The organism is Fontibacillus panacisegetis (assembly GCF_900102215.1).
In the GTDB taxonomy this organism is placed as follows: Bacteria; Bacillota; Bacilli; order Paenibacillales; family Paenibacillaceae; genus Fontibacillus; species Fontibacillus panacisegetis.
Genome location: NZ_FNBG01000018.1, coordinates 1 through 104,899, shown reverse-complemented (window position 1 = coordinate 104,899; position 104,899 = coordinate 1). Strand labels below are relative to the sequence as shown.

100 protein-coding genes, 2 tRNA genes, 1 riboswitch and 1 other annotated feature are annotated in these 104,899 nt (G+C 42.7%); of the genes, 75 read left to right on the top strand and 27 right to left on the bottom strand.

Features of this window, described 5'->3' with window-relative positions; translation table 11 throughout:
- Positions 1 to 352 (top strand): transposase (locus tag BLS49_RS15585; protein ID WP_175471432.1); only part of this gene is annotated, 352 nt, incomplete at its 5' end.
- 182 nt (positions 353 to 534) lie between these two features.
- On the opposite strand, the gene BLS49_RS15580 is transcribed toward BLS49_RS15585, so the two are convergent.
- Positions 535 to 1,416, bottom strand: a complete 882-nt coding sequence (locus tag BLS49_RS15580) for an aminoglycoside 6-adenylyltransferase (RefSeq protein ID WP_091232435.1) — start codon at positions 1,414 to 1,416, stop codon at positions 535 to 537.
- A 570-nt stretch (positions 1,417 to 1,986) separates the two neighbouring features.
- On the opposite strand from BLS49_RS15580, the gene BLS49_RS15575 reads away from it, so the two are divergent.
- The 4 genes from BLS49_RS15575 (at position 1,987) to BLS49_RS15555 (ending at position 5,283) form a co-directional block, all read left to right on the top strand.
- Complete coding sequence (locus BLS49_RS15575) at positions 1,987 to 2,634, top strand: WecB/TagA/CpsF family glycosyltransferase (RefSeq protein ID WP_245742466.1); 648 nt, start codon at positions 1,987 to 1,989, stop codon at positions 2,632 to 2,634.
- 342 nt (positions 2,635 to 2,976) lie between these two features.
- A complete protein-coding gene (locus BLS49_RS15570; RefSeq protein ID WP_175471431.1) occupies positions 2,977 to 3,609 on the top strand; it encodes a radical SAM protein in 633 nt (210 codons plus the stop codon).
- Between the two features lie 274 nt (positions 3,610 to 3,883).
- Positions 3,884 to 5,092: an MFS transporter gene (locus tag BLS49_RS15560; RefSeq protein ID WP_091232424.1), complete on the top strand. Its 1,209-nt coding sequence runs from the start codon at positions 3,884 to 3,886 to the stop codon at positions 5,090 to 5,092.
- 8 nt (positions 5,093 to 5,100) lie between these two features.
- Entirely contained in the window at positions 5,101 to 5,283 is a 183-nt protein-coding gene (locus tag BLS49_RS15555; protein WP_091232422.1) for an NUDIX hydrolase, read from the top strand.
- A 225-nt stretch (positions 5,284 to 5,508) separates the two neighbouring features.
- Here BLS49_RS15555 and BLS49_RS15550 read toward each other — a convergent pair whose 3' ends face one another.
- The 3 genes from BLS49_RS15550 to BLS49_RS24865 are packed head-to-tail and all read right to left on the bottom strand — an operon-like array spanning position 5,509 to position 6,769.
- A complete protein-coding gene (locus BLS49_RS15550; protein WP_175471430.1) occupies positions 5,509 to 6,339 on the bottom strand; it encodes a recombinase family protein in 831 nt (276 codons plus the stop codon).
- A gap of 38 nt (positions 6,340 to 6,377) precedes the next feature.
- Positions 6,378 to 6,611, bottom strand: a complete 234-nt coding sequence (locus tag BLS49_RS15545; RefSeq protein ID WP_091232416.1) for a recombinase family protein — start codon at positions 6,609 to 6,611, stop codon at positions 6,378 to 6,380.
- Positions 6,612 to 6,613: 2 nt separating this feature from the next.
- Positions 6,614 to 6,769, bottom strand: a complete 156-nt coding sequence (locus BLS49_RS24865) for a hypothetical protein (RefSeq protein WP_175471429.1) — start codon at positions 6,767 to 6,769, stop codon at positions 6,614 to 6,616.
- Positions 6,770 to 6,906: 137 nt separating this feature from the next.
- On the opposite strand from BLS49_RS24865, the gene BLS49_RS15540 reads away from it, so the two are divergent.
- Entirely contained in the window at positions 6,907 to 7,251 is a 345-nt protein-coding gene (locus BLS49_RS15540; RefSeq protein WP_091232410.1) for a RidA family protein, read from the top strand.
- 884 nt (positions 7,252 to 8,135) lie between these two features.
- Here the strand turns inward: BLS49_RS15540 and BLS49_RS24580 are convergent.
- From BLS49_RS24580 to rlmD, 5 genes are all read right to left on the bottom strand, one after another.
- On the bottom strand, positions 8,136 to 8,348 hold the full coding sequence (locus tag BLS49_RS24580) for a MerR family transcriptional regulator (RefSeq protein WP_139173147.1): 213 nt from the start codon (positions 8,346 to 8,348) through the stop codon (positions 8,136 to 8,138).
- Complete coding sequence (locus tag BLS49_RS15535) at positions 8,345 to 8,536, bottom strand: helix-turn-helix domain-containing protein (RefSeq protein ID WP_091232407.1); 192 nt, start codon at positions 8,534 to 8,536, stop codon at positions 8,345 to 8,347. The genes BLS49_RS24580 and BLS49_RS15535 overlap by 4 nt, the downstream gene beginning before the upstream one ends.
- 4 nt (positions 8,537 to 8,540) lie before the next feature.
- A complete protein-coding gene (locus BLS49_RS15530) occupies positions 8,541 to 8,915 on the bottom strand; it encodes a hypothetical protein (RefSeq protein WP_091232402.1) in 375 nt (124 codons plus the stop codon).
- Positions 8,912 to 9,094 carry a helix-turn-helix domain-containing protein gene (locus BLS49_RS15525; RefSeq protein ID WP_139173146.1) on the bottom strand — a complete coding sequence of 61 codons (183 nt, stop codon included), beginning with the start codon at positions 9,092 to 9,094 and terminating at the stop codon, positions 8,912 to 8,914. Before BLS49_RS15525 ends, BLS49_RS15530 begins: the two co-directional genes overlap by 4 nt.
- A gap of 546 nt (positions 9,095 to 9,640) precedes the next feature.
- Positions 9,641 to 11,191 (bottom strand): 23S rRNA (uracil(1939)-C(5))-methyltransferase RlmD, encoded by a 1,551-nt coding sequence (gene rlmD, locus BLS49_RS15520; protein WP_091232396.1) that lies wholly within the window; start codon positions 11,189 to 11,191, stop codon positions 9,641 to 9,643.
- 541 nt (positions 11,192 to 11,732) lie between these two features.
- On the opposite strand from rlmD, the gene recQ reads away from it, so the two are divergent.
- Together recQ and BLS49_RS15510 are read left to right on the top strand one after the other, a co-directional pair.
- On the top strand, positions 11,733 to 13,574 hold the full coding sequence (recQ, locus tag BLS49_RS15515; protein WP_091232394.1) for a DNA helicase RecQ: 1,842 nt from the start codon (positions 11,733 to 11,735) through the stop codon (positions 13,572 to 13,574).
- Positions 13,575 to 13,585: 11 nt separating this feature from the next.
- Positions 13,586 to 15,340: a B12-binding domain-containing radical SAM protein gene (locus BLS49_RS15510; protein WP_091232391.1), complete on the top strand. Its 1,755-nt coding sequence runs from the start codon at positions 13,586 to 13,588 to the stop codon at positions 15,338 to 15,340.
- Here the strand turns inward: BLS49_RS15510 and BLS49_RS15505 are convergent.
- The 4 genes from BLS49_RS15505 to mnmL all read right to left on the bottom strand — a co-directional run bounded on the left by BLS49_RS15505 (position 15,312) and on the right by mnmL (position 18,329).
- Positions 15,312 to 16,241, bottom strand: coding sequence for an alpha/beta hydrolase (locus tag BLS49_RS15505; RefSeq protein WP_091232388.1), 930 nt, complete (start codon positions 16,239 to 16,241; stop codon positions 15,312 to 15,314). The two genes, BLS49_RS15510 and BLS49_RS15505, sit on opposite strands and share 29 nt — an antisense overlap.
- A 76-nt stretch (positions 16,242 to 16,317) precedes the next feature.
- A complete protein-coding gene (locus BLS49_RS15500) occupies positions 16,318 to 16,716 on the bottom strand; it encodes a VOC family protein (protein ID WP_091232383.1) in 399 nt (132 codons plus the stop codon).
- Positions 16,717 to 16,759: 43 nt separating this feature from the next.
- On the bottom strand, positions 16,760 to 17,374 hold the full coding sequence (mnmM, locus tag BLS49_RS15495) for a tRNA 5-(aminomethyl)-2-thiouridylate-methyltransferase MnmM (RefSeq protein ID WP_091232377.1): 615 nt from the start codon (positions 17,372 to 17,374) through the stop codon (positions 16,760 to 16,762).
- A 1-nt stretch (position 17,375) separates the two neighbouring features.
- Positions 17,376 to 18,329, bottom strand: a complete 954-nt coding sequence (gene mnmL / locus BLS49_RS15490; protein WP_091232374.1) for a tRNA modification radical SAM protein MnmL/YtqA — start codon at positions 18,327 to 18,329, stop codon at positions 17,376 to 17,378.
- 336 nt (positions 18,330 to 18,665) lie between these two features.
- Here mnmL and trmB point away from each other — a divergent pair, with 336 nt between their 5' ends.
- Positions 18,666 to 19,373 (top strand): tRNA (guanosine(46)-N7)-methyltransferase TrmB, encoded by a 708-nt coding sequence (gene trmB / locus BLS49_RS15485; RefSeq protein ID WP_091232370.1) that lies wholly within the window; start codon positions 18,666 to 18,668, stop codon positions 19,371 to 19,373.
- Between the two features lie 84 nt (positions 19,374 to 19,457).
- On the opposite strand, the gene BLS49_RS15480 is transcribed toward trmB, so the two are convergent.
- Together BLS49_RS15480 and BLS49_RS15475 are read right to left on the bottom strand one after the other, a co-directional pair.
- Positions 19,458 to 20,591, bottom strand: a complete 1,134-nt coding sequence (locus BLS49_RS15480) for an MGDG synthase family glycosyltransferase (protein ID WP_091232367.1) — start codon at positions 20,589 to 20,591, stop codon at positions 19,458 to 19,460.
- Positions 20,592 to 20,641: 50 nt separating this feature from the next.
- A complete protein-coding gene (locus BLS49_RS15475) occupies positions 20,642 to 21,169 on the bottom strand; it encodes a phosphatase PAP2 family protein (protein ID WP_091232363.1) in 528 nt (175 codons plus the stop codon).
- Positions 21,170 to 21,750: 581 nt separating this feature from the next.
- Here BLS49_RS15475 and BLS49_RS15470 point away from each other — a divergent pair.
- The 11 genes from BLS49_RS15470 to BLS49_RS15425 all read left to right on the top strand — a co-directional run bounded on the left by BLS49_RS15470 (position 21,751) and on the right by BLS49_RS15425 (position 30,648).
- Positions 21,751 to 22,989, top strand: a complete 1,239-nt coding sequence (locus tag BLS49_RS15470) for a glycosyltransferase family 2 protein (protein ID WP_091232360.1) — start codon at positions 21,751 to 21,753, stop codon at positions 22,987 to 22,989.
- A gap of 93 nt (positions 22,990 to 23,082) precedes the next feature.
- The gene (locus BLS49_RS24575) at positions 23,083 to 23,286 is read left to right on the top strand and encodes a hypothetical protein (RefSeq protein WP_139173145.1); all 204 of its coding nucleotides are present in this window, start codon (positions 23,083 to 23,085) and stop codon (positions 23,284 to 23,286) included.
- 7 nt (positions 23,287 to 23,293) lie between these two features.
- Positions 23,294 to 23,788, top strand: a complete 495-nt coding sequence (infC, locus tag BLS49_RS15465; RefSeq protein ID WP_139173144.1) for a translation initiation factor IF-3 — start codon at positions 23,294 to 23,296, stop codon at positions 23,786 to 23,788.
- A gap of 34 nt (positions 23,789 to 23,822) precedes the next feature.
- Positions 23,823 to 24,023 carry a 50S ribosomal protein L35 gene (gene rpmI, locus BLS49_RS15460; RefSeq protein ID WP_091232353.1) on the top strand — a complete coding sequence of 67 codons (201 nt, stop codon included), beginning with the start codon at positions 23,823 to 23,825 and terminating at the stop codon, positions 24,021 to 24,023.
- Positions 24,024 to 24,053: 30 nt separating this feature from the next.
- A complete protein-coding gene (gene rplT, locus BLS49_RS15455; protein WP_091232350.1) occupies positions 24,054 to 24,413 on the top strand; it encodes a 50S ribosomal protein L20 in 360 nt (119 codons plus the stop codon).
- 249 nt (positions 24,414 to 24,662) lie between these two features.
- Positions 24,663 to 25,052 (top strand): YvaD family protein, encoded by a 390-nt coding sequence (locus tag BLS49_RS15450; RefSeq protein ID WP_091232346.1) that lies wholly within the window; start codon positions 24,663 to 24,665, stop codon positions 25,050 to 25,052.
- Between the two features lie 318 nt (positions 25,053 to 25,370).
- Entirely contained in the window at positions 25,371 to 26,444 is a 1,074-nt protein-coding gene (locus BLS49_RS15445) for a BMP family lipoprotein (protein ID WP_091232343.1), read from the top strand.
- A 114-nt stretch (positions 26,445 to 26,558) separates the two neighbouring features.
- Positions 26,559 to 28,097 carry an ABC transporter ATP-binding protein gene (locus BLS49_RS15440; protein WP_091232340.1) on the top strand — a complete coding sequence of 513 codons (1,539 nt, stop codon included), beginning with the start codon at positions 26,559 to 26,561 and terminating at the stop codon, positions 28,095 to 28,097.
- Positions 28,090 to 29,163, top strand: coding sequence for an ABC transporter permease (locus tag BLS49_RS15435; protein WP_091232337.1), 1,074 nt, complete (start codon positions 28,090 to 28,092; stop codon positions 29,161 to 29,163). The genes BLS49_RS15440 and BLS49_RS15435 overlap by 8 nt, the downstream gene beginning before the upstream one ends.
- Before the next feature lies 1 nt (position 29,164).
- Positions 29,165 to 30,124 (top strand): ABC transporter permease, encoded by a 960-nt coding sequence (locus BLS49_RS15430; RefSeq protein ID WP_091232333.1) that lies wholly within the window; start codon positions 29,165 to 29,167, stop codon positions 30,122 to 30,124.
- A 218-nt stretch (positions 30,125 to 30,342) separates the two neighbouring features.
- Positions 30,343 to 30,648, top strand: a complete 306-nt coding sequence (locus tag BLS49_RS15425; RefSeq protein ID WP_091232330.1) for a hypothetical protein — start codon at positions 30,343 to 30,345, stop codon at positions 30,646 to 30,648.
- 26 nt (positions 30,649 to 30,674) lie between these two features.
- On the opposite strand, the gene BLS49_RS15420 is transcribed toward BLS49_RS15425, so the two are convergent.
- A complete protein-coding gene (locus BLS49_RS15420; protein ID WP_091232328.1) occupies positions 30,675 to 31,130 on the bottom strand; it encodes a GNAT family N-acetyltransferase in 456 nt (151 codons plus the stop codon).
- Positions 31,131 to 31,810: 680 nt separating this feature from the next.
- Here BLS49_RS15420 and ilvB point away from each other — a divergent pair.
- From ilvB to BLS49_RS15375, 9 genes are all read left to right on the top strand, one after another.
- Positions 31,811 to 33,556, top strand: a complete 1,746-nt coding sequence (gene ilvB / locus BLS49_RS15415) for a biosynthetic-type acetolactate synthase large subunit (RefSeq protein ID WP_091232325.1) — start codon at positions 31,811 to 31,813, stop codon at positions 33,554 to 33,556.
- A complete protein-coding gene (ilvN, locus tag BLS49_RS15410) occupies positions 33,556 to 34,041 on the top strand; it encodes an acetolactate synthase small subunit (protein WP_091232322.1) in 486 nt (161 codons plus the stop codon). Before ilvB ends, ilvN begins: the two co-directional genes overlap by 1 nt.
- A gap of 154 nt (positions 34,042 to 34,195) precedes the next feature.
- Positions 34,196 to 35,188, top strand: a complete 993-nt coding sequence (gene ilvC / locus BLS49_RS15405; RefSeq protein WP_091232320.1) for a ketol-acid reductoisomerase — start codon at positions 34,196 to 34,198, stop codon at positions 35,186 to 35,188.
- 173 nt (positions 35,189 to 35,361) lie between these two features.
- Positions 35,362 to 36,888 carry a 2-isopropylmalate synthase gene (locus BLS49_RS15400; RefSeq protein ID WP_091232318.1) on the top strand — a complete coding sequence of 509 codons (1,527 nt, stop codon included), beginning with the start codon at positions 35,362 to 35,364 and terminating at the stop codon, positions 36,886 to 36,888.
- Positions 36,889 to 37,054: 166 nt separating this feature from the next.
- Positions 37,055 to 38,158, top strand: a complete 1,104-nt coding sequence (locus BLS49_RS15395) for a glycerol dehydrogenase (RefSeq protein WP_091232316.1) — start codon at positions 37,055 to 37,057, stop codon at positions 38,156 to 38,158.
- A gap of 558 nt (positions 38,159 to 38,716) precedes the next feature.
- A complete protein-coding gene (gene leuB, locus BLS49_RS15390) occupies positions 38,717 to 39,793 on the top strand; it encodes a 3-isopropylmalate dehydrogenase (RefSeq protein WP_091232314.1) in 1,077 nt (358 codons plus the stop codon).
- 203 nt (positions 39,794 to 39,996) lie between these two features.
- Positions 39,997 to 40,536, top strand: a complete 540-nt coding sequence (locus BLS49_RS15385; RefSeq protein ID WP_091232311.1) for a peroxiredoxin — start codon at positions 39,997 to 39,999, stop codon at positions 40,534 to 40,536.
- A 156-nt stretch (positions 40,537 to 40,692) separates the two neighbouring features.
- Complete coding sequence (locus BLS49_RS15380) at positions 40,693 to 41,097, top strand: hypothetical protein (RefSeq protein ID WP_091232308.1); 405 nt, start codon at positions 40,693 to 40,695, stop codon at positions 41,095 to 41,097.
- 324 nt (positions 41,098 to 41,421) lie between these two features.
- Positions 41,422 to 42,525, top strand: coding sequence for an ATP-binding protein (locus BLS49_RS15375; protein WP_091232306.1), 1,104 nt, complete (start codon positions 41,422 to 41,424; stop codon positions 42,523 to 42,525).
- A gap of 79 nt (positions 42,526 to 42,604) precedes the next feature.
- Here the strand turns inward: BLS49_RS15375 and BLS49_RS15370 are convergent, their stop codons facing one another.
- The 3 genes from BLS49_RS15370 to BLS49_RS15360 are packed head-to-tail and all read right to left on the bottom strand — an operon-like array spanning position 42,605 to position 45,080.
- Positions 42,605 to 42,775 (bottom strand): FeoB-associated Cys-rich membrane protein, encoded by a 171-nt coding sequence (locus BLS49_RS15370; protein WP_091232304.1) that lies wholly within the window; start codon positions 42,773 to 42,775, stop codon positions 42,605 to 42,607.
- A gap of 32 nt (positions 42,776 to 42,807) precedes the next feature.
- Entirely contained in the window at positions 42,808 to 44,841 is a 2,034-nt protein-coding gene (gene feoB, locus BLS49_RS15365) for a ferrous iron transport protein B (protein WP_175471428.1), read from the bottom strand.
- Entirely contained in the window at positions 44,838 to 45,080 is a 243-nt protein-coding gene (locus tag BLS49_RS15360) for a FeoA family protein (RefSeq protein ID WP_091232444.1), read from the bottom strand. The genes feoB and BLS49_RS15360 overlap by 4 nt, the downstream gene beginning before the upstream one ends.
- A 202-nt stretch (positions 45,081 to 45,282) precedes the next feature.
- Between BLS49_RS15360 and BLS49_RS15355 the strand changes: the two genes are divergently transcribed.
- From BLS49_RS15355 to BLS49_RS15325, 7 genes are all read left to right on the top strand, one after another.
- Entirely contained in the window at positions 45,283 to 46,242 is a 960-nt protein-coding gene (locus BLS49_RS15355) for an aldolase catalytic domain-containing protein (RefSeq protein ID WP_091232297.1), read from the top strand.
- 169 nt (positions 46,243 to 46,411) lie between these two features.
- Positions 46,412 to 48,532: a putative bifunctional diguanylate cyclase/phosphodiesterase gene (locus BLS49_RS15350; protein ID WP_091232294.1), complete on the top strand. Its 2,121-nt coding sequence runs from the start codon at positions 46,412 to 46,414 to the stop codon at positions 48,530 to 48,532.
- A 262-nt stretch (positions 48,533 to 48,794) separates the two neighbouring features.
- A tRNA-Pro gene (locus tag BLS49_RS15345) sits at positions 48,795 to 48,871 on the top strand.
- Positions 48,872 to 48,908: 37 nt separating this feature from the next.
- Positions 48,909 to 48,982, top strand: a tRNA-Gly gene (locus BLS49_RS15340).
- Between the two features lie 101 nt (positions 48,983 to 49,083).
- Entirely contained in the window at positions 49,084 to 50,016 is a 933-nt protein-coding gene (locus BLS49_RS15335) for a helix-turn-helix transcriptional regulator (protein WP_245742465.1), read from the top strand.
- Between the two features lie 60 nt (positions 50,017 to 50,076).
- Entirely contained in the window at positions 50,077 to 50,358 is a 282-nt protein-coding gene (locus BLS49_RS15330) for a zinc ribbon domain-containing protein (RefSeq protein ID WP_091232287.1), read from the top strand.
- 24 nt (positions 50,359 to 50,382) lie between these two features.
- Positions 50,383 to 51,012 (top strand): GyrI-like domain-containing protein, encoded by a 630-nt coding sequence (locus BLS49_RS15325; RefSeq protein ID WP_091232282.1) that lies wholly within the window; start codon positions 50,383 to 50,385, stop codon positions 51,010 to 51,012.
- A gap of 38 nt (positions 51,013 to 51,050) precedes the next feature.
- Here the strand turns inward: BLS49_RS15325 and BLS49_RS15320 are convergent, their stop codons facing one another.
- On the bottom strand, positions 51,051 to 51,257 hold the full coding sequence (locus tag BLS49_RS15320; protein WP_091232279.1) for a YwbE family protein: 207 nt from the start codon (positions 51,255 to 51,257) through the stop codon (positions 51,051 to 51,053).
- A 173-nt stretch (positions 51,258 to 51,430) separates the two neighbouring features.
- Positions 51,431 to 51,687 (top strand) — a binding site (T-box leader).
- A gap of 19 nt (positions 51,688 to 51,706) precedes the next feature.
- Here BLS49_RS15320 and BLS49_RS25535 point away from each other — a divergent pair.
- From BLS49_RS25535 to zapA, 4 genes are all read left to right on the top strand, one after another.
- Entirely contained in the window at positions 51,707 to 51,829 is a 123-nt protein-coding gene (locus BLS49_RS25535) for a hypothetical protein (protein WP_281243745.1), read from the top strand.
- A gap of 167 nt (positions 51,830 to 51,996) precedes the next feature.
- On the top strand, positions 51,997 to 53,031 hold the full coding sequence (pheS, locus tag BLS49_RS15315) for a phenylalanine--tRNA ligase subunit alpha (RefSeq protein ID WP_091232276.1): 1,035 nt from the start codon (positions 51,997 to 51,999) through the stop codon (positions 53,029 to 53,031).
- 26 nt (positions 53,032 to 53,057) lie between these two features.
- Complete coding sequence (gene pheT, locus BLS49_RS15310; protein WP_091232272.1) at positions 53,058 to 55,508, top strand: phenylalanine--tRNA ligase subunit beta; 2,451 nt, start codon at positions 53,058 to 53,060, stop codon at positions 55,506 to 55,508.
- Positions 55,509 to 55,621: 113 nt separating this feature from the next.
- A complete protein-coding gene (gene zapA / locus BLS49_RS15305) occupies positions 55,622 to 57,139 on the top strand; it encodes a cell division protein ZapA (RefSeq protein ID WP_091232270.1) in 1,518 nt (505 codons plus the stop codon).
- Between the two features lie 74 nt (positions 57,140 to 57,213).
- Here the strand turns inward: zapA and BLS49_RS15300 are convergent, their stop codons facing one another.
- Positions 57,214 to 57,585 carry a cupredoxin domain-containing protein gene (locus tag BLS49_RS15300; RefSeq protein ID WP_091232267.1) on the bottom strand — a complete coding sequence of 124 codons (372 nt, stop codon included), beginning with the start codon at positions 57,583 to 57,585 and terminating at the stop codon, positions 57,214 to 57,216.
- Between the two features lie 170 nt (positions 57,586 to 57,755).
- Entirely contained in the window at positions 57,756 to 58,118 is a 363-nt protein-coding gene (locus BLS49_RS15295; RefSeq protein ID WP_091232264.1) for a phage holin family protein, read from the bottom strand.
- Positions 58,119 to 58,267: 149 nt separating this feature from the next.
- Here BLS49_RS15295 and BLS49_RS15290 point away from each other — a divergent pair, with 149 nt between their 5' ends.
- The 3 genes from BLS49_RS15290 to BLS49_RS15280 all read left to right on the top strand — a co-directional run bounded on the left by BLS49_RS15290 (position 58,268) and on the right by BLS49_RS15280 (position 62,047).
- Complete coding sequence (locus BLS49_RS15290) at positions 58,268 to 60,628, top strand: endonuclease MutS2 (protein ID WP_091232259.1); 2,361 nt, start codon at positions 58,268 to 58,270, stop codon at positions 60,626 to 60,628.
- A 48-nt stretch (positions 60,629 to 60,676) separates the two neighbouring features.
- Positions 60,677 to 61,093, top strand: coding sequence for a DUF350 domain-containing protein (locus BLS49_RS15285; protein ID WP_091232255.1), 417 nt, complete (start codon positions 60,677 to 60,679; stop codon positions 61,091 to 61,093).
- A gap of 366 nt (positions 61,094 to 61,459) precedes the next feature.
- Complete coding sequence (locus tag BLS49_RS15280) at positions 61,460 to 62,047, top strand: hypothetical protein (protein ID WP_091232252.1); 588 nt, start codon at positions 61,460 to 61,462, stop codon at positions 62,045 to 62,047.
- Between the two features lie 69 nt (positions 62,048 to 62,116).
- Here BLS49_RS15280 and BLS49_RS15275 read toward each other — a convergent pair whose 3' ends face one another.
- Positions 62,117 to 63,391, bottom strand: coding sequence for an NAD(P)/FAD-dependent oxidoreductase (locus BLS49_RS15275; protein ID WP_091232248.1), 1,275 nt, complete (start codon positions 63,389 to 63,391; stop codon positions 62,117 to 62,119).
- 136 nt (positions 63,392 to 63,527) lie between these two features.
- On the opposite strand from BLS49_RS15275, the gene BLS49_RS15270 reads away from it, so the two are divergent.
- The 9 genes from BLS49_RS15270 to BLS49_RS15230 all read left to right on the top strand — a co-directional run bounded on the left by BLS49_RS15270 (position 63,528) and on the right by BLS49_RS15230 (position 70,397).
- On the top strand, positions 63,528 to 63,716 hold the full coding sequence (locus BLS49_RS15270; protein WP_091232245.1) for a hypothetical protein: 189 nt from the start codon (positions 63,528 to 63,530) through the stop codon (positions 63,714 to 63,716).
- 296 nt (positions 63,717 to 64,012) lie between these two features.
- Positions 64,013 to 64,513 carry an Lrp/AsnC family transcriptional regulator gene (locus tag BLS49_RS15265; protein WP_091232238.1) on the top strand — a complete coding sequence of 167 codons (501 nt, stop codon included), beginning with the start codon at positions 64,013 to 64,015 and terminating at the stop codon, positions 64,511 to 64,513.
- Between the two features lie 13 nt (positions 64,514 to 64,526).
- Complete coding sequence (locus BLS49_RS15260) at positions 64,527 to 65,738, top strand: aminotransferase class I/II-fold pyridoxal phosphate-dependent enzyme (RefSeq protein ID WP_091232235.1); 1,212 nt, start codon at positions 64,527 to 64,529, stop codon at positions 65,736 to 65,738.
- Positions 65,739 to 65,914: 176 nt separating this feature from the next.
- Positions 65,915 to 66,145: an aspartyl-phosphate phosphatase Spo0E family protein gene (locus BLS49_RS15255; protein WP_091232441.1), complete on the top strand. Its 231-nt coding sequence runs from the start codon at positions 65,915 to 65,917 to the stop codon at positions 66,143 to 66,145.
- A gap of 98 nt (positions 66,146 to 66,243) precedes the next feature.
- Positions 66,244 to 66,813 (top strand): cob(I)yrinic acid a,c-diamide adenosyltransferase, encoded by a 570-nt coding sequence (locus tag BLS49_RS15250; RefSeq protein ID WP_091232231.1) that lies wholly within the window; start codon positions 66,244 to 66,246, stop codon positions 66,811 to 66,813.
- A complete protein-coding gene (locus BLS49_RS15245; RefSeq protein WP_091232227.1) occupies positions 66,810 to 67,757 on the top strand; it encodes an RluA family pseudouridine synthase in 948 nt (315 codons plus the stop codon). Before BLS49_RS15250 ends, BLS49_RS15245 begins: the two co-directional genes overlap by 4 nt.
- A complete protein-coding gene (locus BLS49_RS15240; protein ID WP_091232224.1) occupies positions 67,750 to 68,109 on the top strand; it encodes an arsenate reductase family protein in 360 nt (119 codons plus the stop codon). The genes BLS49_RS15245 and BLS49_RS15240 overlap by 8 nt, the downstream gene beginning before the upstream one ends.
- Positions 68,110 to 68,112: 3 nt before the next feature.
- Positions 68,113 to 69,000 carry a 5'-3' exonuclease gene (locus tag BLS49_RS15235; RefSeq protein ID WP_091232220.1) on the top strand — a complete coding sequence of 296 codons (888 nt, stop codon included), beginning with the start codon at positions 68,113 to 68,115 and terminating at the stop codon, positions 68,998 to 69,000.
- A 575-nt stretch (positions 69,001 to 69,575) separates the two neighbouring features.
- Positions 69,576 to 70,397, top strand: a complete 822-nt coding sequence (locus tag BLS49_RS15230; RefSeq protein ID WP_091232217.1) for an alpha/beta fold hydrolase — start codon at positions 69,576 to 69,578, stop codon at positions 70,395 to 70,397.
- Between the two features lie 89 nt (positions 70,398 to 70,486).
- Here BLS49_RS15230 and BLS49_RS15225 read toward each other — a convergent pair whose 3' ends face one another.
- Positions 70,487 to 70,789, bottom strand: coding sequence for a DUF3055 domain-containing protein (locus BLS49_RS15225; protein WP_091232214.1), 303 nt, complete (start codon positions 70,787 to 70,789; stop codon positions 70,487 to 70,489).
- Between the two features lie 220 nt (positions 70,790 to 71,009).
- Between BLS49_RS15225 and BLS49_RS15220 the strand changes: the two genes are divergently transcribed.
- The gene (locus BLS49_RS15220; RefSeq protein ID WP_091232211.1) at positions 71,010 to 72,020 is read left to right on the top strand and encodes an HRDC domain-containing protein; all 1,011 of its coding nucleotides are present in this window, start codon (positions 71,010 to 71,012) and stop codon (positions 72,018 to 72,020) included.
- 89 nt (positions 72,021 to 72,109) lie between these two features.
- Here the strand turns inward: BLS49_RS15220 and corA are convergent, their stop codons facing one another.
- Entirely contained in the window at positions 72,110 to 73,045 is a 936-nt protein-coding gene (gene corA, locus BLS49_RS15215) for a magnesium/cobalt transporter CorA (RefSeq protein WP_091232207.1), read from the bottom strand.
- Positions 73,046 to 73,446: 401 nt separating this feature from the next.
- Positions 73,447 to 73,573, top strand: a riboswitch (SAM riboswitch).
- Positions 73,574 to 73,690: 117 nt separating this feature from the next.
- Between corA and metA the strand changes: the two genes are divergently transcribed.
- The 16 genes from metA to glnA all read left to right on the top strand — a co-directional run bounded on the left by metA (position 73,691) and on the right by glnA (position 94,090).
- Positions 73,691 to 74,626 (top strand): homoserine O-acetyltransferase MetA, encoded by a 936-nt coding sequence (gene metA, locus BLS49_RS15210; RefSeq protein WP_091232202.1) that lies wholly within the window; start codon positions 73,691 to 73,693, stop codon positions 74,624 to 74,626.
- Positions 74,627 to 74,660: 34 nt separating this feature from the next.
- A complete protein-coding gene (locus BLS49_RS15205; protein WP_091232200.1) occupies positions 74,661 to 75,848 on the top strand; it encodes an aminotransferase class I/II-fold pyridoxal phosphate-dependent enzyme in 1,188 nt (395 codons plus the stop codon).
- The gene (locus BLS49_RS15200) at positions 75,841 to 76,986 is read left to right on the top strand and encodes a trans-sulfuration enzyme family protein (RefSeq protein WP_091232197.1); all 1,146 of its coding nucleotides are present in this window, start codon (positions 75,841 to 75,843) and stop codon (positions 76,984 to 76,986) included. The genes BLS49_RS15205 and BLS49_RS15200 overlap by 8 nt, the downstream gene beginning before the upstream one ends.
- Positions 76,987 to 77,139: 153 nt before the next feature.
- Positions 77,140 to 78,276 carry a cyclic dehypoxanthinyl futalosine synthase gene (gene mqnC, locus BLS49_RS15195; RefSeq protein ID WP_091232195.1) on the top strand — a complete coding sequence of 379 codons (1,137 nt, stop codon included), beginning with the start codon at positions 77,140 to 77,142 and terminating at the stop codon, positions 78,274 to 78,276.
- Between the two features lie 100 nt (positions 78,277 to 78,376).
- Positions 78,377 to 79,297 (top strand): putative sporulation protein YtxC, encoded by a 921-nt coding sequence (locus tag BLS49_RS15190; RefSeq protein ID WP_175471427.1) that lies wholly within the window; start codon positions 78,377 to 78,379, stop codon positions 79,295 to 79,297.
- 377 nt (positions 79,298 to 79,674) lie between these two features.
- The gene (gene thrS / locus BLS49_RS15185) at positions 79,675 to 81,612 is read left to right on the top strand and encodes a threonine--tRNA ligase (RefSeq protein ID WP_091232190.1); all 1,938 of its coding nucleotides are present in this window, start codon (positions 79,675 to 79,677) and stop codon (positions 81,610 to 81,612) included.
- Positions 81,613 to 82,064: 452 nt separating this feature from the next.
- The gene (locus BLS49_RS15180; RefSeq protein ID WP_245742463.1) at positions 82,065 to 82,766 is read left to right on the top strand and encodes a 3D domain-containing protein; all 702 of its coding nucleotides are present in this window, start codon (positions 82,065 to 82,067) and stop codon (positions 82,764 to 82,766) included.
- A gap of 243 nt (positions 82,767 to 83,009) precedes the next feature.
- Positions 83,010 to 83,942, top strand: a complete 933-nt coding sequence (liaF, locus tag BLS49_RS15175) for a cell wall-active antibiotics response protein LiaF (protein ID WP_091232186.1) — start codon at positions 83,010 to 83,012, stop codon at positions 83,940 to 83,942.
- A gap of 4 nt (positions 83,943 to 83,946) precedes the next feature.
- Complete coding sequence (locus tag BLS49_RS15170) at positions 83,947 to 84,990, top strand: sensor histidine kinase (RefSeq protein ID WP_091232184.1); 1,044 nt, start codon at positions 83,947 to 83,949, stop codon at positions 84,988 to 84,990.
- Positions 84,987 to 85,640, top strand: a complete 654-nt coding sequence (locus BLS49_RS15165; protein WP_091232181.1) for a response regulator — start codon at positions 84,987 to 84,989, stop codon at positions 85,638 to 85,640. The genes BLS49_RS15170 and BLS49_RS15165 overlap by 4 nt, the downstream gene beginning before the upstream one ends.
- A 150-nt stretch (positions 85,641 to 85,790) precedes the next feature.
- On the top strand, positions 85,791 to 87,425 hold the full coding sequence (locus tag BLS49_RS15160; protein ID WP_091232179.1) for a S1C family serine protease: 1,635 nt from the start codon (positions 85,791 to 85,793) through the stop codon (positions 87,423 to 87,425).
- Positions 87,426 to 87,540: 115 nt separating this feature from the next.
- Positions 87,541 to 88,230: a response regulator transcription factor gene (locus BLS49_RS15155; RefSeq protein WP_091232176.1), complete on the top strand. Its 690-nt coding sequence runs from the start codon at positions 87,541 to 87,543 to the stop codon at positions 88,228 to 88,230.
- A 1-nt stretch (position 88,231) separates the two neighbouring features.
- Positions 88,232 to 89,689 (top strand): sensor histidine kinase, encoded by a 1,458-nt coding sequence (locus BLS49_RS15150; RefSeq protein WP_091232172.1) that lies wholly within the window; start codon positions 88,232 to 88,234, stop codon positions 89,687 to 89,689.
- A 65-nt stretch (positions 89,690 to 89,754) separates the two neighbouring features.
- Positions 89,755 to 90,720, top strand: coding sequence for a 4-hydroxy-3-methylbut-2-enyl diphosphate reductase (locus BLS49_RS15145; RefSeq protein WP_091232169.1), 966 nt, complete (start codon positions 89,755 to 89,757; stop codon positions 90,718 to 90,720).
- Between the two features lie 659 nt (positions 90,721 to 91,379).
- Positions 91,380 to 92,417, top strand: a complete 1,038-nt coding sequence (gene aroF, locus BLS49_RS15135; protein ID WP_091232164.1) for a 3-deoxy-7-phosphoheptulonate synthase — start codon at positions 91,380 to 91,382, stop codon at positions 92,415 to 92,417.
- A 248-nt stretch (positions 92,418 to 92,665) separates the two neighbouring features.
- Positions 92,666 to 94,090, top strand: coding sequence for a type I glutamate--ammonia ligase (gene glnA, locus BLS49_RS15130; RefSeq protein ID WP_091232161.1), 1,425 nt, complete (start codon positions 92,666 to 92,668; stop codon positions 94,088 to 94,090).
- A 95-nt stretch (positions 94,091 to 94,185) separates the two neighbouring features.
- On the opposite strand, the gene BLS49_RS15125 is transcribed toward glnA, so the two are convergent.
- Entirely contained in the window at positions 94,186 to 95,199 is a 1,014-nt protein-coding gene (locus tag BLS49_RS15125; RefSeq protein ID WP_091232159.1) for a LacI family DNA-binding transcriptional regulator, read from the bottom strand.
- Positions 95,200 to 95,623: 424 nt separating this feature from the next.
- On the opposite strand from BLS49_RS15125, the gene BLS49_RS15120 reads away from it, so the two are divergent.
- From BLS49_RS15120 to serC, 6 genes are all read left to right on the top strand, one after another.
- Complete coding sequence (locus tag BLS49_RS15120; protein ID WP_091232157.1) at positions 95,624 to 96,994, top strand: ABC transporter substrate-binding protein; 1,371 nt, start codon at positions 95,624 to 95,626, stop codon at positions 96,992 to 96,994.
- 82 nt (positions 96,995 to 97,076) lie between these two features.
- Entirely contained in the window at positions 97,077 to 97,970 is an 894-nt protein-coding gene (locus tag BLS49_RS15115; protein ID WP_091232154.1) for a carbohydrate ABC transporter permease, read from the top strand.
- A gap of 2 nt (positions 97,971 to 97,972) precedes the next feature.
- A complete protein-coding gene (locus BLS49_RS15110; protein ID WP_091232151.1) occupies positions 97,973 to 98,809 on the top strand; it encodes a carbohydrate ABC transporter permease in 837 nt (278 codons plus the stop codon).
- A gap of 25 nt (positions 98,810 to 98,834) precedes the next feature.
- On the top strand, positions 98,835 to 101,561 hold the full coding sequence (locus BLS49_RS15105; RefSeq protein WP_091232150.1) for a GH36-type glycosyl hydrolase domain-containing protein: 2,727 nt from the start codon (positions 98,835 to 98,837) through the stop codon (positions 101,559 to 101,561).
- A 68-nt stretch (positions 101,562 to 101,629) separates the two neighbouring features.
- Positions 101,630 to 102,538 (top strand): hypothetical protein, encoded by a 909-nt coding sequence (locus BLS49_RS15100; protein WP_091232147.1) that lies wholly within the window; start codon positions 101,630 to 101,632, stop codon positions 102,536 to 102,538.
- Between the two features lie 155 nt (positions 102,539 to 102,693).
- Positions 102,694 to 103,782 (top strand): 3-phosphoserine/phosphohydroxythreonine transaminase, encoded by a 1,089-nt coding sequence (gene serC / locus BLS49_RS15095; protein WP_091232144.1) that lies wholly within the window; start codon positions 102,694 to 102,696, stop codon positions 103,780 to 103,782.
- Positions 103,783 to 104,281: 499 nt separating this feature from the next.
- On the opposite strand, the gene BLS49_RS15085 is transcribed toward serC, so the two are convergent.
- Positions 104,282 to 104,899 (bottom strand): transposase (locus BLS49_RS15085; RefSeq protein ID WP_139173143.1); only part of this gene is annotated, 618 nt, incomplete at its 5' end.

Sequence of the window (104,899 nt, the reverse complement as noted above, 5' to 3'; positions counted from 1 at the left end):
ACAACGAACCGTACAACGCCACATTTGGGAGAGCGACAAGGAAAAAGTAGCAAAATACCGGCAAAGTGATGCAGGAAAAGCCGCTTACGCCATACGATGCCAAACTATAGAGCGAAGCTTCGCGGATGCCAAAGTGCTCCACGGGCTTCGCTATTGCCGGTTTCGGGGCAGAGAAAATGTACAGATTCAAGCGTTGCTAACCGCAACTGCACAGAACATTAAGAAGATAGCCCTCCACCTTTCCAGAAGGACTATCTCGAATATGCACAAGATTTCGTATAGTATTTTACATCTTCATTTTCATTTTTCTTTCGATACTAAGTTTAAAAGTAGGGGTATCTCAACAGCCTGACATTTGCAGGAATTCCGCATCATGACACTTGTCACTGGATGACCAGTCCATTGGACGCGAGCATTGTCTAGGGACAGTGTAAAATCGTAAACCGGTAAAAAGGAACTAGCACTCCACATGTGACGAAGTGAAAGGGAGTACAAATGTACTTAATCGAAGGAGTGGCATTTGCTCAATGACATTCAATAAATACCTTTTGCATCAATGGGCAATTCCCTAACACGCTTAAAATAATTAGTCATATTGGCATCATCTTTGGCATTGTAAGAATATCGAAAATACTCAGCGACATCCTTAGCTAGAACCCTAAACAATTCACAAGAAGTGAATATCGAGTTCCACATATTTTCATAATTGCTGTCGGAATAAGTTTCCATATACATTTCCCAATATGATTCGGGAAGATACTTTTTCATATACTTCCCCATTTTCCCTGTAGAAACTTGAAAATCATTTTTGGTACCCACCCACCATGAAATCATTTCGTCCAAGTGAGGTCTGATAACGTGCTCAAACATTTGTTTCGCATACGGTAATTCGTCACGCCAAATTCCTTTAGCAACATTTTGCAGGCACCACCAAAAATTATTACAACAACCCAAATATAATTGCTCTGTAGGCTCTTTAACATGATAGTCGATATCCGTGGGGGCAGGAATGATTGGCAGGCAGTTATCCTTATCTAGTAGAGGAACTGTCAATTTATCACTAACATATCCTTCAATCATAGATTCTTTAGTTTCTATGTGAAGGTCTATACGATTTCCATCTGTAAATAGCATTAAATATCCGTAAGAACGAGTAAAATCCATTTCTATGCCTATAGACTGGTCATTTTTATCAGGCTCTTGAATCATAAGCAAATCACCAAATACATTTACCCATGTCTCGTCTTTTATAAAAGATGAAGTTTCAGTCACTACGTAAACAATATCATAATCCTGAAAAATATCCTTGGGAGCATTAGGATTGGTACGCGAACCGTTCATGTATACCGCACGGATTCGTTCATCCTTTTGAGCAACTCCTAGTATTAAATCTAACATTTCTTTTTCAGTTCTCATATATGTTCCCTCCAAATCTTCAAACATACTAAACATAGTTACATTTTAATACAGTTTCTGCAAGTCTATTTAAGACATCCTTACCTTGCATATGTTAAAGCAAGGGACCCCCTCCTACCGATAAACTTGCCTTGTTCTTTCTTCATTCGCAACATATTTTCCACGCCGCTATTACTGTTATTCGCTAAGGCTAACAAGCTTGGATTGTAGTATTGCAATGTCTCATTGTTTCTCTGAGTAACCTTTTTATTTTCATATCTCACTTCTGAGCAAAGTTTGTTGTACCCCTCCCAACTGCCTAGCCTTTGAGTAATGCGGTCTATAGAAGAGTTTATGGCTGTTTGACATACCTGAAAATTTTTGAATACTCGTTTGCTGTAAATTGACGCTGACAGTGGAATAAATTTCAAAAAGTCTCAACATGTGTGGTAGAATTGCCCTATATTCTACATGCTGAAAGGTGAGTATATGACAGGCTCAATAAATATATTAGGAGTTCCCTTTTCCAAATTAACGCTTAATGAAACAGTGCATCAACTAGCCGAACATATCCAAAAAGGACAACCGAAGTTGTTTCATTTAATCACAGCGAACCCTGAGATTACAATAGCTCAACAAACGGATAAGTTGCTTCAAACAATCGTAAAAGAGGCAGATTTAATTACACCGGATGGGATAGGTATTGTGATTGCTTCAAAAAGAAAAGGTGACCCTATCTCAGAACGTGTCACTGGTTATGATTTGCTTCTTCGACTATTGGAAAGAGGGAACGAACAAGGTTGGAGCTTCTATTTTCTTGGTACAGATGAAGAGACAAACCTTAAAGCTGTGGAAGAGATACGAAGTCGCTATCCAAATGTAGTCGTCGCAGGTCGGCATAACGGATTCTTCTCCGAAGATAAAGAAAAACTCATACTTAATGAAATTCAGCAGTCCAAACCCGATGTACTAATAATTGCAATGGGAGCACCTTACACTGATAAATGGATTTATAAGAATAAACGTAAACTTGATGGTGTAAAGGTTGTTTTTGGCGTTGGAGGGAGCCTTGACGTAATCGCAGGCAAGGTAAAGCCTACGCCACCTATTTGGAAGACATTGAATTTAGAATGGCTTCATCGGTTACTTACTGTTCCTGTTGCAAAGGGACAAAAATCACGGTGGCGGCGACAGTCCGCGCTACCTATATTTTTTTATCGGGCAATCATTAAGAAGTAGTAAATCAGGATAGCATGAAAAAAGAGGGGTTTATCGCCCCTCTTTACTATTTCCGCCAATACATCTCCGATTTAAATGCCCTTCCGTACAAACAATGAACAGCACTCCACATGTGTGGAATGTCCACTATAGACAAGAATAAGATACGACAGTATTTGCTTACTTTAAATTATCTTATTGTTATATCCTTTCTCCATAATAATACTGTCTAGTAAGCATTTTATGAAATATTTTTAAAAAGGTGGGAAATATTTGATTTTGATTACGTTTATAGAATGATAAATAAATTCTACATGAATCTGCATAAATTAATCCAATAACATTTGAAATGGAGTGATTAATTTGCATGATGAAGAGTTATTGAAAGAATTTGAATTTTTTAAAGTCAAGGAAGGGAGATTTAGGATTTCTCTTACAACTACTTGTAACGCACGTTGTTGGTTTTGCCATAACGAAGGCTCAATTCCCCCAGTTAAGATAGATGGGAAGAATGGTTTGCAACATAAAACGCATACATGTTCAACTCAAGAATATATTACTCTTGTGGAAACACTAATTGACCTAGGAATTAGCAGACTTTATTTTACGGGGGGAGAACCTCTTATTTCTCCAAAGCTTGATCCTATACTTGAGTCTATACCGTTGCATGAAAAAAATGAATTTAAGGTTATTATCGCAACAAATGGAATTTTGCTGAAAAAGAAATTAGATTCTTTAAGTAACAAGCATATCGATAAATTGAAAATCTCTTTGCATGCTTTTAGTGATGAATCTATGTGGAATATTGAGAGAACACGATCTATAGATGTAGTGAAAGCAAGTATAGTTCAGGCGAAGGAAATTTTCCCGGAGATTGAAATTAATACATTGCTTATGCCTGAGAATCAGCATGAGATCATGGATATTATTCAGTTTGCTCGCGATTTGCAAATTGATATAGAAATATTGGAACGTATGACCTGGCAGAGGAATTAATCAAACAAGGAGGCAGAGAACATATTAATAAGCCTGGAATCGGTGTGAATTTAAAAATGATTGAATTTGAGAACTGTTCTGTTAGGTTAATGGATAACTCTTTAGGCAGTTCCTATGTAGGAACCTGTAGTGCGTGTCCGCTTAAATCATCATGTGTTGAGGGATTTTGGTCTATTCGAGTAGATCCTGAAGGCTTTGCTCAACCATGCTTACTTCGTACCGATTTGAGGATTGATATTTCTGAGTTAGATATTCTGGAAAGGGTACGTAACAAATGAAAACAAAATTATACATGAATGGTAACATACTTTGTTTGATTATTATCAGCCTAATAACTAATATGAGTGGGAGCATGATACTTCCCCTTTTTGCCATTTATGTCGAGAAGTTTGGTATTTCTACTTTTGGTATGAGTGTATTGTTTTCTCTCTTTTACGTAGGGAAATTTTGTGGAGGTAGCCTAACAGGGAGAGTATACAACAAGATTGGGGCAAAACGACTAGGGCTAATATTATTAATAGCTGAAATTATATGTATGGTCAGTTTTCCATTTGCAAAGGACTTTATCGTTTTAGCGATACTTAGAATCCTTCAGGGACTCATAGCTATTGGATTGAGTGTTTTTGTAAGGATAACAGTGAACAATATAAGTACAAATGAAAATAGAGGAGTACTGAATGGATATGTAAGCAGTAGTGAAGGAGCAGGCATGATATTGGGTCCAGTCGTTAGTGGGCTTATTGTTACTAATTTTTCATTGTCTATTCCGTTTTATTTTGTAGCCTTTATTGCTTTCATTTCTCTAGCAGCAGTGTCCAGAATGAAACTGCCTCACGCAATCATGATTTCTGAAAATACAGAATCTAGTAAAGGTAATATTCTCGAAAAGAACAAGTTTAATAAACAATTATTTTTGTATTCTACTGTTCATTTTCTAGAGTTAAGTGCCTACGCCATTTTTTTAACTTACTTCTCGGTTTATGCTAAATATAAGCTGGGATGGAGTGAACTGGATATAAGTCTTGCCTTCACTGTCGTTGGGGTATCCACTTTTGTTTCAGCTCCATTTGTAGGGAAGTTGTCAGATGTTCTTAAAGATCGATTGTTACTATGTATCGCTGGTCTGTTTTTTATTATGGTTGAAATTTGCTTCTTCCTATTCTTCGCTGATAAGTGGATTATATATTCAGGTATGCTGATCGGTGGTATTGGAGGAGCCTGTTATCTGGATTCTTTTTATTCTCATATTGGGGATGTGATACCTATAGAAAATCGAAGTGCATTTATGGGGAATTTAGTATCACTTTCAGAACTAGGTTCTATTATATCGCCTATAATTGCAGGTATCTTAATCGAATATTTTAATATTGATGCTCCTTTTTACTATAATTTAATGTTAGTTGGACTGGCAATGTTGATCCAAGCTTTTGTTAGATCTAAGATAAGAGTGCGAAAAATTGATGATTTGAATCAGGGGATGTGAGTTTTTGGATGCAAAACGTTTTTGCAGAATCGTGGTCAGGTTTGCTTGAGAATAAAGAGCCAGTCAAACATGTGCATTATAAGTGGTTTGAATTAAATAGTTTGCCACATAACACAATGCCTTTGGTGAATACAGCGATCAGCAATTATGTAAATGGGATATTTTATGATGAGTTTGGTTGGGATGAATAAGATTATGAATAAACATTAGCAAGGTCATATATGCGAAATATAACATTTGGATACGGGAGTTATTATCTAATGAGTTATCAATAGGTACAGAAATATATAAGCTGGATGACATAGCTAGTTGTGAACAATAAAAAAGCAAGAAAAAACAAGGGGCTTATGTACTAGCCCCTTTCCATTTAAGTAATACTGTGCACTCCACATGACTTGAGTGTTGGTCACTGTAAATTAAGCCGTAAGAAGAGCGGTGGGGGGGAACTTGTAATGAATGTTCACCGAGCCATCCGCTTGAACTTCAATCTTATCGACTAAACGATGTACCATCTCAGAAGTCAGTTCATCCAACTTCATGAACCGCTTGAGTTCCTTCTTCAATCGAATGATACTTTCTCCTGTGCTACTTCTTGCCTGTAAAGACTGAATGTCTTTTAACTGGTCATGTAGGCTACAGAGTTCAGCATTACCACTCTCAGTTGCTTCCTTGTATTCGGTCTCCGTAATAGTCCCGCTTGCCAACAGTCTGATTAGCCCTGTCTTTTGTTCCTTCAGCTTATCAATACGCTTTTGCAATGTTTGCAATTGCTTCTCAGCTTGCCTTCTAGCTTGTGTCGCCTTGGACTCTAGCCGCCCCATAACTTCCTTTTCATTGAGACTTTCAGCCCTACTGCGAATATCAGCTAGGATAACCTCAATTAATTCCTTTTCCTTCACGCTATGCTGACTGCAAACATGCTTACCGTGCTTGTAATAGTTGCCGCACACATAGCCTTTACGGTAATGGACGTACCATAGAGCCTTACCACAATCAGCGCAGAAGAGATAGTTTGTAAATAGATGCTTTTTTGCCTTAGGCTTTGCTTGCTGTCGCTTTCGCCCCATCATGTACTGCTGGACAGCTTCAAAGTCTTCTCTTGAAATAATGGCTTGGTGGGCGTTTTCAGTAATGATTTGCTGTTCTCTTGGGATTTCTTCATGTACTTTTGAAGTAACGCTTACGGTTGTCTGTCGCCCTTGAACTAAGTCGCCAACATAATGGGGATTAGTTAGAATTTTCTTCACGGACGTTCCATGCCAGTACAGCCCCGCGTTTCTCTTGCCTACAACCTGTGCGGGTGTAAGATAACATCAAATTTTCGAGCCTTTGCATCCTCTATCAAGCGTTGCAGATGTTCTCTCTTACCAGTTGTCCCGCTCTCAACATCTACATAGAAGTCAAAAACATCCCACCCCCTATCCTCTAGGTACTGGTAGAAAAGACTTCTCTGATTCTCTAATGACGATTTTTGTTCTACTTTGTCTGTAGAAACACGAATATATACTGCACATCTCATAGTTACGCCACCTCTTCACTATGAGATGTATTGGCGTTTCCATCATTATACATTAAGCTGTCCTGCTGTTCTATAATTCTGTCAATCTCAGCGTCAATTAAAGGCAATAGCAGACTAATAAATGATTCGTTCCCTTTAAAAGTTCTTTCGACATTCATTGTTATCATCTCCCTTGCTATCAGTGGTCGCTCTATATAGCGGGAAAGGTGCGATAACAATTATGGGAATCTTTACATATGGGAATATTTGTTCTATACTGGTGCTGGTGAAAATAATTTGAAAAGGAGATTATATAATGTTAGAGAGAATCCCTACCAAATTTAGCTATTCCCAAGCGGTTGTAGCAGGTGATTACATATTCCTTGGTCTACACCGTGGGTTTGGCGAAACTTTTACTGAACAGATACATAGTACCTTCTCAGGACTAAAAGAAACTCTACAGAAATGTGATGTTTCGTTGGAAAGGGTTGTAAAGGTACACGTATACCTAAAAAACATTAAGGACTTACCCGAAATGGAGAGGGTATTTTCAGATTACTTTGCCACAGATTCTTTTCCAGCTAGAATGACAACAACAACCGAGTTTTTTGACTCCGATTGCCTTATGATGATTGATGGAGTAGCGTATACAGGCGTATAAGAGAAAGTTATTGTACAGGCATAAACATCGCCTATAGTGAGCAGCTACTTTAGAAAGGTGGGTCAAATTTTGATGTACCCCACCGCGCTATTATTGTGTCATGGGGGGAGTTACAATACTCTTACGAAATGCAGACTATTTTGTATAATGGAACTGTGAAGGTCAGGAAGCCCAAGTGCTTCCGTCCCTACCACGATTGGTTAGCGGTCGCTTCCTGTGTCAGCAGGGGCAACGAGCCGTCTTCTGCGTCAACAAAGGGCGGCTTTTTCTTTTTGGCACGGTTTAGGGTGGGTCAAATTTTGATACACCCCCGTCAAACTTATCATGTGTCTAACTTTACAAAAGGCGAGCGTAGCGATGCCTATGGGGAAGACCGAGCACAGCGAGGGATTCCACATCAACTTTGTAGTTTCATTTGTAATTGGTGGGGTAGCCCTCAGCTTCGCTTCGGTCTACTCCCACGGGCTTCGCCTTGCTCGCCCTGTCATTTAAGTTCGATATCTTATCGTAATATATATACGGAAAATTTACTCCCCCCACATGGGGAAAGAGTAAAGGAAGTTAAGGCTTCCTACATGACATCTGACGTGCTCAGGTACGGCTTTACCACGTTTATATTAAATATAAGTCTGTCATGACTCCCTCGCCTTACGGCGACCGTGACGGGGCTACTAAAAAGTAGAATCTGAGAATGAGTTACCAACTCAAATGCATGACTAACCATCTAACGGGGCTACATCGGCTGGTGAAAGCCGAGCCAGTATTTTTGCGTGTTCTCCTGTTACCACGATTGAAGCCGATATGAAGTTTCAGGCTCATTATGAACAAATATTTTGAATGTATACCTGTTATGTACTCCCGCCGTGAAGTCGGCAGGCTTATTATTAGCGGTATTGAACCATTTGGAAGTCTTCAACCGTCTCACAGCTAAAGTAGTCTAGCAAGGCATGTTCATGTATGCGGTAAGTATACATCGACTGAATTCCGTCACTAGAAGACCTGTAGCAAGGTATTTTACCCAAGTCACAGAATCTCTTAATTTGCTGTGGACTACATCCAAGGGAGCGGGCTACTCGTTCGCAAGTCCCAATTTTCATTCTTTCCACCCCCATGCCTGCGAACGTCTGTAGAAGTATTGAAGTTCAGACTCAGGGATACGAATTGTTGTACCTGCCAATTGCACTGCAAATAGTTTCCCCTCGTTAATCCACTTCCGCACGGTCTTGTCTTCAACATTGAACATCTCTGTAATCTCACTTACTGTGTAGTGTCTGTTATCAATCATCGTGTCACGCTCCTAGAATATAGTTTCTTACGCTTCCTGCATCGACCTTGTAAGTACCCTTGTCCATTCGTGCACTCAGCTTACCCGCCTGCATAAGTCGATGTACTGCGACCTCAGTACGTAGGCTTAGCTTTGTCATAGTCTCAGCCACAGTAAAGCTTCCTGCAAGCCCTACAGAGGGCTTAGGGACTTCTTGAAGGGCTGTACCGTTACGATGGGCGTATCTCTCAAGGCTGTGGAGACTAACCCGTGTCTTGCCGTCTTCAGGCTTGCTTTGTTCCAAGTATCCGTATTGAGCCAGCCGTAGAACCTCCACTTCAGTCATGCCTAGCATTGTGGCGGCTTCAGTGAGTGAGACCGCCTTACTGTTGATTATCATTGACTTTTACCCCCCAACGTGTCTTCAAAAATAAACTTCCTAAGCGCCGCTTGAGAGATACGAATAGAACCGCCGATTTTGACAGCATTAATAGTGCCATTACTAACCAGTCGGTACACGGTATTGTAAGAAAGACCCAATATCTCTTTAGCTTCTTTAATCGAAAACATCTTTTCCATCTTCTTCACCTGCCTTAAATTCATCTGCTATCAATATAGGTTACAGGCGGTAAAGATTAACAAAAGGTGTGTACAGATGACAAAGATGAATTATGGGAAGAAAGTACAATCTTCATAGAACACCGACAAAGGCAAGCTAAGGCAAATAAGGTCTGTAATGAAGGTATCTAGGAAAAACAAGTCATTGGGGGAGGGAATCTCATGTAAAGAATAGGGGTACATTCTAAAGCATTTTAATTTGATAGGAAGATAGGTATATCCGCTATCTTCATGTCAATAATAGAAACATTCACGCTCCCTTCTTACAGCCCCGCCGATATGGTTGGGGCTTTCTTTGTGCGTACAGAAGATATTTGAAAAAATTTCAGGCAAGCACGACAAGCCTTAACTTCTGCTCAAGAGCAATTGCCTTTACGCTAGGCAATGGGTAGGGGTACAACAAAGGATGACTATCAATAGCCGCCCCTAATTAGTTGAACTTATGGACAAAAAAAGAAGCGGGACTTCTCCCGCTCCGTTGTTGTATACGCCAATACACCTCAACTACTAGTCTTTCCTGACCAACAGTGAGCAACACTCCACATGACTCGTCTGCGGAAACATATCTACAGGCTGAACCCATTCGATTGAGTAACCGCCGTCTAATAGCGTTTTGCAGTCCTTAGCCAAAGTAGAAGGATTGCAAGAAACGTAGATGAAGCGCTTTGGCTTTGTGCGCAGCACCGCCTCGATGAATGTGGGGTCAAGGCCAGTACGAGGTGGATCAGCGATAATGACGTCCGGTGAGAAGCCGGATTTCACCCAGCGGGGCAGAAGCTCCTCCGCATAACCCTCATAGAACACGGCGTTGGTCCGTCCGTTGCGCTCAGCGTTCGACCGCGCATCTTCAACAGCCTCCGGAATTGACTCAATTCCGCGAACTTCTCCTGCATATGGAGCGAGCCAGAGTCCAATCGTTCCCGTTCCGCAATAGGCATCTACGACAGTTTCTCGACCGGTTAGTCCAGCAGCAGTCCGCACAGATTCATACAGCTTCACAGTTTGCAGAGGATTGAGCTGGAAGAAGGCGCGTGGGGATAGGGTGAATTCCAAATCACCAAGCGATTCTTGTATGTTATCCTCTCCCCATAGGAGTATCGTTTTATTTCCGAAAATAAGGGAAGTATTCTTCGGATTAACGTTCAGGGCAATGCTGGTCAATTCAGGCAGAGCCAGGCGAAGCGACTTGATCAATTCCTCACGTTGAGGCAGCTTGTCGCTTGTTGTGATGAGCGTGATTTGCAGCTGTCCGGATTGGAAGCCCCAACGGGCTACGATAGTGCGAACTAAGCCTTGTCCGCTTTTATCCTTGTAGACAGGGATTTGCAGCCGTTGCAGAACATTTCTTGTTTTATCTACGGCTTCATTGATTTTTGGATGCTGAATCGGACAGCCGGTAATATCAATCAGTTTATGAGAATCAGCCGCATATAGACCTGCAATTAAACCTTCCTGCTGCATTCCTAGCTGGAGCTGGGCTTTATTGCGATAACCCCAAGGATGCTCCATGCCAAGAATGGGCTTCATACGGATATTATCGATCCCAGTATAGCGTGTGAAGGCTTCACGTAGAATGTCTTCCTTAGCCGCAAGCTGTCCTTCATAGCTCAAATGCTGAATCTGACACCCGCCGCAAATGCCAAATACTGGGCAGGGGGCGTCGACGCGGTATGGGGAGGTCTTTTCGAGATGTGTTATTTTAGCTGCAATGAATTTATGCTCTACTCGGGTAACTTCGGCCTTCACAACTTCATCAGGCAGAGCCCCTTCGATAAATACAGCTTTTCGACGATAATAGCCGACACCTTCTCCATTGATACCTAGCCGCTTGATTGTTACGACAATACGGTCTCCACTATGAATCTCTTCAGCAGTCTGACGATTAGTTACTCGGGGAACGCTTTGCAATTTGTTACGTTTTACGTCACTGCGAGCAGAACTGGATCCATTACGGTGGTTGTCCTTTTGGCCGCTGAGTTTAGCTTGATTCGAAGCACGATTGTCACCACGACGTTTATGATCTATTTTTTTATTCGGTTTGCTGTTGTTGTTTGTCATCGTTTCAATTTCTCCATTTACGATCTGATTTATTGCTCAAGTTTAAATATAACACGCGAGGAGGGCAAGCACCATGAAACGATCCGCCTGAGTTTTATGTTTTGAATGGCAGGTATTAGCGCAAATAAATTTCGAAAGGTGAAAAAATGCAAAAGTGCAGCAATTTTTCGGTCGAAGTTACTGTATTTGAAGAATGCCTGCAAAAACGCAGGAATTTCTATCCTACTATGCCAAAAAGCTGAGATTGAGCTGAAATAGATGTACTTTTGCAGTAATTTTACTAAGCATCTCTACAAAGTAGATAAAAGATGCGCTTTTGCAGCAATTTCACATAGAGCCAGTGCAGTATTCAGTAAATCTGCTAAGAGACAGTGCAATCCGCAGCAAATCCACAGCCACTCCCGTTCATATACAGCATTTTAGGAAGGACATCAGCCGTTTACGGCACTTGATGTAGCTTATGTCACTTACTTAAGCAGTTGCCCATCCGCGTCATGACCGCTAAACTAAATATTATATGTTGAGTTAAGGAGCTAGTAGCATGAATGATCAAATAACCCGCCTGGAGCAAGCAAGGGAATATTTGCAAAAATATTACGGTTACCCGGACTTTCGTGAAGGGCAACGAAAAATCGTGGAAAGTATATTAACCGGAGGCGATACGCTGGGTATTATGCCGACGGGGGGCGGGAAATCGATCTGTTATCAGATTCCTGCACTAATTTTTTCTGGACTGACGCTTGTTATTTCACCGCTTATTTCACTGATGAAGGATCAGGTGGACGGGCTTCTTACGATGGGGATCTCAGCGGCTTATATTAATAGCACATTGTCTGGAAAAGAAGTGAATGAACGCATTCGAGCAGCCAAGAGAGGGGAGCTTAAGTTATTGTATGTTGCCCCCGAGCGGCTGGAGCTCGATTGGTTCCGCGAGGAAATGAACAGTCTTGAAATCTCCTGCGTCGCCGTAGACGAAGCGCACTGTGTGTCGCAATGGGGTCATGATTTTCGGACAAGTTATCTTGCAGTATATCCATTCGTAAACGGCCTGCCAAAACGACCGATCGTTGCTGCCTTTACGGCTACGGCAACGCCAGAGGTTATGGATGATATGATCTCATTGCTGCGGTTGAACAAACCTTCTGTCTTCGTTACAGGTCTTGGACGAGATAACCTGGCCATGTCTGTGCTTCGCGGTGAAAACAAACGTGAATATGTGTTGAAATATGCAATGGAGCATTCGCATCAGCCGGGCATTGTGTATGCTGCGACTCGTAAAGAGGTCGATGATCTGTATGAACGACTTCGGGGTTCAGGTATTCCGGCGGGACGTTATCATGCAGGCTTGTCAGACCGTGAGCGTGAGCAGAGCCAGGAAGCGTTCCTTTACGATGATATTCGCGTGATGGTGGCAACGAACGCTTTTGGCATGGGGATCGATAAGTCAAACGTTCGATACGTTATCCATTTTAATATGCCGAAAAATATGGAGGCTTACGTACAGGAGGCAGGCCGTGCAGGACGGGACGGTGAGCCGAGCGAGTGTATCCTGCTCTTTAGTCCTCAGGACATCATGACCCAGAAATTTCTGATCGAGCAGAATCCACAGGATCAGGATCGCAAGCGGAATGAATACCGCAAGCTTCAGCAGATGATAGAGTACTGCTATTCTACGCAGTGTCTCCGTTGGGCCATGCTTGACTATTTTGGCGAGGCTCATGATCATAAGCCCTGTGGCACATGCAGCTCATGCACGGATGAGCGTGAACTGGTAGATATGACTAGAGATGCCCAGATTGTTTTTTCTTGTATCCATCGGATGCGGGAGCGTTTTGGCGTGTCATTAGTATCTTCTGTACTTAAAGGCTCAAAAAACAAAAAGGTACTTCAGTATAACTTCGATCATTTGCCAACCTACGGTATGATGCGAGAGCGTACGGAGAAGGAGATTTCGGAGTTAATCAATACGTTTATTGCGGAGGGATATCTGGCTCTGTCTGAAGGACAGTATCCCATTGTCCGTCTTCAAACGCTTGCGGGAGACGTGTTAAAAGGCCAGCATCAGGTTATGATGCGCGCACCGGAACCTTCTCATTCCAGTGGAGTGGAATCCTCATATAGCAGACGCAGAAGATCAGCATATGACGAGAGTCCGTCGGCCGTTAACGAGACGGTGTTTGAGCAGCTTCGTCTGATTCGCCGCGAATTGGCAGAGAAGGAGCATGTTCCTTCCTACATTATTTTCAATGATGCCACACTGCGTGAAATGAGCGTAGTTTGCCCGACCCGTGAAGCGGATATGCTGAAAATCAAAGGTGTCGGCGAAATGAAGTTCCGTAAATATGGCACAGTTTTTCTCGATTTTTTTCAAAATATGGAGTAGGGTTGTGAACGATGAAAGTTATTGTAGCTACATTAAATGCAAAATATATTCATACTTCTTTGGCGCTGCGGCTGCTTAAGGCATACAGCGGTCAAGAATTTGATATCGATATGGCGGAATATACCATCAAAGACCCTGTCTTGAATATTGTATCTGATTTGTTCAAGCGTAAGCCGGATGTTATCGGTTTTTCCTGTTACATTTGGAACATGGAAGAGACGATTAAAGTTGTGAATATGCTGAAAAAAATAATGCCCGAAACAGCAATCGTGCTCGGCGGGCCGGAAGTGTCCTATGATACCGCATACTGGATGGATCGAATCAAAAATGTTGATTTTATCGTCATGGGAGATGGGGAAGAGACCTTTCATCACTTGCTGCAGGAGTTGTCCGGCGACCGCAAGTTTCATTATGTATTCGGGGCAGCTTATCGAAATGGCGATGAGGTGGTCATTAATCCGCCAAGACCCAAGTCAGACCTTAACAGTCTTCCGTCACCGCATCGTTTCCCCGAGGACTTACCGAATCTCGGCAAAAGAATCATATACTTTGAGACAAGCCGCGGCTGTCCTTTCAATTGCCAATTCTGTCTGTCCAGTATTGAGGTAGGTGTCCGTTACTATGATATTGAACGGGTGAAATCCGATATCACATATCTCATCGATAACGGGGCGAAGACGATAAAATTTTTGGACCGTACATTTAATATTAACCGCAGCTATGCGATGGAAATGTTTGAATTTCTAATACAGAATCATCGCGGCTGTGTATTTCAATTTGAAATCACCGCAGATATTATGCGGCCTGAAGTACTGGATTATTTGGCTGAGAACGCGCCACCAGGCATTTTTCGGTTTGAGATCGGAGTGCAGTCTACAAATGATCCAACTAACGAACTGGTCAAACGTCGTCAGAACTTTACGAAGCTGACCCGTACAGTAATGAAGATTAAGGATAGCGGTAAAATCGATCAGCATTTGGATCTCATTGCCGGTCTTCCTGAAGAGGATTATGCTACTTTTCGGAAAACCTTTAATGACGTGTTTGCCATGAGACCTGAGGAATTGCAGCTAGGATTCCTGAAAATGCTTCGTGGTACAGGGCTTCGGAACGAGGCTGCGAAGTACAATTATATTTACATGGATAATGCCCCGTACGAAATTCTGGGAAATGATGTGATGTCTTTTTCGGATATTGTGCGGTTGAAACGTCTTGAGGATGTGCTTGAAAAGTATTGGAATGACCATCGGATGGACCATACCGTCGAGTACTTGATTACATCGGAATTTGACTCCCCATTTGATTTCTTTCAAGAGTTCGGGGATTTCTGGGAAGAGAGAGGCTGGCAGCGTATTGGGCATCAGCTGGAGGATTTATTCACGCGTCTGAATGACTTTTTGTCTGAACGCGGACTACAGAACCCGGACATTGTGCTTGGACTTATGAAGCTGGATTATTTCCTTGGTCACAAGTACAAGCCACGCAAAGTTTGGTGGGAGGAGAGAATGAGCAAGGATCGGCGTAATTCTTACGTTAAAGGACTGGCAGACGGTGAGCTTGCCTTGCCATCATACTCTAATCTTGATGAGAGAGAGCTCCAAAAATTTGCCGTGGTAGAGGAGATTCCATTTACACTGGGTGAAGGTCGGGAACTCAAGCCGAATCATTCATTGCTAGTTGTGTTATATCAGCAGGAAGAGGATGAACGTCCAAGCTACTACTCTATACCCCTGCCAATTAAGGGAGATGCCGTTCTAACCAATTAATTGCATCGAGGGTAACCTCATCCCGATTAATTTCATTCAGCATTTCATGTCTTCCATCTGGATACAGCTTGATTTCGACATCACAGAGTCCGAGCTGTTCATACCGAAGAATCAAACGGCGCACACCATCACCGTACAATCCGACAGGATCGCTAGCTCCGGAAAAAACGTAGACAGGCTTATCCTTCGGGATTTGCCGCATTTTGTAAGGACGATGGATTTCTTGCAACAGACTAAAAAATTGCTGGAAAAAGCCCGCACTGCACAGGAAGCCGCAGTGTGGGTCTTTTACATACTTATCGACTTCTTCCTGGTCCCTGGAGAGCCAATCAAAGGGAGTATGAACCGGAAGAAACCTTTTGTTGAAATTACCGAATGTAATGGCGTTCAGCAGCAGGCTGCGATGTTCCTCACCCTGAAGTCTGATTTGAAGACGGGCGATCCCTTCACCGATGGATAGCAACGGCCGAGGCCCGTTCGTCCCACTCAGTATAAAGCCTGTGTATAGCTCAGGACGGGAATACATTACTTTTTGAGTTAAAAAGGAGCCCATACTGTGACCCATCAGGAAGAGTGGAAGTTCAGAGTGCTTATCATGAATCATTTCTCCAAGTGTAATAACATCCCTTACCATTCCGTTTAGCCCGTCTTTTCCAGGCCAGCCAAGCTCCTCTTGACTTCCTGCTGTTTTACCGTGGCCTCGATGATCATTGGCATAGACGATGTACCCTGATTGGATCAGAAATTCAGCGAAACGTTCATAGCGCTTTGCCGTTTCCGTCATTCCGTGCGCGATTTGTACGATGCCGCGTAAGGGCAGGGAGTCATCAGAAGGGTACCAGTGATAGACAAATACATGATGCCCTGAATCATTTTGAAATGTAAAAGTAAGCTCCTGCAAGCTTCGGCACTTCCTTTCTCCAGATGGTCTGACTACACGGGTTCCTTTTATTAACACAGCATTGTAAAATCGCTTCTTACACTAAATGGAGAGGTTCAAAAAATTCGATGCGTTCACCGTCAGGACCGTTAAAGAAGAAGAAACGGCCGCCTGTAGCTAAAGAAAGAATTTCAGGACTTAGTCCGGATAATCCAAGATCAGCGATTCGTGCATATTCTTTTTTAATTCCACTTACAGTGAAGGCGATGTGATGAACTCGACCTTCTTTAGCTAAATCAGAGGCTTTTGCTTTCCATATTAGTTCAACTTCCACAGATTCTTGTCCGGGAAAAGTTAAAAAAGCGAGGCGAATATCTTCTCCAACCTCACCAATGGTATGCAAATGCCGGAGTCCAATGACCCGTTCATAAAACTCTATCGAATCCTCCAGTGCAGTTACATATATGCCTACATGCTCAATTTTAGTAATCGCCATTAGTTTTACCTCTCTTTACCTAAATGAAATTTATAATTGATCATTATTTCTTCTCAATCGCTATCAAGTATGGTGCTTCGGGCTTTTGCAGCTGTCTGTATATGAGAGCCTGTCCGAGTGTTGAGGGTAGGGCGGCAGCCCAGGCTTCGACAGCAGATGCTTCAGAGTCCCCTCCTGAATGGCCCGGATAGAGCACCGCAGTTACAATTCCACGGGGGCGAAGCAATGTAATCGCACTATAAAGAGCGACGAGCGTGCTGTCAGTTTGAGTGATGAGCGAATGGTCAGCTCCCTCTGAAGGAAGGTAACCGAGATTGAACATAATTGCGCCAACCTTGCCTTTAATCTCTGATGGTATCGCTTCTTCCATCTCGGAGTGACTTTGCTCTAACAGAGTAACATAGGCCAAATGGCCAGTTTGCTTCTCTGTTTTGCCCTCAATCTGATTTTCCATTTCTCTGTCAAGTCTGGATCTGGTTAATTCCAGCGCTTTCCTTTGGATGTCAAAGGCATATACATGACCGCGACGTCCACAGGTTTTGGCGAGAAACAGCGTATCGGCTCCGGTTCCTGCAGTAGCATCAATCGCAATATCACCGGGCTGTAATCTTTCGCTTATTAATTTATGTGCAAAGCTGAGTACAGAGGGAAATCCCATATTAAAAAGCCCTCCAATACTTTCCTTGCCACGTATCTCGACGTTTCAGCTCATCGTCGATAGCATTCAGCACTTCCCATTTTTTTAAGCTCCACATCGGCCCGACCAGAAGGTCGCGTGGGGCGTCTCCAGTTAAGCGGTGTACAATCATTTCAGGAGGTAGAAACTCAAGAGTATCAACGATGAGCTTCACGTATTCGTCCTTCTCCAGGAATCTCAGGAGACCGGCCTCGTACTGCTTCACCATCGGTGTTTTGCGCATGAGGTGAAGCAGGTGTATTTTGATGCCTTGTACATCCATGTTGGCCACAGCTCGACCTGTATCTAGCATCATCTCATGAGTTTCTTGAGGCAACCCGTAAATGATGTGGGTACACACTCGAATGTTGCGTTTTCGCAGCTTTTCAACTGCATCCAGATAACATTTCGAATCATGGGCTCGGTTAATGAGCTCTGATGTAGATTCATGAATCGTTTGCAGGCCCATTTCTACCCATAAGTAAGTTCGTTCATTTAATTCTGCCAAATAATCAATGACGTCATCCGGCAAGCAATCCGGTCTTGTCGCTATCGAAAGACCAACCACACCTGGTTGCTCGAGAATGGCTTCATAATATTCACGAAGCGTTTCCACCGGAGCATAAGTATTCGTATAAGCTTGAAAATAGCCGATGTATTTAGCATGAGGCCATTTTAGATGCTGTCTGTCACGGATTGTATTGAATTGGGTGATGAGGTCATCGCGGCGGCTGCCTGCAAAGTCACCTGATCCGCGTGCGCTGCAGAAGGTACATCCCCCCTTCGCGATGGAGCCATCCCTATTTGGACAAGTAAAGCCGGCATCAAGCATTACTTTAAACACCTTGTCTCCAAATTCGCGGCGCATTTCCGTGTTCCATGTATGAAATCTTTTATCACCCCAAAGTTTGGGGCTATTTGTTAGTTGTGTATTCATTTGGGCTCCTTCTGTTCATTTAACTAATGTTCAATAAATGTTCATAAAAATTTAAATGATTTGATAAGCAACTGTTTCATGCATATTCTCTTGAATTATTGTATCAAAAATTATTAAAAAAGGGGAATTTAAGCTGGCTTGTTTCTTGCGAATAATGACAAATTATGTTATTTTGAGAGTGATTAAATTTCGTTGGACCCCAATTCCAATATAGATCGAAGAAGGAATCTTTTGACCGTCTCCCCGGCGGCTGGGATTCCTTTTTCATTGTTTCTCTTTACATTTAAGTCGAACTTCGGCACAATATTTCAGTGAATATGATAGTGGAGGAATGACATGCGTTTACGCGGCAGAAAAGGAATCAGGGAGAATCTGGAGCAACAGCAGGATCTTGTTGTGCTGGATCCACGGGAATATAAAGGACGCTGGTCTGAAGTGTTTGGCAACGACCATCCAATCCATGTAGAGCTTGGTATGGGCAAGGGGAAATTTATTAGCGGGATGAGCGTGAAATATCCGGAGTCGAATTTTGTAGGCATGGATATGTACGATGAGTTGATTCGTCGTGGGAGTGAGAAGGTTCGTAATCATTGGCAGGAGCAGTATCAGACGGAGCCTGAAAGTGTTCGTTTGGCGTTAGGGAATATTGAGTCCATTGAGGAATTTTTCGCCCCAGGTGAAATACAGCGGATATATTTAAATTTTAGCGATCCTTGGCCAAAGAAGAAGCACGGGCGTAGAAGGCTGACTCATCCAAGATTTTTAGAAAAATATTGCACATTGCTTAACGATGAAGGTGAGATTCATTTTAAGACAGATTCACGGGATTTATTCCAGTTTTCATTGAATGCTTTTGCTGCTAGTGGACTGCAAATGAGAAATATTTCGCTTAGCTTGCATGGAGAAGGTATTAATGAGGAGCATGTCATGACGGAATACGAGACTAAGTTCGTTGGGCAAGGCATGCCGATTTATCGTTGTGAGGTCGTGATTGGCGAGTCTGCACTAAAACGTTATCATGAACACAAAATGGACGAATTTTAATTGAAAGAGGCCCATCCGCAAAGGGAATGAAGACCTTTGACAGATGGGCCCTTATTAATTTGTGCTGCACGCTATGATCACAGGTTAGCTTGATATTTTGTTATTCTCAAGAATGTCCATAATAGCCTGAGCGCTTTGTAACGGATAGTAGCTTGCGATTTGATCCAGCACTTTCTCTCTTGTACGGGCAACGTCCTCATAATTATCGGTCAACCGCCCAATCCATGTTGAAATATCGTCCAGAGAGCTAATGGGGGTCCCCCAGCCCTGGGAAGTGAAATAATGAGAATTTTCCTCTTCCTGGCCTGGTAAAGGCTTATGAAACAACATCGGGATTGCTTTTGCCAAACCCTCTGTACAGGTCATGCCGCCCGGTTTCGTAATAAGGAGATCGGATACTTCCATCAGTTTATCAATCTCTTTGGTAAAACCGAGAAGATGGATATTGGGATGGATATATTTTGGATCTTTTTTCATTTTCTCAAGCGACTTCTCATTGCTGCCCAGACAGAATATAACCTGTACTTTATCGCTATATGAGGCGAGCAGGGAATTAACAGCCTCGTCCTTCATAAATCCCCAGCCACCGCCCATCACGAGTACGGTAGGCATATTATACAGACCAAATTGATCTCGGATTTCTTCTTTGCTATGTCGTTTCCAAAAGTTGGGATGTACTGGAATTCCGGTAATTCGTATTTTGGACTCTTCTACGCCTCGATCAAGCAAAATATGTTTGACTTGAAGAGTAGACACCAGATAGCAGTTAACTTCCTCACTAATCCATGTTCCATGAGCATCGTAATCAGTAATCACAGTGCATAGAGGCACGTCAAGTCCCAACCGCTTCATGCGCGATATTATAGCGCCCGGTATAGGATGGGTACATACGATAACATCTGGATGAAGTTGAGTGATGATTTCAATTGTACGCGTATAAAATATCCGATGAAGAGCTAGCGTCGTAAATCGGTTTAGAGATTTCTTATAATTGCTTCGATACATCATGCGTACAAGTCGAGGCTGTGAGGATACCGTTTTTTTATAGGCGGTAATAATCAATGGAGCAACTCTTGGATTTAGAAAGCTGCCAAGTTCTATGACCTTTGTTTGGATATGTGGTGCCATTTTGCGTAAACTGCTGGAGAGCGCGTAAGCCGCCTGTGTATGTCCGGCTCCAAACCCCTCAGATAAAAGCAAGACCCTTTGTTTTTGCACGTTAGTTTCACCTTTTCCTGCAAGGTTTTCCTAAGTCTACAATATCCCCTTTACGACCATAATGCAACCGTGGCACATGCCACAGAAGATCCGATTATAGCGCCTGCAAGAGTGTCCGAAGGATAGTGCAAACCTAAGTAGATACGGGATACAGCTACCAGCAGGGCAATAGGGGCCAAAATAATGGCAAGCAATGGCTGTGTCATCATGAATGGCACGGTGACGGAGAAAATAGCTGTAGTATGTCCTGATGGAAAAGAATGATCCGTTAACGGATTACGAAAAGTGTTGGTTCCAGGTAACGTTAAATACGGACGAAGACGTGGATAAGCTTTTTTAGCAGCTGCTACCGGGATATGGCTAAGGGCGAGTGCTACACCGGCCTGAAGACCAGCTCTGCTCCATGGCTGTGGCGTAAAAAACCACATAAAAAGGCAAAAAATTATGGTAAACCATGCTCCACCTAAATGTGTCAAATGATATAACCAAAAATTAAGAGAGCTTCGATGCAAGCGGCCGTTGATTCCCATAAAAATCTGCTGATCTAAAGCTACAAGTTTCCGAAAAAAACGAATCATGAGATCCCTCCGCGCTTGGTTTGGCCGCGAGTTACGGCCTAAATCTGCCTGTATATAGACTTACCGCTAATAAATAGCATGGCATTTTCAGGTTAGACTAATCATATTTTGATTCTATGGTCATTTCAAGAACTGTGGCTTATTTTTTTATTTTCCACAAAGGATGATTCAAATGATAGCAAAAAAGTTTTAAAAAAAATAAGTATTTAAGTAAACTTTTTTGTGCTGATTTTCGTTTATTTATTTATGGAGTGTAAAAATTATTTTGAAATGGGGGATAAAAAAGAGAGGGAATTGAAATAAAAAGTGTAAAAAATGATGAAAATAAGAACTAGCCGCACTGAAAGTAGGATGCGGCGGTGTCGTATGCAGATATAGAGTGTGTTGGGGCGTATTTGCGTCACGCTGGCTTTAAAGCGGTTTTGACAAATCAGTGAAAGTCGTGGAAAATCGTAATGCATGTAAAAAGAAAAGAATGCTTTCGAAAATTTTGAAAAAAAGGGTCAATCAAAAAACTCCAATCTTTAATAAAAACAAAACGTAAAAAGAGAAATGGAGTTAAAAGGGGGTAACACATAGTTATGTTCGATGTAATTTTGATATCATTGCAAGTTGTGCTTGGTATCATTGGATTGTATCAGTTCGGTCTGTCGCTGTTTGGAATGTACAAGAAAAACAACAAGAAGCATTTTGCTCCGGAAAAATCGTTTGCTGTACTGGTAGCTGCGCACAATGAGGAAAAAGTTGTTGGTGCCTTGATGGAAAATCTGGCGCACCTCGAATATCCGAAAGAGCTTTACGATGTATTCGTAATTTGTGATAACTGTACAGATGGTACAGCAGATATTGTTCGTGCCCACGGGATGAATGCTTGTGTGCGTACCAATCCGAATTTAAGAGGTAAGGGCTACGCGATCGAGTGGATGCTGAAGCAATTGTGGAAGATGCCTCGTCAATACGATGCTGTCGTTATGTTCGATGCTGATAACTTGGCTCATCCTGATTTCTTGAAGGAAATGAACAACGATCTATGCTCAGGATCACGTGTTATTCAAGGCTATATCGATACGAAGAACCCTGAGGATTCGTGGATCACTGCTTCGTATGGCATTTCTTACTGGTATTGCAACCGTCTCTGGCAGCTGTCCCGTCACAACCTGAAATTGGCTAACTTTCTTGGTGGAACGGGCATGTGCTTTGAAACAGAGCTTCTCAAAGAAATCGGTTGGGGTGCGACAAGTCTGGTAGAAGATCTGGAGTTCACCATGCGTTGTGTAGAACGGGGAATTTATCCTGCGTTTAACTATGATGCTAAACTGTTCGATGAAAAGCCACTTACGTTCGCGGCCTCAGCACGTCAGCGTCTACGCTGGATGCAAGGGCACTTCACAGTAGCTCGCCGTTATTTTTTTCCGCTGCTGTGGAAGAGTATTAAAGAGCGTAGTCTAGTTAAGCTGGATATGGCTTTGTATGGGGTCAATGTTTACATCGTCCTTATTACGTTTTTGCTGACGGCTCTGATTTGGGTCGATCAAGCACTGCTTGGCGGACCGAATTTTTCAACGCTGTATGCCTATTTCCCATTGTGGGTATCCTTTGTGGCAATCGCAGCGAATGTATTCATTTTCTTGGCAGCTATGGCTTTGGAAAAGGTTAAATTCAAGAAAGTTTATGCTTATCTTATTTTCTTTCCGATCTACCTTATTTCATGGTGGCCAATTACGTTCTATGCGTTCTTCACTCAGAACAACAAGCAGTGGAGTCATACACAGCATACTCGTGTAGTTCGTTTGGAAGAAGTGCAAAGCAAGCAAGGATAGAAACTAAGTGAAAATATTTAAATATATTCACCATGATTTCTTGACACGCTTAGTGTTGATGTGATATATTACCTGAGTATTGCAGTAAGAAGTTTGGATTGCAAGCAGAGGCGCTGGCTTCTCACCTGTCCAACCATAGCGTTGGCTGGTTTTGATCCGATGATTTATGAATGGTATGTTCATGATGAATTGATGATCAATCGGGATGCGGGTGTTAGCCTGCATCCCTTTTTATTTGAACTATGTTGGTCTGGTCGTATGATACAAGATTATTTGGAGGTGGAGGATTATCAGTAAGGAACACATGATCAATGATGAGATACGGGCTAAAGAGGTTCGTTTGGTTGGCGCTGAAGGTGAACAAATCGGAATTACACCGATTCGTGAGGCATTACAAATGGCAATCGATCTGAATTTGGATTTGGTTAACGTGGCTCCGACAGCTAAACCGCCGGTATGCCGTATTATGGATTACGGTAAATTCCGTTACGAACAGCAGAAGAAAGAAAAAGAAGCCCGTAAGAATCAAAAGATAGTGGATATTAAAGAAGTTTGGTTCCGTGCGAATATCGAAGAACATGACTACCAAACGAAATTTCGTAATGTGGTCAAATTTCTTAAAGACGGCGATAAGGTAAAATGTTCTGTCCGCTTCCGCGGTCGTGAAATTACCCATGCCGATATCGGTAAAAAAATCCTGGACCGCGTCAAAGACGAGGTTGCAGATATTTCAACCGTAGAGCGTATTCCTAAATTGGAAGGACGCAGCATGATTATGATTTTGGCACCTAAAAACTAATCACAGCTTATACAAATTTTGAGGGGGAAGTACCATGCCTAAAATGAAAACCCATAGCAGTCTGAAAGACCGCTTCAAAATTACCGGATCTGGTAAAGTAAGACGTTACAAAGCGAATCGCAATCACTTGCTGTCCCATAAGTCCAAACGTGCTAAACGTGTATTGGCTAACAGCCCTGTGGCATATTCCGGTGACGTTAACCGTTTGAAACAGCAACTCGCTAATTTGAAGTAATTATACACAACTTATTGGGAGGTATTTAATATGGCAAGAGTAAAAGGCGGATTCGTTGTTCGTCGTCGTCATAAAAAAGTATTGAAACTGGCTAAAGGTTATTTTGGTTCTAAACACCGTATTTTCAAAACAGCTAACGAGCAAGTAATGAAATCCTTGCTTTACGCATACCGTGATCGTCGTACGAAAAAACGTGATTTCCGCAGATTGTGGATCGTTCGTATCAACGCTGCTGCGCGTTTGAACGGCTTGTCCTATAGCAAATTGATGCATGGCTTGAAATTGGCTGAGGTTAACATCAACCGTAAAATGCTTGCTGATCTTGCAGTTAACGATATCAACGCGTTTAACTCCTTGGCTAACGTAGCTAAAGAGAAAATCAACGCTTAATTTTACAGCAGTATAAGATTAAATAGGAAGCAGTAGCTCGAGGGCACAACTCTCAAGCTACTGTTTTTCTTTATTTTATTTTTTGTAACAATTTGATTATAATTCCTTTAATGGAGGTTTTATTTTTATTAACAAAATGAAAACGGAGTGAATAATGTGCATTTAACAGAGGGTAAGAAACCAGCGGAATCGCAATCAACTGTTGTGCAAGAGCAGAATCAATAAATAAAGATAATTCAGGGGGAAGAAATGAAACTGCTGAAGCCTTTTTTTCTAGTAACCGACATTGGTTTTATTATTTACTGGATAGTTACATTTTTTCATATTATTCCAGATAGTGCAGCATTTAAGGATTACACCAATCCAATAATGATTGCTTGGAACTGGTCGTTTTTTCCTCTTGATATTTTAATCTCGATTACAGGGCTGAGTAGTTTATTTTTATATAGGCAGAAGCGAGAAATATGGAGAGGGTTTGCTCTGATTTCACTTGTACTTACTTTCTGTTCAGGATTACAGGCAATAGCTTTCTGGGCTTATTATAAAGATTTTGATATCTACTGGTGGGGATTTAATGGATATTTACTAATCTATCCGTTATTTTTCATCAAGGGAGTTATGATTCCTAAGAAAGTGTGAAAGACGAGGAATGAAGAGTTTTCAAAAATAGGAGGCATTCCCAAATTGTTGGTGTCTATTCAACATGAACATAGCCATGAGCAATAAACTTTTTCCATAAAAGTTTATTGCTTAAAAACGGGTAAGCGCTTAACATCACATGGAGCGAACATTGCATGATATTTATGACGAAAGTAAGCGTTTTAATATATAAAAATACGAAAATTATTTGACCGGAGGTCATTAATAGTATGGATTTTACTATCATGTATCATGTATAATTTCTTTTGTAAATGTCCATGCAGGGCGTACAAAAAAATAAGGGGGAAATAATCGTCTATGAAGAAAACTTTGAAGCTATCTCTAGTTATGCTGCTCGCTTTTACTATGATTTTGGCGGGTTGTGGAAACAACAAGCCTGCTAACAACTCAGGCTCTTCTACTGAAGGTGGAAGTACGGAAGCAAGTAGTGGAGACAATACTGCATCAACAAAATCTAATGCAAAAATCGGCTTGGTAACTGACATTGGTGGAGTTAATGATAAATCTTTTAACCAATCAGCTTGGGAAGCACTTGAGGCACTAAATAGTGAGTCAGGAATTGAACACAAGTATTTGCAAAGCGGAAGCAGTGCAGATTATATTCCGAATTTGAACCAATTTGTACAAGGTGGATATGATCTGACTTGGGCGATCGGTTTTGATCTGGGTGATGCAACTAAGCAGGTTGCTGATGCTAATCCGAATGCTAAGCTTGCTATTATCGATAGTGTTGTGGATGCACCGAACGTTCAATCTGTAACGTTTGCTGAGAACGAAGGCTCTTTCCTAGTGGGTGTAGTAGCCGGGTTAACAACAAAGACGAATAAAATCGGCTTTATTGGCGGTGCAGAAAGTCCCGTAATCAAACGTTTTGAAGTTGGCTTCATTGCTGGCGTTAAGGCGGCAAATCCTGATGCGACTGTAACACCAACATATGCTGGTGCATACGACAAACCTGATATTGGTAAATCATTGGCTAGCCAATTGTATGACAGCGGCGCAGATATTATTTTCCCTGCTGCAGGACAAACAGGTAACGGGGTATTTAACGAAGCTACTGCCAGAAATAAAGCAGGCGGAGCTACTAAGGTATGGGTTATTGGCGTAGATAAAGACCAATCACTGGAATTTGGTGATGAAGTTACATTGACTTCCATGATGAAACGAGTAGACGTAGCAGTAAAAACAATTACTCAAGAAGTGATTGATGGTAAATTTGAAGGTGGAAAAATTACAACCCTGACTCTGAAGGATGATGGGGTAGGTCTTCCTGAAACATCGAAGGCTAATTTGAGCCAAGAGGTTTTGGATAAAGTTGAAGAATACAAACAAAAAATTATTAGCGGTGAAATTACAGTTCCTGCCGAATAAGATGAATGTAGGTAACAAAACAATGGGCAAGGCCAGTGAAACAGCTGGCCTTGTCTGTTTGACTAATGCAGCTTGTTCCTTAATTTTATCCCAAAACATGATGAGGGTGATTTCATGAGCGCTTCGACACCCGTTGTCGAGTTGAAGCAGATTACAAAACGGTTTCCTGGCATTGTAGCTAACGATTCCATTAGTTTAACGCTGCATAAAGGGGAAATTCATGCTCTGCTCGGTGAAAATGGTGCCGGTAAATCGACTTTGATGAATATTTTGTTCGGTTTATATCAACCGGATGAAGGTTCGATCGAGATCGGTGGAAAACCTGTTAAGATCGATAATCCCAATAAGGCAATCAAGCTTGGGATAGGTATGGTTCATCAGCATTTTAAGCTTGTGCAGCCTTTTACGGTAACTGAAAACATTATTTTAGGCATGGAACCTAAAAAAGGGGTTAATATCGACTATAAATCGGCGTCGGCCCAAGTAGCGAAATTGTCTGAACAGTATGGTCTCCGAGTGAATCCGGATGATAAAATACAGGATATTTCGGTAGGGATGCAGCAACGTGTAGAAATTATGAAAACGTTGTTCCGTGGCGCAGATATTTTAATATTTGACGAGCCTACCGCCGTTCTGACTCCTCAGGAAATAGAAGAGCTGATGGCGATTATGAGACGTCTTGTAGCTGAAGGGAAATCTATTATTTTGATTACCCATAAGTTAAAAGAAATTATGGAAATTTCCGATCGAGTTACGATTATTCGACGCGGCAAAGTAATCGATACTGTAGATACAGATAAGACCAATCCGAACGAACTGGCTGAGAAAATGGTAGGCCGGAGTGTTTCGTTCGAAATTGATAAAACAGAACCTAACATTGGACCTGCTATACTCCAGTTAAACGACGTTAAGATGACGAGTAAAGATGGAGTAGCTTTATTGAATGGGCTTAATCTTGAAGTAAAAGCAGGCGAAATTGTTGGCATAGCCGGAGTTGACGGTAATGGTCAGACAGAGCTGATTGAGGCAATTACAGGCTTGCGTAAAATTGACTCAGGCTCTATTAAAGCTGGTGGCAAGGAAATTGCTAACCTGTCAGCCCGTAAAATTGCTGAAAGTGGAGTTGGTCATATTCCTGAGGACCGCCACAAGCATGGACTTGTGCTCGATTTTTCTGTTAGTGAAAATTTGGTGTTGAAAACATATTATCAAGCACCGTATAGCAAGGGAAGCTTTCTGAATCGTAATGCAATTGATGAACATGCCCAAGAGTTGGTTGGAAAATATGATGTGCGAACACCTGGCATTGAGACGAAGGTTCGCTCCATGTCTGGAGGAAACCAGCAGAAAGCGATTATTGCTCGGGAAATAGAAATGAATCCTGAGCTTCTAATAGCAGCCCAACCTACCCGCGGATTAGACGTGGGTGCTATTGAATCTGTTCATCGGCAGCTAATAGAGCAGAGGGATATGGGAAAAGCCGTACTGCTTGTTTCCTTTGAGCTTCAGGAAATCATGAATGTGTCCGATCGAATCGCCGTTATATTTGAGGGAAGGATCGTTGGTGAAGTGTTACCTCAGAACACCAATGATCAAGAACTCGGTCTAATGATGGCGGGATGCTGGGATCAGGGGGGTCAGCCGGTTGAATAAATGGCGTAAAATCTTTTTGTCAGATAATATTATTGTACCGCTCGTTGCCATCCTGCTCGGGCTGCTGGTCGGTGCTGCAGTTATGTTAATTGGCGGCTATAATCCGATTGATGCGTATCGATTTTTGATTAAACGCGTAGTAGGCACTCCGTATGATTTTGGAGAAACGATTCGTCAGATTACACCGCTAATATTTACTGGGCTTTCGGTTGCATTTGCGTTTCGTTCCGGGTTGTTCAATATCGGCGCCGATGGACAAGTCCTGATAGGGATGACAGCATCTACTGCTGTTGCTCTCTCCTGGTCAGGTCTTCCTTCCTGGCTGCTTGTTCCTTTGTCAGTAATTGCGGGAGGACTGGCAGGTGGATTATGGGCTTCTATTGCTGGTTATCTCAAGGCGAAACGTGGCATAAACGAAGTTATTACGACGATCATGCTAAATTGGACGGCTCTTTATTTTTCTAATTATGTGATTCGACATTTTTATCTATTAAAAGGACAAAATCGTTCAGAGGATATTGGGGCGTCAGCCACTATGACATTCCTGGGGAGTACTTTTAGTAATGCGCGTGTGCATTGGGGTACTGTAATTGCTCTTTTAGCAGCCGTATTTTTCTTTGTGTACTTGTGGAAAACGAAGCAAGGCTACGAGATGCGGGCTGTAGGCTTAAACTCTAAAGCAGCTGAATATGCCGGGATGAACGTAGGCACTAATGTTGTAAAAGCGATGTTTATCAGCGGTGTGTTTGCAGGCCTGGCCGGGACTTTCGAGGTAATCGGTGTTTTCCATTACCAATCGGTATTTGCAGCTTCACCAGGTTATGGATTTGATGGTATCGCGGTTGCACTATTAGGTATGAATCATCCTTTTGGTGTTGTATTATCTGCGATTTTATATGGTGTACTCACTTATGGTTCAGCAGGTATGAGCTTCGGAGCTGGGGTTCCTCCAGAACTGATCAAGATTGTGATTGGATCGATCATATTTTTTATTGCTGCGCAAGGCATCGTTCGCTTTGTGCTCAAGCCGTTCTACCTCAAGCGCAAGAAAGAGAAGGTGATGTAAGATGGACGTTCTTACGCTGCTTGGGCAATTGCTCAATTCAACGCTTGTATTTTCTACTGCACTGATCTTCTCGGCGCTTGGCGGAATTTTCTCGGAAAAATCCGGTGTAATAAATATCGGACTGGAAGGCCTGATGATCTTTGGTGCATTTGCGGCTGGTGTGGGTACATACTACGCACAGGAAGCCGGGATGGGTAACTGGTCACCATGGATCGGTATAATTGCTGCAATTATAGTTGGTGTTCTGGGTTCTCTCATTCATGCCGTCGCAGCCATAACCTTTAAGGCTGATCAGACCATTAGCGGTATCGTAATCAACTTTTTAGCGGCAGGTCTAACAGTATATATTGTTAAGTTGCTGTTTGAAGGATCTGCCGAGACACCGTTAATTCATGCTTTTCAGAAAAAAGCGATACCTTTGCTTCGCGATATTCCGGTAATTGGAGAAGGTTTCTTCAATGCCTATCCAACGACTTATTTGGCTTTAATTCTTGTTGCACTATCCTACTTTGTTTTGTTCAAAACACCGTTTGGTCTTCGCTTGCGATCAGTAGGCGAATACCCTGGAGCAGCTGATACACTTGGTGTTAACGTAACACGAATGCGTTATATAGGAGTGCTGATAAGTGGTGCTCTTGCTGGAATTGGCGGAGCCACAATTACACTTACGACGACAAGCACATTCGCACACAATACGATTTCCGGGCAAGGCTATATTGCGATCGCTGCAATGATTTTTGGAAAATGGAATCCGGTTGGTGCGCTTGGCGCTGCAATGTTTTTTGGATTTTCTCAGGCGATACGAAATTATGTTCAATTGTTCGAATGGTCGAAGAGTATTCCGCAGGAATTTATTTTCATGATCCCATACGTGTTAACAATTATTGTACTTGTTAGCGCGGTTGGTCGTTCAGCGGCTCCTTCAGCCCTTGGTACGTCATATGATCCTGGCAAGAGGTAAGTAAAACCGACTAAAACACCGTTAGAGTGATTCGCTCTAGCGGTGTTTTTACATTCATTTGACCAGTCGTGTTAGCCCTTTTTCCGGGATCAAGGCGATGGTGCAAGCAGAGATCTTTACAAGTGAATATGTTGGGATGTACACACAATAGTCGATTCATACGGTTCGGGAAGAGGGTACTCAAGGCTATACGAATATTCTGATAGGAGGAGGCTACCATGAATAAAACGGTGACGAAGAGAGAGGCCCAGAAATGGCTCGGAAAATCTATTACGGCCTACAAAAAGGACGGTAGCATTGTTACGGGTAAGTTGGTTAAAATTAGCGGTAATCGGTTGATTGTTCGTCAGAGTTCCGGTAAAAAGGTGAAGACTAAAGCGATTATTCCTCTCGTCTTGTTTGATTTACTCGCTATTGGGACAGCACCTTATGGCTATGGATATGGTGGCGGATATGGTGGTGGTTATGGGTATGGTGGATATCCGTACGGCTATGGTTACCCACCTTATGGGGGCTTTTGGTAAGTCATAAGTACTAAGTTCTGGCATTCCTAATGACGAATTAACAGCCCCTTTTCCAATTCATGGCACTGAGATAGCTGGATATAGCGCTTAGTTTGATATCCAAGCTTTCTGTAAAACATGTGGGCCTTTGTATTTTCGCGGTCCACCATAACTTTGGATCGTTTGCAGCCGCGCGAACCGGCAAAATTCTCAGCATGAGCCATAAGAGTCTTGCCGTGACATTTGCGTCGGTGCGCGGGGGCAACGGCCATCATATCGATGTATAACAATTCTCCATGAACCATAAAATGAATGAAAGCCACAGGATCTGCCTCGTAATAAGGTGAAGCCACCAGCGTGACGCCGCGCGATAGCCTCTTGGGCAAATCATGAAGCACCGAATTTAATTCCTTCGGCGGAAGATGCGAAAATGGAACAAGCTCCTTATGAATTAATTCATAAATAATGGGATCATCCTGTTTTGGTCTTCTGTAGCGGATCATTTGCTAGTGCTCCTCCTTACTGCAAGTAAAATTGGGCGTTTCCTTTGTATCATATGAAAGTGGTGTAAGGAAGTGTTCCAAACATAAATGCTGAGAGTATAGAACAGGTTAATAATACATAATCTTAAAGGTAGCCAGGTAATAGAGGAGTAACGGAAGAATACTTGTTAGAACAAGGACTTAAAGTCGCTTTTGATACAAAATTATTTGCTGCTTTAAAGAGATAAAATTAAAAGGGTATTGACTCTGAATGTGAGTAATCATATAATGTTCCTAAACATTTTTTCGTTAATAGTGCATCGGCGATGAAGAGGACGAAGGTTTAAGGGCTCTTTGCTCAGAGAGTGGATGGATTTGCTGAGACCACCCACCGTTACCCCTTAAATGCGAGCTCACCTCGGAGCTGTTTTCCTGAAAAGCTGCAAGTGATCCGCGGAAGAACTTGCGTGTAAGCTTAGTAGGGGGAATCGTTAGATCCGCGTTAGGGATCACGGGTAGAAGGCATAGCTATGCCTATACTCGTCAAGGCTTGATACTGTGAAGTATCGGGTAAAAATGGGTGGTACCACGGAGGATTCAAACCTTTCGTCCCTCGGAATAGGAGACTATTCCGGCGGACGGAAGGTTTTTTTGTTGCATATTCACAAGTATTAACCTAATTTTTGGAAGGAGGATGACTGATGAGCGCGCAAATTCCAGCAGTGCGGTCTACAGAACAATTACGTGAGAAATGGATGAAACCTGAAGTCATTTCAGGTTCGGAAATCTTACTTCGCAGTTTGCTTTTGGAAGGTGTCGAATGTGTCTTCGGTTATCCGGGAGGCGCGGTACTTTATATTTACGACGCGTTATACGGTTTTACTGATTTTAAACATTTACTGACAAGACACGAGCAAGGAGCTATTCACGCAGCGGACGGTTATGCACGTTCCACCGGTAAAGTGGGTGTGTGTATTGCTACTTCCGGACCGGGAGCTACGAATACAGTAACCGGGATCGCTACAGCATATATGGATTCAGTTCCACTGGTTGTCATTACAGGTAACGTTGTATCGAGCTTGATCGGTACAGATGCTTTCCAGGAAGCTGATATCACGGGGATTACGATGCCAGTTACGAAACACAGCTATTTGGTAAGAAATGTTGAGGAACTCCCTCGTGTGATCCATGAAGCATTCCATATCGCCAACACTGGCCGTAAGGGTCCGGTTCTGATCGATATTCCAAAAGACGTATCGGCAAACAAAACTTTGTTCGAGCCTTCCCAGTCGATTAATCTTCGCGGATATCATCCTACGGTAGTACCTAATCGTTTGCAGCTTGATAAGCTCGCAGCGGCGATTAAAGAAGCTAAGCAACCTGTAATTATCGCTGGTGGCGGAGTTATTTATTCCGGCGGGCACGAAGCTCTTCTCGAATTCGTTAACAGGACGGAAATTCCAATTACTACAACGTTGCTTGGACTAGGCGCATTCCCAAGCGGACATGAGCTGTGGATGGGTATGCCGGGTATGCACGGAACTTATACGGCTAACCAATCCATTCAGAACGCAGACTTGCTAATTAATATCGGGGCACGGTTTGATGATCGTGTAACAGGACGACTCGACGGATTTGCTCCGTTAGCGAAGGTTGCTCATATCGATATCGATCCTGCTGAAATCGGCAAGAACGTGGAAGCTGACATTCCGATCGTTGGAGACGTGAAGACGGTTCTTGAGATGTTAAATCCGCTAGTTTCTAGAACGGATAAAGCTGATGAATGGAGAGCCAAAATCATTCAATCGAGCAAAGAAAAGCCGTTTAAATACAAAGATTCAGATACTGTGCTTAAGCCACAATGGGTTATCGAGCTGCTGAATGATACGACAAACGGTGATGCTATCGTATCGACTGACGTTGGCCAACACCAAATGTGGGCTGCTCAATATTACAAATTCAGCCAACCTCGCTCTTGGATCACCTCTGGCGGTCTTGGTACAATGGGCTTTGGTTTCCCGGCAGCGATCGGTGCACAAATGGCACATCCGGATCGACTTGTTATTTCTATCAATGGTGATGGCGGTATGCAAATGTGTGCTCAAGAGCTTGCTATTTGCGCCATTAACAATATTCCGGTAAAAGTAGTTGTTATAAACAACCAAGTGCTTGGTATGGTACGACAATGGCAAGAATTGATCTATGACAATCGTTATAGCCATATTGATCTCGAAGGCAGTCCTGATTTCGTCAAATTGGCGGAAGCATACGGTGTTAAGGGGCTGCGTGCTACGAACAAGGAAGAGGCTAAGCAGGCTTGGAAAGAAGCGCTTGAGACTCCTGGACCGGTTCTGGTGGAATTCGTGGTTGACAAAGGGGAAAACGTATATCCGATGGTTACCCAAGGCTCCACCATTGATCAAATGTTGATGGGGGACGATGAATAATGATGAAAAGCCATACTATAGCGGTATTAGTCAATGACCAACCTGGCGTATTGCAACGCGTGTCCGGCCTGTTTGGCCGGCGCGGCTTCAATATCGAGAGTATTACGGTTGGACAGTCGGAAGAAGATGGATTGTCCCGTATGGTCATTGTGACCCGTGGCGATGACAAAACATTGGAACAAATTGAGAAGCAGTTATATAAGCTAATCGATGTTATTAAGGTCGTAAATCTAAGCTCTAAGCCAATGGTTGGACGCGAGCTGGCGTTGATTAAAGTTAAATCAGAGCCTGCAGAACGTCCGGAAATTATGGGTGTTGTAGATACGTTCCGTGCTGCCGTTGTCGACATCGGCACGAACAGCATGATTGTACAAGTTGTAGGTGACAGCGAAAAGATTGACGCTATGATCGAACTCTTACATCCATATGGAATTAAAGAATTGTCCCGTACCGGTGTTACAGCTATGATTAGAGGGAACGCATAAACAGTAATTTTATTATTTTCCTTCCGCCTAGGATGGCGGGGGTTTGAGAGGATAACAAATCCGTTGTCCTTTGAAACACCCGCTAATCAGGCGGAGGGCATTAATACAATAGGGACCTTAAGCAGTCCCATATATTATTAGGAGGGCTTTAAAAATGGCAGTTACTTTGTACTATGAACAAGATGCAGAACTTAGCGTATTAAAAGGTAAAACAATCGCAATTATCGGTTATGGTAGCCAAGGCCATGCTCATGCTCAAAACTTGCGTGATAGCGGATTGAACGTAATTATCGGTCTTCGTGAAGGTAAATCCTTCAACAAAGCAAAAGAAGATGGCTTCGAAGTGTTGTCCGTAGCAGAAGCTACAAAACGCGCTGATGTAGTTCAAATCTTGATGCCAGACGAAACTCAAGCTGCTGTATACAACAGCGAAATCGCTCCGAACTTGAAAAAAGGTGCAGCACTTCTTTTCGCACACGGCTTTAACGTTCATTTTGGACAAATCGTTCCACCTGCTGAAAATGACGTTTTGCTCGTTGCTCCTAAATCTCCAGGTCACATGGTTCGCCGTACTTATGAAGAAGGTTTCGGGGTTCCAGGCTTGATTGCAATCCATCAAGATGCTACTGGCAAAGCTAAAGAAATCGGTCTTGCATATGCAAAAGGTATCGGCTGTACTCGTGCAGGGGTTATCGAAACTTCATTCCGTGAAGAAACTGAAACTGACCTGTTTGGTGAGCAAGCCGTACTTTGTGGTGGTGTAAGTGCATTGATCAAGGCTGGCTTCGAAACTTTGACAGAAGCTGGATATGCTCCTGAAATGGCATACTTCGAGTGCTTGCATGAACTCAAGCTCATCGTTGACCTGATCTATGAAGGTGGACTGGCTACTATGCGTGATTCCATCTCCAACACTGCAGAATACGGTGACTATGTAACAGGACCACGCGTGGTAACTGAAGAAACTAAAAAAGCTATGAAAGCAGTATTGTCTGATATTCAACAAGGTAAATTTGCACGTGACTTCATCCTGGAAAACCAATCCAACCGTGCATTCCTGACAGCTACTCGCCGTAACGAAGCTAATCACCCAATCGAAGTGGTTGGTAAAGAGCTGCGTGGCCTTATGCACTGGATCAAAAAATAATAGAATTTCACATACAACAAGATACACGTCATGAGTATTGTTATGATGATGCAATGTTGCTGAAGCTGATGCTTTAGGGCAGTGCGGAACTAAAGAGTCTTCCCAATGCGGCCGTGCATATAGCGTGAGCCGCATTGGGAGTTTTTTAGGTAGTTCAGTCAGGGGGTGTAGTTATGCGTAAAATTTATATTTTCGATACGACGTTACGCGATGGGGAACAATCTCCTGGGGTCAATCTGAACACTCGGGAAAAACTCGAAATCGCCTATCAGCTAGAGAAATTAGGAGTAGACCGAATTGAAGCGGGATTTCCAGCTGCTTCCCCAGGTGATCTGGCGGCAGTAAATGCTGTAGCTCGTGCAGTTAAGAATTCTACGGTAATCGGCTTGTCGCGTTCGCGTACACAAGATATCGATGCTGTTCGGGAAGCTCTTCAAGGAGCAGAGGACCCTTGTATTCATCTATTTCTTGCGACAAGTCCGATTCATCGGAAATATAAGCTCAAAATGGAAAAAGAGCAGGTACTGGAAACAGCTCAGGCTGCTCTCCGTTATGCACGGCAATATTTTTCCAAAATTGAGTTCTCTTGTGAAGATGCTGGACGCACAGAAATTGATTTTCTGTGTGAAATGACTGCTATGGCGATTCGTGAAGGAGCTACGGTTGTTAACATTCCTGATACAGTAGGGTATTTATATCCTCAGGAGTATGGAAATATCTTCAAAACTTTGAAGGAAAAAGTTCCTGGAATTGAGAAAATTCAGCTTAGTGCACATTGCCATGATGATTTAGGTATGGCTACTGCGAACTCATTGGCAGCGATTGTTGGAGGAGCTGACCAAATCGAAGGTACGATTAATGGAATTGGTGAACGTGCGGGCAACACAGCACTTGAGGAAGTGGCGTTGGCGCTTGAGACTCGTAACGATCTTTTTGGGGCCAAGACGACGCTTGAACTAACTGAAATCGCACGTACCAGCAGATTGGTAAGCCGTTTGACAGGTATGGTTGTTCCGGGTAACAAGGCGATTGTGGGAGCTAACGCTTTTGCGCATGAATCTGGTATTCACCAGGACGGTATGCTTAAGGAAAAGACAACCTACGAGATCATGTCTCCTGAGACGATCGGTCTTAAAGAGAGCAAATTAGTACTAGGTAAGCATTCAGGGCGTCATGCATTCCGCGAGAAGCTTGTTGAGATGGGTTATACTCTGGAAGATGAAGGTCTCAATGAAGCTTTTGCCAAATTTAAAGTTCTTGCTGATAAGAAAAAGGATGTTACTGACGAGGATCTGCTCTCCATCGTAGAGGAGAAAATCGTTGATCAACAGCAATCATTTGCTTTGGAGACGATTTACGTTTCGTATGGTAATGAATCGACGCCATCTGCGAAAGTTCGTATTCTGACAGCTGAAGGTGAGAAGCTGGAAGAAGAAGCAGAGGGGAACGGCTCGGTAGACGCTATTTACAATGCAATTGATCGGGCAACAGGTGAAGAAGTGAAGCTTGCCGATTATTCGATTAAATCTGTGAGTCATGGTAAAGATGCTCAAGGCGAGGTTCATGTTGTTCTTTCTCAGAACGGTTTGTCCGTACAAGGACGAGGACTGAGCACTGATATTCTCGAAGCAAGCGCACGTGCGTACGTAGATGCGTTGAACCGTCTTATCGAGAAGCGAAACTTGCAAGCAGCTAAATAATGATCCAAATTCATTTAGACAGAATTTTCTTTCCACATCCAATTGTGGGATGAAGATTCTGTCTTTTTTATTTGTCATGACTATTTTTCAGCATATTTGGTCACCTTACCAATGATCAGAATTAGTGAAATGGATTTTCATATAAAAATGAAAGGGGTTAGTCGTAGTGGGGAATTACGTGAAGTCAATAACATCACCAAAAAAATTCATTATAGGCCAGAATTTACTCGCCTCATTGAATGATTACATGAAAAATTTTGGCGACCATGCGTATATTATTTGTGATGAATTTATTCTGGAGCGTGCCAAACAGGAAGCGGGACAATCCATTGAGGCAGGCGGGAATAAGTCAGTATTCGTCAAATTTAATTATGAGATCACGAAGGATGAAATTAACCAGCATCGAGAAGCTTCCAGACAGAACGGCGCGAATATAATCGTCGGTATCGGCGGAGGTAAAACGCTAGATACAGCTAAAGCTACTGCATATTATGAGAAGCTTCCGGTCGTTATTTTTCCTACAATCGCATCGACCGATGCACCATGTACAGCACTTGCAGTTATTTATAAAAAAGACGGCTCATTTGATGAATACCTGTTCTTACCGAGCAATCCAGATGTAGTGTTGGCCGATACCGGGATATTATCCGCAGCGCCGTCACGATTCTTCGCAGCAGGCATTGGTGATGCGCTGGCGACCTACTTTGAAGCCAGAGCTTGCTATCAGGCATTTGGTGATAACCTTGCGCTGATGAAGCCGTCACTGACAGGACTTGGTTTGTCGAGAATGTGCTATGACAGTCTGCTTGAGAACGCTGTAAAGGCCAAAAAAGCAGTAGATCAAGGGATTACGACACGTGCGGTGGAGGCTACAATTGAAGCTACCATATATTTGAGCGGTGTCGGAGCGGAATCGGGTGGACTGGCAGCAGCCCATGCGATCCATAACGGGATGACTGCGGTCGAATCTCTTCACAAGGCACAGCATGGTGAGAAAGTGACCTTCGGATTGCTTGCCCAGCTAGTTCTGGAAAACGCACCGAAGGAAGAACTGGAGACCGTTATACAGCTTGTAAAAGATGTCGGTCTTCCGCTGACTCTTAAAGATCTTGGTGTTAAGGAATTTAAGGAAGAAGAGTGGAGAAAAGTAGCAGCCGATGCGTGCGCTGAAGGAGATACGATGGGGAATATGCCATTCTCGGTCACACCGGATGATGTGTATAATGCCATTGTAGCAGCCAATGCCATCGCTGAATCTTATCACGATTAATACATTCCGTGCAGAGAGGCTGTCCCAAAAGTTATCTAAGATAACTTTGAGGAACGCTCTTTTAGCAGTGGAGAGGCAAGATATCAGGAAAATAATGCAAAAATGCAGCTTTTTAAAAGAAGCCATAAAAGGATGAACAGAAGCCTGCAAAAATGCAGGAATATTGTTCAGAATAGACTAGTTTGAAGAGAATCCTTAGAGAAAGCCTGCACATTTGCAGCAATTTAGGGCATTTAGAGGCTTTACATGATTAAAGCCTGCACATTTGCAGGAATTTCAGGAATCTCGCATCATGCACTATTACACATGAGATACGGTCATAGAATGTGGCGGGATCAAGCGGTGCAGGGATCGTCTTCCTTGCACCGCTATGTCTAGTTTTGACACTAAACCTACTTTTGGAACAGCCCCTTTTTTAATTACAAGTCTTTATAGATAAAACCTATAAGCTTAATAGATTCTATATCATTGTTTATCATAGATGGTTATGATACAACAGAAGAAGAGTATATTCGGGCGTTTATTAGCCTTTATAAGTAGAAAAGGGAGTTGTATAACATGGCAGAAGTGAAAAAAATTGCAGTGATCGCCGGTGACGGTATCGGTCCAGAAGTAGTAGCAGAAGCAGAAAAAGTGTTGAAACGTACAGAGGAATTGTTCGGATATCGTTTTGAGACAGAACATGCTCTCTTTGGCGGGATCGCTATTGATGAGAAAGGAACTCCACTTCCGCAGGAAACGTTGGAAGTTTGTCAAAACGCTGATGCTGTATTGCTCGGAGCTGTTGGTGGGCCTAAATGGGATTCCAATCCGGCAGAACTTCGTCCTGAAACTGGTTTGCTAGGTATTCGTAAAGCGCTCGGCTTATTCTCGAATCTTCGTCCGGCTGTCGTATTTGATTGCTTGAAGGATGCTTCCACTTTGAAACCGGAAGTACTTGAAGGTACTGATCTGATTGTAGTACGTGAGCTTACTGGCGGTATCTATTTCGGTGAGAAATATCGTCGCGAGACCGAGAACGGTCAACAAGCGGTAGATACTTGTGCATACACTGTTAACGAAGTAGAACGTATTGTACGTCAAGCCTTTGAGATCGCTCAAAAGCGCCGCAAGAAGCTGGCTTCTGTTGACAAAGCTAACGTTCTTGAATCTTCCCGTTTGTGGAGAGAAGTTGTCATTCGTGTAGCCGCTGATTATCCTGATGTTGAGCTTGAGCATGTACTCGTTGATAACTGTGCGATGCAATTGCTTCGTCGTCCTTCCAGCTTTGACGTTATTGTAACTGAAAATATGTTTGGTGATATTTTGAGTGATGAAGCGGCTATGCTGACTGGTTCAATCGGTATGTTGTCGTCTGCTTCACTCGGAGCAGGCAGCTTTGGCCTGTATGAGCCTGTCCACGGTTCTGCACCTGATATCGCAGGACAAAATCTTGCGAACCCGATTGCTACAATCCTATCCGTTGCTTTGATGCTTAGAATGACATTTGGTTATGCAGACGCAGCTGACTCTATTGAAAAAGCAGTAGCAGAAGTGTTGGATGCTGGACATCGTACAAGTGACATAGCAGTAGACAAGTCTTCAGCGATTGGAACTATTGCGATGGGTGATTTGATCGTAGCTACTATGAAATAATAAATAGCTTTTTGAGTCCTTACATTCATAATGTTCAATAAAAGTTCTTTATTTATAATTATTATAAAAAAGAAATTACTATAATATTGACTTTGAATTTTCACGATGATAACATTTGAAATGTAGTACAAAACTGCAAATTTAATGGTGTGATACAGAAATATTTCATATGTTTCTTACATATTTCAAAGGAGGATTTTCAAATGGCAGAACGTTTAGTAGGTAGACCTGCTCCGGATTTCGATATGGCGATTGTAACTGGTGACGGACAAGAATTTGGACGCAAGAAATTATCTGATTATCGCGGTAAATGGTTAGTATTTTTCTTCTATCCATTGGACTTCACTTTTGTATGTCCAACAGAAATTACTGCACTTAGCGATGCATACTCTGAGTTCCAGTCACTTGATACAGAAGTATTGGGCTGCAGTATTGACTCGGAGCATAGCCATAAAGCTTGGATTAACACTCCAAAAGACAGCAATGGTTTGGGTCAACTGAATTTCCCACTTGCTTCTGACATTACGAAGAACGTTGCTCGTGATTATGGCGTATTGATCGAAGAAGAAGGCGTTGCACTTCGCGGATTGTTCATCATCGATCCTGAGGGTGAATTGAAATACCAAGTAGTTAATCATAACGATGTAGGTCGCAGCGTTGAAGAAACATTACGAGTACTTCAAGCTCTCCAATCCGGTGGACTTTGCCCAATGAACTGGAAACCAGGAGATAAAAACCTGTAATAATACAAATCAAATAGTACGTAAGGCCCCCTAGTTGGAAATTGCCAAATAGGGGGCTTTTTGCCCAATTATAACCTGGTTGCCATAAATCACAGGAATCTGAATCAAACATATCGAATACAATATTTGAAATCGAGCCAGGAAGGGTGATGGGGAATGAGTTTTTGTTGCGGTGCTAGCATGTTGGGGACGAAAGGTACATTGAAGCATTACCGTACCCAGGTACATAATGTCCCCCTTCTTTTTTGCCCGGTATGTAATCGGGTAGAGGTTCATTACAAAGTCGAGCATGAATATGAAATATTAGCGGAATATGCGCATAGTGATGGTATGGCTGAAATTGATTTTCAGGATTTTGTGATGGAGGATGATGAGTCAATATTTCGCAACTGCGTGAACTGTGAGGATGATGATCCGCTTGATCTCGTTCGCAGCCAGATTGATATGGCTCTTGATCTGCTTACAGTCGCTAAACAAATTGGTGATACAAAATGGGAATATGAACTTAAAAAACGATTAGCAGTTATGAGCAGACGGAAATCTAAATTAATTCAAAAATAGTTGACATGCTGTAGCAGCTTTCAAAAGGAAGCTGCTACATTTTTGTGGGAAATTTGATAATATCCGATAAAACAACTAATTTCGACAGTTTCTCTGATTGACGGTTTTTGGAAAACTTTACTATGATTGATGTAGTTCATTTTCGATGTATATCCGCATTTTCGATTGCGCAAGTTGAATGCGAAAATTTAACCGCGTATACCGGTTGAAAAAGGATACATTAGTCGGATGGGGACAAGGTCATTTTTTTGTATTGTTGATCTTGAGAGTGATCGTATGTTGTGAATGAGGCAGGCAGATCATTTGGGAAAGGGAGGTACCAACTTGTTAAGTGAATTTCAGGACACGTTGCTCCAGTCCGTAAAGGCTTATCAATCTACTGAACTTGTGAAGAACAAGTATGAGAACGTATTAGAGCATCTAGACAGCGGAATACTGCTGTTTGATAGCGAAGGTGAACTCAGCTTCATCAATGTTCAGATGGCCAAGCTGCTCGAAATTCCGCGCCAATCACTAATAGGTTGTAATTTACTTCAAATGTTGCGCCATACGCACCTGACTCGGTTTAAGAAGCGGAAAATTCTCCGTATTTATAGGGAAACGATTTTTCATCGCAAAAAATACCATGAATTGATTGATGAGTACGGAAGGCATTGGTTAATCACAGTGACTTACGGAGATCAAATGGACGGGGATTATCTACTAAGCGTAAAGGATGTATCCGATTATAAGAGAATAGAGCAGACGGCCTATCAGAATGATAAGCTTGCTATGCTTGGAAAAATATCCGCAGCTATCGCCCATGAAATAAGAAATCCATTAACAGCGATTAGAGGATTTATTCAATTACTGCGTCCCCACCTGGTTCAGCTTGGAAGAGATGAATACGCACGTATCATTCTTACGGAGATAGACAGAGCAAATGATATTATTTATGAATTTTTGAACTCGTCAAAACCATCGGCTCCGCAAAAGGTCGTAGTTAGTGTGTCATCCCTGCTTAAAGAGGTTGTACTGCTTACTGAAAGTGAAGGGCTGATGAAGGGCTGTGAAATCAATTTACGATTACCTGATGAGGTTATGAAAATATCGGTCGATGTAAAACAGATCAAGCAAGTGCTGCTTAACATCATTAAAAATGCAATGGACGCTATTGAGGAAGTTGAGGGTGATCATGCAGGTATAATCGATATTGGAGCCCATCTGGATGGCAAGTTCGTCAATATTTCGATTCAGGATAATGGTAATGGAATGGACAAGGCATTGCTCGCTAAATTGTTTGATCCGTTTTTTACGACAAAGGAGAAGGGCACGGGTTTGGGTTTGTCTGTAAGTTATCGGATTATTAAAAATCACAGAGGAAATATTTCGGTCGACAGCATGAAAGGATCAGGGACTGTGTTTTTGATAACGCTTCCTTTGGCATAAGAATAATTTATATATATAAACTATCATTTGTAGCACAAAAAAAGGCTGCCCTTTCGGGAGCCTTTTAATTTTTTTGTTGCTAGTTTTCAGTTTTAGAAGCCGAGGAGGAGGAAGCAGTATTGCAAGCTACTGAGCATGATTTACGCGCAGAGCAAGCTGCACATGCCCCTTTTTTGCTCTTTTTTATACCTCTGTATAAAGCGTAGGCAGCATAGCCAAATACTACAGTAATAATGATCAGATCCGCCATATCAACCTCTCCTTTTGATTTATAAAATTATTTTATGAAAATCCGATCCATTGCCCGCCCTGATAAATGATTAGCGATACCAGATACGCTAGTACCAGGGAGTAGAAGATTGAGAATAGGGTCCACTTCCAGGAAGCTGTCTCTTTACGTAATACACCAACAGTTGCCAGGCAAGGTGTGTACAACAAAACAAATGCCATAAAGCTGTATGCCTGCAGTGGTGTGAATACGAGCGCTAGTTGACTTTGCAGACCGGACATATCAGGTACGTGGTAAATAATATTCATTGTAGATACGACGACCTCCTTGGCCATAAATCCTGTGACCAGCGCAGCTCCGGATTGCCATGTGCCAAACCCGATAGGGGCGAGTACAGATGCAAAGAGACCGCCAATAGCAGCTAGGAAGCTGTCATCCATCGTTGTGGCAACTCCACCTGGTCCAAGATAAGTAAGCAGCCAAATAAGCACAGATCCGCCTAGAATAAAGGTCCCGGCTTTTCGGATAAACCCTTTTCCTTTTTCCCAAGTGCTGCGAAACAGTGTTCTTGCTTGTGGCATTCGATATGGCGGAAGTTCTACCATAAAAAAGGATTTGGTTTTTTTCAGCATAAAGAGTGAGAACAATTTAGCCATAACCAAGGCTAGGACGATGCCCATAATATACAGAGAAAAGACTATAGTTGCTTGTGCGGTTTCAAAGAAAATGCCAGCAAATAATGCGTATACAGGGAGTCGTGCAGAACATGACATAAGTGGGATAAGCACCATGGTTAAAGTTCTTTCTTTAGGCTGTTCTATGCTTCGGGATGCCATAACTGCTGGAACATTACAGCCAAAACCAATAATAAATGGAATGATTGCTTTCCCGTTAAGTCCGACCAGTTCCATTAACTTATCCATCATAACTGTAATTCGAGCCATATAGCCTGAGTCTTCAATAAAGGAAATGATCAGGAACATAATGAAAATCTGGGGTATAAACACGATTACTCCACCAACACCAGATATGATCCCGCTTAATATAAGCTCTCTAGTAAAATCAGAGGCCCCTACGAGTTCAAGTCCTTCTACCGCTATATTAGTTATCGGTCCTGAAATGAAGCCATCTAGAAGGTCTGAGAGCGGATTTCCAAGCCAATCAAAGGTAAGCTTGAACGTAATGAACATAAAAGCAAGGAATATTGGGACTCCCCAAAAAGGATGGGCAGCGACAGCATCAATTTTTTCTGTTAATGGATGCGGTTTGCGAAGGGTAGAATCCACCACTTTATTGCATATTTCATGACAAAGGGACATTCGAACAGAACGAATATATTCCTGTATGGATAAATGTTCACCGGCATCCTGCATTTGCTGCTGCGCGGACTGACACACCGTTTGTAATCGTTCCATAAGTCCAGCTTCGGCAGAGCTTGATGATAGTGCTGCTGTGACAGCTGGATTATTTTCAAGTATCTGAAGCGAGGTCCAACGATGGGATCCGGATAGATCTGGCAGGGCATCATTTAATTCCCGGGAAATGTTCAGAATGGCGTTCTCGACAATTTCTCCATAGTTTATGGTGAAGTAAGGAGTGTGTAAAGAGTCATCTGCTTCTTCAATTGAGGTAAGCAGGTTGCTGCTTCCTTCTCCAGTACGCGCAATTAGCGGTATGATTTGACAGCCAAGACTTGCGCCAAGGGTTTCTGTATCAATAATAAGGCCCTGCGACTTGGCAACATCTATCATATTAAGTCCAATGATGAGAGGTTTGCCATATTCAAGTAGCTGCAGGGTCAAGTAAAGGTTGCGCTCCAATTGTGATGCATCAACGATGTTAACAAGAAGGGAGGGAGATTCTGTTGCCAAAAATTCAGCCGCAACTCCTTCATCTCGTGACAGTGGATGCAGTGTGTATATTCCGGGGAGATCAGTGAGGTAGCCTTTTTTGTTTTTAAGTTGTCCTACTTTCTTCTCGACGGTAACACCCGACCAGTTGCCTACATATTCGTAAGAGCTAGTTAACGAGTTAAATAGAGATGTTTTGCCAGTGTTGGGATTGCCAATTAGGGCAGCATTGTTCATGATACATCCACCTCGATTTGAGCGGCTTCTTTTTTACGAATGCCCAGCAGCTGTCCACAGCACTCAAGCATTATAGGTCCGCCTAAGGGACAGCGACGTTTAATTGTCACATTTGATCCTTCTGCAACTCCCAGGTCAGCAAGTCGACGCTTCAGCATTGGATCAATAGCTCCAAAGTGGCGAATAGATCCCACTATTCCGGGTTTGAGGCCTAACAGGCAGCATTGGCAAGGTGGCATATTTTCATCACTCCCTAATCCATTGGTTCGATTTTTATTTCGATATTGATAATCAATATCAATTAGGTTTACATGATAGCATGGCTTAAAATCACATTCTGTGATAAATGTCATAATCAATTAGATATCTTTATCTTTACTTTTTGTTTTCTCTTCAAGTAAGATGAATAGTAAAACAATCGAGGGAAAGGGATAGGTAGGGATGAAGATCAATCAAAGCAAAATTGTTGACTGTACGATCCGTGACGGAGGGCTGGTCAATAACTGGGATTTTAGTGTAGAGTTTGTGCAAAAATTGTATGCTGGCTTGAATGAAGCTGGCGTAGATTATATGGAGATTGGTTATAAGAACTCTCCAAAGCTGCTTAAAGGTGCAGATGAGGCTGGTCCTTGGCGCTTTTTGAATGATGACTTCCTTAAAAAAGTAATTCCGCAAAAGGGAAATACTAAGCTGTCCGCCTTAGTCGATATCGGGCGTGTTGATGAGAATGATATTTTGCCGCGCAGTGAAAGTCTTCTTGATCTGATTCGTGTAGCCTGCTACATCAAGGATGTTGATAAAGCGCTCCAATTGGTGCAGGTATTCCATGATCGTGGTTACGAAACTACAATAAATATTATGGCACTCTCTAATGTCATGGAGAATGAGCTGCTTGAAGCTTTTGAAATGATTAAAGAGAGCGTCGTTGATGTCGTATATATCGTAGATTCTTACGGAAGCCTGGATTATAAAGATATGGAATACTTGGTTAACAAATTCAAGACTCACTTGCCTAATAAACGTTTGGGTGTGCATACTCATAACAATATGCAGCTGGCCTTCTCCAATACACTGGTAGCTGCTGAAAATGGCGTCGAGCTTTTAGATGCATCTGTATATGGAATGGGGCGTGCGGCAGGTAACTGCCCAACAGAATTACTTGTTGCTCATATGAAGAATACGAACTACCAATTGCGTCCTGTACTCGATGTATTGGAACAATTAATGATTCCACTTCGTGAAAAGGAAGAATGGGGATACATCATTCCTTACATGATCACTGGTATGCTGGATGAACATCCACGCTCTGCAATGGCGCTTCGGGCTTCAAAAGACAAAGACAAGGCTGTTGATTTCTTTGATAAACTAACAACTCCAGAAGTGAATTTTGAAAAAAAATAAATGCTCGATCACCAAAAGTCCGGCTCCCAAAGTGCCGGGCTTTTTATTTTTTTCAAATTTTGATAGTTTTTTATGTTTAAGTAAATGTTTTTTAAGGTAAAATGCAGGAAAAGAACGAAAAGTGTTGAAATATAATTACAGAGATTTTTACCTCCGGGGGTTTAGACATATGAGAATCAGAACAGAGGAAAAGAAAGCGGCCTTACAGGTCGGAATGGGTCTAGTAGTGATGCTCAGTTTAATTCTGCTTGCCTCCGAAATTGGAGAGATGAGGATACCCCAAGATATTATTTCCACATTGCAGCTGATGGCTGGTTTGTTTTGTGGAGCAATATCATTTGCTATCTTTGCCCAAGGGTGGATTCTGTTTGCTGATAAATTGTCGAGACAGCGGTTATATTCTGCGGCTTTGTTCTCGGTTGTCGGGATATTAGATGTTCTTCATATTTTGACAATCAGTGGATTACGTCCTTTTGGTCTTGAATTTGGTATTAATCTATCCTTCGCATTTCTGGCTGTTTCTCATTTTATATGTGCAGCAGGGATGTCAATTATTTTTTTCTTGCCTGATCGACAAGTGTCGGGACAACATAAAATAGCTGTATTTGCCGGAACTGCAATCTTTAGCGCGGTTGGTATAGGTTTGCTTTATACATATCAGAGTGATCTGTCTATTATTCTTGGTGATAGCTTGTCCATGTTTAGTGGCAGAGTAATATGGAGCAGCACTTTACTTCTTTACATTGTCGGTATGGCTGCTATTGTGCATCGTAGTCGCAAGGATAACCCTGCTGCAACTATAACGGTAGTTTGCGCGATGATGTTTATGATGATGGGACATCTTTTGCTTATGAATTATCATATGCTTGGTAACGGATTAATTATGGTACTGGGACAATGGTATATTGGAATCTCTTATTATTTTGTACTTAGAGGTGTTTATCGTCTGACGATTGAAGAGCCGCTGCTTGATAGACAGGCAGCTGAAGCACGAATGAAGCATATGTTTTATCATGATGATTTGACGGGGCTTCCCAATTTACGGCGATTGAAGGAAAGGCTTAATAAACTGTTGAATACACATGGCCATGATGAACTGTGCATAGGAGTTGCGGTAGTTAATATTGATCGTTTCAAAGCCATTAATGATTCATTGGGATACAGTGCAGGTGATAAGCTTCTGATGGAGGTTGGTGGTCGCCTGTCTCAGCTGTGTCTGGACAAAGAACGTATTTTTCGCCTCGGTGAAGATGATTTTGCCATGATTTTACCTCAAATGAGCGATGCATCTGAAGTGGAAAGTCGTGCCCGCGAAATGCTGGCGTCTCTTGATCCGTCTATCGTAATCGATGAAACGGAGTATCATATTTCATTGAGTATGGGACTCGCTGTTTATCCTGATGATGCAGCAGAGGTCGATCAAATTATTCAATATTCTGATATGGCGGTTCATTATGCGAAGGATAGGGGTGAAGATTTTGCAAGATATATGGACTTTATGAAACGGGCTACTCAATCCAGAGTAGAGTTGGAGAATGATATGCGCAAGGCTTTGGAAAGGGAAGAATTTTTTCTTGAATTTCAGCCTCAGTTCAGTCTCCTGTCCGGTAAGATGGTCGGGATGGAAGCATTAGTAAGATGGAATCATCCAAAACGCGGGTTGATTTCGCCGAGTGAATTTATACCTCTAGCTGAAGAAAGTGGATTAATTGTTCCGCTTGGAGAATGGGTATTAAGGACGGCGTGTCAGCACAATAAACAGTGGCAGCTGGATGGTTATGATCCTGTATGCATTTCAGTTAATTTATCAATGCGTCAGTTCAGACAGTACAATCTGGCAGACCGGGTAGATGCGATTCTGAAGGAAGTAGGCCTGGAAGCTCGTTATTTGGAGCTGGAGGTCACTGAGAGCATGACTCTGGACATTGAAACGGCATTCAATCAATTAGAGGGATTAAAACGCCTCGGAGTACATATTAGTATCGATGATTTTGGTACAGGGTATAGTTCCCTGTATTACTTAAAGAGTCTTCCTATTGACCGTCTCAAGATCGATCAGGCATTTGTTAAAGAGGTAATGATGGATAGCAATGATGCTGCGATTGTGTCCACTATTACAACAATGGCCCAGCATTTGAAATTAAAGGTGACAGCTGAGGGTGTAGAAAACAAGGATCAGCTTGAATTCCTTAAATTGCAAAACTGCCATGAAGGCCAGGGCTACCTGTTCAGCAAACCGGTGTCAGCGAGAGTGTTCGAGACAGAATTTCTTAGTCAGCTAGCAGGTTGATTATCAGTTAAACAGTTGATTGCAAGAGGTGCTTAAGAGCTAGTATTCTGGCTTTTAAACACCTTTTTTTAATTCTGAACGAACACGACTCTTAGTGAAGACGAACTCATTAACACTTATAAACGAAATCAATTAAGGCGACCTCTTAAATAGAAATCACATATGTAATATTTCGGTATTGTAAAAAATGTTGCACTGAGGTTAAGGAGGTGGTATACTATATTTTGTCTTCACGAGAGATAGTTTCTCATGAATAGGACATCGGGACGTAGCTCAGCTTGGTAGAGCACCTGGTTTGGGACCAGGGGGTCGCATGTTCAAATCGTGTCGTCCCGACCATAATGTGTACGTCTTATCTCCTAATTAAACTGTACATGCGGGTGTAGTTCAATGGTAGAACTCCAGCCTTCCAAGCTGGTAGCGTGGGTTCGATTCCCATCACCCGCTCCATCATTTAAACGATAGATCCTTACAGCTGTAAGGATTTTTTTGTTGTTTTACATCGAAAATTTATTAGATATTTTATATGCGGTATACTCAAGGTAGGAGGAATGGTTACCGTGCAGATGAACCGGCTGTTTGAGATCGTGTATCTGTTAATGCAGCGCAAAACGATGACGGCTGCCGAGCTGGCGGAACGCTTCGAGGTATCCAAGCGCACGATTTATCGGGATATTGACGCGTTAAGCGGTGCGGGCATCCCCGTATATGCTAGCAAGGGCAAAGGTGGCGGGATCGGCCTGTTGCCGGATTTTGTGTTGAATACATCGCTGTTATCCGAAGCGGAGCAGAATGAGATACTGTTTGGGCTGCAAAGCCTGGAGGCGACCAATGCCATGCAGACCGGCCAGGTGCTGGCCAAGTTGAGTAATCTGTTCCGCAAGGAAGAAGTGGGCTGGATCGATGTTGATTTCTCGGAGTGGCACAGTGGAGAAGCCGGACGGGACAAGTTCGGGCTCCTGAAAACGGCTATTTTGGAATGCCGGGTCATCACGTTTACTTATTACAGCTCCAATGGGAGAAAAAGCAGGCGGCAGGCGGAGCCGATGAAGCTGCAGTTTAAGAACCGGGCCTGGTATTTGCAAAGCTTCTGTTTGAAGAGCCGGGAGCTCCGCACGTTTAAAATAAACCGGATCGAGGACCTCCAGTATACGGGTGAGTTTTTTGAGCGGAGAAAAATGGCAGTGCCCGCGCTGGAGGAATCCAGCCAGAAGGAGAGAATCCAAAAGGTTGATCTGGAGCTGGCATTTTCGCCGTCTATGGCCTTTCGGATATTTGACGAGTTTGACAGGGCTAACGTTCATCTGCATGAGGATGGTAGCTATCGGGTATTCGTGAGCTACCCGGAAGACGGGTGGGTGTATGGACATTTGCTTTCGTTTGGCGAAGATCTCAAGGTCATATCACCGCCCCATATTCGCAGTATCCTGGAGGAGAAAGCGAAAAAAATTGCTGAAATATACGGCCGGCCCTTCTTAATATGACACGCTGATGTCAACTTATCACTGCTACAATAGCAGTAATTTAAGAAGGGAGTGTTGAAAATGGAAATAACAAATGAAAAGCAAGAAACGTATTGCCAAAGCTGCGGCATGCCTTTGACAAGCGATGAGGTGCTGGGCAGCAACAGGGATGGCGGAAAAAATCAGGAATATTGCGTTTACTGCTACAAGGACGGCGCGTTTACGACTGAGGAGACCATGGAAGAAATGATTGAGTCTTGCCTTAAACACGGCGGCGATTCCGGCATATTTGCGGACAAGGATCAGGCGAGAAAAATGATGCAGGATTGGTTCCCTACGCTCAAACGCTGGAAAAACACCTGATCCGTGGTGAAAGAGGACGAGTTTATGGCGGAAAAACTGGATTTTAAGAAGAGACATAAAGATCTTTATTTGCCTAAGGAGGACCCCGCGCTGATCGAGGTTCCGCCGATCCGTTATTTCATGGTGGACGGTGAGGGAGCGCCGGAGAGCAGGGGCTATCAAAATGCGTTGCAGGTGCTGTACGCTTTGTCGTATGGAATAAAGATGAGCAACAGGAGTGCATATCCGCCGGAAGGTTATGTCGAGTATTCCGTTGCGCCGCTAGAGGGGCTTTGGGATTCCGCCGGAGGAGGGTTCGATCCGAACAGGGACCATTGGGTGTGGACCGCGATGATCCGGCAGCCGGATTTCGTGACGGAGGAAGTATTTCGTCAAGCGGTTATACAAGTGGCGAAAAAGAAGCCGGAGCTTGACTTCGGCGCCGTCAGGCTTGCCGTTTATGAGGAGGGGCTGTGCGTCCAACTGATGCATAACGGTCCGTACAGCACCGAGCCGATCTCGCTCGCTAAAATGGAGCAATTCATTGCGGCTAACGGACTGGTCGATGATTGCGGCCCTGAACGCCGGCATCATGAGGTTTATATGTCGGACCCTCGCAAAACCGCTCCGGAAAAAATGAAAACGGTATTGCGCCATCCCGTCAAGCGGGCATAATCGATTGGATTTGCTGCAGCCCGCGCCTTTGCAGCGAATTACTCTGCTTGAGCGGGAAGTATCGCCTTAACACGGCCCACCTGACCATCCTGCAGCCGGACCTTGATCCCATGGGGATGACTTGGCGAATGGGTCAGAATATCCTTGACGATGCCGCGGGTTAAACGGCCGGTGGGCTGGTCTTTTTTTAACACAATATCCACGGCAAGACCGGGGGTAATGTTTTTACGTATTGTACCGTTCATAGCTGAAATCTACTCCTTATCCTGACAAATTGAGTTATTAGTAGTCACATCATTCTATACACCTTATCACACCGTTACCCTGATTCCAAAAATCGGACGGAATTTCTTCGGGTGAAGCTTGCCATTGGCGTAAACTTTGCATATAATAGCAGATAAGTCGAAAATGCAAAGTGTTAAACGCGATGATGGAGAAGAGTAAGCAGAAGCCTTCTTACAGGGAGGAGACGTCAAAGATTGAGAGCGTCTCTATGGAACCAGGCTGCCGAAGTTCGCTCCTGAGCGGTTCCTTGAACCCCGTCGTATGCCGAAAGGCTACGCGGCACAGTAGAGGATACCGGACTAGCGGCCCGTTATGCCGATCAAAGTGAGAGTTTTTAGCATGGTTAAGAAACTCTAACAAGGGTGGTACCACGGTCTTTTCGTCCCTTTCCGGGAGAAGAGGCCTTTTTTTGTTGGGCGATGAGGCAAAACCTGCAAATATGCAGGAGTTTTTAGCTGAAACTGCCGAACCTATACCAAAGCCTGCAAAAGTGCAGGAATTTCAAGGTTTCACGGCTGTAACCAGCGACTAGGCAAGAAAAAAATGTATTTTTGCAGGAATATTTTATCAACAACCTAACTACGGGGAAAAAACTGCACAATTGCAGGAATTTCTCAAGATGGTGTAACGCGGGTAACAATCAGGCATCTGAAACCAGCAAAGATACTAAATTAAAATTAGCATTAGGGGGATATGTTCATGAAAGAACGTTTGGAAGCACTCAAACATGAAGCTGTTGAGCAGCTTGGTAAAGTAGCAGATGCGATCAAGCTTAACGACCTTCGCGTCAAATATTTGGGTAAAAAGGGGGCTCTCACCGAAATTTTGCGGGGGATGGGTTCTCTAAGTACTGAGGAACGCCCTGTAATTGGCCAAGTGGCTAATGACGTACGTGGAGCGATCGAAGCGCTGATTGAACAGAAGCAAACCGAGTTTCAACGTCTTGAAACTGAGAAACGCCTTGCCGCCGAGAAGGTAGATGTGACACTGCCAGGTCGTAAGTTGAAGCAAGGGGCAATTCATCCGCTCAATCAGGTAATTCAGGATATTGAGGATATTTTTATCGGAATGGGTTATAAGGTTGCAGATGGTCCTGAAGTTGAAACGGATTATTACAATTTTGAAGCTATGAACCTGCCGAAAAACCATCCGGCTCGCGATATGCAGGATTCCTTCTATTTGACTGAGGAGCTGTTGATGCGCACTCAGACTTCCCCGGTTCAAGCTAGAACGATGGAAGCTATGAAGGGGGAAGTGCCGATCAAAGTTATTTGTCCGGGTCGTGTATACCGTCGTGATGATGACGATGCAACGCATTCATTCCAATTCCACCAAATCGAAGGTCTTGTCGTTGGTAAAAGAATTCGAATGAGCGACTTGAAAGGTACGCTGCTGGAATTCACTCGTAGAATGTTCGGGCCTAACACACAAATTCGTTTGCGTCCAAGCTTTTTCCCTTTCACTGAACCAAGCGTTGAAGTAGACGTTACTTGTGTGAAATGCAGCGGAAATGGATGCCGTGTTTGTAAACAATCCGGTTGGCTCGAAATTTTGGGCAGTGGCATGGTTCATCCGCGAGTACTGGAAATGAGCGGCTATGATTCGGAGGAATACAGTGGCTTTGCGTTCGGTATGGGTGTGGAGCGTATTGCTATGTTGAAGTACGGTGTAGATGATATCCGTCATTTCTACAGTAACGATATGCGCTTCCTTGGACAGTTTGCCAGAGTATAATTTTGAAATAAGAAAGGGGATTTGACATGAAAGTATCAGCCGATTGGTTGTCACAATATGTTTCGCTCGATCAAGTAGACATTACGGAGCTAGCTGAGCGAATTACACGTTCTGGAATTGAAATCGATTCGATCGAGTCTCGTAATAAGGGAGTCAACAAAGTAGTAGTAGGTTATGTAAAAAGCAAGGAAAAGCATCCTGATGCGGATAAATTGAATGTCTGCATCGTTGATGCAGGAGAAGAGGAAGATTTACAAATTGTATGTGGGGCAAAAAATGTTGATGCAGGTCAAAAGGTCCCAGTTGCGTTGGTTGGAGCCAAGATGCCTGGAGGTCTTGAGATTAAGAAAGCTAAGCTGCGCGGTGTTCCGTCGCACGGAATGATTTGTTCGGCTAAAGAGCTCGGCCTGAACGATAAGCTTCTTCCAAAGGAACAGCAAGAGGGAATCCTGGTGTTGCCTGAGGATACTAGCATAGGTACACCAATTACGAAACTGTTGGCCCTGGATGATCAGGTGCTTGATTTTGACTTGACACCTAACCGTTCGGACTGCCTTAGCATGATTGGTGCTGCGCATGAAGTTGGGGCGATTTTGGGCCGTGATGTCGTTCTTCCAAAGCCAAAAAATGATTTGATCGAGGTTGGTCAAAAAGCACAGGATTTTATCAAAGTAAAAATTGAAACTCCTGAATTGTGCAGCCGTTATTCTGTTCGTTATGTCTCTGATGTCAAAATTGGAACTTCTCCGATCTGGATGCAAAATCGCTTGATGGCTGCCGGAGTTCGCCCGATTAACAATATTGTTGACATCACGAACTATGTCATGCTGGAGTATGGACAACCGCTTCATGCATTCGATGCTGATAAAGTGGCTGGTGGAGCTATTGGTGTACGTGCTGCCAAAGAAGGAGAAAAGCTGGTTACCCTTGATGGCCAAGAACGTCAATTAGACGCAGGTGCTTTGCTCATCGTTGATGGAGAAAATAAACCCGTTGGTCTCGCTGGTGTAATGGGTGGATTGGATTCAGAGGTTACAGAGAATACAACTAATATCATTATTGAGTCAGCAAAATTTGATGGCGGTTCGGTACGGAAAACGTCACGAAATTTGGGACTTCGTTCTGAAGCATCTCAACGGTTCGAGAAGGAAGTAGATCCAGGTGCAGTAATTCCTGCGTTAGATCGCGCTGCTGCTCTTATGATGAGCATCGCTGGGGGGAAAGTTTTAACAGGGATTGTAGAATCTGTTGTGTCGCAGCCTGAAGAACAGGTTATAACATTATCGTTGGATAAATTAAATGATTATTTGGGCACACAGATTTCCATGCTGGAAACGAAAGCAATTTTATCCCGTCTGCATTTTGAAAGTGGAGATGCGGCAGGAAATGCATTGGACGTTCGTGTACCGACTCGTCGCGTAGATATTACCCGTGACGTTGATTTAATCGAGGAAGTAGCCCGGTTGTACGGGTATGATAACATCCCGACTACTAAAATCGAAGGACCTTCAACGGCTGGAGGCTACACTAAATCGCAGGCGCTTCGTCGTTTGCTTCGTGGGCTGCTAGTTCATGGCGGCCTACAGGAGACGATGGGATACTCCTTCATTCGAGAAGGAGATCGTAATCTGTTCTTGAACCTCAGCGAAGGTGAATGTGAAATTAAACTCGCTATGCCGATGAGTGAGGAACGCAGCGTGCTTCGTGGCAGCTTGCTGCCTGGATTAATCGATGCAACTCAATATAATCGTAATCGCAAGCTTGATGATCTTGCTTTATTTGAAATTGGCAACGTGTTCCATGCTAAGGAAGAGAAGCTTTCGAAGCAGCCGAGCGAAATGCCTGTACTCGCGGTGCTCTTGACGGGCGATCGCAGTGTTAAAGGCTGGAATACTGCTGCTGAGAAGGTTGATTTCTTTGATCTAAAAGGTGTGTTAGAAAGTGTGTTCGAGTATCTTGGGCTGAATGATCTTGTTACCTATGAAGCAGATGAACCAAAAGGACTTCATCCCGGACGCTCAGCTTCAATATTTTTAAATGTGCCTGAAGGGAAGCAGCGGATCGGTATCATGGGTCAACTGCATCCAGTATTACAAAGTGAAAAAGACCTGAACGATACATTTTTAGCCGAAATTAAGCTTGAGCCTGTATCTCGTTATGCAGGTAACACCGTAGTTTATCGCGATCTCCCTCGATTCCCTGCTAGTGAACGGGATATCGCAGTTGTAGTGGATACTTCAGTTGAAGCAGGGTCGTTAATTACGTCAATTAAAGAAACTGCTGGTGAAATACTGGAGTCTGTTGGAGTATTTGACGTATTTACGGGCAGCAAGCTCGGAGAAGGCAAAAAGAGTATAGCAATGTCACTCGTATATCGTCATATGGACCGCACGTTGACCGATGAAGAAATTACTGCTGTACATGATAAGGTCGTTGCAACCTTGGAACAAACTTTTGCCGCAGAATTGAGAAAATAGCAGGAATTAAACAAAGTCACATCGAATCAAATGTAAGAGTTACTGATTCGATGTGACTTTCGTATAATTATCAGACATCTAAGATGAACGCGGACTGAAGGAGGCACAAGGCTTTGGATACCCCTGATCGTATTAGTGTAAACGTAAATATTTATGGAACTTCTTATAAAATTGTTGGCAGTAGTGCCGAATATATGAAGCAGGTTGCTCGTAGAGTGGACGAGCAGATGCGTGCGATGTCTAAATTGTATTCTCACCTGGATACACCGCGTCTGGCAGTATTGACAGCTGTTCGCATGGCAGAGGATTCTGTCAAGGCTGAGAAGCTGCAAGAAGAATTGACCACAGCTCAGCAAGAAAAAGCGGGGCTTGCGCAAGAAATTAAGGTGACTCAGGCTCTCCATGAAAAGCAGGAAAATATGTACAAGGCTCTTCAGGAGGAGCACCATCAAACGATTAGTGATAAGAAATCACTGTCTGAACAATTGACGCAAAAGGATAATGCGTTAAAAGAACGGGATGCTGAGTCTCGAAAATTATCTGGAAAAATTCAAGAACTGGAGCGGCAGCTGGTTGAAATGAGAGGAAGCAACTCTCAGCTTCAGGCCAAGCTTCGCAAGAGTGAACAGGATACAAAAACAGAGCATGAGGAGCGGGAAAAGCTTCATCAACAACTAAAGTTGTCTCAGCAAAGAGAGGCAGAGCTCAAGTCTTCCGAACAAAAGCTGAAGGATAGTAATGCCAAGCTGGAGCAGCAAAATAAAGTTAGTCAACAGCTGCTGCAAAAGAGTGAGGCTGAGAATAAACAACTTCAGCAAAAAGCAGAAGATGAAGGTAAGCAGCGGAGACAACAAATAAATGATGCGCAACAGCGTGAGGATAAGCTTCGAGCAGAGCTACAGATCGCTCAGCAGAGCGAAAAATCATGGCAGAAACTGTCCGAAAAGCGAAATGATGAGCTTAGTCGTTTGGAGATTCATGTTCTGGAAGCGTCCGAACGTAATGAGAAGCTGACTGAAGAGCTTCAAGCCCTGCATAAGGAACTGGATGAGGCTAAGCAAGAGGTACTCTCTGTACGAAAAGAGCTGGATACGGCTAACATTTCGGCGCAATCTGTATCACAAGAGAAGCGGCGGCTCGAAGAAGAAATTAATGAGCTTACCATACGTATTCAAGAATTGGATCAAGATATTCAAGATTATGCCGCACTCGCGGAGGAGCATGATGAGTCGCGTCAGGCTGCTGAGAGGCGAGAGCAGGACTGCAAAGAAAAGCTGGAATTGGCAGAGGAGAAGCTGTCTGGCTGGAAGGACGCGGAGAGTGAACTACAGCGCCAAATCAGTGATTGGCAGCAGGAATGTGCTTCTGAAAGTGAGCGAATCCTCAATTTGAATACTGAAAATCATGAGCTTGAGCAGGAAAAAGAACGCTTTTCAGAGCAATTGAAACAAATTTCCGAGAGCTATGAAATCGTGTCCCATGAATATCGTCTACTACAAGTGGAACGTGAGGTCGAGCGGGAGCAGGTTCAGAAGCTGGAAGAGAATTATCGACTCTTGAAAAATGATTATAGCAAGCTTCAAACGGAATATAATGAATGGATTGAATTGATCGAACAGGATCAGGGTTGACGATGTGCAGGTTTTACGTCATGTAAAGATAGCAGGAGCCCTTGGTGATTAACCAGGGCTCCTGAATGTTTTTACTATTCTACTATGATTTTGGAGATCATCGTACCATGTCCGGTGCCGCACATGATCGAACAGGATACTTCATATTCTCCTGCTTCTGTAGGTATAATGACTGCTGAGTTGTTCTTCCCGCTTAATTGGAGTTTAAGACCTGGGACGAGAATGCCGTGGTTGCCCTCAGCATTTTTAAATGTAATTTCAACCGGGACATCCTTCTTTAGATGATATTCGGCTTGATCGAACTGGAAGTTCGTCGCTTCGATAACCAGCTCTGCTTCGGGCTTGACGCCAGTCAATGCACCGCTACTGCCTTGTGAACTGGTTCCGCAAGCTGACAGAACAACAAGGAGTACTGAACAAATTAAAAAAGCAAATGTTTTTCTCACAATAATCCTCCGCGATTAAATAATTATGTGTCAAATTTAAGAATATTATAACGCGATCGGAGGAAATACAGTGAAGTAAGGTTTGAATAATTAGTGAACTTCTTCCAAATAAAAGCAGCTCCTTTTCCGAAGAAGAAGGAACTGCTCTATACAGCAGATAATAAATGTAACTACCTATCCGATTTGTCCTTACCTGCTTCAAATGGTGTTGATACAGGAATGAACAAGTCGATGATCCCGATGACAAGGGCTGCAAGTAATGCTCCGATGATGGATACAGAAACACCGGAAACAATGAACTGGGCTAACCAGATGACGAGAGCACTAGCTACAAAGCCGACAATGCCGCGTCCAAACGGTGTAACCTTTTTGCCAAAGACACCTTCTATGGCCCAACCCAGCAGAGCGATAACAATGGCGAGCAACAAGGCGCTGCCGAAGCCACCGATACTGAATTGCGGAACGAGCCAACCCACAACAAGCAATACAATGGCTGAGACGATAAATCGCACAACATGTCCCAGAAAATGCATGGTACTTGGCCTCCTTTATTAAGTGCATGGTATTATCCTTGCTTAGAATGTTCCAAAGTAGATGTTCTTATGTGCGATCATGTGAAATGGCGAAATATGAGCGGTTTCGTTATAATGAGATCATAGCTCGAGAGGAGTTGTGAAAGTACTTGGAAGACAAAATATTAAAAACGATGGAGTACCACAAAATTATAGATCAATTAGCAAAATATACGCAGACAGCGTTGGGTAGACAAGCTGCGGAATCGCTGCGTCCTTCCACTCATCTGGAGGAAGTGAAAAAACTTCTTCAGGCAACGGACGAATCGTTTAAGGTTGACCGGATTAAGGGATCGCCTTCTTTTGGCGGAATTATCGATATGACTGCAGCCGTTAAAAGGGCACGCATCGGCGGTACGCTTAATCCACATGAGCTTCTCGGAATAGCGACTACGCTTGAAGGCGCACGTCGGATAAAACGTTATATGTCAGGCATTCACGAAGAGGAACCTGTAGAACTGTTATTTGCGCTAAGTGATAATCTGAGTGAACAGAAACCGTTGGAGGATGCTATTAAGCGTTGTATTGATGACAGCGCCGAAGTCATGGATTCCGCTAGCAGCGAGTTGGCACAGATTCGCCGCGAGCTGCGCGGGGGTGAAGTGCGCATTCGCGAAAAGCTGGATGCCATGATCCGATCTTCCACCGTTTCCAAGATGCTTCAGGATCAATTGATTACGATTCGAGGAGACCGTTTTGTTATACCGGTTAAAGCGGAATACCGTTCTCATTTCGGCGGTATTGTGCACGATCAGTCTGGCTCGGGAGCAACTTTATTTATTGAGCCGGAATCAATTGTAGCCATGAATAACAAGCTTCGTGAGACACGTCTTCGGGAAGAACGCGAAATTGAAGTTATTTTACAAAAGCTTACTGCTTTGGTTGGTGATCAGACTGAGCTGTTGCTGTATGACTGTGATGTATTGGCACAGCTTGATTTTATTTTTGCCAAGGCTCGTCTAGCACGAGAATTAAAGGCGACATTGCCGCGAATGAATGACCGTGGATTTATGAAGCTCAAAAAAGGCCGACATCCTCTGATTAGCAGAGAGCAAGTCGTTCCAATCGATGTGGAATTGGGCAACCAATATTCTACTATCATTGTGACGGGACCTAATACAGGCGGTAAGACGGTGACACTCAAAACTATTGGCCTTCTGAGCTTGATGGCGATGTCAGGTCTGTTCGTGCCTGCTGAGGATGGAAGTCAGTTATGTGTATTTGATGCGATTTATGCCGACATTGGGGATGAGCAGAGCATTGAGCAAAGTCTGAGTACTTTCTCGAGCCACATGACGAATATTATTTCTATTTTGTCGAGAATGACGCCGAAGAGTCTGGTGCTGCTTGATGAGGTTGGAGCTGGAACTGATCCGGCAGAAGGATCGGCGCTTGCCATTGCGATTTTGGAGCATATTCATTCACTTGGATGCCGTATGGTTGCGACTACCCATTACAGTGAGCTGAAAGCCTATGCCTATGAAAGAAAAGGTGTTATTAATGCAAGCATGGAATTCGATGTTAATACATTAAGTCCAACCTATAGATTACTTGTAGGTGTTCCTGGTCGTAGTAATGCTTTTGCCATAGCTGAACGACTTGGATTGAGAGCTACCATTCTGGAGTATGCGCGCGGTGAAGTTAAGGAAGAGGATCAGCGAGTAGAGAATATGATCGCATCCTTGGAAGAGAATCGGAATGTAGCAGAACAGGAACGGGAAACTGCGGAGAAAGTAAGAAAAGAACTTGAGGTGCTTCGTAGCCGTCATTCTGCCGAGCTTGATAAATTGGAGCAGCAAAGAGATCGCCGTCTGGAAAAAGCTGAGGAAGAAGCATTGGCCATCATCGCCAAGGCACGAAGCGAAGCTGAAAAGATTATTGAGGATTTAAGAAAGCTGGCACAAGAGGAAGGCGCTTCAGTTAAAGAACACAAGCTTATTGCTGCTCGAAAGCAGCTTGATGAAGCTGAGCCACAGCGTAAAAAGAGCGGATTGTCCCGCAAGGCGGCAAAATCTCCACGGAAAGTTGAACCTGGTGATGAAGTAATGGTATACAGCCTTAATCAAAAGGGTCTTGTTGTCGAGTTGGCTGGGAAAGAAGCATTAGTACAGCTTGGAATTATGAAAATGAAGGTTGCACTTGATGATTTAGAGTTGATCGGTTCTGCACCAGAAAACAAGCCGAAGCAGCGTAATGTTACTAATCTCAAGCGGACTAGAGATGAGAATATCCGCAGCGAACTGGATTTGCGAGGAGCCAATCTAGAGGAAGCCCTGATTGAGGTTGATCGATTCATTGATGAAGCTTATCTTGGCAACCTGGGACAGATCTATATTATTCATGGAAAAGGCACAGGAATCCTGCGAACCGGGATATCGGATTATTTGCGCAAACATAAACATATTAAGAGCTATCGTCTAGGCAATTATGGTGAAGGCGGTACTGGAGTTACGGTGGCTGAGCTTAATTAAAGTGATTGATGTGACTGATGTGACTGAATTGACGGAGAGGAGAAAGTCATGAAGGTATCATTGGATCTCTTTCTTGAACAGCCGTTCGGATTAATGGTAGGATATTTTTCTGTTGCAGTGCTGGAGCTGATCGTATTTTTGTCCTGTTTTGAGCTGTTAACCAAATATCGCTGCTGGCATGAAATCAAACAAGGGAATATGGCGGTTTCACTCGCAACTGGCGGTAAAATTTTCGGGCTATGTAATGTTATAAGATATGCAGCTTCCGAATCTTCTATCTATGACTTTATGTTGTTGTCTGTCTTCGGTGCGATACTATTATTTGGGGCCTACATATTATTTGAGTTTTTGACACCGGTGTTTCGAATTGACAAGGAAATTGCCGGCGGGAATGTTGCGGTTGGATTCATATCCCTTGCTGTTTCTGTATCGGTGTCATTTGTGATCGGAGCCTGTTTAACGTAGGGGGAGTATGCATGCTGAAAAATTTGGTCAAAGTATTGTTCGTAGCCGCCATGCTGTTTCTGGTTGCCGGTATCATCTTCTTATGGAACGCTTAAGATTCGATGTCGAAAATACTTCATGGTAAACCTCGTGATCAAAATCTGATTTTTTGAATTACCGGTATGAATCAAGATTCAAAAAGTCAGATTTTCAGAACCGAGAAGGTTGGATGAAGCAGGGGAAGAGGAGCGCAACGTACGTTTTGTGTACGTGAGCACCGGATGAGCCAGCTGAATTCAAGATTCGATGTCGAAAATACTTCATGGTAAACCTCGTGATCAAAATCTGATTTTTTGAATTACCTCTAAAAGAAAGGGTGGGCTGTGAATGGATACAACGATTTGCCCATGGTGTCAAACAGAAATCGTATGGGATGAGGAATTGGGGCCTGAGGAAGAATGTCCTTATTGTCACAATGAGCTGAAAGGCTACCGTACTTTGAATATTAATATTGGGGCTTCCGAAGATGAGTTGGAAGACGATGATGATTACAGCCCTGATCATGATGATCATCACGATCATGAGCATCATGACCATGAACACGATCATGACATTATGCATGGTCTTTGGGGTGAAGATGAAGGTGGTCATCTGGGAGCCATCAAGCGGATTGAAGCTTTTACAGAAGCTGGTGGAGATTTGCTCGCTTATGAGTCCGGGGTCGAAGAAATTCTTGATGGACAGGAAGAAGTACCGGAGTGTCCGCATTGCCGGGAATACATGCTGTACGCAGGAACCCAATCAGTTGGAGAAGACTTTGCTCCTGTTGTACCAGAAGGCTTAAGCAAAGCGCTTCTGAAAACAAATGCCAAGTTCAACGTGTACGTTTGTTCTGCATGTTTTAGTGTCAGTCGTTTTTTATCCGAGGATGATCGGATTTCTCTTATAAGAAATATAAGCGATAACGAAAAGTAAGTCTAAATTAAAGAGCTATAGCTCTTCTTACCCCAAAGCTAACTTCAGGTTAGGATTAGAGGCAGAGAGCTATAGCTTTTTGCGTTTTAATGATCTGGTTAGAGAAAATATGCCGAGATCTGGACGCGGTTTGCCAGTTAGTATATCTGTAATCATTTCTGCCGCAATCATGGTGCAGACCGTTCCGTTACCACCGTATCCCTCAAGAAAATAACAGTTGGGGTATTTCGGATGTGGACCGATAAAAGGCAGACCGTCATTTGTTCCGCCAAACACCGCCTCCCAGAAAAATTCTACATTCAAGTTTGATGCATTCGGAATCATATTGTGAACCATTTGCATCAGATCTCTGCTCTTTTGAAATCTCCGTCCTTCAGTCAGTGGTTTGCCATTTAGCCGTTCATCAAGCCCGCCAGCCAAAATTCGTCCATCTGGCGTAGTTCTCATGTAGCAGTAGGGTCTCGCCGTCTCCCAGATCATACACCGTTCATACCATGGGTCAATTTTATCTGAATAATTTATAGGTTCCGTTACGATCACATAAGTGCTAGTTAGCGATGTGCCGCGATCCTTTTTAAATTCCTGTGTTTCGTACCCTGTGGCATATATTACATGTTTGGTCTGAATCTGTACCTTACGTGATCGACATATAACTCCAGCTTTATCATCGATAAATGTATGACCAGTTATGGGTGTGTTTTCGAATACGGCCAATCCTTTTGTAGCAGCATAGCTGATCAAGGCGTGAACAAAAGCGAATGGATCCATCTCCGCATCGTTTTGTGTGTAAATCGCGGCATGTCTATGGAATGGGAGTTTATCAGCAATTTTTTCTTTATTCCACCACTCAGCCGTAAAACCATGCTTTCGAAGATTTTCGTATTCGGTACGAAGTAGACTGATATCACTATGGTTACTGGCTAAATACAAGGTTGCTCGCTCTGAAATCAAGCTATGGGGAACGGGATTGTCTATTTTCAGGGGCGGTTGCTGCTGCTGTAAATGATATCCGATTTCTTTCAATCTCAGCATGGCTTGCTCACACAATCGATAAAAATGAACCGAAGCTCGCTCTCCAAAGGTATGAATGAAGGAAGTAAGCATTTTATCGCTCGCATATTGTAGTAAACCTGTGCTGGCAAGAGTACTGCCCCCTGCTATTTTTCCTTTATCTACGAGAACTGCTCTGATGCCTTGGAGGCTTAGGAGATATGAGCACAGTGCCCCTCCTATTCCGCCTCCTATGATCAGACAGTCGCAATTTATATCATGTTTTAAAGTCGGATAATCTGGGACTTGCTTCATATAATGGGGCCATAGATATTTCCCTGCATGGAGTTTCATATAGTGAACTTGGCCTCCTTCTCGCTGTTCACATGTACGACAATAGTATATCCCTAAGATTATGAATCAATAATAAACATGACTTTAAGGGATACACTATGTCTGAAAACATCAATTTTCCGGGAGGAATTACAACATGAATTTCATGCAAATGCAGCCGCTTTCTAGTAAAGAACTGAATTACATTGCAGATTCTATAGCGAATGAGGATTCGCTTATCAAGCTCTGTACAGCAGCAGCTTCCGTATGTACGAATGCACAAATTGGTCAAGAGCTGAGTGAGCATATTCAATGTCATGAGAAGCACCTGCAGACATTAAGCTAAACAAACACATCAAAAAATTCAAAGTTTCGTTCAGCAACATGCAGCACAATCCAGTTATATTCCTTCCAGCCTGTCAAACTCGTCTGATGTACAGAGTCGAAAGTATACCTAATCTTCAAAATCCGAGGATCTAGACTAAGGTCTATGAGTTAACCGTTCGCCTTACGGAATCTTTCCCTGTGTGCGAACGGTTTTTCTTTGCAGGATTCTGAAATTCATGTAATATAAGTATTAAATTTAGATTCCGAGAACCTGGGTTTGGGGCAGGTCATCGGAACAGCGCTGGAGGATAGTATATGAAACCACTTAGCGAACTGAAGCTGAAAGTGCTGGATCTCTTGAAAGAGGACGCCAGAAGGGACCCTGCCTTGTTGGCAACCCTGCTGGGTGTAACGGCGGAAGAAGTGGCCGAAGCGATTAATGAACTGGAAGAAGAGCATGTAATCGTAAAGTACGTAACCGTTGTTAATTCAAGCAAACTGGATGATGAGAAGGTAACAGCGCTTATTGAAGTGCAAATTACACCGGAGCGTGGAAGAGGCTTTGAGGCGATCGCAGAAAGGGTCTATCTGTTCCCTCAGGTTAAATCTGTATATCTAATGTCTGGAGCATACGATTTATTAGTTGAAGTGGAGGGACGTAATCTCAAAGAGGTTGCGGGCTTTGTTTCTGATAAGCTATCTCCTTTGGAATCCGTGTTATCTACCAAAACGCACTTTATTCTTAAGAAATACAAACAAGATGGCATCATCTTCGAGGATCCAGAGGAAGATCGTCGTCTGTTGATATCTCCGTAAAGGAAGTAATGTTATGATCGTAAATTCAAAGCAGAAGGCTGAACAAACCGGCAAGTCAATGAATGATTATTTAGCGCCAAGAGTAAGAGAAATTCAGCCGTCCGGAATACGTCGTTTTTTTGATTTGGCTAGTGGGAATAAGGACATTATTACACTTGGTGTTGGTGAGCCTGATTTCATCACCCCGTGGCATGTACGCGAAGCGTGCGTATATTCCCTTGAGCGCGGCTATACGAGTTATACATCGAATGCGGGAACTCCGGAGCTTAGAGAAGCGATTGCAGAGTATTTGTATACTAGCTTTGATGTGAAATACAATCCTAAAGATGAAATCCTTGTAACAGTTGGTGGTAGTGAAGCTATTGATTTAGCTCTCAGAGCGCTCGTAGAGCCCGGGGATGAAATTTTAGTTCCCGTTCCTTGTTATATCTCCTATTCTCCGATCATTTCGATTGGTGGCGGTGTTCCAGTTGAAGTTGAAACATTCGCTAAAGATAACTTTAAATTAAAAGCTGAGCATTTCAAAGCGAAAATAACGCCGAAGTCCAAGCTCTTGATTCTGAGCTATCCTAGCAATCCGACAGGCGGGATTATGACTTATGAGGATTGGCTTCCGATTGCCAAGCTGGTTGAAGAGAATGACCTGATCGTCATTTCTGATGAAATTTATGCTGAGCTCACATACGGGGAGAAACATGTTAGTTTTGCTTCGCTGCCGGGGATGAAGGATCGTACGATTCTTGTCAGTGGATTTTCTAAAGCTTTTGCTATGACAGGTTGGCGTATGGGTTATGCGTGCGGTCATCCTGAACTGATCTATGCCATGCTGAAGATTCATCAATATACAGTAATGTGCGCACCTGTTATGGGCCAGGTTGCAGCGCTTGAAGCGCTTAAGAACGGGCTCGAGGACAAGGACCATATGGTTGACTCATATAATCAGCGTAGAAGACTTATCGTACAAGGCTTGAGAGATATTGGGCTGGAATGCCATGAACCGGAAGGGGCATTTTATGCTTTTCCAAGTATACAATCGACGGGCTTGTCTTCGGAGGAGTTCGCAAAGGGCTTGCTTCTTGAAGCTAAAGTCGCAGCTGTCCCAGGCAATGTGTTTGGTGCCGGCGGAGAAGGCTACTTACGTTGCTCCTACGCTACTTCGGTTAGTCAATTAAGTGAAGCTCTGCATCGGATGGGGCAATATATCCATAAATTAAAACAAGGTTAGTAATAGGAATATCTTACTGGGGAATTGGTTCTATTTAACATATCTTTCATATTCTAATTGATCATTGTTTAATTTACATGGTATAATTTGACTTTGGAAGAGCGTTTTAGTTTCTCAGGGAGGGATTACTTTTGGGTTGTGGTGGATACGAAATATCACTCGAACTTTCTAGGTTTATGATCGCTGAAGACAATAAACTGAATCAATGGACAGACGAAGCGAGCCATAAGACTTCACCACAAGCAATTACCTTGGAGGATGAGATTCGCTTGCTTCGGAGTAAGATGGAATTACTTTTCCAGCAGGAGAAATCTTTTACGTCAGACATCGTTATTGAGATTAGCAGACTTCTTGATTTGAAAATTAATGAGTTTATGCTGAAATCTCAAAATTATAAGAAGAAATAGAGTAAGTAAATAAAACCAAGGAGATCCTTATGGGTCTTCTTTTTTTCATTTTATGTTATATTGGAACGTAGTGAATGAGTAGCAGGAGGAGAGTTGTAATGACGATTTATACGCGTACCGGCGATCAAGGGCAAACCTCGGTAATCGGTGGAAGAGTACACAAGGATGATGATCGTGTAGAGGCATACGGGACTATAGATGAACTGAACAGTTTTGTTGGACTTGCAGGAAGTATTGCCAATCCGGAGATTTTTGCTGACTTAGGAGAGGATCTGCAGCAAATTCAACAGGAGTTGTTTGATTGTGGCTCCGATCTCGCATATACCAGAATCAAAGAGGACCGATTCAAGGTTCATTCAGATATGGTAGATCGTCTGGAAGCTTGGATTGATCGATACGAATCCCAAAATCCAGTGTTAGAAAAATTTATTTTGCCGGGTGGCACACAATTGTCCTCTACCCTGCATATTTGTCGGACAATATGCCGCCGTGCGGAGCGTCGTGCAGTAACGCTTAGCCACAATACAGAAGTTAACCCACAGGTTATAAAATATTTGAACCGTCTTTCGGATTTCTTTTTTTCAGTAGCGCGGACTGCAAATGCACGTGAACATACCCCCGATGTAGAATATGAACGCAGCAAAAAGGTGTTTCGAAACAAATCATGACAGCCTATTATGATCCAATCACCTATAAAGTAACTGAGCTGGAGGACGGCTGGCTGCTAAAGACTGTATTGCAGCGAAAGCTGGGTGTTTCTCGTAAACTGCTGTCACGTATTAAGCTGACTGAGCGCGGGGTCATGTTGAATGGAGAGAGGGTATACATTAGTGTAAAGGTTAAGAGTGGAGATATGGTATCTATTTCGTTAGAGAAGGAAACCTCTGACGATATTTTACCGCAACCGATTCCCTTTGAAATCATTTATGAGGATGATGCGCTCCTAATCGTCAATAAAGCCCCGGGCATCATTGTTCATCCGACACATGGACATTACACGGATACGTTGGCTAATGGGGTTGTTCACTATTGGAAAGAAAAAGGGGAAGCATTCAGGTTCAGGCCAATACATCGTCTGGATCAGGAGACTAGCGGTGTTATTGCAATCGCAAAAAATGCTTATATACACCAGCATGTTTCCGAGCAATTAATTGCGGGACAGGTGTCGAAAAAATATATCGCATTGGTGCACGGATGTCCAGCTTCGGTAGAAGGAGAGATCGACGGTCCGATCGATCGCGATCCCAATGAACCGCATCGGCGTATCGTTACAGAAGAAGGATATTCGGCGTTAACTTTTTATAAAGTGATTCGTTCTATGGAACAAGCGTCTATGGTAGAGCTGCGTCTTGATACGGGAAGAACACATCAAATCCGAGTTCATATGACCTTTATTGGACATCCGCTTATTGGGGATAAAATGTATCAAGTCGGCGGCGTTACGGACAACAGTGAAATGAACGGCTGGATAACGAGGCAAGCACTTCATGCGGTTGAGCTGGGCTTCAAGCATCCTTTAACTGGAGAGGATTTGATTTTTAGGGCTCCTCTTCCGGCAGATATGGCACAATTATTGTCCAGTCTAAATCAGGAGGGATATAGTCATGAGTGAGCTTATTGTTTATCAATATCCGAAATGCGGAACATGCCGCAGTGCGGTTAAATGGTTGAACCAGCAGGGTCATATTTTAGAACTACGTAATATTAAAGAAGCTCCACCGGAACCAACGGAGCTCTCGGAAATCATTGATAACAGCGGATTTGAACTTAAAAAATTTTTCAATACAAGCGGTGAAGTATATAAAGAGCTGGGTCTAAAGGATAAATTACAACAATTATCACGTCAGGAGCAGATTGCATTGTTATCTTCGAATGGAATGCTGATCAAGCGTCCCATTGTTACGGATGGCAGCAAGGTTACGGTTGGATATAAAGCTGATGTGTACGAGCAGGTGTGGGGGTAAAAAATGATAAATAGACAAAATGATCAGGATCGTATTTTGCTTGTAGATGGAATGGCACTATTATTCAGGGCTTTTTATGCGACTTCTTACTCTGGTTATATTCGCAAAACTAGTAACGGTTTACCTACAAATGCGGTATATGGATTTATACAATATTTTTTTGATGCGATTAAAACCTATACACCAACTCATATCATTTGCTGTTGGGATATGGGGAGTAGTACTTTTCGAAATGAGAGCTATAGCGAGTACAAAAAAAATCGATCTGAAGCTCCTCTTGAGCTTCTCCCACAATTCGACTTAGTTAAAGAAGTTGTAGCAGAGATGGGGGTACTAAATATTGGAATGACGGGATATGAGGCCGATGATTGTATTGGTACTTTATCAAACAAACTTCAGAAGGATTCTGAAGTGTTAATTTTAACTGGAGATCATGATATGCTGCAGTTAATAACTGAGCAGGTAAAAGTTGTTATTATGAATAAGGGTAGATCGAATTATACTGTGTATGATTTGGAGACGCTTTTTGCTACTAAACAACTAACGCCGTTACAAGTTATTGATCTAAAAGCATTTATGGGTGATACTGCAGATAATTATCCAGGTGTAAAAGGTATTGGGGAAAAAACAGCATTAAAGTTAATTAGTGAGTATCAGTCTATTGAAGGTTGCCTAGATAATCTAGATAATCTTCCAAAAAGCGTCAGAAGTAAAATTGAGGCCAATATGGAAATGCTCCATCTTTCCAGAGATTTAGCTCGAATTCGATTAGATGTTCCAATCGAATGTGAGCTAGACCATTGTATTTGGAATTTACGACGTGATGCAGCGGCTAAAAAGTTTGATGAACTGGAATTTGGTGGGCTTGTTAAACTTTTCGATGTAAGTTAGTCCAGCATAAACCAATAGCAAACCAGAAAATAAGAAGAACGTTTAAATAACAAGAGGTTGTCCCAAAAGTTATCTAAGATAACTTTGAGGAACGCTCTTTTAGCAGTGGAGAGGCAAGATATCAGGAAAATGATGTAAAAATGCAGTTTTTTAAAAGTAGCCATGAAAGGATGAACAAAAGCCTGCAAAAATGCATGAATATTGTTTAGAATAGACTAGTTTGAAGAGAATCCTTAGAGAAAGCCTGCACATTTGCAGCAATTTAGGGCATTTAGAGGCTTTACATGATCAAAGCCTGCACATTTGCAGGAATCTCGCATCATGCATTATTACACATGAGATACGGTCATAGAATGTGTGGCGGGATCAAGCGGTGCAGGGATCGTCTTCCTTGCACCGCTATTCTAGTTTTGATACTAAAGCTACTTTTGGGACAGCCCCTTGTATTTCTCCGACATAATGGTTAAGGTGAAGCGTATCAAGTACTCTTGACTTTGGTTATACATCACACCAATAATATGGATACATAAGGAATATATTACATTTAAAATAAAATGAACAGAGAGGATACAATCATGAAAGATTTTACGAAAGAATTACCAGATCACACGATGAAATACATAGGGGATAACGACTTGTTTCTAGAGATATTCGAGGGGGAGAATCTCGCGAAAGCAACTGAAAAAAGACCTCCTTTGCTTTTTATACACGGTGCTTTTACAGGAAGCTGGATGTGGAGCAAATACATTCCGCACTTTATCCGTGAAGGTTGGAAATGTTATGTTATGAACTTGAGAAGTCACTACAAAAGCAGGTTAATGGATATGACGAAGATAACCTTTGAGGATTATTTGGAGGATATAAAAGAGATTATCACAGAGTGTGAAGTTCCTCCGATTATTATCGGCTTTAGCATGGGGGGAATCCTGAGTCAGAAGTTAGCTGAATCCATCGAGATCTCCGGTATGGTGCTGATCGATTCAGTTATAAGCAAAGAAGTTTTTGAAGCAGTACCATACAAAGAATTAGATCAGATGATATCTGAACTTATATTGCCTGCTCCAACTCGTGAAGAACTTTCAAGTATAGATGAAACGGCAGATGACATTGAATTTCAAAGAAAGTACCTCACAATGGAGTCATCAAAGGCAATTAACGCTTTTATATTTTCAATTGAAGCAAAGGGGATTTCCATAGATAGCAGTTCAATTTCTTGTCCGTGCTTGGTTATCAAAGCAGTCAACTGTGATGATGACGACCGTCGGGGTAAGGTAACAGCGGAGCATCTCCGTGCTGAATATCTAGGGCTTTGGAGCACAACTCATACGGGTGTGCTTGTAGGGCAGAGATATATTGAAGCAGTAGACAGAATCATAGAATGGTTAAAAAGATTTTGAAATAAGGCTGTTGTTCGGCAAAATAAAAGACGCTATCTTCCGCAGCAGTGCGGATTAAACAGCGTCTAGAGAAAGGTTTTATTATAAAATTAATCAGTAAAATAAGCGTCGCCTACAACCTGATAGAGGAAGCAACGAAGCTCTTCTGCTTCGTCTTCGTTCAGGGAAAATACATGTTCCAGATAACCTTCTTCCTCAAGGTCATCGGTTCCAAGGATGGCTGTTTTTCCGTTTAGCAAATCGATTACGAGCTTTTTACCATAAAATCGATTAGTGTTAGTAACGGCGAGATCGAATCTCTTTAACGAGTTGCCAATGAAAGTAACGAATCTTGTTGATGTACTTTCCGTGCTGTCAGATAGAAAGTCTAAATCATGATGAGGGTTAGTCATTTACAAGCCTCCTTGATTACATGTCTGTGTCCTATTATATAGGAAAATGGAGCTTGTGGGAAAAAGGACATCGGATTGACATATTTCCGAATAATGGTATTATTAGGTGTAACAGTATACGAATTTAGAGGAAGCACCTCTCTTGTGAATGAACAAGAGGGGTGCTTTTTGGCGTTGTATGATCTTTTTCGTAGCTGATATTGCCTTAGGAGGAGAAAGTATGCGAATTGTCTTTTTGAACAGTATGGAGAAGGATGTAACTGGTGTAATTACAGCAGGCGCTAAGGTTTGGATCGGTGAAGACGATGGGCTATGGAGAATGGGCTGGAATGAAGTAACCGCAGATGGAGAGGAGGAGACGCTATGGTATGAAGGCGCTTCATGGTCAGAGATGCTGCACATTTATCGCCATCGGCTTGTAGTAAAACTGGGAGAAGGTTATCGTCCGGTAATTGAAGGGATTTGGGGGGAGAGGGAGCAATTAATCGGTCGAGGAATGATTTCACAGAAGCTGGTCTGTTACAGTGAGATACATGAGAATGAACCGCTTTATGCGGAAATGAGCAGCTGGAGAAGAAAGAAAGCTTCCGTCCTTCGTAAGGCCCCTTATCTAATAGCGAGCAATCGATTGCTTCGCTTGATCAGTGTGTTCTGTCCTAGAACGATGGAGGAATTGCTGGAGCTGCCAGGAGTAGGCTCTGCCAAGGCTGCCGAATTTGGAGCTGAGCTATTGGAAATGACTAAAGACAAGGAGCGGCCGGGCGATTTTCCACTGAACTGGGTGGAGCATGAAGTTGATGAAGAAATGTTTCGATCATGGCTGTACAAACAGAAGGAGATCAAGTTCAAGCACGATATGGAGAAATTTAGTCTCCGTCGCAATGTACTGGAATCTCTAGCTGAAGGATTGAACATTGAAAAAATATGTACAAAAGCAGGAATTGATCGCAGAGAAGCAATAGAGCTTTTGGAGCAGCTCGAGAAAGATGGATATAATACTGATGCTCTGATCCAGATGGAGCTGAAGGAGGTTTCAAGAGAAGAGCAAGAGAATGTGCTGAGGGCATATGAAGAGCTGGGGGATGCTTTTTTAAAGCCCATTTTGCACAAGGTCTATAATAAGGAAGTAGTGGAAGGAAAAGATTTGGATACGTTATACGAACGACTGAGACTAATACGCATTTTGTTCCGCCGCAGCGCAGGGAATGAGATTACCAGTAAAGCCGTTTAATATCGAACTTGAAAAACCGGCGCTAATATATAGAAAAGTGCGCTGAACGGCATACTGTAATGTACCCATTCATCGCACTTTTTACTTTATTATATCCAGTCGCGTTTGCGGAATAAATAATACATACCTGCGCCTAGAGCAATCATAACACCGAGTACGACATAATAGCCGTATTTCCAATGGATTTCCGGCATGTTATCAAAGTTCATTCCATATATACCTGTTATAAGAGTTAAAGGAATGAAAATAGTCGTTATGGCTGTAAAGACGCGCATGATTTCGTTCGCCCGATTCGCAATAGCAGATTGGTAGGCTTCTCGCAAGTTGCCCATCAATTCCCGAAATGTATCGAAGTTTTCAGATATTTTTACAGCATTCTCATAGATATCGCTGAAATATTTTTGCAGTTGATCATCGATGAGGCGCAGATCTTTTTTATTCAAAATATTAATAACTTCTTTTTGAGGTCCCAGCACTTTTTTAAGCCACAGAATTTCACTGCGCAAACCGATGATTTCACCTAGATGTGAGCGCTTGGTATGCATAAGGATGTCTTCTTCCAGCTTTTCAATTTTAACCTCGATTCGGTCACCTACAACAAAGTAATTATCGACTACAAGGTCAATGAGATAATAAAGGAACCGGTCAGGCTCGCTCACCTCCTGTTCCCACAGGATTGGCTTAACCGCACGCAATTCATTAATTTTTTGCTTTGTTACTGTAATGATATAATGACGACCTAGAAAAATGTTGAGGGCACGAAGGAAAATCTCCTCGTCGTCGTAACGAATACTGTTGACTACGATAAAATAATGGTTGTCATAGGTCTCAATTTTTGGCCGCTGCTCTTCTTCTGTGAGACAGTCTTCCACTGCCAGATCATGCAGAGAGAAGAGTGGCTGCAACAATACGAGATCCTCTACATCAGCGTCAATCCAGTAAAAGCCTTCTTCAGGTGCTGTTGTTGTGATCTCTACGTCTTCTACCGGTGTAAAGACTCCGGCTTTCACGTGACGAATTTTCATACAGGTCACTCCCTTTCCCGTCCAATAATGGAGGGTATGCTCTTTTTGGTTGGAGCACAGGAAAGGAATCAGCAGCAGCCGGCTTAAGCTATAAAACCGGGATAAGAGGAGCCCATAACTGCCCACAGGTGCTTGCTGATTGATTTCCTATGCAATTGTTGTTGACTGCAACTCTGCGGACTCGGGTCGCCTTCCATCTCGGATTCACCTCTTTAGCTCTAAAAATTAGTTATAAAATGATTTAAACACTTGTCTAGTATAACGCTCTGGTATGAAATGTTTCAAGCCAAAATGTTCCGCCGAAATGCATGGTTACAGCTTGTGAAACTACACAAAACATGTATAATAGAAATTAACATTTTAATTGTTAAAAGTAAGACAATTAAATATCAAATACGATTTTCTTATCAAGAGTAGGTGGAGGGACTAGCCCGATGATACCCGGCAACCGGCGAGATTTAACGTACGGTGCTAATTCTTGCAGAATCGCACAGCTTGTAGCTTGCTGCGAATTCTGAGAGATGAGAGAGGCGCATTTAGCAAATAAATGATGACCTTTCTCTAAGTAGAGAGGTCTTTTTTGTTGTGATCGCCGACTTTCAGACTCAATTTAGTGACATCTATGTGATAAAGGAGTGAAAAATCATGCCGATTAAAGTACCTGATCATCTTCCGGCAAAAGAAGTGCTTACGAATGAGAAAATTTTCGTAATGGATGAGAGTCGCGCATACCGTCAGGATATCCGTCCACTTAGAATTGCTATCCTTAATTTAATGCCAACCAAAGAAACGACTGAGACACAAATTTTACGTCTGCTTGGTAATACTCCGCTGCAGGTAGAGATTGTGCTGCTTCATCCACGCTCGCATACGCCCAAGAATACTTCGGCAGAACATTTGGAAATGTTCTACAAAACCTTTGACGAGATTCAGAATCGCCGTTTCGACGGGATGATTGTGACAGGCGCTCCAGTGGAACAGCTGGAATTTGAGCAAGTAAACTATTGGGAAGAGCTGAAACAAATATTTGAATGGAGCAAAACACATGTCACTTCGACATTGCACATTTGCTGGGCTGCTCAAGCGGGACTGTATTATCATTATGGTGTTCGTAAAGTTCAGCTCTCCAAGAAATGTTTTGGCGTATTCCCTCATACAGTGAATGACCCGCATGTAATGCTGCTTCGCGGGTTCGATGAGAGTTTTCTTGTGCCTCATTCCCGTCATACCGATGTGAATCGTGCAGACATCGAGGCAGTTCCAGAATTGAAGATTTTGGCTGAGTCAGAAGAAGCAGGGATTTATCTTGCTGCAGCTCGCAACGGCAAGCAAATCTTTGTTACAGGCCATTCAGAATATGATCCATTATCCTTGAAATGGGAATACGATCGTGATGTTGCCAAGGGACTTGAAGTTGAAATGCCAATTAACTATTATCCTAATGACGATCCATCCAAAACCCCAACCTCCAGTTGGAGAGCTCACGCTAACTTATTATTTTCCAATTGGCTCAATTACTATGTGTATCAGGAAACGCCTTACGATATCGATGAAAAAATGGAATTTATTTACCAAATTTAATATAATTAGATACAAATGTGGAGGGATATTAACCATGACCGACAAAAATTGGCGAATTGAAAGTAAACTTGCTCAAATTGGTTCTGTTGAGGAGCCTGTAACCGGAGCGGTAAATTATCCAATATATCAAGCAACGGCTTTTCGGCATCCACGTCTAGGTCAAAGTACGGGATTTGACTATGCAAGAACAAAGAGCCCAACCCGTAAAGTATTAGAGGAAGCGGCAGCTGTTTTGGAATCCGGTGATGCTGGATTTGCCTGTTCCTCCGGGATGGCAGCTCTGCAAACCGTATTCACTCTTTTCTCACAAGGGGATCACTTAATAGTATCCCTTGATTTGTACGGTGGAACATACCGTTTGTTCGAACGTATTCTATCGCGATTTGGCATTACGGCTTCCTATGTGGATACCAACGATCTGGATGCGCTTGAAAATGTACGTACCCCGAATACAAAAGCAGTATTTATTGAGACTCCAACCAATCCTCTCATGATGGTTACGGATCTGGAAGTAGTATCAAATTGGGCACGTAAGCATGGACTTCTTACTATTGTAGACAACACGCTGCTGACTCCATATTTCCAGCGTCCTATTGAGCTTGGAGCAGACATCGTTGTCCACAGCGCTACCAAATATTTAGGCGGGCATAATGATGTGCTGGCGGGATTAATAGTGACAAAAGGAAAAGAATTATCTGAGGAAATGGCATTCCTGCACAACTCGATTGGTGCTGTCTTAAGTCCGTCGGACTCCTATCAGCTTATGCGCGGTATGAAGACATTGGCACTACGAATGGATCGTCATGAGAGCAATGCGATTACGATTGCACAATATTTGGAAGAACATCCTCAAGTAGCGGAGGTGTTCCATCCTGCTCTGCCTGATCATCCTGGTTACGAGATTCAAAACAAGCAATCGAGCGGCAATACAGGCATCTTCTCTTTCAAAGTTACAGATGCGCGTCTTGTAGAGCCTGTGCTTCGTAATTTGAAGCTGATCGCTTTTGCTGAAAGTCTTGGTGGTGTAGAATCTTTGATGACATATCCAGCGGTTCAGACTCATGCTGACATTCCGGTTGAAATTCGTGAAGCCGTGGGTGTTGATGATCGATTGCTTCGATTCTCAGTAGGTATTGAGCATGTTGATGATTTAATCGAGGATTTATCACAGGCTTTGGAAGTGGCTCATATAGAGATTGAAGGAGGACAACAGCATGAGTAACGACAAAAAATTTGAAACCAAGCTGATCCATTTTGGAGGAGAAATCGATAAGACAACCGGAGCGTCTAGCGTACCGATTTACCAGGCTTCTACATTTCATCACAATGACATCTTCAATCCGCCAACATTTGATTATAGTCGTTCAGGCAATCCAACTCGTCAAGCGCTTGAGGATTACATTGCATTGCTTGAAGGAGGAGCTAGAGGGTTTGCTTTTTCCAGCGGGATGTCAGCGATCTCAACAACCTTCATGTTATTCTCTGCAGGCGATCACCTGATTGTTACAGAAGATGTATATGGTGGTACATATCGCCTTCTAACGAGTATTTTGACCCGGATGAACATCGAAACTACATTTGTTGACATGACCAAGCCGGAACAAGTAAAGGCGGCGTTAAAACCGAATACTAAAGGGGTATACATCGAGACTCCATCGAACCCAACATTAAAAATTACCGATATCGAATTCATAGCAAATTGGGCACGGGAAAATAATTTGCTGAGCATTTTGGATAACACGTTTATGACTCCTTATTATCAGCGTCCAATCGAGCTTGGTGTTGATATCGTTTTGCACAGTGCAACGAAGTTTCTGGGAGGACATAGTGATGTATTGGCAGGGCTTGCTGTAGCGCGTAATGATTCACTGGGCCGCCAATTGAAATTTCTTCAGAATGGTCTTGGTACAGTGCTTGGCGCTCAAGAATCATGGCTCCTGATGAGAGGCATGAAGACCTTAGGAGCACGTATGGCTCACAGTGAAATCAGTTCCCGCAAGCTAGCTGAATGGTTAAGTTCTCGTAGTGACATTCAAAATGTCTATTATCCGGGTCTGACTAATCATCCAGGTCGTGAAATACATGAAAAGCAATCAACAGGATACGGTGCTGTAGTTTCGTTTGATGTTGGATCTGAAGAAAAAGCGAAGCAAGTGCTGAGTAAAGTGGAGCTTCCAATTGTTGCAGTAAGTCTGGGAGCTGTGGAGAGCATTTTGTCCTATCCGGCTATGATGTCTCATGCCTCCATGCCAAGAGAAGTGCGTCTTGAACGTGGAATTACTGATGGATTGCTGCGGTTCTCTGTTGGTCTGGAGGACATCGATGATCTCATTTCAGATTTGGAACAAGCTTTGAAATAGAGATTTGTGATCTGGATATTAAGCATCAAGCACCTGGCATACTGTCGGGTGCTATTTTTCTCGATTTAATTATGTTACGATATGTTACGATTAAGCCATAAACTACTATTTTGCTGAATATTTTTAGTATTATCGATTACAAGGAGGCACAATATGACTGCAATAGATAACATATTGGATAAGGCGCTTAATGGACAGCGTTTGAATCTTGAAGATACGATTGCACTGTATGAATCGAACGAAGTAGAGAAGATGGGGCATGTTGCTAACATATTAATGGAAAGAGAACATCCTGAGCCGATCACTACGTTCGTCATCGGAAGAAATGTCAATTATACAAACATTTGTGATGTTTATTGCCGTTTTTGTGCTTTCTATCGTCGCCCTGGCTCTGAAGAGGGATATGTGCTGCCAGATGAAGTGATTTTTCAGAAAATTCAGGAAACTATCGATGTTGGAGGAACTGAAATTTTAATGCAGGGTGGAACAAACCCTAACTTGCCGTTCAGCTATTATACGAATTTGTTGAAAGAGATTAAATCCAGATTTCCGGACATTACGATGCACTCCTTTTCCCCTGCTGAAATTATGAAAATGAAGGAAGTTTCTGATGGTCTGACTCTTGAGGAAGTATTGCGCGAGATTCATGCAGCTGGACTTGACTCACTTCCTGGCGGTGGAGCAGAGATTCTAGATGACCGTACTCGTCGTAAAATTAGCCGTCTCAAAGGGTCATGGAGAGACTGGATGGATGTAATGCAGACCGCGCATCGGATCGGTATGAATACGACTGCTACGATGGTTATCGGATTTGGTGAATCATTTGAAGAAAGAGCACTGCATCTCATGCGTGTTCGTGACGCCCAGGATGAATGCCTGCAAAACGGTTACCCATCAGAAGGTTTCCTTGCGTTTATTCCATGGACTTTCCAGCCGGATAACACGAATTTGAAGGCGGAAAGACAAACCCCGGAATCCTATTTGAAAACTGTAGCGATAAGCAGAATTGTATTGGATAACATTAAGAATCTACAATCCTCCTGGGTTACGATGGGACCGGAAGTAGGCAAGTTATCTTTGCAATATGGATGTAATGATTTCGGAAGTACGATGATCGAAGAAAATGTAGTATCGTCGGCCGGAGCAACATATAAAGTAAACATTGAATCCATCCTGTCCATCATTCGTGAGGCTGGAAAAATACCTGCCCAGCGTAATACGAAATATGACATTTTAAAAGTGTTCCATGGCAACTCCAGCATTGAGAAGGATTTCATCATGCAAAATTAATAATTACTGGAAATACTGCCTTTCATTCCATGAGCTGACCCCGTATATACGTTTTCTCTCCACCATATACTTGGAGAAGGAAGCGGAAGGGGGAAAGCTCATGGATTTTTTTACGATACACGTCACTCTGGAGACTTTGGAGCAGAAATCGCAATTCTACGGATACCTCGGCGAAGTGGTAAAGGATTTACATAAAGGCGCTGTCCAGTCGAAATGGTACCACCTTCCCAATAAAATGTTATTGCTCGAGACGGTAATAAAGATATTGCCCAAAAGGAAGTCAAAGAATCATACAGTACTTACAGCTATAGTAAAAGATAAGCTGTCAGACGCATTGTCCCGTTTTCTTATTGACACTAAGGAAGAGGCAATCCTCAAGAGAATGATATCTAAAAGATATTCATTTTCCGAACAAACAGATTATGAGGCTGTCGAAGTGCTTTGCTGCAAATTGCTTGAAACGGGTATTGACGGTATGCATTCACGAGAGAATCATATTGAAGAAATTAAAACAAGTCTGGGTAAGTTTTTGGAAAGTACCCCTTGTCTGAATCTTGATGGTTTTGTTCGATTTAGGATGAGGGAATATGAGGACACACTGAAGGGAATTGTGGATTATGCGGTAGAGGAATATTTGCTTGATCAGCAGTATGATGAATTTATAAGCTTGCTCCAATATTTTGTGTATTTTCAGGAGCCTTTAACTTCGCTAGTCCACTTGATGCATAAAAAAGATCACGATTTTTCAATATTAAATGAGCATTTTACACCGATTAAGGCTCCCCCGGCTAGTGGAATGGTTGCCCGAATGGCTGATCAGGAGCTGGAAATGGAGGATGTTGTCGTGAGTACTCTCATCGCATTGTCTCCAGATCGTGTTCTTATCCATACACTTGAACCGGAGGCGCTGATTATCTCGACAATTCGCCGCATATTTGGTGATCGTGTAGTGCTCTGCTCGGATTGTCCTCAATGTAGTATGTTCCATCATGAGAATAGACGAAGGGATCAAGGAACTTGACGCTGAGAGTTGATCACTATATAATTACACGTGTTAAGTTTTACATGTTTTTCAAAGCTAAAAGCGTTGACAAAGACATGATCCAAAGGAACGAATTGTACAGAGAGAGGGAACTTGGCTGGAATTCCCTTCGATTTCGATTTTGGTTTACCCCTTTGTAGCTGTGTTTCCGAACCTGTATTACGGTATTAGGGAGCACCGGGTCATTACCGTTAAATAATGCCGAATTAAGGGCTCTGTTAGATGGAAGAGCCGAATGAGGGTGGAACCACGGGTATAACAAGCTCGTCCCTTTCCGGGACGGGCTTTTTTGTTCGTTTCCGGACACATACAATCAGAGTTGGTTGAACTTAAATTTTATTAGGGAGGAAACTACAGTGGCAATTTCTATTTCTTTGCCGGACGGCGCAGTTCGGGAATATGCAGAAGGAAGCTCTATTGAAGATGTTGCTGCATCGATCAGCAGCGGACTTCGTAAAAACGCAATCGCAGGTAAAATTAACGGCAAGGCAGTTGACTTGAACACCAAATTGGAGGATGGAGCAAAGGTAGAAATTATTACGCTCGATTCCAAGGATGGTCTGGAAATTATGCGTCACAGCTGTGCTCACCTTATGGCTCAAGCTGTAAAACGTTTGTTTGGTGGTAAGGAAGTTAAGCTTGGGATTGGTCCAGTAATTGAAGATGGATTCTACTACGATATGGATTTGGAGCATCCGCTGAATCCGGAGGATTTGCAAAAAATTGAAAAAGAAATGGAACGTATCATCGGTGAAAATTTGCCGATTACTCGTCGTGAAGTTAGCCGTGAGGAGGCTGTCGCGATCTTTACGGAGTTGGGCGATCCGTACAAATTGGAGCTTATTCGTGATCTGCCGGAAGATAGCGTTATTTCGATCTATGATCAAGGCGAATTTTTCGACTTATGCCGTGGGCCACACGTACCGTCTACAGGGAAAATTAAAGTATTCAAACTGTTAAGTGTAGCCGGTGCATACTGGCGTGGAAATAGTGATAATAAAATGCTACAGCGCATTTACGGTACTGCGTTCGTTAAAAAAGCGGAGCTGGATCAGCATTTGCATTACCTTGAAGAAGCTAAGAAACGTGATCACCGCAAGCTTGGTAAAGAGCTGAGCATTTTCACATTTAACAATTTAGTAGGTCAAGGCTTGCCAATCTGGTTGCCTAAGGGTGCAACACTGCGTCGTACTTTGGAACGTTACATTGTTGATATTGAAGAACGTCTCGGTTACCAACATGTGTATACTCCAGTGCTTGGTAATGTTGACCTGTACAAAACTTCAGGTCATTGGGAGCATTATCAGGAGGACATGTTCCCTAAAATGACAATTGATACTGAGGAATTTGTTCTTCGCCCAATGAACTGCCCGCATCATATGATGGTGTACAAGAGCGATATGAGAAGCTATCGTGATTTGCCGATTCGTATTGCAGAGCTTGGAATGCAGCATCGCTATGAAATGTCCGGAGCACTTACTGGGCTTCACCGTGTACGTTCCATGACTTTGAACGATGCACATATTTTCTGCCGTCTTGATCAAATCAAGAGCGAATTTACTCGTGTGCTTGAATTAATCCAGCAAGTATACAGCGATTTCGGTATTAATGAATACCGCTTCCGTCTGTCCTACCGTGATCCTCAGGATACTGAGAAATACTTCGCTAACGACGAAATGTGGAATACAGCTCAACGTATGCTTCGTGAGGTAGTTGAAGAAGCAGGTCTTCCATTCTTCGAAGCTGAGGGTGAAGCAGCATTCTACGGTCCTAAACTGGATGTTCAGGTCAAAACAGCACTGGGCAAGGAAGAAACATTGTCGACAATCCAGATCGACTTCCTGCTGCCTGAAAGATTTGAGCTTGAATACGTAGGTGATGATGGTGCAAAACATCGTCCTGTAGTTCTTCACCGTGGTATTCTTGGCACTATGGAACGTTTCACTGCATTCTTGCTTGAAAATTTTGCGGGTAACCTGCCTTTATGGCTTGCACCTGTTCAGGCGAAAGTCATACCGGTATCGGGGGCATTTGAAGAATACGCTCGTACTGTAGAAGATAAGCTTCGTGCAGGAGGTATTCGTGCTGAAAGCGATCTGCGCAATGAGAAACTTGGCTACAAAATCCGTGAAGCTCAATTGGAAAAAATTCCGTACATGTTCGTCGTTGGTGAGAGTGAGCAAAGCAGTAGTGCCGTTTCTGTGCGTAAACGTGGCGAAGGTGATTTGGGAGCTAAACCGCTTGATGAAGTACTTGAGCTGCTCCAAGGAGATATTAAAAATCACATTATTTAATGGAGCCGGGGTTGAGCTGACACTCTCATGTTCTTGAAATTCATTTTGGAGGATTAAGGAAAATACTTCCTTTATTTCTCCAAAATGGCTCCATTCTCAAAAAATAAGGGAAGTTATTTCCGCTAATTTGCTGCTATCGACTGTTTTTCAGCTATTTGGAGCAGTTTCGATAGGGATAGAGGAAATTACTTCCTTTATTCTTTCGTAATCACTGTATTTTAATTATATAAAGGATATTATTTCCTCTATTTTGTACTAACAGCAGCAACAGCAGCTTTTCTTTCCGACCTATTAGACAATCCTTTTTTTGATTGGCGAATTGTAACTTCATATTACAATCCATCATTTACATATACAGTGCTGTAAATAACGAGATTCCCGATTTTTTTTGAAAATGATGTATAAACTATCGCGCATGTGGAAAACCTTCGGAATAAGGGGGAGATTTTCATATGCATCAAATAACTTTATGGAATAAAATTGGTTTAAGCTGCTTAGTGGTGGTTCTTGTATTTCAAGGGATCGTCTCGGAAAATACAATAAATGCCTTTTCTAAAAACTTGAGCAGGACTTCTCTATATAAGTCCCAAGCTGTTCAACAGTTCGAGATATCCATGTGGAGGCAACAATCTAAAATTTTGCAGCAATCTTCGAATCAAGCATCCGGAAGTCATAAGATGATCAGTGATTCGAAACTCGACAATGAGGCAAAGCCGGTTCAAGCCAAGAAAAAAACGTTGAGTGTGAAAGTTATGGCGACTGGTTATACAGCAGGATATGAGTCTACAGGCAAGCGGCCTAATCATCCGCAGTATGGCATAACATTTTCGGGTGTCAAGGTTCGCAGGGATAAAGATACAGTTTCAACTATTGCAGCCGATCTGAAGGTTTTTCCATTGGGGACAATTCTTTATATTCCAGGGTATGGTTATGGAGTTGTCGCAGATAAAGGCTCTGCCATTAAAGGACATAAAATAGATTTGTATTTTAAAACGACCAAACAGGTGTATAAAGAATGGGGTAAGAAGGAAGTTCAGGTACAAGTCATTCGTAAAGGGAATGGCAAGCTGACGGAAGCCATGCTGAAAGAGCTGGGCAAAGCGATGGAAGTTAGTAAGGAAATTCCGGACAACTTGTGGGAGAAAGCAATCTAAATATGAATAAGCTACGGGCTATTCCGAAAGTCATATTTTGTGGCTAAGGGAGGCCTTTTTTTATTGCAGCGTATGTAAAACGACAGACGTGTTCTTAGGCAGGTTATGTTATTATTAATAATAATAGTATTGATTCTCTTATCGGTCTCGAGACCGATACAAGGTTCCATCCGGGGCCGCTGTAATAAAAACATGACATAAGTTACACTAAATACATAAATGTTTGATGATGGAGGCTATGTGATGAAAAACGATATTTGGGGAAGGTTTATGGGTGGACTGGTGCTGATCGGGATCGGCGTTATTTTCCTGCTTAATCAACTCGGGATAACAGATATTAGTATAGGCTACCTTTTCTCAACCTATTGGCCCGTGTTTTTAATTCTTGCGGGGATTACGCATTTTGCTAATGGAGGTCGTCGGAATTCCAATCTAATTGGTAGCCTAGTTTTGATAGTACTTGGAGGATATTTTCTGGGGAGAAATCTTGATTTAATTTATTTATCACCTAGTGATTTCTTTAAATTTTTCCTCCCGGTTGCATTGATTATCGGTGGACTGCATATGTTGTTTAAGCCATCTAACAAGAAATCGTCCAGACGCGATGAGTTTACGACTTCAGCGCCTGCTACACCACCTGTTCCTCCAATGAATATTTCAGAGATAGAGTCCCCGCTGGATTCAATTTTTGGATCGATGGAGAAGGAGCAAGCAAAGAAAGAGCATAAATTCAATCAGAGTAACCATAGTAGTTATGGACATTATGATATGGGTGACTCCTACAATGATAAAGGAGAGCCAATTAATAAGTCAGGATTTATCGGTGATGTACGTATTGGCCAGGATTATTTTCAATTGAAACCAATGAACATTTCCCATTTCATAGGCGATACGATAATTGATTTAACGAAAGCGCAAATTCCTTACGGCGAGACAAAGATCAATGTATCTGCATTTATCGGTGATGTGAAGGTATTCATTCCTGATGATATGGATCTAGGAATTGTTGCCAATTCTAATGCGTTTATTGGTGACTTGAAGGTTCTGAATCAAAAAGAAGGCGGGTTTATGAGCAGTGTTCAGGTCGAGTCTCCACATTATGGAGAAGCAAGCAAAAAGGTAAAGCTAGTCGTTAGCGTCTTTATCGGTGACGTTAAAGTGAATATGGTGGGGTAGGGCCATGTTTGTACAACGAATTCTTAAAAATACGAAATGGGAGCTTATATTTTATTTTTTACTGACAGGAAGCTTGGCGGCGATCGCGCTATATATTGGGTCTGTAACTGGGGTCATTTTAGTGAATGATCCCAGGATATGGATTTACGATATAGTGGCGATCGTCGTTTTGACGCTCATTATAGGATATATAGCAGGTAGACGGATTCAGGGACGGATTGATAACCTGCATCTGAATATGCTACAAGTAGCAAATGGGAATTTGACGGTTCGAATGCCTGAAACATCGGATCAATCCTTTTCCGGGGTATACCAGGAATTTAACAATATGACCGATGCGGTTGAGAAGAAGATGCAACTGCTTCAAAAGCTTGGTGAACAGGAAGTAATAGAGAAGGAGCAGGCTTCGGAAAAAGCGGTATTGGAAGAAAGACGTCGCATGGCACGTGACTTGCATGATACCGTTAGCCAGCAGCTATTTGCGATTCATATGTCAGCCTCGTCGCTGCCCAAAGTGCTTGAAAGCAATGAGGCACATGCCAAATTGGTTCTTGAGCAGCTTATTCTTATGTCTAATACGGCGCAGAAGCAGATGAGAGCGTTAATTGCCCAGCTTCGCCCGATGGAATTAGTCGGCAAGACGCTGGCGGAAGCATTGGATCAATGGTTCCCTGATTATTGTCGTCAAAATAGCCTCAAAGGCATTAAGGAAATGGATCTTCAGGGTGATATGTCCGAAGCGAAGGAACATCAGTTATTTCTTATTATTCAGGAAGCCATGGCAAATATCGTAAAGCATGCTGGAGCAAAAATGGTAAGTTTATCGCTTAAAGAGGGGCCAAGGCAGGTTGTGCTGAGTATCAGTGATGATGGTCAAGGCTTTAGCAGCTCTTATCAAAAGCAAGGTTCCTACGGATTAACGACGATGAAGGAACGTGCGGAAAAGCTTGGCGGGCATGTTGAAATCATCAGTAATCCGGGGGCTGGAACAACGATTCGTGTACATATTCCTAAGTTTGAGGATGCAAAAAGGGGAGAACAGGAATGAGCGACAAGATCAAAGTTATGATAGTTGACGATCACGATATGGTCCGAATGGGTCTTAAAACATATATTATGCTAGATCCGGGATTCGAAGTTATAGCTGAGGCTAGTAATGGACAGGAAGCGGTTAATCTGATTGACCAAGGCATTGAGGATGGAATGCCGGATATTATTCTTATGGATTTAATGATGCCTGTCATGAATGGTGCTGAGGCGACCAAAGAATTGTTAAGTCGTTATCAGGGCCTAAAAATAGTTATTCTAACCAGCTTTCTGGAGGACGATCTTGTCGTGCAGTCTGTAGAGGCAGGAGCGGTAAGTTATGTACTCAAGACAGTATCTGCTGAGGAACTTATTTATGCCCTTCAAGGAGCCTATCGAGGCATGCCAGTAATGACTGGTGATGTAGCTCAGGCTTTAACCCGTGGACTACGTCAGCGCACCGTACAGAGCGATGATTCAGGAATGACTGAACGTGAAAAAGAAGTATTGCTGTTAATCGCAGAAGGTAAGACGAATAAGGATATTGCAGAGGAATTACATATAAGTATCAAGACAGTCAAGACGCATGTCAGTAATTTGTTGATGAAATGTGAGCTTGATGATCGGACGCAGCTTGCTATCTACGCCCACCGTCAAGGCTGGGTCTCGTAGCGTAGAGGTATTCAAAAATCCAGCTTTTGATCACGAAGTAGGTTTTATCTCCTTTTTAATTGTTTTTAAGGTACGTTTAAGGTTAGTGGTACACAATAAGAACAAGTAAACAAGAGCCCTTGATTGATCAGGGTAAGGAGGTTAATTGCAATGGAAGAAGAGAAGAACAAATCAGGACAACCTTTTAACGAGGATGATCGTAATAGAGAGAAGCAATCTCAAGGATCAAATGACACATCCTATTATTATTCCTATGGACCGTTTCAATCGTATGGTAAAGATAACAGCACACCTAATTACTCAGCAGAGCGCAACCAGTCTGGAGATGTAGAAATTACGAAACCTGAACCTGTTAAACCTATCCCGACCTCATCCTATGAATTTTACAAATCGGGTGAGAGTTCCGACGGTTCGAATGGTAATGGCAGTGGGAAACCTTCGGTGCAAGCAAGGAACAGTTCAAACTGGCAATATAGCCAACCGCGGAAAAAATCGTCAGTTAAGTCGGTCATCGCTGGTGTACTTGCAGGAATGCTCATAATGACTGGAGCAATGGTGTATGCCGACAAGGCAAACCTGTTCACTTCAAATCAGGCGACTACCGCTTCAACGACGCCAACGACGGCAAGCAAGGCCCAGAATGATTCCGGTTCTTCAACAAAAGCATCCACTGCTTCATATCCGATGATGAATCCTGGTGATGTCACCAATGTAGTTCAACAGGCCGGACCTGCGGTTGTAAAAATTGAAACATTGGTAAAATCGAGTAAGCGACAGTCAGGTCAATCTAATCCTTACAGCAGCGATCCGTTTTATCGTTACTTCTTCGGAGATGATTACAATGGAGATAGTGGGTCTGGCAATAATGGAGGATCTGGCAATAATGGTGGATCTTCATCAGGCTCTGATCAATTAGTTCAGACAGGTATTGGATCAGGATTTATTTTTGACAAGACAGGATATATTCTAACTAATGAACATGTAGTTCATAATGCAGATGTTGTTCAGGTTACTGTGCAGGATACAGAGAAGCCATATGAAGCAAAAGTGCTTGGCAAAAGCTATGAACTGGATCTTGCCGTTCTGAAAATAGAAGGATCTTCTGATTTCCCATCGATTCCGCTTGCTAACTCTGATAGTACGCAGGTGGGTGAATGGCTAGTAGCCATTGGTAATCCGCAAGGCTTTGACCATACTGTAACTACAGGTGTACTTAGTGCGAAGGAACGTGGAATTACAATTGCTGGTGAGAACGGTGAGGCGAATCGTGAATATGAGCATTTGCTGCAAACAGATGCTTCTATTAACCCAGGTAACTCTGGCGGCCCTCTCCTTAACCTGAATGGTGAGGTAGTCGGTATTAACGTAGCTGTTAGCTCGGATTCTCAAGGGATTGGTTTTGCAATTCCGACGAGTACGATTAGCGAAGTGCTGGATAAATTGAAGAATAACGAGGAAATTCCAAAAACACCGGTACCATTTATCGGGGCAACTCTGATGACGATGACGAATGAGGTAGCTAAGCAAATGGATACTGATGTAAAAGAAGGCTCCATTGTATCGAACATAGTCTATAAATCGCCAGCATACAATGCAGATCTTCGTCCTTACGACATCATAACTGGTGCAGACGGTAAGAGCTTTGCTACCAAAGAGTCTTTAATTGAATACATTCAGAAGCAAGAAGTTGGCAAAGAAGTTACGTTCAACATCGTACGTGACGGCAAAAAAATGGATTTGAAAATTACAATTGGGGATAAAAACCAATTCAGCAACCTTGAGTAATTGACGATTACAATCTGTGGATTATTGAGGCGGTAGGGTGAAGCCTGCCGTCTCTTATTAATATTTTTGATAAAATAATTGATTAAGAGAGCCTACCTAAAAGGAGTGAGCATATTTGAGACATACAATAATGGTAATTGATGATGATGAGAAGATTACTTCTATGCTTCGCCGAGGGTTGGCATTTGAAGGATATGATGTACATACGGCCCATAACGGTGCTGAAGGTTTATCGATGATTTTAACTGCCGAGCCTGATTTGATTATTTTGGATGTCATGATGCCTAAGGTTGACGGATTTGAAGTGTGTCGAAGACTAAGGGAAGGTGGAAGTACTGTTCCAGTACTTATGCTAACGGCTAAGGACGAAGTGGAGAACAGGGTGAAGGGCCTCGATATGGGGGCTGATGATTATTTGGTCAAACCTTTTGCTTTAGAGGAATTGCTTGCCAGGGTGCGGGCATTATTACGAAGAAAAGAACCTGTTATTGAAACGAGTGGACAGCGGTTATCGTTCGAGGATATAGTGATGGACCTTGATTCACGCGAGGTAGTACGTGGCGGACATCGTTTGGAGCTTACAGCTAAAGAATTTGATCTGCTTTATTTATTTCTGCAGAATCCGAAGCGTGTACTGACCCGGGATATGATTATGGATAAAATTTGGGGGTACGATTACAGCGGAGAGTCTAATGTGCTTGAAGTTTATATAGCGATGCTGAGACAAAAGACGGAGGAGCATGGAGGCAAGCGAGTCATTCAGACGATTCGTGGCGCTGGGTACATCCTGAGGGGAGACAGCTAAAATGTCAATTAGAATACGGCTAACCGCATGGTATACTGGCATATTGGCCGTGACACTGATTTTGTTCAGTGCTTCTATCTATGGATTCGTTCGGTATAATACGTATCAGGAAGTGAAGAACAGACTTGAGGATCAGGCTAACCGAATAATTAGTTCTCAAGGCTTCAGCATTACACAAGGCCTGGACTTAACTTTGAATCCCAAGCAGGCCGAGCGGCTTGAATACGTCCAGTTGTACGCTCAGATTCACAATTATGTGAACGGTTTTACCCGATATTCGCAAAACATGCTGGACCAGCAAATGGAATTTCCGATTCCAGATCCCCAAACGATTCCGGAGCAAATCGTATTCCAGAATGTCACACTAGAGGATAATTCTTTTTTGATGTGTCAGGTCCCGGTTTACCTAAATAATAATCTTATAGCCATCCTGCAGTTGGCAGCATATACAGGTGCAGAAGATCGATTGATGGAGCGTATGAAATCTGTACTTATCTTCGGATTTTTCATCACAATTGTAATTGCAAGCACATTAGGCTTGTTCCTGGCTCGTAAATCAATGACACCCATCGAAAAGGTTATTCAAGCGGCAAACGGAATTCAGACGGGTAACGATCTCAGCGTAAGAATAGATTATGACGGTCCTAATGATGAGATAGGACAATTAATAGGTACGGTTAATGGCATGCTGTCCCGTACAGAAGGCTTCTACAACGAACTGGATGATGCTTATAAGGCACAGCGACGATTTGTATCGGATGCCTCCCATGAGCTTCGTACGCCGCTCACTACGATTCGCGGAAATGTCGATTTGCTGAAAAAGATTTGGTCAGATGGAGACGCAGGTCATCTACATTTGGATGAAGACAGCTTAAAGAAATTTTCCATTGAAGCTGTTGATGATATAGCGGGTGAATCACAACGTATGAGTAGATTGGTTAATGATTTGTTGTCTCTGGCACGCGCCGACGCGGGTCATACACTTTCCAAGGAACCTCTTGCACTGTCCACATTGATAGAGGAGGTTGTTCGAAGAGCACAATTTCTTCCACGTCAGGTCGATTGGGTTCAGGGTGATTTGGATGCAGTTCAAGATGCGAGCGTGCTGGGGAGTAAGGATTATTTGCAGCAAATGCTGTTTATTTTCATTGAGAACGCATTTAAGTATACTTCTGAAGGCAGCGTTATGATGGACGCTGTTCGTTCCGGCGATCAGGTTGGAATTCGGATCGTTGATACTGGCATAGGAATGGATCGCAGTGAAGTACCGCTTATTTTTGAAAGATTTTATCGTGCAGATCCGTCTCGTGGTGTCACTCAAGGAACAGGGCTTGGATTATCGATTGCCCAATGGATTATTGATGAGCATGACGGATCGGTAGAGGTTATGACCAAACTAGGCGTGGGGACGACATTCATTATATGGCTGCCAGCTACCTTTAATGCCCTGCCCGAATAAGCTATAATAGAATTGCTTCCCTCCGTATGGAAATAAGGGAACGAGAGAGAGGGGGAATAGGGCAAATGGAAGTTATTAAAATTTCTCCGCGCGGTTATTGCTATGGGGTCGTCGATGCAATGGTGCTTGCCAGACAGACTGCCCAGAATCTGAACCTGCCGCGGCCAATATATATTTTGGGGATGATTGTTCATAACAGTCATGTTACTCACTCCTTTGAAGATGAAGGAATCATCACGCTCGATGGACCGAATCGGATGGAGATTCTTAGTCAGGTTGAAAGCGGAACTGTGATCTTCACAGCACACGGCGTTTCGCCTGAGGTGCGCAAGCTGGCTAGGGATAAGGGACTTACTACAGTAGATGCTACTTGTCCTGATGTAACGAAGACGCATGTGCTAATCTCGGAAAAGGTCGCAGAAGGTTATGAAGTGATCTATATTGGTAAAAAGGGTCATCCTGAGCCAGAGGGTGCGATTGGTGTCGCGCCGGATAGAGTTCATTTAATTGAGAAGGAAGAAGAGATTAATGCGCTTCAGATTTCCGCTGACAAAATTCTCATTACAAATCAGACGACGATGAGTCAGTGGGACATCAAGCATATTATGGCGAAGCTGCTGGAGAAATTTCCAGGTGCTGAAGTGCATAATGAGATATGCCTTGCTACTCAGGTACGTCAAGAAGCGGTTGCTGAGCAAGCGGGTCAGGCCGATCTGGTAATCGTTGTTGGTGATCCTCGCAGCAATAATTCTAATCGTCTGGCTCAGGTTTCGGAGGAAATAGCGGGTGTCACTGCTTACCGGATTTCAGACTTAACCGAATTGAATCGTGAATGGCTGAAAGGAATTAAGAAGGTCGCTGTAACCTCTGGCGCGTCTACACCTACTCCGATTACTAAAGAAGTCATTGCTTATTTGGAGCAGTATGATGAAGGGGACCCGACAACATGGGAGATTGTACGAACAGTAAATATGAAGAAGTTGCTGCCACCTGTAAAAGCAGGGGCTAAAAACAAGGGAGCAGAAGCTTAACTTAGTCCGTTCTTTCATAGCATGTATGGTGAAGTGTCGTCGTTTGATGGCTTGATTGTAATTTTAGCGTATATGGTAATTATGGCTTATATGGTAATTATGGTGCTTATGGCCATTATGGCCCGAAACTGCTCTGAAAAGCTGCAAAAGTGCATCTTTTATGTATGTGATAGCGAAGTGAGTGGAAGTTCCTGCAAAAATGCATCTTTTTTCTAACTAATTCTTGTTTTTAATCATCAAAGAGAGAAAAGCCTGCACTTTCGCAGGTTTTTCTCTTTTAGTTTGCGATATTGAGTGAGAAAACTGCATTTTTGCAGCTTTTGCGTTATTCGAGCTAGCATGGGCAATCAGATTACTGAAAACATACAAACGGAGTGATGCTAAAATGCGCTAAGATGTGCTTGTGCAAAATGTGCAATGATATACCAAGACATGCCAAGATGTGCTAAAGATACATTGAAGGAGTACTACTTTCTCTTGACTCTGACGCAAATGTGCTGTATATTAACTTTATCGATTAAAAGCTTAAAAGCTTAAAAGCAAACAAGCGTTCAAGCGAAATAGTAGTAAAAGCTATTAAGAGGATACTATGATTATGCTTCTGCATAATGTTAGAAAATAACTTAACGAATGGGTCAAACGAAAGGATGGATTGAATCATGATTGTTATTACTTCGAATCAAACTCCAGAAGAACGTGTACAGGAAATTATCGCGGTAATTGAGAAGGAAGGCTTGCAAACCCATGTATCACGCGGCAAGGATCGTACAGTTATTGGTTTGATTGGTGCAATTGAACCTAAGCTTGCTGAGCATCTGCGTCAAATGAAGGATGTAGAGAGTGTAGTTAAAATCTCCAAATCGTACAAATTGGCTAGCCGAGATTTTCATCCGGAGAATACTGTAATATCAATTGGTGACGTGAAAATAGGTGGAGGTGAGCTCGTAGTTATGGGTGGGCCATGTGCGGTTGAATCCCCAGAACAAATTGACGAGATCGCTCGCCTCGTTAAAGCTGCTGGAGGTCAAGTACTCCGTGGCGGAGCCTTTAAGCCTCGTACAGGTCCTTACAGTTTCCAAGGAGTTGGTGTTGAAGGATTGGTTATGATGGCAGAGGCGGGTAAAAAACATGGCCTCCTTACCATTACTGAAGTTATGACTCCTGAATATGTTGATGTGTGTGCTGAGTACGCTGATATTTTACAAGTAGGTACTCGGAATATGCAGAACTTTGATTTGCTTCGCAAACTCGGAACCTGCAACAGACCAGTACTTTTGAAACGTGGTTTTAGTGCTACTTATGATGAGTTCCTGAATGCAGCTGAATACATTTTAGCGGGCGGAAATCCAAACGTTATGTTGTGTGAACGCGGTATTCGTACATTTGAAACATATACTCGGAATACGCTGGATTTGTCAGCGATCCCTGTTCTGCAAAATCTTAGCCATTTGCCGGTCATTTCTGACCCAAGCCACGGTACAGGACGACGCGAACTGGTAGAGCCGATGACAAAGGCATCGGTTGCTGCAGGTGCAGACGGACTTATTATTGAAATGCACACAGATCCGGACAATTCAATGACAGGCGATGGAGTTCAATCTTTGTTCCCGGATCAATTTGCAGCACTTTTGCAAGATTTGGAGAAGCTGGCTCCGCTTGTAGGTAAGAGCTTTAATACGAAAAAAGTGACAGTTTAGTTAACGATTTTACGATTTTATTTTGCGCATATTGATGCCCTCATGCCTTTAGGCATGAGGGCTTTTGTACTTTTTGTCTATTAGTTTGTACTGAGTGTAATAATACCTTACATGAGATATAAAAATACCTTACATGACTATTGACGTCTTTATCTCGAAATTTTATAATGACGACATAATATATCAAAGAGAATGAACGTTAAACCCTGTTTTGAGATTTAATGTTCGTATTTTGGGGAGGAAGAAGTATGTCAGTAGAGCAAGTATTGAAGACGATTCAAGAAAAAAACATTGAATGGGTGGATTTCCGTTTTGTAGATTTATCTGGTCGTGCACATCATATTACGCTCCCGGCTAAAGAAGTGGATGCGGAAACTTTCGTAAATGGTGTAGCATTTGATGGTTCATCTATTCCTGGTTTCCGTGGAATTGAAGAATCCGATATGGTAATGATGCCGGATCACGGTGCAATTTACGTTGATCCATTTACAGCACACCCTACGTTGAACGTATTTTGCGATATCTTTACTCCAGACGGCGACAGATATGAAAGAGACCCTCGTAGTATCGCGGTTCGTGCGGAAGAGTATTTGAAGGACAGTGGCGTAGGTACGGCAGCATTTTTCGCTCCTGAGTCCGAGTTCTTTATTTTCGACGATGTTCGTTATGAGAGCAGCATGAACAAAACTTTCTACTCGGTAGATTCAGAGGAAGCAATTTGGAACACAGGTCGTTCTGAAGAAGGCGGCAACCTTGGGTATAAAATCCCGGTAAAAGGCGGTTACGTTCCAGTAGCTCCAACTGATAAGCAACAAGATATGCGTAGTGAAATGTGTCGCTTGCTTGATGAAGTCGGCATTCGCGTAGAACGTCATCACCATGAAGTGGCAACAGCAGGTCAAGCAGAAATTAACTTCCGTTTTGACACTTTGCTTAAAACTGCTGATAACCTGATGGTGTACAAATACATTGTCCATAACACAGCTCTTCAATATGGAAAAACAGCAACATTTATGCCTAAACCGCTCTTTGGCGACAATGGTAGCGGGATGCACGTCCATCAATCTATCTTTAACGGAGATACTCCACTGTTCTACGAAAAAGGCGCTTACGCTAATTTGAGTGAAACAGCTTTGCACTATATCGGCGGTATCTTGTATCATGCACCAGCTTTGATCGCTTTCACAAATCCTAGTACAAACTCCTTCAAACGTCTGGTTCCAGGCTATGAAGCTCCAGTAAACCTTGTATACTCCAAAGGTAATCGTTCTGCAGCTGTACGTATTCCAGTTGCTGCGGTTACTCCTAAGGGCTGTCGTATTGAGTTCCGTACTCCTGACTCAACAGCAAACCCATACCTTGCTTTCTCTGCAATGCTGATGGCGGGTCTGGACGGAATCAAACGTAAAATCGATCCTACTAAAGAAGGATACGGACCATTCGACAAAAACATCTACGAATTGTCTGATGAAGAAAAAGCAGGCATTCGCAGTGTTCCAGGCTCTCTGGACGAAGCGCTAAATGCTTTGGAGTCCGATTATGAGTTCTTGACTGAAGGCGGCGTATTTACTAAGGAATTTATCAATAACTTTATTGATCTTAAACGTTCTGAAGCAAGAGCAGTAGCGACTCGCGTTCATCCTTACGAATTTGGTCTTTACTACGATCTGTAAGAACTAATTATATTTTATAAAAGAAAGATGGTTGGTTCAGGGTTAAATCCTGGCCAACCATCTTTCTTTTGTTTATAAGCTGCAGTTGCAATTAATTAATGACGACTTCCACAGGACTCCCGGATAATCAACTCGGGTTCTACGACGACATTGCTTGTTTCTGATTGATTGTTAATAAGATCATATAATAGGGATGCTGCTATTCTGCCTATCTTGTCCTTATTTTGCCGAATCGTCGTTAGAGTGGGGGTTGTATACTTGCAGGCATCGATGTCATCGCAGCCAATGATGCCAATATCATCAGGGACACTTAGATGATGCTCCTTTAACGCTCTCATAGCTCCGATAGCAATTAAATCAGAAGCACAAAAGACAGCTTGAGGTAATTGGCCGGAATTAATAATTTTTTTCATTGCCTCATATCCGCTAGGCTCAAAAAAATTATCCCCGTTAACAAACCATTTTTCATTTACAGCCAGCCCAAAGCTTTCGATGGCTTCAATATATCCATTTTTCCTCATGTTGGAAATGTCGGATTCGGATGTGCTGCCAATATATCCAAGCTCACGATAACCTTGTAAATAAAAATGTTCAACAACTTTAAATGACATTTTGTAGTTCTCTGACATGATATACCCGGAACTTTTGCCAGCTAACTGTATGTCGACGCCAATGCAAGGGATATCGCTATGATCCAGCTCGCTAATGGATGGCTCTAATTGCTGTCCGGTTATGATAATACAACCATCGACTTGAAAGTGACGACAACGAGCTAAATAATCACCGTCAATAGCATGCGATTTCTCATTGGAAAAGAAAAGCAGGTCGTAACCGAGGAATCCCATTTGCTTCTTGAAAGAATTAAGCACTTCAACAAAGAAGGGATGGGTGAAATCAATATTCAATTTGCCGGCAAAAATGACACCTATCAGATTCGATTTTTTAGTGGCTAATGTTTTCGCTGAATTAGAGGGTACATAGCCAGTCTGTCTCATAATTTCGAGAACTTTCGTTTTTGTTTCTTCCGAAATATCGCTGTAGTTGTTAATGATCTTGGAAACGGTAGATACTGATACACCAGCTATTTCTGCTATTTTTTTAATGTTCATAGACAAGGTCTCGCCTCCTTTATAGAAAAATGCTCTATTTAGTCAGTTAATTTAATTTACGAAAATCATTTTCGTTGAATAGTCTACCGTTTTTTCAGTGTCTAGTCAATGATTCTGAGTATTTACGAAGGCCATTAAACTACTGGTACGTATGTATTTTCGCAAAATATTTCGTAAATTTCGGACATATAAAAAAATAATCTTTCCCGGAATCATAAAATGTCTTTACAAACTAAAAGATAGATGTAATAATGTGTTTGACGAAACCGCTTTCGGTAAATTGTTTCGAACAGAAATAGATATCGGTAGTTTAGAACGAAATTTACGAAAATTTCGTAAATATACCGAATTCAGTGTATAGATCCTGTTCGGAGTAAAAGGCGATGTTTTGTCCATAATGTAACTATAATTAGGGGGTATCAGCATGGTAAAGAAGATTTCTGCCTTGTTATTGACCGGTGCGCTAACACTTAGTCTTGCAGCGTGTGGAGGAGGCAATAACGGTAGTAACGCTTCAACGAGTGAAGGTACAAACAGTAACACTACTAAATCGTCCGGTGAGAAAAAGGTTGTTAAAATCCTCCACTGGAAACAAGAAAACATCAACAAAGCAATGAAAGAGATTAACGATGCATTTGAAGCAGCAAATCCGGATTATAAAGTTGAGTATTCAACTACTGGCCCGGACGATGAATACAAGCAAGCGCAACGTGCAAGAATTACGGCGAATGATGTAGATATTATGGCTGATTTGTCCGGTATGAGATTGTCTCCACAGGATTGGACACCAGGAGCTAAAGTGCCTGACTGGCAGCAATGGATCGATTCGGGACTTATCGCTGATTTGTCCGGCCAAGGTTTCGTGAAAAACTGGAATGCTAACGACATCGAAAAAGCGGGTACTTACAACGGTAAAGTGTATGCGATACCAACAGGTAAGGTAGCGATGTCCGGTCTGTTCTACAACAAACAAATTTTTGAAGATAATGGCCTCAAGGTGCCTACTACCTGGACAGAGTTTATCCAGCTTAATGAAGACCTCAAGGCTAAAGGCATTACACCAATCGGTGTAGCTGGTAAAGACGTATGGCCTTTGAAATTACCTGTATTTGCATTGCAGGCTAAAATTTTGGGTGGCGGCGATCAACAAAAATGGATCGAAGGCGTATGGAAAGGCGAAACTGCTTACAACGACGTAGAGGCTGTTGAAGTACTCGACAAAATGAAGACGCTTCAAGACAACTACATGATCGATGGCTTTATGGGTATTGATTATGCTTCTGCACCAGCAATTTTTGCTACTGGTAAAGTAGCTATGCTGGCAGACGGCTCATGGGATGCTCCAACCATTGCAACTGCTAACCCTGATTTGAAATTTGGTTATTTCCCAGTTCCAGCTACAGAAGATGCAGCTAAAAACGCCTCGTTTGTAGGTAAATACGATGTGACCTGGTATGTTGCTGAGAAAGGCCCGAACAAAGAAGGCGCTCTGAAATGGATGGAATTTTTCTCTCAACCTGAAAATTACACGAAATTTGTAAAAGCAGCTGGATTTATCCCGACTCAAGACAACATTTCAACGGATAGTGAGTTTATCGATAAAGAGCTTACTCCTTACCTTGGTGATTTCGAATTGGCTTATGAAATTATGATGATCAACCGTACGAATGTTGGTGAGCATCTTGCAGCTGAAGGTGTTCATACTGAATATCTTGCACCGGGTGGAGAATTTAAAACAGCTCAAGAGCTGGCAGACGTACAACAAAAAGAATGGGAAGCTGCCGCTCCTAAATAATGTTCTAACATAAAACATACTGTCTCGGGGTCTGATATCAGACCCCGATCATTTATTGACTTGGACTAGCGAGGTGAGAGAGATGTATCCATTTGGCAAAGGCATTTACCGATATGTTCCTTTTCTTCTGTTACTTATTCCTTTACTGCTATATGTTGTTTTTTACTTTGGACCTTCTGTTCTGACTGTAATTTATTCCTTTACTGATGTTAAAAACGTTCCTGGCAGCTCTATGAGTTTTGTAGGACTTGATAATTATCGAGATGTATTCTTTTCCGGAAACTCTGGAGAGCGATGGCGCTCCATTATAAATACATTGATCTTTATGTTTATCGTTACGATTGTTCAGAACGGTGTAGCATTGTTTGTTGCGGTGCTGATTAATCAACGATTAAAAGGCGATTATTTCTATCGTGCTGTATTTTTCTTGCCTGTCGTACTTGGTGTGGCTGTCGTAGCATTGATCTGGGGCATGATGTTTGATCCAATGTCTGGGCCGGTTAACATGCTCTATGAGTGGCTTTTTGGTTATAAAGATATGTTCTTTGCGAGCTTCAGTCATGCGTTTGGTTACATTATCTTTGTGCAAATCTGGATGTACATGGGTTACTCTATGCTCATTTTCCTCTCTGGCTTGCAATCCGTACCTAAGGACCTATATGAAGCAGGGTATATCGATGGAACGAATAAATGGCAGTCCTTCCGTCACATTACGTTCCCGTTAATTGCCCCATCATTTACAGTCAATATGCTACTGTCGATTATTGGTGCAATGTCGACCTTCGATATTATCCTTGCAACGACAGACGGGAAGTTCAATACAAGAACGATGGCTTACGATGTGTACAAGGAAACATTCCGCGGCAGCCTGGAAATGGGTCTTCCTTCCGCATTGTCGGTAGTCCAGTTCCTCATCATTCTAGTATTTGTCATTGTAGCTCTTAAACAGACGCGTAAGAGAGAGGTGGAATATTAATTATGAAAAATTCCAAATCATTTACTACGCTCTCCTATATCGTCATTGGATTGCTGATTGTGTTGTATGTAGTTCCGCTAATTCTCGTACTTAACGTCTCGTTAAAATCATATCCGGAGTATTTGATGAATCCGATTGGATTGGTCAAGGAGGTACAGTGGAACAACTATGTGACTGCTTGGACCGAAGGCAACTTCGCTAATTATTTCATAAATAGTTTAGTTTACACGGTATTAGCTACTGTTTTAACGATTATTGTATCGGTATTGGGTGCGTTCCCTGTAGCTCGTGGATATGTAAAATGGAGTGGATTAATTTATCTTTTCTTCCTGTTGTCTCAGTTTCTTCCTAACCCAATGGTTGCCCAGTATAAGCTGATGCTGAGTCTGCGTGAAAGTCTGGATTTCTTCGGATATGACACGAAGCTGGGTTATATCATTTTGAAGACTTCCGGTACGGGCGTTGTATTTATGATGTTTGTTGGCTACATCAAATCGATTAGTCGTGAACTGGATGAAGCGGCGGGGATGGATGGATCGGGCTATATCAGATACCTGTTCCAAATCATCACACCACTGATGAAGCCGGTTATTGCAACAGGCGTAATACTAACAGCGATTGGCATCTGGAACGACTTTGTTGGTCCGATCATGTATTTACCGAGCAAGGCAAACTATCCTATTACCTTTGGGCTAAAAGAATTTAAAGGGCAATATGGTAATAACTGGCCGCTGCTGGCTTGCGGGATAACGATCGTTGCGGCGCCGCTTATTGTTTTGTACACCTTTATTCAGAAATATCTTGTTGATGGTGCATTGGCTGGAGCTGTGAAATCATAATTTTTTAATGGTGAGGTAGAATGATATGAGAAATAGGGGATGGGAGTTTCAAGGAGGACATGGTGAGTTTAGGCTAAAGCATCCTGAGAGGAGCAGTTATTTATACTTTCCTCTAGTTAATGAAGCAGGGATGATGTCAGCCATTTCACCGAATCTTCATGGAGAGATTACTTCAGGTCATAACACGTTTCTAATGGAACCGATCTCGGTGGAAGATTTGCATAATTCCAAGGCATCGAGAAATTTTTGGGTTCACGTTGAAGGATACGGAGCTTGGTCAGTAAGCGGTAATTCAGCTAAGCAAAACTCGGAGCAATTTACAACTGCAGAGGAGAACAGCTTTATGGAAGCAGGATTTCTGTGGCATAAGCTCACCCGTGATCACAGGGAATCATCACTTCGTGCAGAAACGATCAATTTTGTTCCGGTAACAGACGATAAAATAGAATTGATGAAAATTACGCTAACGAACAATGGTAATGACGAGCTTCACTTAACTCCGACTGCGGCGATCCCTTTGTATGGCAGGTCTGCAGATGATCTGAGGGATCACCGTCATGTGACTTCATTGCTTCATCGCGTATATACAAGTGAGCATGGAATCGAGGTTCAGCCCGCACTTTCATTTGATGAAAGAGGACATAAGGTTAATAAGATAACCTATAGTGTGCTTGGTGCGGATGCTAACGGTAATGCGCCGATCGGCTTTTTCCCTGAAACAGAGGAGTTTATAGGAGAAGGCGGAGCGCTTGATTGGCCGGAAACAGTAATAGCTAACGTAACACCAACGATAAGTGCCGGTGTCTCTTTGGAAGGATATGAGGCGATGGGTGCTCTCCGATTTGAAACAATCAGCCTCGCATCAGGTGCGTCTATATCTTATGTTGTAGCGATGGTTATTACGGATGATCGCTTGGACTATACTCGTTACGTGCAAGATTATTTGTCTGAAGCGTCTTTTGATGCTCTTTTGGCCCAGAATCAGAAGTATTGGAGCGATAAATTAAATACAGTCTCCTTTACATCAGGTGATTCCGAGCAGGATCAATGGATGAAATGGGTTACCCTTCAGCCGATTTTGAGAAGATTATACGGAAATTCCTTTCTCCCGTATCATGACTATGGTCGTGGAGGTCGAGGCTGGCGTGATTTGTGGCAGGATTGTCTGGCGCTTATGGTCATGGAGCCTGATGAAGTAAGAAACCTGTTGTTTAACAACTATGCCGGGGTTCGAATTGATGGAAGCAATGCTACGATTATCGGGACGAAGCCGGGTGAATTTATCGCGGATCGTAACAATATACCTCGGGTATGGATGGATCATGGGGCATGGCCGCTGCTGACTACCTTGCTCTATGTTCATCAAAGCGGTGATTTGGATCTGCTTTTGCAGCCGCAGTCCTATTTCCGGGATACCTTCATTAAGCGTTGCAAGGCTCGTGATTTAGCATGGACCTTAGAGCAAGGGAATAAGCTGACGACCGCGGAAGGCGAAATTTATCAAGGTACGATTCTGGAACATATCCTTCTGCAAAATATAGTCCCATTCTTTAATGTTGGTGAGCATGGAAATATCAAGTTAGAGGGTGCAGATTGGAACGATGGTCTGGATCTAGCTCCAAATCGTGGGGAAAGTGTTGCTTTTACGGCTTTTTATGGAAGCAATTTGCTGGAATTATCCAAGCTGCTGATGCAGCTTAAGGAACGGACTGGACAAGAAACGATAGAAATCGCTGAAGAAATGGTTGTGTTATTTGATTCAATGGCAGGTTCGATTTCGTATGACAGTATTTCTGCGAAACAACAGCTTCTTGATCAATATTACAATAACGTAGCTTTGGCTGTAAGTGGACGGAAAGCAAAGCTCAATATCAGTGATGTTGCTGGGGATTTGAAAAATAAAGCTTTGTGGATCATGGAGCATCTTCGCGAGAATGAGTGGATTTCGAGCAAAGAGGGCTATGAATGGTTCAATGGTTATTATAATGACGATGCAGAGCGGGTTGAAGGTGACTATCCAACTGGCGTAAGAATGACACTAACAGGTCAAGTATTTACGATTATGGGCGGCATAGCTACAGATGATCAGGTTGGAAAAATTACGTCTGCCGTTGATCGATATTTAAAAGATGAAAGAATCGGTTACCGCTTGAATTCAAGCTTCGGCGGCATTCAACAGAATCTTGGACGCGCCTTTGGTTTTGCCTTTGGGCATAAAGAAAACGGAGCGATGTTTAGCCATATGACAGTTATGTATGCAAATGCGCTCTATAAGCGTGGATTCGTTAAAGAGGGTTATGAGGTGCTGGATTCGATCTACCGATTATCCGTAGATTTTGATAAGAGTCGGATGTATCCGGGAGTACCGGAATATATCAACGAAAAGGGTCGCGGTATGTACACGTATTTGACTGGCTCCGCAAGCTGGATACTGCTGACACAGCTAACCGAAATGTACGGAGTAAAGGGATATTACGGGGATCTTTATTTGGAGCCGAAGCTGCTTAAATCGCAATTTGACCAGCAGGGTATAGCTTCAGTAGAGACCTTGTTTGCTGATCGGAAGTTGAATATCGTGTATCGTAATCCGCAGCTTGCTGATTATGGGCAATATCATGTGAAATCCGTTATCGTGAATGGAGCTGCTGTTTCCGTAAAGAACGAAGGCAATGGAGTTTTGCTACATCGATCTGTACTGGAACAATTGCCTGCTGAGGGCAATGCAGAGCTAGAGGTCATTTTAGGATCATAGAATTGGATGACAAGAACCCTGTGCTTAAAGGATAAGCCAGGGTTCTTGCAGGTTAGGGGCAAAATGATATGGCATATCAATTAAAAAATGAACAATTGCTGATCGATATAGCGGAAATCGGTGAATATGGTGGAAGCAGGTTTGATTGGAGCGGTTTTATAACGGGTGTAACTTTAATTAATGAAGGACGAGACAGTCATACCTATTGCGTTCCGGAGAGCTTAACTGCTGGGGATGGCACTGGTGGTGAAGGGCTGTGTAATGAATTTGGATTAAGGAAAGCTATCGGATACGATGATGCCAAGATGGGAGAACAATTCCCTAAGTTAGGGATAGGCTTGTTAACTCGCCCGGATGATGAAGAATACGCATTTGATCGTTCCTATCCGATAAGACCTTTTCAAGTTCACGTAGAGCAGGAGAATGCTTGCAAGCTGGTTTTTAGAGGGACTCAGGAGCCGTGCGGAGGGTTTTCTGCTCATTTGACGAAGTGCATCGCTATTCATAATAATCGGCTTACAGTGGAGTATGAACTGCTTAATACTGGAACGAAGGAAATCTATACTGAAGAGTATTGTCATAACTTTATAGGTATTGATGAGCAACCGGTTGGGCCAGATTATGTACTGAAGTTTCCGTATGTGCTTAATCCATGGTCTGATGACAAGGAAACACTGGATGACTTAGTATTTAGAAGTGAAGCTGGCTTAGGTATAGTAGGATGGCGAAAAAAACCTGACAAGCCATTTTATTTCCGGCAAGAGGGGTTTGAAGGTGCGAAGTATCCTTGGCTTTGGGAGCTTATTCATCAACCCAGCGGTGTTGCTGTCAGAGAGCTCAGTACCTTTTCGGTAAGTGATGTAGCGGTTTGGGGACAAGGACATGTAATATCTCCTGAGATATTTATTGAAGTCAAAGTGGCTCCAGGAGAAAGAAAAAGCTGGTCGAGAGTATATGAATTTTTTATAGAGTCATAAAAATACTTTATCTATATGAAGCGTTAATGTGTCAATTCTGCAAACTGCGAATTTTTGATGAATATTGAACTTGATGGGAAATGGATTAGTTGTTATCATAAATCTTATCTATTACTTGGAACCATACCAGGTACTTGAGAGAGAGGATGGGAGCAATGAGTAAAAGAGCGTATAATTTTAACGCCGGTCCGGCAGCTCTGCCTTTAGAAGTGCTGGAACGTGCGCAAGCTCAGTTTGTTGATTTTCAAGGTACGGGAATGTCCATTATGGAAATGTCCCACCGCGGCAAAGTTTATGAAGGGGTTCATAACGAGGCTGCTAGTCGTCTGCTTAATTTGCTTGGTAATCCTGAAGGCTACAAAGTATTGTTCCTTCAAGGTGGAGCTTCAACTCAATTTGCAATGTTGCCAATGAACTTGCTGACTGAAGGCAAGACTGCTGGTTATGTGAAGACAGGCAGTTGGGCTAACAAAGCTGTTAAAGAAGCAAAACTGATCGGTGAAACATTTGTTGCGGCTTCCTCTGAAGAGGACAAGTATATGTCGATTCCAGATGTGAGTAATTTGGTACTTCCTGAAAATGCAGCTTACCTGCATATCACCTCCAATGAAACCATTGAAGGGACTCAGTTTGGGCAGTATCCAGATACAGGCAGTGTGCCGTTGATCGCGGATATGTCTAGTGATATTTTGTGCAGACCGTTTGACCTTACTCAATTCGGAATGGTATATGCCGGAGCACAGAAGAACCTTGGACCATCCGGTGTAACAGTTGTTATTGCTCGTGAAGAATTGTTGACAAATTCTCCAAAACATTTGCCAACGATTTTCCGTTACGATACACATCTTGATAACAACTCTCTGTATAACACACCGCCATCTTTCTCAATTTACATGGTAAATGAAGTGTTGAAATGGATTGAAGAGCAAGGTTCTCTCGAAGGTATTGAAAAGAAAAACCGTGAAAAAGCGAACCTGTTGTACGATGCAATTGATAATAGCGGCGGATTTTTCCGTGGTTGTGCAGATGTAGCCAGCCGTTCCTTGATGAACGTTACTTTCCGTCTTGCTTCCGAAGATCTGGAGAAACAATTCATCAAAGAATCTGAGCAAGAAGGCTTTGTTGGACTTAAAGGTCACCGCAGTGTTGGTGGATTGCGCGCTTCGATCTACAACGCGGTTCCATATGAGAGCATTAAGGCACTCGTTGAATTCATGGAGCAGTTCCAAAAAAAGAACGGATAATGAAGTAGATTTCATTAGAAATAAAGAAGGAGGCTGTCCCAAAAGTTATCCAAGATAACTTTGAGGGACACTTCTTTTTTTTTGCAGTGGAAAGGCAAAATATCAGGAGAAGCATGTAAAAATACAGTTTTTTTAAAAGTAGCCATAAAAGGATGAACAGAAGCCTGCAAAAATGCAGGAATATGGTTCAGAATAGACTGGTTTGAAGAGAATCCTAGAGAAAGCCTGCACTTTTGCAGCAATTTAGGGCATTTAGAGACTTTACTTGATCAAAGCCTGCACATTTGCAGGAATTTCAGGAATTCCGCATCATGACACTATTACACATGAGATACGGTCATAGCATGTGGCTGGATCAAGCGGTGCAGGGTGCAGGGATCGTCTTCCTTGCACTGCTATTTCCAGTTTTGACAGTATACCCATACTTTTTATACGAAAATGGACACCTTGAAAAAGCGCAAAAAGACACTCCTCCTTTAAGAAAAGAATGTCATTTTTTTTAAGAGGCTTCGGTGGATTCTACTTTAACAATGAATCCCTGGGCCTCGATTTTTTTAACCCAATATTCTACAGATGGTTTTGAAGTTGTTAGATAGTCCCAACCTACTTCACGATAAGGTATTTTATCCTTGAGCATACGGTAGATCATTCGAAGCATGAGATGAGCTGTCGCTATAATTGCCTTCCTCTGTCCTCGTCGTTTCTGTATTCGGTAAAAGAAAGACGCAAGTCGCGTGCCCTTGGATTTACTTGCTGCCCAGGCTGCTTGGCAAAGAACAGCCTTTAAGCTTTTATTTCCCTTGGCAATTCGCGAACTTTTCTTCTTTCCAGCACTCTCATTATTGCCAGGGCTTAATCCGGCCCAGGTCGCTATTTGCGGATCACCTCCAAAATGGGACATATCATTTCCGAGTTCAGCCAAGATGACCGCCGCCGCATCTTTCTGAATGCCGGGAATGGTAATCAAAAGTTCAACGGATGGTAAGTGCGGTTCGAGTAACTGATTAATCTCGAACTCCACCTTCTCCAATTGCTTCTCAACGTAGGATAAGTGGTCTAAGTGCAGACCCAGCATCATACGATGGTGCTTCTTCATTCGTCCATCTAGTGCCTCAAG

Bases quoted from the DNA above. Each gene is read 5' to 3' on its own strand.
- BLS49_RS15580 (WP_091232435.1), bottom strand. From the start codon at position 1,416: ATGAGAACTGAAAAAGAAATGTTAGATTTAATACTAGGAGTTGCTCAA.
- BLS49_RS15560 (WP_091232424.1), top strand. From the start codon at position 3,884: ATGAAAACAAAATTATACATGAATGGTAACATACTTTGTTTGATTATT.
- BLS49_RS15555 (WP_091232422.1), top strand. From the start codon at position 5,101: ATGCAAAACGTTTTTGCAGAATCGTGGTCAGGTTTGCTTGAGAATAAA.
- BLS49_RS15545 (WP_091232416.1), bottom strand. From the start codon at position 6,611: ATGAGATGTGCAGTATATATTCGTGTTTCTACAGACAAAGTAGAACAA.
- BLS49_RS24865 (WP_175471429.1), bottom strand. From the start codon at position 6,769: ATGAATGTCGAAAGAACTTTTAAAGGGAACGAATCATTTATTAGTCTG.
- BLS49_RS15540 (WP_091232410.1), top strand. From the start codon at position 6,907: ATGTTAGAGAGAATCCCTACCAAATTTAGCTATTCCCAAGCGGTTGTA.
- BLS49_RS24580 (WP_139173147.1), bottom strand. From the start codon at position 8,348: ATGAAAATTGGGACTTGCGAACGAGTAGCCCGCTCCCTTGGATGTAGT.
- BLS49_RS15535 (WP_091232407.1), bottom strand. From the start codon at position 8,536: ATGATTGATAACAGACACTACACAGTAAGTGAGATTACAGAGATGTTC.
- BLS49_RS15530 (WP_091232402.1), bottom strand. From the start codon at position 8,915: ATGATAATCAACAGTAAGGCGGTCTCACTCACTGAAGCCGCCACAATG.
- BLS49_RS15525 (WP_139173146.1), bottom strand. From the start codon at position 9,094: ATGGAAAAGATGTTTTCGATTAAAGAAGCTAAAGAGATATTGGGTCTT.
- rlmD (WP_091232396.1), bottom strand. From the start codon at position 11,191: ATGACAAACAACAACAGCAAACCGAATAAAAAAATAGATCATAAACGT.
- recQ (WP_091232394.1), top strand. From the start codon at position 11,733: ATGAATGATCAAATAACCCGCCTGGAGCAAGCAAGGGAATATTTGCAA.
- BLS49_RS15510 (WP_091232391.1), top strand. From the start codon at position 13,586: ATGAAAGTTATTGTAGCTACATTAAATGCAAAATATATTCATACTTCT.
- BLS49_RS15500 (WP_091232383.1), bottom strand. From the start codon at position 16,716: ATGGCGATTACTAAAATTGAGCATGTAGGCATATATGTAACTGCACTG.
- mnmM (WP_091232377.1), bottom strand. From the start codon at position 17,374: ATGGGATTTCCCTCTGTACTCAGCTTTGCACATAAATTAATAAGCGAA.
- mnmL (WP_091232374.1), bottom strand. From the start codon at position 18,329: ATGAATACACAACTAACAAATAGCCCCAAACTTTGGGGTGATAAAAGA.
- trmB (WP_091232370.1), top strand. From the start codon at position 18,666: ATGCGTTTACGCGGCAGAAAAGGAATCAGGGAGAATCTGGAGCAACAG.
- BLS49_RS15475 (WP_091232363.1), bottom strand. From the start codon at position 21,169: ATGATTCGTTTTTTTCGGAAACTTGTAGCTTTAGATCAGCAGATTTTT.
- BLS49_RS15470 (WP_091232360.1), top strand. From the start codon at position 21,751: ATGTTCGATGTAATTTTGATATCATTGCAAGTTGTGCTTGGTATCATT.
- infC (WP_139173144.1), top strand. From the start codon at position 23,294: ATGATCAATGATGAGATACGGGCTAAAGAGGTTCGTTTGGTTGGCGCT.
- rpmI (WP_091232353.1), top strand. From the start codon at position 23,823: ATGCCTAAAATGAAAACCCATAGCAGTCTGAAAGACCGCTTCAAAATT.
- rplT (WP_091232350.1), top strand. From the start codon at position 24,054: ATGGCAAGAGTAAAAGGCGGATTCGTTGTTCGTCGTCGTCATAAAAAA.
- BLS49_RS15450 (WP_091232346.1), top strand. From the start codon at position 24,663: ATGAAACTGCTGAAGCCTTTTTTTCTAGTAACCGACATTGGTTTTATT.
- BLS49_RS15445 (WP_091232343.1), top strand. From the start codon at position 25,371: ATGAAGAAAACTTTGAAGCTATCTCTAGTTATGCTGCTCGCTTTTACT.
- BLS49_RS15440 (WP_091232340.1), top strand. From the start codon at position 26,559: ATGAGCGCTTCGACACCCGTTGTCGAGTTGAAGCAGATTACAAAACGG.
- BLS49_RS15430 (WP_091232333.1), top strand. From the start codon at position 29,165: ATGGACGTTCTTACGCTGCTTGGGCAATTGCTCAATTCAACGCTTGTA.
- BLS49_RS15425 (WP_091232330.1), top strand. From the start codon at position 30,343: ATGAATAAAACGGTGACGAAGAGAGAGGCCCAGAAATGGCTCGGAAAA.
- BLS49_RS15420 (WP_091232328.1), bottom strand. From the start codon at position 31,130: ATGATCCGCTACAGAAGACCAAAACAGGATGATCCCATTATTTATGAA.
- ilvB (WP_091232325.1), top strand. From the start codon at position 31,811: ATGAGCGCGCAAATTCCAGCAGTGCGGTCTACAGAACAATTACGTGAG.
- ilvN (WP_091232322.1), top strand. From the start codon at position 33,556: ATGATGAAAAGCCATACTATAGCGGTATTAGTCAATGACCAACCTGGC.
- ilvC (WP_091232320.1), top strand. From the start codon at position 34,196: ATGGCAGTTACTTTGTACTATGAACAAGATGCAGAACTTAGCGTATTA.
- BLS49_RS15400 (WP_091232318.1), top strand. From the start codon at position 35,362: ATGCGTAAAATTTATATTTTCGATACGACGTTACGCGATGGGGAACAA.
- leuB (WP_091232314.1), top strand. From the start codon at position 38,717: ATGGCAGAAGTGAAAAAAATTGCAGTGATCGCCGGTGACGGTATCGGT.
- BLS49_RS15385 (WP_091232311.1), top strand. From the start codon at position 39,997: ATGGCAGAACGTTTAGTAGGTAGACCTGCTCCGGATTTCGATATGGCG.
- BLS49_RS15380 (WP_091232308.1), top strand. From the start codon at position 40,693: ATGAGTTTTTGTTGCGGTGCTAGCATGTTGGGGACGAAAGGTACATTG.
- BLS49_RS15370 (WP_091232304.1), bottom strand. From the start codon at position 42,775: ATGGCGGATCTGATCATTATTACTGTAGTATTTGGCTATGCTGCCTAC.
- feoB (WP_175471428.1), bottom strand. From the start codon at position 44,841: ATGAACAATGCTGCCCTAATTGGCAATCCCAACACTGGCAAAACATCT.
- BLS49_RS15360 (WP_091232444.1), bottom strand. From the start codon at position 45,080: ATGCCACCTTGCCAATGCTGCCTGTTAGGCCTCAAACCCGGAATAGTG.
- BLS49_RS15355 (WP_091232297.1), top strand. From the start codon at position 45,283: ATGAAGATCAATCAAAGCAAAATTGTTGACTGTACGATCCGTGACGGA.
- BLS49_RS15350 (WP_091232294.1), top strand. From the start codon at position 46,412: ATGAGAATCAGAACAGAGGAAAAGAAAGCGGCCTTACAGGTCGGAATG.
- BLS49_RS15335 (WP_245742465.1), top strand. From the start codon at position 49,084: ATGGTTACCGTGCAGATGAACCGGCTGTTTGAGATCGTGTATCTGTTA.
- BLS49_RS15330 (WP_091232287.1), top strand. From the start codon at position 50,077: ATGGAAATAACAAATGAAAAGCAAGAAACGTATTGCCAAAGCTGCGGC.
- BLS49_RS15325 (WP_091232282.1), top strand. From the start codon at position 50,383: ATGGCGGAAAAACTGGATTTTAAGAAGAGACATAAAGATCTTTATTTG.
- BLS49_RS15320 (WP_091232279.1), bottom strand. From the start codon at position 51,257: ATGAACGGTACAATACGTAAAAACATTACCCCCGGTCTTGCCGTGGAT.
- pheS (WP_091232276.1), top strand. From the start codon at position 51,997: ATGAAAGAACGTTTGGAAGCACTCAAACATGAAGCTGTTGAGCAGCTT.
- pheT (WP_091232272.1), top strand. From the start codon at position 53,058: ATGAAAGTATCAGCCGATTGGTTGTCACAATATGTTTCGCTCGATCAA.
- BLS49_RS15295 (WP_091232264.1), bottom strand. From the start codon at position 58,118: ATGCATTTTCTGGGACATGTTGTGCGATTTATCGTCTCAGCCATTGTA.
- BLS49_RS15285 (WP_091232255.1), top strand. From the start codon at position 60,677: ATGAAGGTATCATTGGATCTCTTTCTTGAACAGCCGTTCGGATTAATG.
- BLS49_RS15280 (WP_091232252.1), top strand. From the start codon at position 61,460: ATGGATACAACGATTTGCCCATGGTGTCAAACAGAAATCGTATGGGAT.
- BLS49_RS15275 (WP_091232248.1), bottom strand. From the start codon at position 63,391: ATGAAACTCCATGCAGGGAAATATCTATGGCCCCATTATATGAAGCAA.
- BLS49_RS15270 (WP_091232245.1), top strand. From the start codon at position 63,528: ATGAATTTCATGCAAATGCAGCCGCTTTCTAGTAAAGAACTGAATTAC.
- BLS49_RS15265 (WP_091232238.1), top strand. From the start codon at position 64,013: ATGAAACCACTTAGCGAACTGAAGCTGAAAGTGCTGGATCTCTTGAAA.
- BLS49_RS15260 (WP_091232235.1), top strand. From the start codon at position 64,527: ATGATCGTAAATTCAAAGCAGAAGGCTGAACAAACCGGCAAGTCAATG.
- BLS49_RS15255 (WP_091232441.1), top strand. From the start codon at position 65,915: ATGATCGCTGAAGACAATAAACTGAATCAATGGACAGACGAAGCGAGC.
- BLS49_RS15250 (WP_091232231.1), top strand. From the start codon at position 66,244: ATGACGATTTATACGCGTACCGGCGATCAAGGGCAAACCTCGGTAATC.
- BLS49_RS15245 (WP_091232227.1), top strand. From the start codon at position 66,810: ATGACAGCCTATTATGATCCAATCACCTATAAAGTAACTGAGCTGGAG.
- BLS49_RS15240 (WP_091232224.1), top strand. From the start codon at position 67,750: ATGAGTGAGCTTATTGTTTATCAATATCCGAAATGCGGAACATGCCGC.
- BLS49_RS15235 (WP_091232220.1), top strand. From the start codon at position 68,113: ATGATAAATAGACAAAATGATCAGGATCGTATTTTGCTTGTAGATGGA.
- BLS49_RS15230 (WP_091232217.1), top strand. From the start codon at position 69,576: ATGAAAGATTTTACGAAAGAATTACCAGATCACACGATGAAATACATA.
- BLS49_RS15225 (WP_091232214.1), bottom strand. From the start codon at position 70,789: ATGACTAACCCTCATCATGATTTAGACTTTCTATCTGACAGCACGGAA.
- BLS49_RS15220 (WP_091232211.1), top strand. From the start codon at position 71,010: ATGCGAATTGTCTTTTTGAACAGTATGGAGAAGGATGTAACTGGTGTA.
- corA (WP_091232207.1), bottom strand. From the start codon at position 73,045: ATGAAAATTCGTCACGTGAAAGCCGGAGTCTTTACACCGGTAGAAGAC.
- metA (WP_091232202.1), top strand. From the start codon at position 73,691: ATGCCGATTAAAGTACCTGATCATCTTCCGGCAAAAGAAGTGCTTACG.
- BLS49_RS15205 (WP_091232200.1), top strand. From the start codon at position 74,661: ATGACCGACAAAAATTGGCGAATTGAAAGTAAACTTGCTCAAATTGGT.
- BLS49_RS15200 (WP_091232197.1), top strand. From the start codon at position 75,841: ATGAGTAACGACAAAAAATTTGAAACCAAGCTGATCCATTTTGGAGGA.
- mqnC (WP_091232195.1), top strand. From the start codon at position 77,140: ATGACTGCAATAGATAACATATTGGATAAGGCGCTTAATGGACAGCGT.
- BLS49_RS15190 (WP_175471427.1), top strand. From the start codon at position 78,377: ATGGATTTTTTTACGATACACGTCACTCTGGAGACTTTGGAGCAGAAA.
- BLS49_RS15180 (WP_245742463.1), top strand. From the start codon at position 82,065: ATGCATCAAATAACTTTATGGAATAAAATTGGTTTAAGCTGCTTAGTG.
- liaF (WP_091232186.1), top strand. From the start codon at position 83,010: ATGAAAAACGATATTTGGGGAAGGTTTATGGGTGGACTGGTGCTGATC.
- BLS49_RS15170 (WP_091232184.1), top strand. From the start codon at position 83,947: ATGTTTGTACAACGAATTCTTAAAAATACGAAATGGGAGCTTATATTT.
- BLS49_RS15165 (WP_091232181.1), top strand. From the start codon at position 84,987: ATGAGCGACAAGATCAAAGTTATGATAGTTGACGATCACGATATGGTC.
- BLS49_RS15160 (WP_091232179.1), top strand. From the start codon at position 85,791: ATGGAAGAAGAGAAGAACAAATCAGGACAACCTTTTAACGAGGATGAT.
- BLS49_RS15150 (WP_091232172.1), top strand. From the start codon at position 88,232: ATGTCAATTAGAATACGGCTAACCGCATGGTATACTGGCATATTGGCC.
- BLS49_RS15145 (WP_091232169.1), top strand. From the start codon at position 89,755: ATGGAAGTTATTAAAATTTCTCCGCGCGGTTATTGCTATGGGGTCGTC.
- aroF (WP_091232164.1), top strand. From the start codon at position 91,380: ATGATTGTTATTACTTCGAATCAAACTCCAGAAGAACGTGTACAGGAA.
- glnA (WP_091232161.1), top strand. From the start codon at position 92,666: ATGTCAGTAGAGCAAGTATTGAAGACGATTCAAGAAAAAAACATTGAA.
- BLS49_RS15125 (WP_091232159.1), bottom strand. From the start codon at position 95,199: ATGAACATTAAAAAAATAGCAGAAATAGCTGGTGTATCAGTATCTACC.
- BLS49_RS15120 (WP_091232157.1), top strand. From the start codon at position 95,624: ATGGTAAAGAAGATTTCTGCCTTGTTATTGACCGGTGCGCTAACACTT.
- BLS49_RS15115 (WP_091232154.1), top strand. From the start codon at position 97,077: ATGTATCCATTTGGCAAAGGCATTTACCGATATGTTCCTTTTCTTCTG.
- BLS49_RS15110 (WP_091232151.1), top strand. From the start codon at position 97,973: ATGAAAAATTCCAAATCATTTACTACGCTCTCCTATATCGTCATTGGA.
- BLS49_RS15105 (WP_091232150.1), top strand. From the start codon at position 98,835: ATGAGAAATAGGGGATGGGAGTTTCAAGGAGGACATGGTGAGTTTAGG.
- BLS49_RS15100 (WP_091232147.1), top strand. From the start codon at position 101,630: ATGGCATATCAATTAAAAAATGAACAATTGCTGATCGATATAGCGGAA.
- serC (WP_091232144.1), top strand. From the start codon at position 102,694: ATGAGTAAAAGAGCGTATAATTTTAACGCCGGTCCGGCAGCTCTGCCT.